The organism is Roseateles sp. PN1 (assembly GCF_038419725.1).
GTDB lineage: Bacteria > Pseudomonadota > Gammaproteobacteria > Burkholderiales > Burkholderiaceae_C > Paucibacter_A.
The window spans coordinates 114,535-226,266 of the sequence record NZ_JBCARA010000011.1; the positions used below are offsets into that span (position 1 = coordinate 114,535).

The following is a 111,732-nucleotide window of genomic DNA, read 5'->3' on the forward strand; positions in this document are numbered from 1 at the left end:
CGCCCGCCCAGTTGACCGTGGTGGAGCCGCCGACGCAGCGTCCTTGCAGGATCGGCATGGTCTGCTCGGTGTTCTTGCGGCCACCGGCTTCTTGGTAGAGCTGGCCATAGGCCTCGGCTTCGAGCTGGCGGAAGTCGCTGCTGGAGCGCAGCGGGCCTTCTTCCACGATGATGATCTTGAGGCCGGCCTTGGCTAATAGCTCGGCCGTGATGCCCGCACCCGCGCCACTGCCGACGATCAGCACATCGCAGTCCAGCTGTGCCGGTGGGGCGCGGAAGGCGCCGTCCAGCTCGGTGCCGAAGACCTTCCAGCCGCGTGCCAGACCCTCTTTGATGGGGTCGGCGATCTTGGGTTTATTGCTTTGTTCTTGGCTCATGCTCAGGCGAATTCTCGGGGTCCGGGGTAGCCCACTTGCGGCCAGTTGCTGGCGTCGCTGAAGAAGACCAGGCAGTTGAGGTCACGCAGGGCGTGATAGATCTGTTGGCGCACGTCGAGGCTGGATAGGCGCATGCCGTCCAACACTGCTTGCACCTCGGCCACCGAGGCCTCGGCCCAGTCGGTTTTCAGGCCCGTCAACGCCAGGCGGCCGGCGCTGCTGCTCAGCAGGCTCAGCACCTGACCCAGCTGTGCGCGAACCTCGGCCGGAAAGCCCGCGATATTGGCATCCACCTGGGCCAGCTGTTGATCAAGCCGGGCCTCGCGCTGCACTGCGTTCTCGGGCCACAGGCCGTCCAGCACGCTCAGGGCCACTTTGCGCATCAGGACGCGAGCGTCGGGGCTGAGTTTGCCGTCCACCAGGCCGGGGCGCAGCAGTGCCACACCGGTCCCTGCCAGGCCCAGCAGCACCGCGCTGCCCACGCCCAGCTGCAGCCAGCGTCGTCGATTCATCATGCTCAAGCGAGTCTCCATTTTTGTTTGATCCGAGGCTAACCGCTGCCTGCCCCGGTGCCAAGCGTGTTGGCCCTTGCCTAGAGTTTGCGGTCTATTTGCCGAATGGTCGCAAGGGTGACAGCGCAAGGGCGTGCGCGGGCCGCTGGCTTGGTGGATGATGGGCGAACTCTGCAGATTCCATTCGCTATGACCACCGCACTGCCCACCATCGCTTTCGACAATAGCTACGCGCGCGAGCTTGAAGGCCTGTATGCCCATGTGCAGGCCAGCCGGGTCCCGGCGCCGCGCCTGCTGCGTTTCAACCAGGCCTTGGCCACCGAGCTGGGCTTGGAGCTGGATGGGTTTGACCAAGCCACCTTGGCGGCGCTGTTCGCCGGCATGGAGGTACCGGTGGGCGCCACGCCGCTGGCGCAAGCCTATGCGGGCCACCAATTCGGCGGCTTCTCACCTCAGCTGGGCGATGGCCGTGCCTTGCTGCTGGGCGAGGTGATTGATGTGCAGGGCCGCCGGCGCGATATTGCTTTGAAGGGTTCGGGCCGCACGCCTTTCTCGCGCGGTGGCGACGGCAAGGCGGCCGTCGGGCCGGTGCTGCGCGAATACCTGGTGGGCGAGGCCATGCATGCGCTGGGCGTGCCCACCACCCGGGCGCTGGCGGCGGTGAGCACCGGCGAGCAGGTGCAGCGCGAAGGCCTGCTGCCCGGCGCGGTGCTGACCCGGGTGGCGGCCAGCCATGTGCGGGTGGGCACGTTTCAGTACTTCGCCGCGCACGGCGAGATCGACAAGCTGCGCCGCTTGGCTGACTATGTGATTGCGCGGCACGACCCCCAGCTGCTGGGCAGCGCCGAGCCCTATCTCGGCCTGCTGCAGGCGGTGGCCGAGCGCCAGGCGGCGTTGATTGCGCGCTGGATGCATCTGGGTTTCATCCATGGGGTGATGAATACCGACAATATGACCATCTCCGGCGAAACGATTGACTACGGCCCCTGCGCCTTCATGGAGGCCTATGACCCCGACGCGGTGTTTAGCTCAATCGACCGGCAGGGCCGCTACACCTACTCGAATCAACCGCAGATCGCGCGCTGGAATCTGGCCCGCCTGGCCGAGGCCTTGTTGCCGCTGATGGGTAGCGATGTGCAGCGCGCCATTGATCAGGCCATGGCGGTGCTGGACGACTTCCCGGCGCGGTACGAGGCGCACTGGCTGCAAGGCGCGCGCGCCAAGCTGGGCTTGTTGGAGGCCCAGGACGGTGATCTTGAATTGGCGCAGGACTGGTTGACTCTGCTGCACACCCAGGCGGTGGACTTCACCCTGGCCTGGCGACATCTGGCGGCAGTGGCCGATGGCGCAGAGTCACAGGGTCAGGTCTTGCCCCCGAGTGCCTTGCAGGCCATGTTTGTGGATGCGGCCGCATTGAATGCCTGGCTCGCTCGTTGGCAGGCGCGCTTGGCCAGCGAGGCTGCCCAGCCTCCGGCGCAGCGCGCTGCAGCCATGCGTGCCGTCAGCCCGCTCTATATTCCGCGCAATGCCTTGGTGGAGGACGCCTTGAGTGCCGCCAGCGATCATGGGGATCTGAAGCCCTTTGAGCAGCTCTTGGCGGTGCTGAGCCAGCCTTTCGTCGAGCGTCCCGGGCTGGACCGCTACGCCCAGCCCGCGCCTGCGGAGGTGACGGCGAACTACCGTACTTTCTGCGGCACCTGAGGACTCGATGAGCGCATGGCCGTGCGCTTGAACGGGGCCGAGCTTAGCGCCAGTGTTTAGTCGGCTTGGCCTTCCAACATGGCCTGCAGTTTCAGCACCGTGTGCCAGTTGCGTGAGGTGGCGGCCTCGCCGGTGGCGCGGGCAAAGGCCTTGGCCAGCTTGGAATCGATCACGCCGCTGGCGCAATGCAGATAAGCGGCCCGCTCACCCAGGGCAAAGGCCTCCTCGCCCCAGTCTTGCTGGCACAGGGCTTGGGCCTTGGCGTGGGTTTGTTCGGAGGCCAGAAAGGCCACCAGCAATTGGGACGGGTCGGCTTGCCGCTGCAGCAGACTGTTCTGCGCGATTACCTCGCGCAATTCGCTGGCGCTGACAACGATCACCGCAACTGAAAAGCCGCAGTGCTGTTCGATGGCAGCCGCAATCGCCGCCGCCGCGCCACTCAGTTGGCTTGGCGTGGCCTTGAACAGCGCGTTGCCGCTATTGAGCAAGGTGCGCACCTCGGTGAAGCCCAAGGTGTCGCTCAAGATCTCGCGCAAGTCCGCCATGGCGATGCGCTTGGCCTTGCCCACATTGATGCCGCGCAGCAGGGCCACGCAGGCGATGGCTTGGGTTTTACTCATGCCAGCTGCGGCCAGAAGTGAAGCCCCGCGCAGCGCGGCGGAGTGGGGTGGTGCCGGGCGTGCGCCGGGCTGCTGCAGGAGCCCGGCTGATCCATCAGTGACGGAAGTGGCGCACGCCGCTGAACACCATGGCGATGCCGCGCTCGTTGGCGGCGGCGATCACCTCGTCGTCGCGCATCGAGCCACCGGGCTGGATGACGCTGGTGGCGCCGGCATCAACGACCACATCCAGGCCGTCTCGGAAGGGGAAGAAGGCGTCGCTGGCGACGGCCGAGCCTTGCAGGGTCAGACCGGCGTTCTCGGCCTTGATCGAGGCGATGCGGGCCGAGTCAATGCGGCTCATTTGGCCAGCACCCACGCCCAGGGTCATGCCGCCGGCGCAGAAGACGATGGCATTGCTCTTCACGTACTGAGCGACGGTCCAGGCGAACAGCAGGTCTTGCAGCTCTTGTGCCGTGGGCTGCTTGGTGGTGACTACCTTCAGATCGCTGGCCTTGAGGAAATGGTTGTCCGCGGTTTGCAGCAGGATGCCGGAGCCAACGCGCTTGCTGTCGACGGCATTGCGGCCTTGGCTGAAGGGCGTGGCGCCACCTGCGGGCAAGGCGATTTCCAGCAGGCGCACATTCACCTTGGCGGCGAAGATGGCGCGCGCTTCATCGCTGAAGGCCGGAGCCATCAGCACTTCAACGAACTGCTTGGAGACATGCTGGGCAGCGGCTGCGTCCACCGGGCGGTTGAAGGCGATGATGCCGCCGAAGGCGCTGGTGGGGTCGGTCTTCAAGGCCTTGGCATAGGCTTCGGCCGGGTTGGCGCCGATCGCCACGCCGCAGGGGTTGGCGTGTTTGATGATGACGCAGGCGGGGGTGTCGAAGGCCTTGACGCATTCCCAGGCGGCGTCGGCATCAGCGATATTGTTATAGCTGAGCTCCTTGCCTTGCAGCTGCTTGGCGGTTACCAGCGAGCCGGGGGCGGGGAAGAGGTCGCGGTACAGGGCAGCGGTCTGGTGCGAGTTCTCGCCGTAGCGCAGGTCTTGCACCTTGACGAAGGTGGAGTTCATCTGGCCGGGGTATTCGGCCAGGCTGCCGTCGTCCTGGCGGGCGCTCAGGTAGTTGCTGATGGCTGCGTCATATTGGGCGATGCGGTTGAAGGCAGCCACGCTGGCGGCGAAGCGGGTCTTGTCGCTGGTCTTGCCGCTGGCCTTGAGTTCTTCCAGCACGCCGGCGTATTGGGATGCGTCGGTCAGCACCGTCACATCTTTCCAGTTCTTGGCTGCGCTACGCACCATGGCCGGGCCGCCGATGTCGATGTTCTCGATCGCGTCTTCCAGCGTGCAACCGGGCTTGGCCACGGTGGCTTCAAAGGGGTAGAGGTTGACGGCCAGGATGTCGATCATGGTGATGCCGTGCTGGGCAGCGGCGGCCATGTGCTCGGGGAAGTCGCGGCGTGCCAGCAGGCCACCGTGCACTTTGGGGTGCAGGGTCTTGACGCGGCCGTCCAGCATCTCGGGGAAGCCGGTGTGGTCAGCCACCTCGGTGACGGGCAGGCCAGCGTCGGCCAGCAGCTTGGCCGTGCCGCCGGTGGACAGCAGGCGCACGTTTAGGGCGTGCAGTTCCTTGGCGAATTCGAGGATGCCGGTCTTGTCGGACACGGAGATCAGAGCAGTGAGTTGAGACATGGCGTTACTTCTTGGCTAAGTTTGAATTCAAAAAATCGGGCCGGCAGGCTGGCTGGCAATCGGGCGGTCTTTGGTGGCCGCGCCCCTCAAGGGATCAGCTTGTGCTCGGTCAGCTTGCGCCGCAAGGTGTTGCGGTTGATGCCCAGCCATTCGGCCGCCTTGCTTTGGTTGCCGGCGGCGTGCTGCATCACCACTTCGAGCAGGGGCTTCTCCACCAGGTGGATCAGCATCTCGTGCATGGAATGGGGTTCTTCGCCTTCGAGGTCGCGGAAATAGACCTCCAGGTTTTCGCGCACGCAGGCATCGATGGGTTTCGGTGTCATGCCAGCGGCCTCAGTTCTTTTTGTTGGTTTGCATTCATAGTCATCGCATGTTCATCGTCTGCGTCCGAACCTGCCATTGTTGGCTCGCCTTGCGGCTTGGCAAGATAGGGCAAGCGCTCATAGTCCCCCGCCATGCGGGCGAACCATTGGCGCAGGGCGCTGATTTGCGCCTCGCAGCTTTCCAGCAGGTTCATCGCCTGGCGGAACTCTTCACCACCGGGCAAGTCACGCACCGCCCAGCCGATGTGCTTGCGCGCGGTGCGCATGCCGGTCAGGCTGCCGTAGAGCGTGTAGTGTTCTTGCAGGTGTTCCACCAGCCAGTCGCTGGCCTCCACCACGGTGGGGGCGGGCAGGGTCTGGCCGGTGCTTAGGTAATGGGCGATCTCGCGGAAGATCCAGGGCCGGCCTTGGGCGGCACGGCCAATCATGATGGCGTCTGCGCCGGTGTGGGCGAGCACTTCGCGGGCTTTCTCGGGCGAGTCGATATCGCCGTTGGCCACCACCGGAATCTGCAGCGCGGCCTTGACGGCGCGGATGGTGTCGTATTCGGCTTGGCCCTTGTAGCCCTGCTCGCGGGTGCGGCCGTGCACCGTGACCATGGCCACGCCGGCGGCTTGGGCGCCCAGGGCCAGTTTGACGGCGTTTTTTTCGCTCTCACACCAGCCGGTGCGCATCTTCAGGGTCACCGGCACGCCGTGCGGCGCTGCGGCCTCGACCACGGCGCTGACGATTTGCAAGGCTAGCGGTTCGTCTTGCATCAGCGCCGAGCCGGCCCATTTGCTGCACACCTTCTTGGCCGGGCAGCCCATATTGATGTCAATGATCTGCGCGCCGCGGGCGATGTTGTAGGCCGCGGCCTCGGCCATCATGGGCGCGTCGGTGCCGGCGATTTGCACCGCGATGGGGCCTTGCTCACCCTCATGATTGGCGCGGCGCGAGGTCTTCAGGCTGTTCCACAAGTCCTTGCGCGAGGTCACCATCTCGCTCACCGCATAGCCTGCCCCCATGCGGCGGCACAGCTGGCGAAACGGCCGGTCGGTGACGCCGGCCATGGGCGCCACGAACAAGGCGTTGGCAAGACGATGGGAGCCAAGCTGTGGGCCAGGCATTGGGGAAGACATGCGGGTGCGGACGGACGGAAGGTGGGGGCGGCAGTTCAGGCGCAGGGACGGCGCTGGCTGCACAAAAAAGAGGCAAGAGTATAAAGCCCTTCGCCCGTTCGGGCCCTGCCCATAATCCACGCCATGGAACAATTTCTGCAATCTGCCATTCACGGCCTGCTCGCGACCATGGCCTTGCCTCAGGTTGGGCTGGCGGCCGTCTTCATTGTGGCGCTGGTGTCGGCCACGCTCTTGCCGCTGGGCTCGGAGCCGGCGGTCTTCCTTTTGGTCAAGGCCGACCCGAGCATGTTTTGGCCCGCCGTGCTGGTGGCGACCGTGGGCAATAGCCTGGGCGGTGCCATCAGTTGGTGGATGGGCTACGCGGCCGAACAAGCTTATGAGCAAGCCAAGCGCGAGCGGCCGCCCAACCCGCGCGCCTTGCGCTGGCTGGAGCAGTTTGGTGCCAAGGCTTGCCTGCTCAGCTGGTTGCCGGTGGTGGGCGATCCGCTGTGCGCCGTGGCCGGTTGGTTGAAGCTGCCCTTCTGGCCTTGTGTGGCCTATATGGCCGTGGGCAAGCTGATGCGCTACGTCCTGATGACGGCGAGCTTGCTGTGGGTATTCCCCCCCTGATGGGGGTAAGCCGCGAACTTCCCTTCAGCGATCACAATGCGTGACCGCATTACAGATTTGAGCCAGCCCCCCATGACGACTACCCGCACCCCTGCCTACACTGAATTGCAACAACGCCAGCAGCGCTTGCATCATCTGACGCACCTGCAATCCATCGCCGAGTGGGATCAATCCGCCAATATGCCGGCCAAGGGCAGCGAGGCGCGATCCCTGGCTGTGGCCGAAATGGGCGGCTTGCTGCATCAGCTCAGCACCGAGCCGGTGCTCAAGACCTTGCTGGCCGACGCCGAACAAGAAGACCTGAGCAGCGACGAGCGCGCCAATCTGCGCGAGATCAAGCGCGCCTGGAGCGCCTCTAACGCCTTGCCGCAGCGCCTGGTGGAAGCCAAGTCGCTGGCCAGCTCGCGCTGCGAACATGCGTGGCGCAGCCAACGCCCGGCCAATGACTGGGCCGGCCATCTGCCCAATCTGCGTGAAGTGGTGGCCTTGGCGCGGGAGGAGGCGGTCTGCTTGTCGGAAGCCACCGGCCTGTCGCGTTACGACGCCTTGATGGATCTTTATGAGCCCGGCATGCGCAGTGCTGAGGTGGACCGCGTGTTTGGTGATCTGCGCAGCTGGCTGCCTGATTTGATCAAGACCGTGCAGGCCAAGCAGGCGCAGGAGACGGTGCTGGAACCCGTTGGCCCCTTCCCCAAAGCGGCCCAGCGCGCCCTGGGCCTGGACGCCATGCGCCTGATGGGCTTTGACTTCGACGCCGGTCGCTTGGATGAAAGCGCTCACCCGTTTTGCGGCGGTGTGCCGGAAGATGTGCGCATGACCACGCGCTACCGCGAGGACAGCTTCATCCCCAGCCTGATGGGCACCATCCACGAAACCGGCCATGGCCGCTACGAGCAAAACCGCCCGCGCGACTGGATCACCCAGCCCTTGTCACAAGCCCGCTCCATGGGTTTGCATGAAAGCCAGAGCCTGAGCTTTGAGATGCAGCTGGGTAGCCACCCGGCGTTCGCCAAGCTGCTGAGCCCGCTGGTCATCAAGCACCTGGGCGATCAGCCGGCTTTTGCGCCGCAAAACTTGAATCGCTTGCTGACCCGGGTGCACACCGGCCTGATTCGCGTCGATGCCGACGAGGTCACTTACCCGGCGCACGTCATCCTGCGTTACGAGATCGAGCGCGCGCTGATGGAAGGCGAGATCGAGTGCGAGGACATCCCGGCCCTGTGGGACGCCAAGATGATGGAGCTGCTGGGCCAGGACACACGCGGCAATTTCAAAGACGGCTGCATGCAAGACGTGCACTGGGGCAGCGGCTCCTTTGGCTACTTCCCTTGCTACACCTTGGGCGCCATGTATGCCGCGCAGTGGTTTGCCGCCATGCGCCGCGCCGCGCCGACGCTGGACGCGCAAATCGAAGCCGGGCAATTGCAGCCGGTGTTTGACTGGCTGCAAACCAATATCTGGAGCCAGGGCAGCCGTTGGGAAACGCCTGAGCTGGTGCGCCGCGCCAGCGGCGAGGCGCTCAACCCGGCGCACTTCAAGGCGCATTTGCAGGCCCGTTATCTGGCCTGAGGTTTGGGGGCTTTCCATGCACTGAGGCCCGCCACAAGGCGGGCCTCAGTGCTGTGATTCAGCGGCCCGCGAGCGCGGTCGGCTGAATCGGTCTAGATCGAAGGGCGCGGCTGCTCAGCGGCCACGCCCGCCTGATCAAGCTGCGGCGGCTTCGGTGCTGGCCGGGGCTGCAGCGACTGGGGCTGCCGCGACCTTCTTGGCAACGCGCTTGGCGGCCGGGGCCTTGGCTTCAACTGGCTTGGCTGCTGCGGCGGGCGCGGCTGCCTTTTTGGCGACGACCTTGGGGGCAGCTTTGGCGGCCGGCTTGGCGGCTGCCTTGACCGGTGCCTTCACAGCGGCCACTTTGGCGGGGGCCTTGGCAACCGGCTTGGCTGCTGGCTTGACGGCCTTGGGTGCAGCCACGGCGGTCTTCACGACCTTGGCGGCAGCTTTTGCGGCGGGCTTGACCACCTTGCTGGCCTTGTCGGCTTTGGCTGCGGGCTTGGCTTTGGCCTTGGCTTTCGGTGCCACGCCCAGGGCGTCGCTCAACTCATTGAGGCGCTCCACCAATTCATTCACTTCCTTGGCCGAGGGCACGCCCAGGCGCTTTAAGGCGCGAGCCACGCGCTCTTCGAAGATGGACTCCAGCTTGTCCCAATGCTGGCCAGCCTTGCTGCCCACATCGTCGGCCATGCCGGTCATCTTGCTGGCCATGGCGCCGATTTTTTCTTCGGCGGCGCTTTGGGTCTTCTTCTGCAAGTGGATGCCTTCTTTCACCAGGGCTTCAAACACCTTGCCGCCTTCGCCTTGCGCCTTGGAAAAGGCGCCCAGACCTGCTGCCCAGATTTGCTGGGCCGAGTCCTTGATGTGCTGGGCAAGTTGGCTGTCCAACAGTCCGGCCGGGATCGCGCCACCGAAGGTGCTGCTCGCGGCGGCGTTTTTCTTGGCTGCCATTTTCTGAAGCTTCTTGACCATGTTGTCAGTCCTTTGTGTTGACGAATTACTGGCGGGCCCTGGTAGGTACTCGCACATCCTCACTATAGGCCCGCATGCCTGCATTTAGCTGACGCAAGTCCTAGGCAGTGCCCTCTACCTACAGCCTGGTCGACCCCTGGGGAAAGCCTGCAGCTTGGGCGGCCTGCTGATGGTCAAGAATGCGGGTAAACCACATTCTTGACGGAGACACTGATGCAGTATTTCGTGACGGGAGCCACTGGCTTTATTGGCAAGCGGCTGGTGAAAAAACTGCTCGCGCGGCGCGGCAGCACGGTGCACTTTTTGCTGCGTGAAGAGAGCTGGGACAAGCTGCCCGACTTGCTGCAATTCTGGGGCGTTGCCAAGAACCGCGTGCAGCCGGTCAAGGGCGATTTGTGCGGCAAGAAGCTGGGGGTGTCTGCCGAGGACATCAAGCGCTTGAAGGGTCAGATCGACCATGTCTATCACCTCGCTGCGGTCTATGACCTGAAGGCGGACGAGGAGGCGCAGATGAGCGCCAATATCGATGGCACGCGCAGCATGGTGGAGTTCGCCCACGCCGTGGATGCCGGTCATGTGCACCATGTCTCCAGCATTGCCGCCGCCGGCCTTTACGAAGGCGTGTTCCGCGAGGATATGTTTGACGAGGCCGAAGGCCTGGATCATCCCTACTTCAAGTCCAAGCATGAGAGCGAAAAGATCGTTCGCAAGGAGTGCAAGCGCCCCTGGACGGTCTATCGGCCCGCCATGGTGGTGGGCGACTCCAAGACCGGCGAGATGGACAAGGTTGACGGCCCGTACTACTTCTTCAAGCTGATTCAGCGCCTGCGCCAGATCCTGCCGCCCTGGATGCCCTCGATTGGTTTGGAGGGCGGCCGCATCAATATCGTGCCAGTTGATTTCGTCGTTAGTGCGCTGGATCACATCAGTCACCAGCAGCGCAAGACGGGGGGCTGCTTCCATCTGGTTGACCCGATGGGCTATCGGGTCGGCGATGTGCTGGATATCTTCTCGCGCGCCGCCCATGCACCGAAGATGAATCTCTTCATCAATGCGGCGCTGCTGGGCTTTATTCCGAAGAGCGTGAAGAAGGGCTTGATGGCCCTGGCACCGGTGCGGCGCATCCGCAATGCGGTGATGAAGGATCTGGGTTTGCCGGATGATTTGTTCACCTTCATCAACTACCCGACCCGCTTTGACTGCCGCGAGACCGAGGCGGCACTCAAAGGTTCGGGCGTGGCCTGCCCGAATCTGCACGACTACGCCTGGCGCTTGTGGGATTACTGGGAGCGTCATCTGGACCCGGCCCTCTTCATCGATCGCAGCCTGCGCGGTACGGTGGCGGGCAAGGTGGTGCTGGTCACCGGGGGCTCCTCGGGCATTGGCCTGGCGGCGGCGATCAAGTTCGCCCAGGCCGGTGCCATCACCCTGATTTGCGCGCGTGATGAAGTCAAGCTGGCACAGGCCGTTCAGGAGATCCGCGCGGCCGCTGGCGCTGACGCACACATACACAGTTACTCCGCCGACATCTCTAACGAGCAAAGCTGCGCCGGCATGATGGCCTGGATTGCCGAGAACTTTGGCGGGGTGGACTTCCTCATCAACAACGCTGGCCGCTCGATCCGCCGTGCCATCGAGGGCAGCTACGACCGCTTCCATGACTATGAGCGCACCATGCAACTGAACTACTTCGGCTGCTTGCGCGTGACCATGGGCCTGCTGCCTGGCATGGTGGCCAAGAAGAAGGGCCATGTGGTCAATATCTCCAGCATCGGTGTGCTGACCAATGCGCCTCGCTTCTCGGCCTATGTGGCCAGCAAGGCGGCGCTGGACGCTTGGACGCGTTGCGCCTCGAGTGAATATGCCGACCTGGGCATCACCTTCACCACCATCAATATGCCCTTGGTGCGCACGCCCATGATTGCGCCGACCAAGATCTACAACAATGTGCCAACGCTGAGCCCCGAGGAGGCCGCCGATATGGTGGCAGATGCTTGCATCAGCAAGCCCGTGCGCATCGCCACCCGCTTAGGCATCACCGGCGAGTTGATGCATTCGCTCTTGCCGCGCGTCGCGCAAATCGTCATGAACACCAGCTTCCGCATGTTCCCGGACAGCGATGCCGCCAAGGGCGATGGTTCGGGCAAGAGCCTCAAGTCACAGCTCTCGCCCGAGGCGATTGCCTTGCAGCAGATGATGAAGGGGATTCATTTTTGAGCCTTCTAAGCCTTCTAAGCCTGCTGAGCGGCTGCTGCCGATTGAAGGCCCTGCAGCAGCGTCAGTCATTTAAGCAAAGGATCGCGCCGTGACGCCCAAAGAATTCACCAGCTTCGCGTCCTTCTACCCCTACTACCTGGGCGAGCACCAGAACAGCACCTGCCGGCGCCTGCATTTTGTGGGCAGTGCCGGCGTCTTGAGCTTGCTTTGTTTTGCCCTCATCACCGCGCAATGGCATTGGCTGTACGGCCTACCGCTGCTGGGCTATGGCTTTGCCTGGTTGGGGCATTTTGTGTTTGAGAAAAACAAGCCCGCCACCTTCCGCTACCCGCTGTACAGCTTGATGGGAGACTGGGTGATGTTCAAGGACATGCTCGTCGGCAAGGTCAAGTTTTAGTTCGCGCTTTAGCTCGCGTTGTAGGCAGGATGGCGCGGCCCTAGCAAGTAGGTGCCGTCACGCCATGCCTCATCTACCTGGGCGTGCCTGTCAAATAGCGGCTGCACCATTGCTCCTCGCATGGGATCCCATCCCGGTCGCCATCCACCTTTGCGCCAGGGCAGTTGGCTAGGAAATACTTGGCTTCCTCGCAGGACTTCATCTGCGAACAATACTGGCGACCGTCGCAGCTGAAGCTGGCGCTCATGGGGTTTACGGGGTTCGCAGCACTGGATGCGGAGCCCGTGGCTCTGGGGCGCTCTGCCGGCCCGGATGCTGCCGCAGCCTGGCGCTTCTTCTTTTCTGCAGCGTTGAGCTCCGCCAGCGTGGGGTCCTTGCGAGCCTGGTTGGATGGGCAAGGCCCTTGCTGGTAAGTCACCGCACCATCCGTCACGCACTTGTTCATCGGTGCGGACTGGGCCGCGACCGCAGTGAGCGCCAGTGCCGCAAGGGCGCTGAGCAATGTGGATCTGTTGAGCATGTCTTTCTGCCGTCCAAAAAAATGGCCCCGCAGGGCCATTGGTTTGCATTCTTGAATTGCTTGCGGCCGATCAGCTCTGCAAGCTCGCCACGCGGGCACGGCGTGGCCGACTGGGGAAGCTGTGGCGCAGGATGCGCCAGATCACCTGGCTGAACTGGCCCACCAGCGAGCCGGTGTTGTAGTGCACGCCGTAGCGGCGGCAGATGTCGCGCACCACTGGGGCCATTTCCACATAGCGGTTCGCCGGCACATCGGGGAAGAGGTGGTGTTCGATCTGGTGGCTCAGATTGCCCGACAAGGTGTTGAGCGCGAAGCCGCCGCTGATATTGCTGGAGCCGCGAATCTGGCGCCAGTACCAATGCGCCCGGGTTTCGTTCTTAAGCACGCTGCGGTGGAAGGTCTCCACCTCGGTGGTGAAGTGGCCGCAGAAGATGATGACGTAGGTCCAGACGCTGCGCATCACATTGGCCAGCACATTGCCGGTCAGCACGACCAGGAAGCCGGGGCCGGCCAGCGCCGGGAAGATCAAATAGTCTTTGATCAGCTGGCGCGAAATCTTGCGGCCGGCGATTTTCAATTCACCGCGTGCGGCCTTGCCATGCTTGCCGAAATAACCGCCCTTGGGCAGGTTTTGAATCGCCACGCCCCACTGGAAGAAGAGCGCAAACAGCACCGCGTAAATCGGCTGCAGCAGAGCGACCGGGGTCCACTTCTGCTCGGGGAACAAGCGCAGCACGCCGTAGCCAATGTCGTCGTCCAGGCCGTGGATATTGGTGTAGGTGTGGTGGCGGAAGTTGTGGGTCTTGCGCCAGTTTTCGCTGGTGCCGACGATGTCCCACTCGAAGGTCTTGCCCTGGAATTTGGGATCGCCCATCCAGTCGAACTGACCGTGAATGACGTTATGGCCGAGTTCCATATTGTCGAGAATCTTCGACAGCCCCAGGCTTAAAGCGCCCAGTGCCCAGAAGGCCCACATCCAGGGCGTGGGCAAGAAGGCGCCGATCATCAGCAGGGCGCGGCCGCTGAACTCGGTCCAGCGCACGGCACGGAAGATGTTGCGGATATAGCGGGCGTCGCGTGGGCCCAGGTCGGCCACGGTGCGGGCGCGCAGCGCCTCGATCTCGGCGCCGAACTTTTCCAACTCGTCGTTGGTCAGATTGCGGGTCAGGGATTTGCTCATGATTTACAGATCAAGACTGATGTCGGTACAGGCGCGGCTGACGCAGATGCGCAGCGCGGTATTGGGCTCGCTGCTGCGCTCGCCGGTGTTGAGGTCTTCGGCCAGGCCTTCGTGCATGGTGCAGACACAGCTGTGGCAAATGCCCATGCGGCAACCCGAGGTCGGGCGCAGGCCTTGCGCTTCCAGCGCGGGCAAGATGGCCTCGCCGGAGCCGATTTCCAGCGTGCGGCCGCTGCGGCGCAGCGCCACTTTGACGATGTGCTTGCTGTCCACATTCAGCGGCACGGCGGGTGAGAAGGCTTCGGCCTGGAAGCTTTGCACTTGCGCACCCAGCAACTCACGCGCGCTGGCGACAAAGCCGCCGGGGCCGCATGCCAGGGCTTGGGTCTGCGCCAATGTCTGGCCCAAGGCTTGGCTCAGGCCGGCGCTATTGATGCGCTCGCCGCCTTCTTGGGTGGCGACTAGCTGGAATTTGAAATTAGCAAAGCGCTCGGCCAAGGCCTGCAACTCGGGCACAAAGCAGGCTTGGGCGGTTGTGCGAACCCAGTAGATCAGCGTCACCGGCACGGGCATGCCTTGGGCGGCCAGGGCGCGGGTCAGGCTCATCAGCGGGGTAATGCCGCTGCCGGCTGCCAGCAGGACCAGCGCGCCCGGCAAGCTGGTGGGCAGCAGCATGCTGCCGTAAGCTGGGCCCAGGTCCAGCAGATCACCCACGCGGGTGTGCTGGCACAGCTGGGTGCTCACCACGCCGCCGTCGACTTGTTTGATGGTGATGGCGATGCGGCCATCGGCACGCGGCACATCACACAGGCTGTAGGAGCGGGTGACGCGGCGGCCATTGATTTCGACGCCGATATTCAGATGTTGGCCGGGCGCAAAACCCTGCCAGTGGCGGTTGGGCTGCAAGATTAGGGTGACGGCGCCTTCGGCGGCAACCGTGCGCTCGACCACGCGGCCCAGGGCACGCTCCCATGTCCAGCTGCGGTTGATCTTGCCGGCCCAGAAGTCAAACACGGCCGGGTCCACCAGCGGCGCAGCCCAGCGGCGCAAAAGCCCCGGGCGACGTGCGCGCTGACTGGGCAGGCCGGCCTGCTGCTGGGTTTTGCCTTGCGGCTGGGCAATCGATGCAACGGTCACGAAACTACTCCGTCTGGAAAAATCTGCTGAGCTGAACGCATTGTACGTTCATACATACATTTGTGTATACAGTCGTATATTAAATCAAAAATCGCTATGATGCGCAGTCTGCCGCACCTTCATGACCATGCTTCAAGCGTCCCTGCCAATTCCTGTTCTTGATTTGCCTGGCGCCACCGGCCCCGGCCGCAAGGCGCAGATTTCGCGTGATGACATCATTCAAGCCGCCCTCAAGCTGGTGGGGCCGCATCGCAGCGTTTCCTCCCTGAGCTTGCGCGAGGTGGCGCGTGAGGCCGGCATCGCCCCGAACAGTTTTTATCGCCAGTTCCGCGATATGGACGAGTTGGCCGTGGCCCTGATCAATTTGGCCGGCCAGTCGCTGCGGCAAATCATTGGTGAGGCGCGGCGGCGCTCGCACAACGGCTCCAGCGTGGTGCGCAGCGCCGTGCAGGCCTTTATGGATCAGCTGCGCTCGGACGACTTGCTGCTGCACATCTTGCTGCGCGAAGGCACGGTCGGTTCGGACGCCTTCAAGCGTGCGGTGGATCAGCAGCTGGACTTCTTCGAGGAAGAGTTGCGCCAGGACTTGATCCGCATTGCCGAGGCCCACGGCACCGGCTTGTTTGAGCCGGCGCTCACGGCCAAGGCCATCACTCGGCTGGTGTTCGCCATCGGCGCCACTGCGATGGACATGCCGCATGAAAAATTGCCCGAGTTGACCGAGCAATTGGTGGTGATGGTGCGCATGATCGTCACCGGCACCCAGACGCTGGCAATCTCAGGTTCGCCCGACCTGGCCTTGGACAGGGTCTAAGGCTCAGGCTCAGGTTAAGGCCCTTGCGCTGCGCTCGGCTCAGAAGCCTGCGGCCAGCGTCATGCGTGTGGCCACGCCGGCCAGCGCAATGCGGTGCAGCATCTCGCTGACCGTGGTGCAGCACTCGGGCAAGATGCTCACCTCATAGCCTTGCGCCTGCGGCGAGATGGCGGTGAAGACCACGCAGTTCTGCGTCATCATGCCGCAGACCAAGAGCTCCTTCACCCCTAGCGCCTGCAGCGTGGCCGCCAGCGTGGTTCCGACAAAGCTGTCGGCATGCTGTTTGATCACGATGGGTGCGTTCGGCGCGGCCGCCAGCAGGCGCGGATGCAGGGCCACGCCCTCGCTGTCGGCGTTGAAGAAGGGCGCGGGGCCTTTGCTGGCATCGGCAATGTGCTGAATCAAGATCACCGGCATTTCGCGGGCCTGGGCTTGCGCGATGGCGGCCTCGATCTTGACGAGCGTTGCTTCGCTATTCCAGAGCGGGAATTTGCCGCCGTCGAAATAGTCGTTTTGCACGTCGATCACCAGCAGGGCTTGTTCCTTAGGGTTCATGGGGCTTTGCTTTCCTTGGGTTGGGATGCCGCCATTGTTGGCCGCCGAGGCTGTTCCTGCGAGTGGCCCGAAAGCCATTCTTCGCTAAGATCGGGCCAATCTGTTTTTGGACTGGCCTATGCCTGCTGCTGCCAACACCGCCATCGCCCGCCACCGCATCGCGGTGCTGGCTTTTGATCGCATCAGCCCTTTTCATCTGGCTGTGCCCTGCGCGGTGTTTGGCCATGAGCAAGGGCCGGGGCCACATACAGCGGCCGAACCGCAGTTCGACTTGCGCGTTTGCGCCGCGGAGCCTGGCCTCTTGCGCACCACGGCCGGTTTTGCCGTGCAGCCGGCTTATGGCCTGGAGGCTTTGAAGACGGCCCAAACCGTCATCGTGCCCAGTTGGCGCGACCCGGCGGAAGCGGCGCCGCCGGCCTTGCTAAAGGCGCTGCGCGCGGCGCATCAGCGTGGCGCCCAGCTGGTGGGTTTGTGCCTAGGCGCTTATCTGCTGGCCCAGGCCGGCTTGCTGGATGGCCGGCGCGCCACCACGCACTGGGCTTATGCGCAGGATTTTGCTGAGCGTTTCCCTGCCATCCGGGTCGAGCCCGATGTGCTCTATATCGATGAGGGTGATGTGCTGAGCTCGGCCGGCACGGCCGCCGGCATCGATGCCTGCTTGCATCTGCTGCGCAGCCAATACGGCGTGGCGGCAGCTAACCGGGTGGCGCGCCGCCTGGTGGTGCCGCCGCAGCGCCAGGGCGGGCAGGCGCAGTACATCGAGCAGGCGGTGCCGGTGACAGCGCGGGATTCGGCCCTGGCCTTTGTGCTGGACGATTTGCGTGCCACGCTGAACCAGCCGCACAGCCTGGACAGCGTGGCCGCCCGGGCCTTGATGAGCCGGCGCAGCTTCAGCCGCCATTTTCGGCAGCTGACCGGCGGCACCCTGGGCGACTGGTTGCTGCGGGAACGGCTGGCGCTGGCGCAGCGGCTGCTGGAGCAGGAGGAGCCGCGCAGCATTGAGGAAGTGGCCGCGCTGGCGGGTTTTGGCTCGGCGGTGTCCTTGCGGCATCACTTCGGGCGGGCCTTTGGCCTGGCGCCAACGGCTTGGCGGCGTAGTTTCAGTGCGGGATGAACCGACCACCTATTCAGGGGGGATGCCCGAGGGGCGGTGCGCCGCGGTCGCAGAATAGCGCGGTCGTAATTTTGGGGGTGGCGATGTCTTGCAAGGCGATGGGCAGCCCATGGTTAGCACCGCTGCTGTGCGGCTTGACCGTGGCGGCAGCGCAGGCCAGCCCGGTTGGCCAGGACGCGCTGCCCGCGCATGCGGCCTCGGCGGCTAGCCCGATGTCTGCCGTGCTGGATGGGCCCGAGGGCAAGGCCTTGTCGGGCTTGATGCCCAACCCGGCAGCCACGCCAGCGCGCTCGGCCCGTGAGGCCCAAGCGGCGGCCGCGGCGCGCGCCGCCCTGGCCGCCTCGGCCGCGGCCGCCGCCTTGACCCCGGCGCAGGCCCAAATCGCGGGGATCAAGCCGCGGGCTGATCAGTCGTCGTCACGCGGCACGGCGGTGGCCGGCAACGCTGGCGACGCCACTGTGGGTGATGAGGTGCGTGCCGCCATCAAAGAAAATCTCGCCCCCGAGACGGTGTCGGCCTTGAAGGAATTACGCAGCGATCTGGGGCAAATCAAAAACAGCTTGGGGTTGGAGAAGCCCGATGCCGTCGCGCGCGAGCCCAAGCGCGTGGGCTACCAAGGGGAGAGGGCGCCCGGCCAGCCCGCCCAAGCTGAATTCGGGCTGCCTGAGGCGCCGCCCGCCGCCGGTTCACGCCTGACCAATGGCCAGGTGCTGGTGCTGGCTGAGCAGCTGTTTTACGAGTTGCTGCCCTGGGCCCTGGGCGCCATGGCCTTGTATGGCTCGGGCTCTCTGGTGGTTGCCGTGCTGCGCATGCAAGTGCGTAAGCGGCAGCAGCAGGCGCTGCGGCGTGCGCGCCGGTCCAGCGGCTCCAGCCGTTTCGGCGCTCAGGGGGATTCAAGCTTGCCCAGCGATCTGGAGCCCGCGTCAATTGCTGCCGCACCCGCCGCGGCCCCTGCGCGCGCCGCTGCGCTCGATGTGCCCATCATCCGGCCACAACATCGCCCGCATCACCACCATCATCATTCCTCCGGCGACAGCAGCCTGGGCGCTGAGAGCCGCTCCAGTGAGTCCAGCGGGCGCAAAGTCAGTTCCAGTCGCTCGGGCCGATCACGGCGCTCGGGCCCTTATCTCTGAGGCTTTGGCGCGTTGATGCTTTGACAAGCAAGCCCGGGCCTTCAGCGGAAGTCCCGGCTTTCCAAACCCAGCCGGCCCAGCCAGGGCGACAAGTCCTCGAAGCGCTGTGCCAGCAGATGGCGCACGCCGTTCTCGGCCTGCCATTTGCCATGTGCGGCCAGCAGGCGGGCGTTGCGCAGCAGGCTGCGGTTGGCCTCGTAAACATCGGGCCAGACGATCACCTGCACGCTGCCGGTTTCGTCTTCCATGCTGATGAAGAGCACGCCCTTGGCGGTTTGCGGGCGCTGGCGCACCGTCACCAAGCCGCAGGCATGGGCCGGCCTGCCGCTGCGCCAGTGCAGCAGTTGCGCGGCCGTCAGCAGGCCCAGCTTGGCCAGGCGCGGGCGCAAGAGCTTGAGCGGGTGGCTGCGCAGGGTCAGGCCCAGGGCGGCGTAGTCCCACAACACCTCTTCGCCTTCGGGGGCGTTGGGTAAGGCCAGTTCATCCTCCAGCGGCAAGGTGCCTTGCAAAAGCGGCGGCATGGCGCGCAGCGCGGTGGCCTGCCAGACCTGCTGGCGGCGCTGGCCGGCCAGCGACATCAGGGCGTCGGCGGCGGCCAGTTGCTGCAGATCTTGCTGATCGAGCCCGGCGCGCAGGGCCAGGTCTTGCGTGTCGCTGAAAAGGGCTTGGGCGCGGGCCACCTCGATGCGCCGCGCCGCCGCGCCAGCCAAGCCGCTGACCAGCTGCAGGCCTAAGCGCACGGCGGGCTGATGCTGGCCGGCTATCGGCTCCAGGCTGCTTTCCACGCCACTGCAATTGACATCCACCGCGCGCACCTCGATGTCGTGGCGGCGGGCGTCTTGCACCAGCTGGCTGGGCGAGTAAAAGCCCAGCGGTTGCGAATTCAGCAAGGCGCACAAAAACACCGCCGGCTCATGCTGTTTGACCCAGCAAGACACATAGGTCAGCAGCGCGAAACTGGCGGCATGCGACTCTGGAAAGCCGTAGGAGGCAAAGCCCTTGATCTGGCGGAAGATGGCTTCGGCAAAGTCGTCGGTATAGCCATTGGCGCGCATGCCGCTCAAGATCTTTTCGTGAAAGCGCTGCAGGTCACCCGGCCGTTTCCAGGCCGCCATGGCGCGACGCAGCTGGTCGGCCTCACCGGCCGAGAAGTCGGCCGCGATCATCGCCACCTGCATCACCTGCTCTTGAAAAATCGGGATGCCGCAGGTGCGCTCCAGCGCCACCTTGAGTGCTTCGCTGGGGTATTGAATGTCTTGCGGCCGCATGGCCCGGTTCTTCAAATAGGGGTGGACCATGCCGCCCTGAATCGGGCCGGGCCGCACGATGGCCACTTCCACCACCAGATCGTAAAAGCAGCGCGGTTGCAGGCGCGGCAGCATGGACATCTGGGCGCGCGATTCGATCTGGAACACGCCCACCGTGTCGGCCCGGCAGATCATGTCGTAGGTGGGGCGGTCGCCCTCGGGCACGTCCTTCATGCCAAAGGGCCGGCCACGTAACTGCTCAATCAGCTGGAAGCTGCGCCGCAGCGCGCTGAGCATGCCCAGCGCCAACACATCCACCTTCATCAGGCCGAGCGCGTCGATATCGTCCTTGTCCCACTGGATCACGGTGCGATCGACCATGCTGGCGTTCTCGATTGGCACCAAACGCGACAGCGGCCCCTGCGTCAGCACAAAGCCGCCGGGGTGCTGGCTGAGGTGGCGCGGCATGCCCATCAGCTGGCGCGTGAGCAGCAGCAGCTGGCGCAGTTGCAGGCTGCCGAAGTCCAGGCCCAGCTCGGCTTGCAGCTGCTGCAGGCGCTCCTCGGGCAGCACCTCTTCGGTCCAGCCGTGGTGATTCTTGGCCAGACGTTCCACCAGTTCAGGGTCCAGGCCCAGCGCCCGGCCCACATCGCGGATGGCGCTGCGCGGCCGGTAGCTGATCACCACCGCGGTCAGCGCGGCGCGCTCGCGGCCGTATTTGCTGTAGAGGTACTGAATCACCTCTTCGCGGCGATCGTGTTCGAAGTCCACGTCGATGTCGGGCGGCTCATTGCGCTCGCGGCTGATGAAGCGCTCGAACAGCATGCTGCTGCGCGCCGGGTCGACCTCGGTGATGTGCAGGCAGAAGCAGACGATGCTATTGGCCGCCGAGCCACGCCCCTGGCAGAGGATCTCTTGGCTGCGCGCAAAGCTCACCACATCGGCCACGGTGAGGAAGTAATGCTCATAGCCCATCTCGTGGATCAGTGCCAGCTCATGCTCCATCTGCGCGCGGTACGCAGGTGCCACGCCCTGCGGCCAACGAATGCGCGCACCGGCTTCGGTGAGGGCGCGCAAATGCTGGGCCGGGCTCAAGCCAGGCGGCACCACCTCGCTGGGGTATTGGTAGCGGATTTCGTCGAGCGAGAAGCTGCAGGCCGCCGCCACCACCAGGGTTTGCGCCAGCAGATCGGCCGGGTAGAGCTGCGCCAGGCGCAGGCGGCTGCGCAGATGCCGCTCGGCATTGGGCTGCAGCTCATAACCGCAGGCGCTGATGGGCCGGTTCAGCCGGGTGGCCGTCATCACGTCTTGCAGCGGCTTGCGGGAGCGCACATGCAGATGCACATCGCCCGCCGCCACCAGTGGCAGGGCCGTGGCCTGCGAGATCTGCCGCAGCCGGTGCAGCCAGAGCTCATCGCCCAACTCGCGCAGCAGGGCGACGCCAATCCAGGCCCGCCCGCGAAAGGCTTGCAACAGCCACTGCACCTGCGCCAGCAACTGCGCGTCGCTGCTGCTGCGCAGCGGCAGCAACAAGGCCAGGCAGCCACTACTCAGCTGCGCGGCATGCTGCTGCAGCAAGGCCCAGCTGAGCTGGTAGCTGCCCTTGGGCGCGCTGCGCCGCAAGTCGGTGATGAACTGGCACAGCTCGCCATAGCCTTGCAGATGGCGCGCCAGCAGCACGAGTTTGAAGCCGGGCCCCTCGGCTTCGCTGACCAGGAATTCGCTGCCAATCAGCAGCTTGAGCCCGCAGGCCTTGGCGGCGACATGGGCACGCACCACGCCGGCCAGCGAGCATTCATCGGTGATGGCCAGCGCCGCATAGCCCTGCGCATGGGCGCGCTCCACCAACTCCTGCGGGCTGGAGGCGCCGCGCAAAAAAGAGTAGTGGCTGAGGCAATGCAGCTCGGCGTAGGCGCTGATCATGCAAACAGCCCGTGCAAAAACCAGCCCTGCTCGTCGACCGACAGGCGCTGCTGAAAAATCCACAGCACGCCGGCGGTGGCACTCAGGGCCAGGAAGTAGTCGCGCTGCACATGCTGCGGAGGCCTTTTTTGCGGATCTTGCGGCGCTTGATGTTCCTGCCCGGGGTCGCCCGCGTGGCCGCCCCACCACCCGCCTTCGATGCGCTGCGGCCCGGCCAGCAGGCGCAGCGGGCCGAGGTAATGCGGCTGGTCTTGCCGCACTTCCAGTCGCAGCGGCTCGGGCAGCAGCCAGGTCGGTTGCGGGCTGCCGTTGGGGCGCAGGCCCGGCGCGGGTGCCGCGCTGCCTGGCCAGGGCTGCCAGCACTGCATCTGTTCCAGGCGATGGTCCTCTTGCAAATGGCCGCAGCGCACTTGGCGCTCGCCCAGGCGCAGGGCCATGCGCTCCAGCAGTTGCGTCAGGCTTTCCTGCCCGGCTGCGGGCTGGCCGGGGCCGGGCGGCAGCAGGGGCTGGCTGGCTTCGATCAGCGGCAAGACCGTGCCGGCGTGCAGGCTGATTTCACCCACCGGCGCGGGCAGGGCGACGCGTTGCAGATGCTCGCTCAGCAGGCGGGCGAGGTGGCGGTAGTCGCGCGTGACTTCGGCCGTGTGCACTTGCAGGCTGCCGTGGCTGGCGATCTCGCGGGCGCGCATCGCGTCATGCTCCCAGTGCAGGGTCAGGTCTTGCACACCGGCATGGCGGGCGGCCAGCCAGGCGCAGAGCTGGCGCAGCAGATGTTGGGCGTGATGCAGCAAGGCCATGGCGTTGTCGCTGCGCTGCGGCAACTCCAGGCGGGCGCTGAATTGTTCGGGGATGCTGATCCAGGCATGCGCCTCCTGCAACTGGCCATAGGCCTGATCCAGCGCCCGCAGCAGCTCGGCGCCGAAGCGCCGGCCCAGGGCGGCGCGCGGCAGGCGGCGCACATCACCCAGGCGCTTGCAGCCCAGCCTGGCCAGCATGGGGGCATGGGCTTGCGCGGCGCTTAGGGCGGGCAGGGGCAGGGCATCGAGCTGAGCGCTCAAGCTCAGGCTGCTGGGCCAGTCCAGGCTGGGCTGGCAGCGTGCCAAGGCCAAGGCGCCCAAGCTGCTGGGCGCCCAGGCGGCCGCCTGCAAATGCAAGCCGGCCTGCGGCGCGCTGGCCAAGAGGCGCTGATGCAAGGCCTGCGGGCCGCCGAACAGGCGCAGGCTGGCGGCCACTTCCAGCACCACCGCCTCTTCCAGCAAGGCCACGCGCGGCGTGAACTGCAACGCCCACCAGGCCAGGGCCTGTTGTTGCGATGCCGCCGTGCCGCCGCCGCCGCTGCCGTTGCCACCGGCCAGCGTTTCAGTGGGCGCTGGTGGCGGGCTGAGCAGGGCGAGCCAGTGCATGGCTGATGAGGGCGCTGACGGAGGTGATGGCGCTGCCGGCGCTGCTTGCGCTGCTTGCGATTTGCGGCGCCGCCGGCGTGTTGACCACAGGCGTGGTCGGCATGAGCGGAGCGATCGGCGCGACTGGTGTGCCCACACTCGGCCAGGGCTGGGCCAGCATGCGCGGGCTCAACACTTCTTGCAGCCCGGCGGGCAGGGCCGGCAGCAGCAAGGCTTGCTCATGCGTGGGCCCGCGGCGTTTGAGGATTTGCACTTGCAAACACCAATCGGCGCCCACGCTCAGGCTCACCCGCAAGGGCGCGGCCGAGGCTTGCGTGTGCGCGGCCAGCGGGCGCAGCAAAAACACCGGCGCGCTGCAGCTCTGGGCATGGCTTTGCAGGCGCCGGATTTGCTCGGGCCTGGCCTGCGGCAGCCAGGCCAGGATGGCGGCGGCGGCATTGGCCTTGATGGCTTGCTCGGTGGCCCAGAGCTGCTGCTGCGCCGTGCCCGCGGCAATCCACAGCAGCTGTTCGGCTGCCGCGCCGCAAGCGGCTTGCAGGCCCGGCAGGTGCGGGGTGTAGGGCGGGTTGATCAGCAGCACCATGGGCGCGCGGCCCGACAGCTGCGGCCGCTTGGCTTGGCCTTGGCCGGGTGCTGCCGTGTGGGGCGCCGATGGGGCCAACAGCGCCCGCAGGGCGGGGCCCAGCAGCCGCCACTCCAGCTGCGTGTGGGGCGGCTGCAGGATTTCGCTCAGGGCGTGGCTGGGCCAGCCGGCGCCGGGCAGCTGGGCGTCCAGCGCCGCAAAGCCGCTGCTGAGGCCGGGCTTGGGGCTGCTGCCTAGACTATTGGCACGCCAGACTTGGGCGTGCAGCAAGGCCTGGGCTGGCTCTGCCGGGCGGAGAGTTGCGGTGGAGAGCATGGCGGCTTGCTGCGAGCTGGGGGGAACTCATGATACAGAAAGACTGTGTTTTTATACAGTTCAATGAAGCCGAGCCGCTGCCACACCGATGCCGTTGCCCAGCCAACACGGCTGACTTTCCGTGAGAAAACCATAGTTAACCCTCTGCTTGAGGGGTTTTCGCGGCGGCCTGCTTCGGTTTAAGGTGGAAAATTAGGGTTTTCACCATATCGTCATTCCTCGGGATAAACAGTCATGGCCTTGCTTGAGCCCTTGTTGGCAACCTTGGACACCGCGCGTTTGACGCTGCGCGCGCCCGAGGCCAGCGATCTGGATGTCGTTTTTGAGGTGCATGCCGACCCCATCACCAACCGCTTCAACCCCGCCGGCGCACTCGTTTCGCGCGAGGCCGCGCAGGCCTTGCTGGACGGTTGGCAGGCGCACTGGCAGTCGCAAGGTTTTGGCTACTGGGCGATTGCCTTGCGCGAGCAGCCCGAGCAGCTGCTGGGCTTCGGCGGCATCATGGCCAAGCCCATCGAGGGGCATCAGGGGCGCTTGGATCTGAATCTGTACTTCCGCTTCCGGCCCCAGGCCTGGGGGCAGGGCTATGCCTCCGAGATGGCGATGACGGCCTTGGCGCTGGCCTTTGACCAACTGCGCGCGCCAGCCGTGCTGGCGGTGGTGCGGCCGAGCAATATGCCCTCACGCAAGACCCTGGAGCGCATCGGCATGCGGCTCAAGGGCGCGCTGGCCGATGTGCCGGGCCAGGCCCCCAGCCTGCTGTACGAGATGAGCGCCGAGCATTACGCCACCGTGCCCAAGCAGGTGCCGCCGCCCACGCCCTTTGGCGCCTGAGCCTGCGGCGGGCTGCCCCCGCCTGCTCCCCGCCCAGCCACAGTTCGCTGACTGGCGATTCACAGCTCATCCCCTAACTTCGAAGCGCTGTGTCATCACGGCCGCGGCGACCGGCGTGCAGAATGGAAGGCCTCTTATTGCCCGGCTATAACGCTTGGTATAGCGCTTGGTACAGCGCTCGGTACAGCGCGGTCAAGCGCCCGGCATCGGTCAGCACCACTTCTGAGATAGGGAAAGCAAATGCAAGCCACTGTTTTACGAACCGTCTTGCGCGGCCTGGCCTGTTTGGGCCTGGCTGCGGGTGGCGCCAGCGCCAGTTGGGCTCAGCAAGCTGCCGCGCCATCCGCCAAAGCGGGCATGCCGCAGCCAAGCGCGGTGCTGATCGAAAACGTGCGCATCTTCAACGGTGTGGCCGACAAGCTGTCCGCCCCCGCCAATGTGCTGGTGCAGGGCAATACCATCAAGACCATTTCCAGCGCACCCATCTCGGCCCCGGCCGACGCGGTGCTGACCCGCATCGACGGCAGCGGCCGCACCTTGATGCCGGGTTTGATCGATGCCCACACCCACATCATGTTTTCCACCCTGCCGCAGCTGGTGATCCTCACCAGCGATGTGGGTTTCATCAATGTGGCGGCAGTGAAGGCCGCGAACGACACCTTGATGCGCGGCTTCACCAGCATCCGCGATCTTGGCGGCCCGGTGTTTGGTTTGAAGCGCGGCATTGATGCGGGCTTGGTGGCCGGGCCGCGCATCTGGCCTTCCGGGGCCTTTCTCTCGCAGTCCGGCGGTCATGGTGACTTCCGCCTGCCTAACGAGTTACCCGTGCGCCCCGGGGAATTCACCTTCAGCGAACGCGCCGGTGCGGCCGTGATTGCTGACAACGCCGACACAGTGCGTCAGCGCAGCCGCGAGCTGCTGGCGCTGGGGGCCTCGCAGATCAAGCTGATGGCCGGTGGCGGTGTGTCCTCCAGCTTTGATCCGCTGGACGTGACCCAGTACACCGTGCCCGAGCTGCGCGCCGCCGTGGAAGCGGCCGAGAACTGGGGCACTTACGTCACCGTGCATGCCTACACGCCGCGTGCGGTGCGCCAGGCCATCGAGGCCGGTGTGCGCTGCATTGACCACGGCCAGTTGCTGGACGAGGCCACCGCCAAGCTGATGGCCGATAAAGGCGTGTGGTGGAGCTTGCAGCCTTTTGTGGAGGATCCCCATCATCCATCCGCCTTCCCGGAGGGCTCGCCCAACCGCCTCAAGCAGCTGGAAATGTTCGGCGGCACCGACGCGGCGTATGCGCTGGCCAAGAAGTACAAGATCAAAACTGCCTGGGGCACCGACACCTTGTTCGATGCCGCTGCGGCCGCCACCCAAGGCGCTCAATTGGCCAAGATGACGCGCTGGTACAGCCCGGTGGAAGTGCTGAAGATGGCCACCTCGGGCAATGCCGAACTGCTGGCCTTGTCGGGCCTGCGCAGCCCTTACCGCGGCCGCCTGGGCGTGGTTCAAGAAGGCGCGTTGGCTGACTTGCTGCTGGTGGACGGCAACCCGATCGAGAACATCGCCTTGATCGCCGAGCCGGCCAAGAACTTGCTGGTGATCATGAAAGACGGGCGGGTGGTCAAGAACATCACCCAGTAAATCAGAACCGGCACTGGCGCTGGGAAGCGCTTGGGGGCTTGATGGGCGGCAAAGCTTTTTTGCCGCTCACGCCCCCACCGGCAGCGCTGACACCGCCGGCATCACCTGCGGAAAGCAGCGCAAGCCTTGCAAATCCAGCACCCGCAGCCCGCCGTACTCGATGCTGATCAGGCCGCGCTCCGCCAGCTTGTTGAGGGCCTGGTTGACGCGCTGGCGTGACAGGCCGACCAGATAGCCCAGCTCTTGCTGGGTGATGCGCAAGAGGCTGCCCACGCCGGGGTAGAGCTGGGGGTGGAAGAGGGCGGCGAGGTTGCGGGCCACGCGCAGATCGGGGTCGCTGATGCGGTCGATCTCGCGGGCGGCGATGAACTGGCCCAGGCGTTCATTCAACTGGTTGAGCATGAAGCGGTTGAAGGCGATGCTGCCTTCCAGTAGCTCGTGGAACATCTCCAGCGGCAAGCCCGCCACGATGCTGGGGCGCAGCACTTGGATGTTGTAGCGGTAGCTCTCGCGTTTGAGCAAAGTGCCCTCGCCAAACCAGCCGCCGGGCGGCACGCCGGTGAAGGTGATGGCCTGGCCGGAGGAGTCGTCATTGCTCATCTTCAGCAAGCCGTCGATGACGCCGAACCAGTAATTGGCTTTTTTGCCAATCTTGCAAATGCGCTCGCCGACTTGCGCATCGGCCACTTCCAGCTGCGCCACCGCTTTGGCGCGCTGCTGCGGGTCCAGCAAGGCCAGCCAGGGAATGGCGGCCAACTCCTGGGCGGTGGCGGCGCGGGCGCGTTGGCGCAGGCTGGTTGCGGGGGATGCGGCGCCGGTCTCGGCCTGGCTTGAAGCATTTGCGAAGTTCATGGCTGAGTGTTGCCCAGCCTGGGTGACAGGAGGCTTACAGCGCGCTGCCAAGCGACCCCGGGAAAGCACGCCCCCGTACTGACCCTAGGAATGTCGTTGCAAAGACAGCCAAGCGTCAAAGTCGCCCCTAGGATGCCAACACAACAAAGTCCCGGCAGCGCCATTTCGCACCTGCCAGAGACTCAAGGAGACAAACCGGTGACTACTGCAGCCCCGAGTTCCACCTTTCCGCAGCTTTTGCTGGCGCATGCCGCGCAGCGTCCGCATGCCCCGGCCTTGCGCGAGAAGGAATATGGCATTTGGCAGACCCTGAGCTGGGCGAAGCTGGCCCAGTTGGTGCGCGAGCTGGCCCATGGCCTGGCCCAAGCCGGCCTGCGGCGCGGCGACCATTTGCTGGTGGTGGGCGAGAACCGGCCCCGCTTGTCGGCCGCCATGCTGGCCGCGCAGTCGCTGGGCGCCATTCCGGTGCCGCTGTATCAGGATGCGGTGGCCGCCGAATTTGTGTTTCCGGTCAATAACGCCGAGATCGCCTTCGCGGTGGTGGAAGACCAGGAGCAGGTCGACAAGATGCTGGAGCTGCGCGACCAAGAGCATTGCCCGCAGCTGCGCCGCATCTGGTTTGATGACCCGCGTGGCCTGCGCGCTTACGCCGAAGACGCCAGCTTGGCATCGCTGGACAGCCTGGCCGAGCAAGGCCGGGCGCACGCCGCGCTGCACCCGCATTTCTTCGACGAAGCCGTGGCCCAGGGCCAAGCCGGCGATGTGGCGGCGATGTTCTTCACCTCCGGCACCACCGGCAACCCCAAGGGCGTGGTGCACACCCACGCCAGCCTGATCGACCGCGCCCAGGCCGGCGCCCGCTTCGACAAGCTGACTTGCGATGAGGAAGTGCTGGCCTATCTGCCGCCGGCCTGGATTGGCCAGAACATCTTCAGCTACGCGCAGTGGCTGGTCTGCGGCTATGTGGTGAACTGCCCCGAGTCCAGCGCCACCGTCACCATCGACCTGAAGGAAATCGGCCCGACCTATTACTTCGCGCCGCCGCGGGTGTTCGAAGGCTTGCTGACCAGCGTGATGATCCGCATGGAAGACGCCTCCGCGCCCAAGCGCTGGCTCTTCAACAGCTGCATGGCGCTGGCCCGGCGCGTTGGGCCCGCCCTGATGGACGGTAAGCCGGTGGGGGCGCTGGACCGGCTGAAATACGCCCTGGGCAATCTGGCCATCTACGGCCCGCTGCGCAACACTTTGGGCCTGAGCCGGGTGCGGGTGGCTTACACCGCGGGCGAGGCCATCGGGCCGGACCTGTTCAGCTTCTACCGCAGCATCGGCATCAATCTCAAGCAGCTCTACGGCTCCACCGAAACCGCCGTGTTTGTGTGCCTGCAGCCCGACCATGAGGCACGCGCCGACACGGTGGGCGTGCCGATTGAAGGCGTGGAAATCAAGCTGAGTGAGAGCGGCGAGATCCTGGTCAAGTCGCCCGGCCTGCTCAAGGGCTATTACAAGAACGACGCCGCCACTGCCGAGGTGCTGACGCCCGAGGGCTGGTATCACACCGGCGACGCCGGCTTCATCGACAGCCACGGCCACCTCAAGATCATCGACCGCGCCAAAGACGTGGGCCGCCTGCGCGGTGGCGCTTTTGACGCCGCCATGTTCGCGCCCAAGTATGTGGAGAACAAGCTCAAGTTCTTCGCCCACATCAAGGAGGCAGTGGCCTTTGGCGATGGGCGCGAGAAGGTCTGCGCCTTCATCAATATCGACTTCGACGCCGTGGGCAACTGGGCCGAGCGCCGCAATCTGCCCTATGCCGGCTACACCGATTTGGCTCAGAAGCCCGAGGTCTACAACCTGATCCGCGATTGCGTGGAGCAGGTCAATGCCGACCTGGCCGAAGACGAGTTGCTGGCCGGTAGCCAGATCAGCCGCTTCCTGATCCTGCACAAAGAGCTCGACGCCGACGACGGCGAGCTGACCCGCACCCGCAAGGTCAGGCGCGGCGCCATCGCCGAAAAGTACGCGCTGCTGATCGCCGCGCTCTACGAAGGCAAGAGCTCTCAGTTCATTGAAACGGCGGTGCGCTTTGAGGATGGGCGCGCGGGCTCGGTGGCGGCGGATTTGAAGATTGCTGACGCCAAGACCTTCGCGCCTGCCAACACTGCCAAGAGGGCCGCCTGAAATGAGCAGCAAGAAAATCGGCGAGGTCATCCTCGACATCAAGAACATCAGCCTGGCCTTCGGCGGCGTGAAGGCGCTGACGGACATCTCCTTCGATGTGCGCGAGCATGAGGTGCGCGCCATCATCGGCCCCAACGGCGCGGGCAAAAGCTCGATGCTGAACTGCATCAACGGCGTCTACCAGCCGCAGCAGGGCTCCATCGCCTTCCGAGGCAAGACCTTCAAACACCTCAGCTCCCGCCAGGTGGCGGAGATGGGGGTGGCACGTACCTTCCAGAATCTGGCCTTGTTCAAAGGCATGAGCGTGCTGGACAACATCATGACCGGCCGCACCCTGCACATGAAGACCGGCCTCTTGCTGCAAGCGCTGCGCTGGGGCCCGGCCGAGCGCGAGGAAATGGCGCAGCGCGAGAAGGTCGAACGCATCATCGACTTCCTGGAAATCCAGCCCTATCGCAAGACCCCCGTGGGGCGCCTGCCCTATGGCTTGCAAAAGCGCGTGGACTTGGGCCGCGCTCTGGCCATGGAGCCGCAGGTCTTGCTGCTGGATGAGCCCATGGCCGGCATGAATGTGGAAGAGAAGCAGGACATGTGCCGCTTCATCCTCGACGTCAACCAAGAGTTCGGCACCACCATCGTGCTGATCGAGCATGACATGGGCGTGGTGATGGACATCTCGGACCGGGTGGTTGTGCTGGACTACGGCAAGAAGATCGGCGACGGCGCGCCCGATGAAGTGCGCGGTAACGAAGACGTCATCCGTGCCTATCTCGGCACCAGTCACTAAGGAATGTCGCCATGGGATTTGTGATTGAAACCATCTTCGGCGGCCTGATGACGGGTATGCTTTATTCGCTCATCGCGCTGGGCTTTGTGCTGATTTACAAGGCCAGCGGGGTGTTCAACTTTGCGCAGGGCGCGATGGTGCTGTTCGCTGCCCTGGCGATGGCGCGTTTCACCGAGTGGATTCCGCAGTGGACCGGCATCAGCCAGCCCATCCTCGTCAATGTGCTGGGCTTTGTGCTGGCCATGCTGGTGATGCTGGCGGTGGCCTGGGCGATTGAGCGCTGGGTTTTGGGCAAGCTGGTCAATCAAGAGGGCATCACGCTCTTGATGGCCACCATCGGCGTGACCTATCTGCTCGAAGGCATGGGCCAGACCCTGTTCGGCTCGGACATCTACAAGATCGATGTGGGCATGCCCAAGGACCCGATCTTTCTGTTCGAGAAAACCTTTGAGGGCGGCGTGCTGGTCAATAAAGAAGACCTGTATGCCGCGCTGATTGCCGCTGCCATGGTGATCTTGCTGGCGCTGTTTTTCCAGAAGACCTCGACCGGCCGCGCCCTGCGTGCGGTGGCCGATGACCATCAGGCCGCGCAGTCCATCGGCATTCCGCTCTCCCGCATCTGGGTCATCGTCTGGGCCGTGGCCGGTTTCGTGGCCCTGGTGGCGGGCGTGATCTGGGGCAGCAAGCTGGGCGTGCAGTTTTCGCTCTCGCTGGTGGCGCTGAAGGCCTTGCCGGTGGTGATTCTGGGCGGGCTGACCTCGGTACCTGGCGCCATCATCGGTGGCTTGGTGATCGGCGTGGGCGAGAAAGTCTCCGAGGTCTATCTGGGGCCGCTGATGGGCGGAGGCATCGAAATCTGGTTTGCCTATGTGCTGGCGCTGCTGTTTTTGCTCGTTAGGCCGCAGGGTCTTTTCGGCGAAAAAATCATTGACCGGGTTTGAGGGGACGACATGCTTTATCGTGAAAACGGTCAGTTCAAGACGAGCTATCGCGCCGACAGCCAGATCTTCACCATCCGGCAGGACAAGATCGCCATTGCCGGCTTGCTGCTGCTGGCCTTTGTGTTGACGCCCTGGCTGGCCAGCGACTATTTCTTCAGCGCCATCCTGATTCCTTTTCTGATCCTCTCGCTGGCGGCCCTGGGCCTGAATGTGCTGGTGGGTTATTGCGGGCAGATTTCGCTCGGCACCGGTGCCTTCATGGCAGTGGGCGCTTACGCGGCCTATAACTTTCAGGTGCGTGTTGAGCATATGCCGCTGATTGGCTCCATCTTGCTCGGTGGCCTGTGCGCCACCGCCGTGGGCGTGCTGTTCGGCATTCCCTCGCTGCGCATCAAGGGCTTGTATCTGGCGGTGGCGACGCTGGCGGCGCAGTTCTTTTGCGACTGGGCTTTTCTGCGCATCAAGTGGTTCACCAACAACTCGTCCTCGGGCAATGTCTCGGTGTCGGAGCTGAGCGTCTGGGGCCATGCCATCGACACGCCGGCGCAGAAGTATTTGTTCTGCCTGAGCTTTGTGGTCTTGTTCGCCTTGCTGACCAAGAACCTGGTGCGCGGCGCCATCGGCCGCGAGTGGATGGCCATGCGCGATATGGATGTGGCGGCGGCCGTTATTGGCATCCGCCCGGTCTACGCCAAGCTCACGGCTTTTGCGGTCAGCAGCTTCATCGTGGGCGTGGCCGGCGCGCTGTGGGGCTTTGTGCATCTGGGCAGCTGGGAGCCGGCGGCCTTCTCCATCGACCGCAGCTTTCAGCTCCTGTTCATGATCATCATCGGCGGCCTGGGCTCGGTGATGGGCAGCTTCTTTGGCGCCGCCTTCATCATCTTCTTGCCGATTGTGCTGAACCAATTGCCGGCCGCCATGGGCTTGCAGATCGGCACCGAAACGGCCTCGCACCTCGAGCTGATGGTGTTCGGCGCGCTGATCATCTTCTTCCTCATCAAAGAGCCGCACGGCCTGGCGCGGCTGTGGTCAACGGCCAAAGAGAAGTTGCGTCTCTGGCCTTTCCCTCACTGATTTGCTTGTTTGATTCGTTTGGATTGCCCCGCGTTTTTCCCATCCACAACAAAGCACCGCTGAGTGCCCATCACAGGAGACAAATCATCATGTCCACACTGAAGAGCTTTGCGATTGCGTCAAGCCTGGCGGCCCTGAGCCTTGCCGGGCTAGTGACTGAGGCCGTGGCCCAGGCCAAGGAACAATTCTTCCCCCTGCTGGTCTACCGCACCGGCCCTTATGCGCCCAATGGCACGCCCTGGGCCAATGGCAAGCAGGACTACATCAAGATGATCAATGCCCGCGATGGCGGCATCAACGGCGTCAAGGTCACTTTTGAAGAATGCGAAACCGGCTACGCCACCGACAAGGGCGTGGAATGCTATGAGCGCCTGAAGGGCAAGAACCCCTCGCTGTTCGACCCGCAAGCCACTGGCATCACCTTCGCGCTGACCGACAAGGTCATCAAGGACAAGATCCCGCTGGTCACCCTCGGCTACGGCCTGGCTGCCTCGCAAGACGGCAATGTCTTCAAGTGGAACTTCCCGCTGATGGGCAGCTACTGGACGGCGGCTGACATGCTGATCCAGCATCTGGCCAAGAAGGAGGGCGGCTTTGACAAGCTCAAGGGCAAGAAGATTGCCCTGGTCTATCACGACTCGCCCTTCGGCAAAGAGCCCATGCCCTTGCTGGACGAGCGCCAGAAGATGCACGGCTTTGAGCTGATCAAGATCCCGGTCACGGCGCCTGGCGTCGAGCAAAAGTCCGCCTGGTTGCAAGTGCGCCAGCAGCGCCCCGACTATGTGCTGCTGTGGGGCTGGGGCGTGATGAACTCCACCGCGCTGAAGGAAGCGCAAGCCACCGGCTACCCGCGCGAGAAGATGTACGGCGTTTGGTGGGCCGGCGCTGAGCCCGATGTCAAGGACGTGGGCGAGGGCGCCAAGGGCTATAACGCGCTGGCGCTGAACACCTCCGGCCAGAGTCCCAAAGTGATTCAAGACATCCTGAAGTATGTGCACGGCAAGGGTGAGGGCACCGGTCCCAAGGACGAAGTCGGCTCGGTGCTCTACACCCGCGGCCTGATCATCCAGATGCTGGGTGTGGAAGCGGTGCGCCGCGCGCAAGAGCGCTTCGGCAAGGGCAAGGTTATGAACGCCGAGCAAGTGCGCTGGGGCCTGGAGAACCTGGCGCTGGACCAAAAGCGCCTGGACGCGCTGGGCTTTGCCGGCGTGATGCGCCCCATCAGCACCTCATGCCAGGACCATATGGGCTCGAGCTGGGCGCGCGTGCACAGCTGGGACGGCGCCAAGTGGAATTTCTCGTCTGACTGGTACCAGGCCGACGAGCAAATCATCAAGCCCATGGTGAAGGCCGCGGCCGACAAGTACGCCACGGAGAAGAAGCTGGAACGCCGCGCGCCTGCGGACTGCCAGTCCTGATTCACCGCCAGTCGGCCCCGTCCTGCTGCAGGGCGGGTCTATGAGTAATCCCCAGCCTTGAACTCGATCTGGCGAGAGGCTGGGGGGCTTCTTTGAAGCCCTCATGCCAATGCCTGCACGGCATTGGCATGAGCCAACGAGGACCGCAATGAGTAACGTCAGTAGTGCCAGCAGCGCCAACAGCAGCAATAGCGCGGCCAACATTCTTCTCAACGTCAACGGCATCGAGGTCATCTACAACCATGTGATCCTGGTGCTCAAGGGCGTGTCCTTGCAGGTCAAGGAAGGCACCGTGGTGGCCTTGCTGGGTGGCAATGGCGCGGGAAAAACGACCACCTTGCGTGCCGTCAGCAATCTGCTGGAAGGCGAGCGCGGCGAGGTCACCAAGGGCAGCATCGAGCTGCGCGGCGAGCGCATCGAAAAGCTCGGCACCTCTGAGATGGTCAACCGCGGGGTGGTGCAAGTGATGGAGGGGCGGCATTGCTTTGCCCACCTCAGCATCGAAGAAAACCTGCTCACCGGCGCCTACACCCGCAAGGACGGCAAGGCGGCCGTGCAGCAGACGCTGGACAAGGTCTACAACTACTTCCCGCGCCTCAAGACCCGGCGTAGCAGCCAGGCCGCTTACACCTCGGGTGGCGAGCAGCAAATGTGCGCCATCGGCCGCGCCCTGATGGCCAATCCGCGCATGGTGCTGCTGGACGAGCCCTCGATGGGCCTGGCGCCGCAAATCGTTGAAGAGGTGTTTGAGATCGTTAAAGACCTCAACGTCAAGGAGGGCGTGACCTTCTTGCTGGCCGAGCAAAACACCAATATGGCGCTGCGTTATGCCGACTACGGCTACATCCTTGAAAGCGGCCGCGTCGTGATGGACGGCGAGGCCCATGCCTTGCGCGAGAACGAGGACGTCAAGGAGTTCTACCTCGGCACGGGTGGCGGCGACCGCAAGAGCTTCAAGGATGTGAAGAGCTACAAGCGCCGCAAGCGCTGGCTGGCTTGAGGCTGGGGCGTATGGCCATGAATGACGACTTCTTCGCGCCCCCCGCCTTCAAGGCCGAGGAGGCCTTGCTGACGCTCAAGCGCAATCTGCGTGATATGCGTTCGCTGCAGGCGCAGGGCGACAGCTTCAGCTTGCAGGGTCAGGTCTTGCTGATGCTGAGCCTCGGTGAGGGCGAGAGTGCAGGCCAGCTGCATGCCCGCCTGGCCAAGCGCCCGGCGCAGCGGCCGGAGTGGGATGTGCGGGTGTGCAAAAGCAGCGCCGATGTGCGCGCGCTGCTGGATGAAATCAAGCGCCGCCTGGCGCGCTGGACGGATGAGACACCATGAGCAGTAGCAGCAGTAGTCATAGCCATTTTTATGACGCGCAGGAAACCGTAGAAGCCAGTGCACGCGAGCAAGCCTTGCTGGCCGCCTTGCCGCGCCAGGTGGCGCATGCGCAGGCTCATACCGCTGCCTTCGCTGAGCTGTTCGCTGGCATCGATGCCGCCAGCGTCAGCAGCCGGGCGGCGCTGGCCAGCTTGCCGGTGACGCGCAAGAGCGAGCTGCTTGCGCGCCAGCAGGCCAAACGTCAGTCTGGTCATGGCGATCCCTTTGGCGGCTTCTCCGCCATCGGCTGGTCCGGACTGGGCGCCCAACAGGGCGTGCGGCGCGTGTTCCAGTCGCCCGGCACGATTTACGAGCCCGAAGGCATGGCGCCCGACTTCTGGCGCGTGGCGCGCGCGCTGTTCGCCGCCGGCATGCGCCCGGGCGATTTGCTGCACAACAGCTTCAGCTACCACCTCACGCCAGCGGGCGCCATGATGGAAGGTGGGGCCCATGCCCTGGGCTGCAGCGTGTTCCCGGGTGGTGTGGGCAATACCGAATTGCAGCTGCAGGCCATTGCCGAGCTGCGCCCGCAAGGCTATGTGGGCACGCCGAGTTTTTTGCGCATCTTGCTTGAGAAGGCGGAGCAGACCGGTGCTGATGTCTCCTCCATCACCAAGGCCTTGTTCAGTGGCGAGGCCTTCACGCCGGCGCTGCGCGACTGGTTTGCGGCGCGTGGGGTGACGGGCTATCAGTGCTATGCCACCGCCGACCTGGGGCTGATCGCCTACGAGACCTCGGCCCGCGAGGGCATGGTGCTGGCCGAAGGCGTGATCGTGGAAATCGTGCGCCCGGGCAGCGGCGAGCCCCTGCCCGAGGGCGAGGTGGGTGAGTTGGTGGTGACCACGCTGACGCCGGACTATCCGCTGATCCGCTTCGGCACGGGCGACCTCTCGGCCATCTTGCCGGGCCGCTGCCCGACCGGCCGCAGCAATGCCCGCATCAAGGGCTGGCTGGGCCGTGCTGACCAATCGGCCAAGGTGCGCGGCATGTTTGTCCATGCCTCGCAAGTGGCCGAGCTGATGCGGCGCTTCCCCGAGCTGCTGCGCGCCCGCCTGGTGGTGGAGGGCGAAATGGCGCAAGACCGCATGAGCTTGAAGGCCGAGGTGGCCCAAGCCGATGAAGGCTTGAGTGAGCGCCTGGCCCAGGCCTTGCGCGACATCACCAAGCTGCGCTGCGAGGTGGAGTTGCAGCCGCCCGGCAGCCTGCCCAATGACGGCTTGCTGGTGCAAGACGCGCGCAGCTTGGCCTGAGTTACCTGTCGCCCTTCACTCTGCGCTTACGTAGTTCCCGGTATGGGTGGGGCGGATTCCGCTCCTAGCATGCCAGGGCCTAGACCGTCTCAGCAAAGCAGGGAGTGATGACACAGAACAAGCAGTGCGCGCGGCGCGCAGGGTGGGTTGGCGCCATGCTCAGCATGGTGGCCATTGGCTTGGCGGCCGTTTCGCCCGCCCGCGCAGCCTATCCGGACCATGCGGTGACCTTGGTCGTGCCTTTTCCTGCCGGCGGCCCCAGCGATCAGTTGGCGCGCAGCCTGGCCGAAGCCTTGCGCAAGCCGCTGGGCGTGGCGGTGCAGATCGAACATATCGGCGGCGCCGGTGGCACGGTGGGTACCGCCAAGGTGGCGCGGGCCGTGCCCGATGGCTATACCTTGCTGCTGCATCACATCGGCATGGCCACGGCGCCGGCGCTCTACCCCAGCCTGGCCTACAACACCCTGGACGACTTTGAGTACCTGGGCCTGCTGCAAGAAGTGCCTATGGTGCTGGTGGGCCGGCCGGGCCTGCCGGCCAAGAGCTATGCGGAACTGAGCCAGTGGATGGTGGCCAACCGGGGCAAGGTCAATCTGGCCAATGCCGGCCAGGGTTCGGCCTCGCAGCTCTGCGGCTTGTTGTTCCGCAGCGTGACCCAGCTGGACCTGCGCAGCGTGCGTTACCGCGGCGCCTCACCGGCCATGGCTGATTTGCTGAGCGGACAGGTCGACCTGATGTGCAACCAGAGCACCGACACGGTGGCGCTGCTGTCCAAGAACAAGCTGCGGGCCTATGCCGTGACCAGTCCGCTGCGCCTGGATGTGCCCGGCCTGGCCGAGGTGCCGACCCTCAGCGAACTGGGCTTGAATGGCTTTTCCGTGACCGTCTGGCATGGCGTCTACGCCCCACATGGCACGCCCAAGCCGGTGTTGGCGGCCCTGGCCGCGGCCCTGCAACAAGCCCGGTCTGACCCGGTGTTTCAGGCCAATGCTGCGGCGGGCGGCGCCTCAGTGGTGCTGGACGCGCGCAGCCAGGGGCCGGAGCACAAGCGCTTCGTCAAATCTGAACTCAGCAAATGGAGCTCGGTGATTCGCGCCGCCGGCGAGTTCGCAAACTAACTGCAGAACCCCTCGGATCAACAAGCGCTAGTTGATCCGCAGCGGAATCGTCACCGGCCCATCGTTGATCAAGCTGACCTGCATATCGGCGCCAAACTCGCCGGCGGCGACCTTGTCACCCAGCTGGCTGCGCGCCAGGCTCAGGCAATGCTCGTAGAGCCGGCGGCCCTGCTCAGGCCCGGCGGCGCCGGTGAAGCTGGGTCGGTTGCCGCCGCTGCAGTCGGCGGCCAGGGTGAATTGCGAGACGATCAGCAGGCTGCCGCCGATGTCTTGCAGGCTCAGATTCATCTTGCCGGCGGCGTCGCTGAAGATGCGCAGCTTGAGCGTCTTGCTGATCAATTTCTCGGCTTGCGCCTCGCTGTCGCCGGGTTCGGCGCAGACCAGCATCAGCAAGCCTTGGGGAATGGCGCCCACCACACGGCCTTCGACCTCGACCTGGGCTTGGCGGACTCTTTGCAAAATGGCAATCACAGTGATCTCCTTCGGGCCGCATTGTCAGGGCCAACCCTACAATCAGCGCGCTTTCCTCTCATCGTCTTTTGCAGAGCCCGCCATGAAAATCGAGTCCGCCGCCCCCGCCATCAACACGGATGTGTCCCAGATCGCCCCGCGCGAGAAGGCCGAGATCCTTTCGCAAGCCTTGCCCTATATCCGCAAGTTCCACGGCAAGACCATCGTCATCAAGTACGGCGGCAATGCCATGACCGACCCGGCGCTGCAGCAAGACTTTGCCGAAGACGTGGTGCTGCTCAAGCTGGTCGGCCTGAACCCGGTGGTGGTGCATGGCGGTGGCCCGCAGATCGAAGGCGCGCTGAGCCGCCTGGGCAAGAAGGGCCACTTCATTCAAGGCATGCGTGTCACCGATGAAGAAACCATGGAAGTGGTGGAGTGGGTGCTGGCCGGCCAGGTGCAGCAAGACATCGTCGGCCTGATCAATGTGGCCGGCGGCAAGGCCGTTGGCCTGACGGGCCGTGACGGCGGCATGATCCGCGCCAAGAAGCTCAAGATGGTGGACAAGGACGACCCGGCCAAGGAACACGATATCGGCCAGGTTGGCGACATCGTCAGCATCGACCCCAGCGTGGTCAAGGCCTTGCAAGACGACCAGTTCATCCCCGTCATCAGCCCCATCGGCTTTGGCGAGCAAAACGAGAGCTACAACATCAACGCCGATGTGGTGGCCGGCAAGTTGGCCGAAGTGCTGAAGGCCGAGAAGCTGGTGCTGCTGACCAACACGCCCGGCGTGCTGGACAAGGCCGGTAACTTGCTGACCGACCTGAGCGCCCGCGAGATCGACGCCTTGTTCGCCGACGGCACACTCTCCGGCGGCATGCTGCCCAAGATCGCCTCGGCCCTGGACGCGGCACGCAGCGGCGTCAATGCGGTGCACATCATCGACGGCCGCGTGCCCCACGCCATGCTGCTGGAAATCCTCAGCGATCAGGCTTACGGAACGATGATCCGGTCTCACTGAGACCGGATCATCGTTCCGCGTCCGAACGCAGTGAGGACTTGCGATGATGTGGCCTTACTGAAACCGGATCATCTCTCTGTCTCCGAACGCAGTGAGGACTTGCGATGATTCGTTCCGACCAAGGGATCGGATCATCTCTCCGCGTTCGAGCGCATTCAGAGCCAGCCATGAATCCCATCCACCGAGGTCGCCCGTGAAGGCCAAAGCGGGCACGCCCGTCTGGCTCTTCGATCTCGACAACACCCTGCACAACGCCTCGGCGCGGGTGTTCGCCGAATTGAATGTGGCCATGACGGACTACATCGTCAGCCATGTGCAGGTCGAGCGGGCCGAAGCCAATCGCTTGCGCGCGCTCTACTGGCATCGCTACGGCGCCACCTTACTGGGCCTGGAGCGGCATCACGGCGTCAACGCCGGGCATTTCCTGCACCACACCCATGCCTTGCCGGGCCTGGAATCGCATGTGCACAGCCATGCACATGACTTGGCCGCGCTGCGGCGTCTGCCCGGCCGCAAATTCTTGCTGACCAATGCACCGCTGGCCTATGCCCAGCGGGTGCTGCGTGCGCTGAATTTGAGCCACTGCTTCGAGTGCGTGATCGCGATGGAGCAGATGCGCATGTTTGGCCAGTTACGTCCCAAACCCGATGCCCGCATGTTTCGCCATGTGCTGGCACGCCTGCATCTGCAAGCCGGCCAATGCGTGCTGGTGGAAGACACCTTGGTGCATCAGAAAACGGCGCAGCGTTTAGGCATGCAGACGGTGTGGATGCAGCGCTGGTTACATGAGGGCAAGTCCGGCGCGCCGGCTACAGCCAGCGCAGCGGCGCAACCACGGCTGCGGCGGCGGCCGGTGTATGTGGATCAGCGCGTCCATTCGCTGGCCGAGTTGCTGCGCTGATCGGGCGCCTTGTTTCTGGCTGAGCCTGGCCAATCCCGGCCCCGCTCCCTCGCCAAGACGGCGCATGAATCCCACGATCGTAGGGTGAGCGAATGTGCAGCGGCGCGTTATCGTGAGTCACCGACTCCGGCGACACGCTGCCCCACCTTTTCGCTCACCGCCATGCCCACTTTTTCCGTCTTGATTGTTGAAGACCAAGCGCGCTTTCGCGACGCCTTCACGCACGCGCTGGCTCAGGTCAAAGACATCCGCCTGCTGGGCATTGCCCCCGACCTGATCGAAGGCACCCGCATGTTCGACCAGCTCCGCCCGGACGTCTTGCTGGTGGACCTGGACCTGCCCGGCGGCAGCGGCATCGAGCTGATTCGCCATGCCGCCCAGGTCAAGCCCGACTGCGAGGTGATGGTGATCTCGGTCTTCGGGGACGAGCAGCATGTGCTGTCCAGCATCGAGGCTGGCGCCACCGGCTATTTGCTCAAAGACAGCCTGGCGCTGGACCTGCCCACCCAACTGCGCAGCCTGCATGCCGGTGGCAGCCCGATCAGCCCCGTCATCGCGCGCCGCCTGCTGATGCGCCTGGCCCCGGCCACAGCGGCCAGCCATGCGGTCGCGTTTGTCCAAGAGGGCGCCCACTCGCGCGGCTTGGTGGAGGAAGACGCGGTCGCCTTGTCCGAGCAGGAATCACGCGTGCTGCATCTGGCGGCCAAGGGCTTTACTTTCGATGAGATCGCGCAGTTCCTCAGCGTGTCCTCGCATACCGTCAGCACTTATGTGAAGCGGGTCTATCGCAAGCTGCATGTGCGCTCCAAGGTGGAGGCGATTTACGAAGCCCGCCGCCTGGGCTGGTTGCGCGACTGAGGACCAAGCACGTGCTGTGGTGGATTGGGGCGGGCCACTCGTAGACCCGCACAAGCGCCGTCATCTGGCTGTGCCAGAATCGCCGCAACCCACGCCAACCCATGACAAGCGACTACGCCGATGCCTGCCTCCCCGCCCGAACTGACCGCGCCCGAGTCCGCCGTGCTTGAGGACGAGGTCACTGGCTCGGTAGCCGCGGCGCCTGCTGCCGAAGCGCCCGCTGCCCGCAAACGCCCCAAGCCCGGCGAGCGCCGCGTGCAGATCCTGCAGACCCTGGCAAGCATGCTGGAAGCACCAGGTGCCGACCGCATCACTACCGCCGCACTGGCCGCCAAGCTGTCGGTCAGCGAGGCTGCGCTCTACCGCCATTTCGCCAGCAAGGCGCAGATGTTCGAGGGCTTGCTGGAGTTCATCGAGACCAGCATCTTCACCCTGGTGAATCAAATCATCGAGCGCGATGCTTCCGGCCAGCAGCAGGCGCAAAAAATTGTGGCCGTGCTCTTGCAGTTCGGCGAGCGCAATCCCGGCATGACCCGGGTGATGGTGGGCGACGCCCTGGTCTACGAGAACGAGCGCTTGGTGGCGCGCATGAATCAGTTTTTCGATCGCATCGAATCCAGCCTGCGCCAAGTCTTGCGCAGTGCTGCCGAGGCCCGCGGCTCGGCCACGCCCACGGTCGAGGCCAATGCCCATGCCTCCGTGCTGCTGAGCTTTGTTGTCGGCCGATTGCAGCGTTATGCCCGCTCAGGCTTCAAGCGCATGCCCACCGAGCAGCTGGAGTATTCGCTTAAGCTGCTGGTGGCCTGAACTCAAATTTCAACTGACCCCGCCGAAGGCCTGCACGCTCAGCGGCAGGCATTGTTCGTAAAGCCTATCGGCTGAGAGCGGCAGCGCTTGCGCCTGGACCGGCGGTGTGTCTAGCATGGGCGCCAAGGCAGCATTCAAGGCACTGAGCGGTAGCAGGCTTGCGGCCTGTTGTTGGATGCTCTGCCCGCCGCGCTGCGCAAAGCCGATCCAACGCCCGGCTTGATCAAACACCGGCCCGGCGCTGACTTGCGCGGGCAAGGCGATGTCCAGGCCCGGTTGGCCTGGCACAAGGCCCATACGCCCCACAAAGCCCAGCTGCATGGCCGGCCAAGCGGTGCCGGTACCCGAATCGGGCAAATAGATCAGCGCCGCAACCGGGCTGCCGGCAAAGGCATCGCGTGCGGCGCACCTTAGCGGCGGCTGGCCGGCAGGTGGCGTCAGCTGTGTGTCCAGGTTCAGCAGGCTCAAGCCAAGCGCGGCCAGGGCGCTCTCGGTTGACGTATTGCTAGCGCCGCGGCTCAGCTGAGCCATCTGCGTCTGGCCCAAGCCGTTACGCAGCCAGAGCGGGCGCCCGTTCGCCCAGGCTAGTCCGCCATCCGGCAAGGCCAGCAAGGCTTGCCGGCCTTCGTTCAAGAGCAGGCCGCTGCCCAGCGCCTGGGCTTGCTGGGGCAGCGCAGCGCCGAAAGCCGCTGGGCCCGGCCGGGGGGTGGCGGTATCGGTCCAGCTGCCGTCCAGCAGTTGCTGGATCAGCGGCTGCAGGGTGCGCAGATGGGCTTCTTGCGGCAGGCGCTGCAGGCCGGCGTCAATGATGCGAGCGGCATAGGCGGCCTGGCCGCTGAGCGCTTGCAGCCAGGCGTAAAGCGCCAGCGCTTCGGGCTCGTCCTTGTGAGCGCCGGCGGTGTGCGAGGCGAAGTTCAGCGCATTGCGGAATTCGCCAGCCTGCAGCATGGCCAGCACCATCAGCATCTCGGTGTCGGCGTCATGGCTCATCAGGGCCGCACGTTCGAGTAGCTGCAGGGCCGGCTGGGCTTGGCCCTGGCTCAGCGCCAGGCGGGCGGATTGCAACAAGGCCAGGCGTTCGACCTGCAGGCGCGCGCCTTGGCCATTGGCGCCATCACTATGGACATGCGCGGCCAGGCGTAGCGGCTGGGCCGCGCAGGACAAGGCCGCAGCCAGACGGAGGAGTCGGGCTGCGGCGCTGCGCCGGTTGAGGGTGACGGCTTTCACTTCAAGCTGAGGGTGCATGCCAGCCTGGCTCAGGGCAGCTGGCTGATGCGCGGCTTGCTGAAGACGGCGCTGCTGGGGTTGTAAGGCGCGGCGGGCGCTTTGTAGCCGGACAGGTAAGCCACCAGCGCGTCGATGTCTTGCGCGCCGCCCAGCACATTGGCACCGCCGATAAAGGTGGTGAAGCCGTCGCCGCCGGTGGCCATGAAGTTATTGACCGTGACGCGGTAGGTCTTGCTCGGGTTTTGCACCACGCCGTTGATGACCAGGTTGTCGGTTGGGCCGCTGACTTGCGGCGGATAGACGCTCACGTCGGTGGGCGTTAGCGCCACATTGACGATCTTGGCGCAGGCCGGGGCGCTGGCGCTCCAGGAATAGCGCAAGCCGTTGGAGACCTGCATGATGCGCTGCGTGCCCTGGCCCTTGCAGCCAACGAATTGCTGCTCCAGCACGTCCTTGATCTGCTGGGCCGTCAGCGTCATCGTCACCAGGCTGTTGCCAAAGGGCTGGGCCGTGAAGGCATCGGCATAGCTCAGGGCATAGGGGTAGCTGGCAGCGGCGGGCTTCACAAAGCCGGGGCTGCGCACGCCGCCCGCGTTCATGAAGGCGACGCTGGCGCCGCCCAGGGCGGCAGGTTGGGTGGCTTGCAGCTGGGCGTCGGCGATCAGGTCACCGGCCTCCATTTCGCCGGCCGCATTGGCTGCATTCGACATGCCGGCCGTGATGACCGCGATGACCTGGCTGGCCAGCGGCGAGGCTGCCGCTTTGTAGGCCGCCACCACCTCTTTCACCTCTGGCTGGGCGGCGATGGCGGCGGTGACGCTGGCGTTCGTGCGGTCCACCAAGCGGTTGATGGGGCTGACGTCGATCACATCGCGGCTGATCGGGTCGATCTGCAGGTCGATCTCGGTCAACACCCGGCCAAAGGCGCTGGCGCTGGTGACGGGCACCAGGCGGCCGGCCTTGTTGGGCAGGCCTGCGCTGCGGGCGGTGCTGCCGTTGTCCTTGCTGTTTTTGGAGCAGTTGTAGGCGGCGTGGGTGTGGGCGCTGATCACCAGGTCCACCGCCTTGTCTAGGCGGGACACGATCTTGCCGATCTCGCTATTGCTGCCGTCGCTATTGTTCAGATTGTTCAGGCAGCCATTGATATCGCTGTTGTTGAAGCCGCCGGCCACCGCGGCATTCTGGAAGCCGCCCTGGTGCACCAGCACCACGATGGCTTCTATCCCTTGGGCGCGCAGCTTGGGCACCAGCGCGTTGACCGTGTCGGCCTCGTCCAGAAATTTCAGGCCGGCCACGCCGGTGGGCGTGACGATGCCGGGTGTGCCCTTGAGCGTCATACCGATGAAAGCGATCTTGACGCCGTTGAAGCTCTTCACGCCATAGGCCGGCAGCAGCGTGCGGCCGGTGGCGGTTTCCATCACATTGGCCGACAGCCATTTGAATTTGGCGCCGTCGAAGGTGCCGGGGGCCGAGGAGCCAAAGCCCTTGCAGCTATTGGCATCAGGCACGCCACCCACCAGCTTGCAGCCGCCCATTTGCAGGCGGCGCAGCTCGTCCTTGCCCTTGTCGAATTCATGGTTGCCGACGGCGCTGAAATCCACACCGATCTTGTTGAGCGTTTCCACTGCCGGCTCGTCATAAAACAGGGCCGAGATCAGCGGCGAGGCGCCGATGAAGTCACCACCGCCCACCACCACCGTGTTGGGGTTGCTGGCCCGCATCTGCGCCACATAGGCCGCCAGATACTCGGCGCCGCCCACGGCCGGACGCGAGGCGCTGGGCACCGAGGTGTTGGCGCCGAAGGTGCCGGGGGACTCGAGTGTGCCGTGATAGTCGTTGAAGCCGACGATCTTGACCTTGATGGGCGCGATGGCTGCAGCGTGGCTGGTGCCGGCAGCGAAGACAGCCGACAAGGCTAGAGCGAGGGCGGGCAGCAGGGGGCGGAGGTGTGTTTGCATGATCGGTCGTGGGTTCGTTTGGCGATGGGCCGAGGCAGGTTCGGACGAAGCGAAGCGAGCTTTTAGCCGTGGCGTAAGCTGTTGCGGCGCAGAGCCCAGACCAACATGCCAAAGCCGGCCAGCAAGCTGGTGCTCTTGCTGGGCTCGGGCACGGGGGACAGCGTCAGGTTCAGGGCGCCGATGCTGGCGTCGGTCGTGAGGCTGTTGCCGCTGGCCGGGTCGATGAAGCTGGTGGACTTGATCATCAGCCCGCTGATGGTGTGGGTGCCCGCCGCCAGGGTGAAGACACCGCGGCTGAAGGCGCTGTCGGCCAGGGCTTGCTCGGGGTTGAACTGGAGGGCGCCGGCCACGTCGCCGTTGACTGCCGCGCCGGTGTCACCGAGCCAGGCGCCGCCATCCATGACGCGGAACTGGTCACCCGAGATACCGAGGTCCACCACCGTCAGGCGGCCCACAAAGCCGGTGGGCACGATGACGCTGAAACTCAGCGTGGCGGCCTCGTCGTCCACCCAGGCAAAGCTGTAGGGCGGCAGATTGGCGTCGACATTGAAGCCGGCCCAGCTGCCATCGCCGTTCAGCGCGGTGGCGGCGTGGGCGTTGGCGAACAGCAGGGCGGCAAAGGCGGCGCTGAGGGTGCGAAGGGCGTAGGTGCGAGCAGTGGTGGGGCGCATGGCGGGAACCTTTCGAGATGGGTTTCAGTTCGGCAGGATGGCCCGGGGCCGTGACCCGGTCATGACCCGGAAACCGCCGCCCTGAGCGGATCGGACCATGGCGCGGCGCTCACCTTGAGGGTCAAGCTCGGGGCCTGCGCACAGGCGGCCGCTACACTGCGGGCTGCCTTGTTTGGCGCCACCCCGAGGGTGTCGCTATTCGCTTTTTTGCCTCCTTGCCTGCCCACTGACCGACGCTGCCCATGGCCGATTCCTTGCAAAACTTCTTGTCCCGTGCCGAAGGCCTGTTGGCCCGCGTCGAGGCCTTGCTGCCGGGCGCGGTGGCGGCGCCCGATTGGTCGGCCTCGGTGGCTTTTCGCTACCGCCGCCGTGGCGGCGCGGCGGGCCGCTGTGTGCTGGAGCCGGTACGGCATGTGGCCGGCATTCGCTTGGCCGATCTGCGCGAAGTGGAGCCGCAAAAGCTGCGCCTCTTGCAAAACACCGAGCAATTCGTGGCCGGCCGCCCGGCCAATAATGTGCTGCTGACCGGTGCGCGCGGCACGGGCAAGAGCTCGCTGATCAAGGCGGTGTTGAATGAGTTTTCGGCGCGCGGCCTGCGCTTGATCGAAGTCGATAAAGCCGATTTGGTGGAATTGCCCGACCTGATCGAGCTGGTGGCCGAGCGGCCCGAGCGCTTTGTGATCTTTTGCGACGACCTCAGCTTTGACGAGGGTGAGCCGGGCTACAAGGCCTTGAAGTCCATCCTCGACGGTTCGGTGGCCGCCGCCACCGACAACTTGCTGATCTACGCCACCAGCAACCGCCGCCACCTCTTGCCCGAGCAGATGCGCGACAACCTGGGCTACAAGCACACCGAAGACGGCGAGGTGCATCCCGGCGAGGCGGTGGAGGAGAAGATTTCCCTGTCCGAGCGTTTCGGCCTGTGGCTGAGTTTTTACCCCTTCAGCCAGGGCGAATACCTGGCCATCACCGCGCAATGGCTGCGCAGCTTCGGCATGGATGAGGCGCTGATCAGCGCCGCCCGCCAGCCCGCCCTGGTGTGGGCGCTGGAGCGTGGCTCGCGCTCGGGCCGGGTGGCTTATCAATTTGCTCGCGACTTGGCCGGTCGAGGCGCGCTGGAGGCGCCGCCCATGCCTATCGCCGATGTGCGCCCACCGGAGGGCCTGGACCATGTCTGAGCGCCCGATTGTGGATGTCGCCGTGGGCGTGCTGGTGGAGCGCGACGCGCAGGGCCGGGAAGGGCGTTTTTTGCTCACCTCGCGCCCGCTCGGCAAGGTCTACGCCGGTTACTGGGAGTTCCCAGGCGGCAAGCTGGAAGCGGGTGAAACCGTGGCGCAAGCCCTGGCCCGCGAGTTGCACGAAGAGTTAGGCATCACGATTGGCTCGGCCCACCCATGGCAAGAGCTGGTGATGGACTACGAACATGCGCGGGTGCGCCTGCATTTCTGCAAGGTCTACGAGTGGACGGGCGAGTTCGAGATGCGCGAGCAGCAGGCCATGGCCTGGCAGACCCTGCCGGTGCAGGTGCAGCCGGTGCTGCCGGGCACCATCCCCGTGCTGGATTGGTTCGCCGCCGAGCGCGGCTTTTCGGGCGCCACTTACACTGTCGCGATGAATTGCCTGGATGAAGTCAAATGGGATGCCGACGGCCTGGTGCCGGTGATCGCGCAGGAGCAAAGCAGCGGCGATGTGCTGATGTTTGCCTGGATGAATCGCGAGGCCTTGCAACGCACCATCGAGCTCGGTGAGGCGGTGTATTGGAGCCGCTCGCGCCAGCGCTTGTGGCACAAGGGCGAGGAGTCGGGCCATGTGCAAAAAGTGCATGAGCTGCGCATGGATTGCGACAACGATGTGCTCTTGATGCGCATCACCCAGCAAGGCCATGAGCCCGGTGGACCTGGAATTGCCTGCCACACCGGCCGCCACAGCTGTTTTTATCAACGCCTCGACGCCGGCGCTTGGGTCGCCACCGAGCCGGTGCTCAAAGACCCAAAACAGATTTACAGCAAATGAGCGCAAGCCCTTTGAACAACGTCGATATCCTGGCCCGCGTGGCCGCCGTGATCGAGTCGCGCAAGCCCGCCAATGGCGGCGACCCGGCCACCAGTTATGTGGCCAAATTGTTCGACAAAGGCCTGGACGCGATCTTGAAAAAGGTCGGCGAAGAGGCATGTGAGACGGTGATGGCCGCCAAGGACGGCGAGCCAGCCAAGATCGTCTACGAGGTGGCCGACCTCTGGTTCCACTCCATGATCGCGCTGGCGCATTTCGGCCTCAAGCCCGAACAGGTGCTGGCCGAGTTGGCGCGGCGCGAGGGCTTGTCGGGCCTGCAGGAGTTTGCCGCGCGTAGCAAAACCGTGGAGGAAGAACCGAATGACTGAGCCAATTGCCGACACCGTGCTGCTGGACCCGCAGCGTGAGCAAAGCCTGCGCACAGCCGGCACGATCAGCTATTTGCTGCATGCGGTGGTGGCGGTGGGCGCGGTGATTCCTTCCTTTCAGCCCAGCGTTTTGCTGCTGGTGTTCGCGGTGATTCTGGACATGGTCAAGCGCGATGAGGCCGCCGGCAGCTGGCAGGCCTCGCACATTCGCTGGCGTTTGAGCAGCGTGATCTCGGCTGGTGTGATGTACTTGATCACCGTGCCGCTGTGGTTCTTGTTTGTGCTGCCGGGCTGGATTGCCTGGGGCCTGATTTCGCTCTGGTTCCTCTACCGCATCGTGGTGGGCTGGAGCGCCATGAATGCTGGCCGCGCCATTTCCTGAGTTCGAGGTTTTTTAGCATGTCCCACGATCCCAATTGCCTGTTCTGCAAAATCATTGCCGGGCAAATCCCCAGCCGGAAGGTTTATGAAGACAGCGAGTTGCTGGCCTTCCACGACATCCACCCCTGGGCCCCGGTGCATGTGCTCATCATCCCCAAGCTGCACATTGCCAGCATGGTTGAGTTGACCGACGAACATGCCGCCTTGCTGGGCAAGATGAGCGTGTTGGCGCCCAAGCTGATGCGCGAGCTGGGCGTGACTAACGGCTTTCGCACCGTGATCAATACGGGGCCAGACGGCGGGCAAGAGGTCTATCACCTGCATATGCATGTGATGGGTGGCCCGCGGCCCTGGCTCAAGGGCTGAGCGGCCCGGCCTTCGATAGGCTCAACAAGCTTTTGTGCTGAATTCAGCCCGGCGGCGCCGACAGCAAGATTGCCGTCACAGGCGCCAACTAGAATCAAGCAATCTTTCGTAGGAGAAAAAATCATGGGTTCATTCAGCATTTGGCACTGGCTCATCGTGCTGCTGATCGTTGTGCTGGTGTTTGGTACCAAGAAACTGAAGAACATGGGCAATGACCTGGGTTCGGCAGTCAAGGGTTTCAAGGACGGCATGAAGGATGGCAGCACCGACGCACCGGCCCAGCAAGTCACCGCCAGTCAAAAGGCCACCGACGCCAATACCGTCGACGTCGAAGCCAAGACCAAGTCTTGATGACGACTGGCCTGAGCGCTTGCCATGATTGACTTTGGCTTTGACAAGATTGCCCTGATCGGCGCCGTGGCGCTGATCGTGCTGGGCCCCGAGCGCCTGCCGCGCGTGGCCCGCACCGTGGGCCATTTGCTGGGCAAGGCGCAGCGCTATGTGTCGGAGGTCAAGGCCGAGGTGAATCGCTCGATGGAGCTGGAAGAGTTGCAGAAGATGAAGAAGGGCGTCGAAGAAGCCGCCCGCGACATCGGTGCCTCGGTCCAGCAGGAGGTCAACTCGGCCAGCCAAGTGTTTGAACAAACTTGGTCCGACGCCACCTCCGGCCTGGGCGACAGCAGCAGCTTTCATGCTTATGAAGGCGGCCCGCTGAGCCCGAGCTACAAGCACCCGAAAAAGAACTGGCGCGTGAAACGCGGCGCCACCCCGCAGTGGTACAAGCGGCAAGCCCAGGTGCGCACCCATGTGCAATCAGCGGCCGCCCGCGTGGCCCGGTTCCGTCCGGCCGGCCACCGTAGCATCAGCACGCACAACAGCCAGAATTTCTGACCAAGCCAGCCCATGAGTGATGCCCCCAAGCCCGAGGATGAACTCGCCGGCACCGAACAGCCTTTTGTCTCCCACCTGATCGAATTGCGCGACCGCCTGGTGCGCGCCACCATCGCCGTGGCGGTGGTATTCGGCATCTTGGCCTTCTACCCCGGCCCCGCTCAGTTGTACGACCTGATGGCAGCGCCCTTGGTGGCGCACCTGCCCAAGGGCTCGACCATGATCGCCACCAGCGTGATCTCGCCATTCATGGTGCCGCTCAAGATCACCTTGTTGGCGGCTTTCATGCTGGCGCTGCCGGTGGTGCTGTATCAAGTCTGGGCCTTTGTGGCGCCGGGTCTGTATTCGCATGAAAAGCGCCTGGTGATGCCGCTGGTGGTGTCCAGCACCTTGCTGTTCTTTGTCGGCGTGGCGTTTTGCTATTTCTTCGTGTTCGGCCAGGTGTTCAAGTTCATTCAGAGCTTCGCGCCCAAGAGCATCATTGCCGCACCTGATATCGAGGCTTACCTAAGCTTTGTGATGTCCATGTTCATTGCCTTCGGCGCCGCATTTGAGGTGCCGGTGGTGGTGGTGGTGGCGGCGCGCATGGGCCTGATCTCGGTGGCACAGTTGCGCGAATATCGCGGCTACTTCATCGTCGGCGCCTTTGTCATTGCGGCCATCATCACGCCGCCCGACGCCGTGTCCATGCTGGCGCTGGCTATCCCTATGTGCATCTTGTACGAGGTCGGCGTGATCGCCGCGTCCTACTTCATTCGCTTCTCCAAGGCGCCGGATGATGAAGAAACGCTGGCGGGCGAAGCGGCCAAGAAGTGAGCAGCAATTGAGCTGCGAATGAGCGCCGAACGGTTAGCGCGACAAGCGTGAATTGAAATGGAAAGGCCCGCCAAGTGCGGGCCTTTTTTATTGGCTCAAGGAGCCTAGCTTATTGCTTGGGCTTGGGTCGCTGGGCCACAGTCAATTCGATCGCCAATTCCTTCTCGCCCCGCAGCAAGGTGACGGTGGTGGCGGTTTTGGGCGGCACGGCCGAGACCGCCAGCAAGAGCTGCGCCGGCGTGTGGACCGCGGTGTTGCCGATCTGTGTGATCACATCGCCTGGCTTCACACCGGCTTTGGCGGCTGGTGCATTGGCCAGCACGCCGCTGATCAGCACGCCTTCTTTGACCGGCACTTTGAAGGCCTCGATGAACTCGGGCGTCAGCTCGCGGGTCTGCACGCCGATCCAGCCGCGTGCCACCTGGCCTTCGCGCATCAGGCTTTCCATCACTTGGGCGGCGGTGCTGATGGGGATGGCAAAGCCAATGCCCAGGCTGCCGCCGCTGCGCGAGTAGATGGCGGTGTTGATGCCCACCAGATTGCCGTCCACATCGACCAGGGCGCCACCCGAGTTACCGGGGTTGATGGCCGCGTCGGTTTGGATGAAGTTCTCAAAGGTGTTGATGCCCAGCTGATCGCGGCCCAGGGCGCTGACGATGCCGGAGGTGACGGTCTGTCCCACATTGAAGGGGTTGCCGATGGCCAACACCACATCGCCCACCTGCAGGGTTTCGGCATGCCCAAACTGAATCACCGGCAGGTGCTCCAACTCGATCTTGAGCACGGCGATATCCGTCTCGGGGTCGGTGCCCACCAGGGTGGCCTTGGCTTGGCGGCCGTCGGTCAGTAGCACTTCGATGTCGGAGGCGCCTTCCACCACATGGCTATTGGTCAGCAAATAGCCTTGCGCCGAGACGATCACGCCTGAGCCCAGGCCGGTCTGCGCTCGCTCGCCAGACGGATCCTTGCGCCCGCCCGGGCCGCGCTGGCCGAAGTGGAAGCGGTGCCAACGCTCATCCATTTCGGAGCCACGCGCCGGTGCCTTGCTGGCGACGATGCTGACCACCGTGGGCGCGGCTCGTTTGGCCGCTTGGCTGTAGCCGGAGCGTGAGGAACTGCTGGCCTCAGCCGGGCTGAGGGCCGCGCCGGCAGGTCCGCCAGATGCTGCGCCGCTGCCGCCCAGCACAATGGTGGGCGCAATTGCCCCCTGGCCTTTTTGCAGCCAGGCGGGTTTGAGCGTGCTCACAACGAACACAATGGCCAGCGCCACGGTCGTGACCTGAGCGAAAATCAACCACAGTCTGCGCACCCCTAATCCTTCCCCTATGACCCATCGAAACGATCTCGAACGCCATCTCGGCCAATTGCTGGACGTCGCTCGCTTCAAGGATTATGGGCCGAACGGTCTGCAGGTCGAGGGCCGCGAGCAGATTGGGACGCTGGTCTGTGGGGTCACGGCCAGCTTGGGCCTGATCGAGGCGGCCATTGCTGCCAAGGCCGATGCCATCCTTGTTCACCACGGCTTGTTCTGGCGCGGTCAAGACGGTCGCGTTACGGGTTGGATGAAGCAGCGCCTGGCGCGCTTGCTGGCCCATGACATCAATCTCTATGCCTACCACCTGCCCCTGGACGCGCATGCCGAGCTGGGCAATAACGCCCAACTTGGGCGGCTGTTGGGTTGGCAGGGTGAGAGCCGCTTTGGCGAGCAGGACTTGGGTTGGCTGGGTAGCTTGCCGCAGGCCTGCAGCCTGACCGAGCTGGCCGGGCACATTGGCAGCACACTGGGCCGCACACCGGTGCTGGCGCCGGGTGATGGGCGCGCGCTGCGCCGCGTGGCTTGGTGCACCGGCGGGGCGCAAGGCTATTTTGAGGCGGCCATTGCCGCCGGCGCGGATGTGTTCGTGACCGGCGAAATCTCCGAGCCGCAAGCCCATTACGCGGCCGAAACCGGCGTGGCTTTCATCGCGGCCGGCCATCACGCCACCGAGCGTTACGGTGTGCAAGCCGTGGCCCACCAGCTGGCGGCCGAGTTCGGCATCCGCCAACAATTCATCGACATCGCCAATCCAGCATGAGCCCACTCTTTTTGATCAGCCAGGGCGACCCCAGCGGCATCGGCCCCGAAATCATCGCCAAGACTTTTGCGGCCGGACTGGCGGCGGACTGCCTTGTGATGGGCGATGTGGCGGTGATGCGGCGCGCGCTGCGTCAATGCGGCCTGAGCCTGCCGGTGGTGCAAGTCAGCCGTGTCGGTGAGACTGTGCCGCCGAACTGTCTGCCGGTGTTCCAGGTGCCGGGTCTTGCCCCTGGTTTGGCCGACTTGGCACTTGGGCAGGTGGATGCCCGCGCCGGGGCGGCTGCGGCGGCCTGCATCACGGCGGCCGTGTCCAGCATTCAGGCGGGTGAGGCGGCGGGTCTGGTGACGGCACCCATCCACAAAGAGGCCTTGCACGCGGCCGGTGTGCCATTTCCCGGTCACACCGAGATGCTGCAGGCCTTGGCCGCGCAAGGTGGGGCAATGCCGCCGGTGCGCATGATGCTGGCCAATGAAGAACTGCGCACGGTGCTAGTCACCATTCATTGCTCGCTGCGCCGCGCCATCGAGCTGATCACGCAAGAGTCGGTGCTGCAAACCCTGCGCATCAGCCATCAGGCTTTGCAGCGCTTTGGCATCGCTAAGCCGCGTATCGCGGTGGCGGGTTTGAATCCGCATGCGGGGGAGGGCGGCTTGTTTGGCGATGAAGAGCAGTTGCACATCGCGCCCGCCATCCGCCAGGCGCAGGCCGAGGGCATAGGGGCCAGCGGCCCGTTCGCGCCCGACACGGTGTTCATGCGGGCGCGCCACACGGACGCGCATCCCGGTGAGTTTGATCTGGTGGTGGCGATGACCCATGACCACGGCCTGATCCCGGTGAAATACCTGGGGGTGGAGCAGGGCGTCAACGTCACGTTGGGCCTGCCCTTTGTGCGCACCAGCCCCGACCACGGCACGGCCTTTGATATCGCCGGTTCGGGTGTGGCCGACCCTGCCAGCCTGCAAGCGGCCATTCGCATGGCACGCCGCTTGGCGGTCAATTAAGCTTTGGCGCCGATTTCGGCCAGCTGCTTGCGGGTGCGTGCCATCGCGCGTTCCAGCAGATAGGCATTCTCAAAGGCGCGCAGGCGGCCGGACTCGCACAGGCGCTTGAGCATGCGAGCGGTCATGGTGACCGTCTGCTGATGCTTGGCGCCGTGGGTGAAGATGAAAAAGCTGCGCCCTGCGCTGACATGGGCCAGGCGCACTTTCTGCCAATGCCCTTCGCTGTGCATCTGGTACGAGAAGCCGACGTGCAGATGCTCCACCAGCAGCTCACCTTCGCTGGGCTCGGGCGCTTCCACGGCAGCGGGCAGGCCGTCGATGCTGATGTCCACGGCCAACAGGGCGGGCTCGGCGCTCAGGTCGATGTCAAGCTCGCCACTCCAGTCGAGATTCACTTCGGTCAGCAGGCCCATGCGCTTGGCTTCGTCCGCGCTGAGGCCTTGGGTCAGATCCAGGTCGGGCGGCAAGCTGCTGTCCAGCGCCTGGCCCAAGGTCTGCTCGTCCGGCAGGGGCGCGGTGAAGATATGGTCCAGCTGCTTGAGCAACAGATTGGCTTCGAGCGGGCTGGGCGCTTGGCCCTTCAATGATTCGGCATGGGCCGGCAAGAGCGCGCCGTAAAACTGCTTGCGGGTCGCTTCCGGGCAGGCGATCAGGTCCAGGCCTTCGCCCAGCGTCGCCATCAGGCCAGGCAACTGGCCCAGAAAGACTTGGCGCTGCTCGGTGCGGCCCTTGGGTTGGACGCTGACGACCAGGTCGCGCGCCAGCTTTTGAAAGCGTGACACGCGCTCGGGCGCGCCTTGCAAATCACGCGCCGCGCGGACGATGGCTTGGCTCCAGGTCTGGGCCAGGAAGTCGCGCAGAAACTCCGGCATCGTCACGGGCTGCAAGGCGTTGCCGAGCTGCTGGGCGTAACGCTGCTGCAGATGCAGGTCGACCTCGCGCCGTGCCAGCTGATCCGTCAGCTGGCCTTGCGATTGCAGGCCGGCGCTGATCTGCGCTTCGATGAAAGCTTCCAGCGTCGAGAGCTTGGCCTCGTAAACAGCCATGTGCTCGAAATCGCCGCTTACGAGCTCGTCCACCAGCTCCCGCACATGACCCAGAAAGGCCTTGCCTGGGTCGTCGCTGAAGTCATCAAAGGCGCAAGACAGCGAGGCCATGCGGTTGACGAAGAGGCGCACCGGGTGGCGGCGCTGCGAGAAGAAGCTGGGGTCGCCCAGCGCCGCGCGCAGCACCGGCAATTGCAGACGGGCAAGCAGCCGCGCCATTTGCGGCGGCACTTTGGGATCAGACAGCACCTGATCGAACAGGCTGCTGACCACATCGATGACCATGTGATCCAGTCGACCCGTGGCGGCCTGGCGCAGCTCTTCCCGGTGCTGCTGAATCAGGTTGGTCGGTAGGACGTTGGGCCGGGTGGTGGCCATGAAATCATCATGCCAGTCGGGGCTGGCAGCAGCTTGTGCCGAGCCGCCGGCTTCCCTCATGGGCATGCTGGCCGACCATTCCGCATGGCTGGAGTCCATCGGCGCAGGGCTGGCCATTTGGGCCAGGCGCCGCAGCAGATTCATCAGTTGCGGGTCCAGATTGCCCATCTGGCCGCCGGTCTGTCCACCGTAGCTACCGGAACCGCTCATGCCAGCGCCATACCCACTCGGGTAGCCGCCGGAGCTTGCGCCGGAACTTCCACCAATTTGGCCGCCAATCTGCCCGCCGAACTGGCTATTGAGGTGGCCTGCATGGGTAGACATGGCCTGGCCATGTTCCAGCGCGCCAGCATTCGACTGCAGGGTTTGGGCACGGCTAAAGCCGGTATTGCCGCCTCCTGGCGAATCCACGGAGCTGCGCACGCGCAGATCTTGCGGGCGAAGGCCACGGCTGCGGAACAGTTCGGCAATATCTGCGTAGCAAGCGCGCATCTCCAGCGCCAGTGCACGGGTCAATTCGTCGATCAGGATCTGGCGCGGCTCGGCCTCGTCGCTGAGTTGGTGCACCGCGCTCAGCAAGGCTTGGCCGATCGCCTCGGGGCGCAGCGGGTGGCGCTCGCCGAGCTGCATGCCGGCGACATAAGACTCCACCTCGCGCAACTCCCACTCACTCTGGTGGCCAATGGCCAGACCGACGCGGTCGCCTACCACCAAGGCGTCGACCTGGTCGTCGTCCATCAGGGATAGTTCGGTCCAGCCGCGTGGCGCCGTCTCGGCCGCGCGTTCGGTCTGGCTGCTGCGCATTTGCTCGCGCAGCTTTTGCGAAAAGATCTGCGCGAATTGCGCCTGTTGCTTGCGGAACAAGAGCTGGGCCGCGAGCAAAGCATCGCGGCGTTTGACCATGCCGGCCGACAAGGCCGACATGCCTAGCCCTTCCGCGCAACGTTCGGCCGCTTGTTCAACGGCCGTGCGCACCCGCTGGAGGGCGGTTTCCAGATGAGGGTTCAGGCGGGTGTCGGTGGAAATCATGGTTGCGGCATTGCGAAATGTAGTGGTAGCACTACAAACTTTGGACGCAAGTATCGCCGTGAATTCACCATGAATGACGCAAGCCGAGTCTTCGTGAGCGCCAGCCTTGCCAAAAGCTGCGCAACTTGCGCACTTGCTTGGGGCCGCCCGGCTGCAGGCCGGGCAGTTCAGTGCAGGATCAGCGCTTCAGTGAGTCACGAATCTCGCGCAGCAAGACCACCTCTTCCGGTGTGACGGGGGCTTCAGCGGGGGCAGCCGGCTCTTCGCGCTTGAGGCGGTTGATCTGCTTGATCATCAGGAAAATGATGAAGGCCAGGATCAAGAAGTTGAGCAAGATGGTCAGGAAACTGCCGTAAGCAAACAACGGTACGCCGGCCTTTGTGAGGGCTTCGTAGGTCATCGGGCCCTTGAAATCTGCGGGCGGGTTGGAGAGCATCACGAAGTAGTTGGTGAAATCCAGGCCGCCGACGACCTTGCCGACGACGGGCATGATCAGGTCTTTGACGATCGAATCGACGATCTTGCCGAAGGCGCCGCCGATGATCACGCCGACTGCCAAGTCAACCACATTGCCTTTGACGGCAAACTCTTTGAATTCCTTGAGAAAACTCATTCCTGAAGCTCCTTATTGATGGCATACCTGTGTTGGCTGTGAAATGTAAGGCAAGTGAGCGTGCCCTTCGCGCATCATCTGTCCCGTTTTGCTGTAAGTAGCAGGGGTAAAACGCCGATACTGTGGTGCGAATACCAGCCTGCGTGCGTTGCACCGGCTCGGTGCTCACGCAGTCCGTTAGAATCTCGGGTTGCCCCCGATCAGAAGTCTCGTTTGAGGATCCTCATGAGTGACCAGCAAGTGGACCACGGCAAGCGCACATGGCTCATCGCCACAAGTTGCGCCGGCGCCGTTGGCGGTGTAGCCACCGCCGTACCTTTCGTCAGCACCTTCGCGCCTTCCGAGCGTGCCAAGGCCGCCGGTGCGCCGGTGGAGGTGGACATCAGCGGCATCAAGCCGGGCGAAAAGCTAACCGTCGAATGGCGTGGCAAGCCGGTCTGGGTCGTGCGCCGCACGCCAGAGCAGCTGGCGGCACTGTCCAAATTCGACGGCGAACTGGCTGACCCGAATTCGGTCCGCACCGCTTACCCGACGCCGGACTACGCCAAGAACGCTGCGCGTTCGATCAAGCCCGAGTTCCTGGTCGTGGTGGGAATTTGCTCGCACCTGGGATGCTCGCCGAGCGATAAGTTCCAGGCCGGCCCGCAGCCCTCCTTGCCGGATGACTGGCATGGCGGCTTCCTCTGCCCTTGCCACGGCTCGACCTTTGACCTGGCCGGCCGCGTCTTCAAGAACAAGCCTGCCCCCGACAACCTCGAGGTGCCGCCGCATATGTATCTGTCCGACGCCAAGCTCTTGATTGGTGAAGACAAGACGGCTTGATGCCCAGCGGCCTTTTTAAAAATGGCTGAACCAAGGTTTTAGGACAGAGGTCAATATGGCTGAATTCAAAGTAGCTCCCGCCGGCGCAAGCAAGGGCGAGCAGTTCATGACATGGGTGGACAACCGCTTCCCGGCCACCCAGCTCTTCAAAGAGCATATGTCGGAGTACTACGCTCCGAAGAACTTCAACTGGTGGTACATCTTCGGCTCACTCGCCCTGCTGGTGCTGGTGATCCAGATCGTTACCGGTATTTTCCTGGTGATGCATTACAAGCCTGATGCGGCCCTGGCGTTCGCCTCGGTCGAGTACATCATGCGTGATGTGCCCTGGGGCTGGTTGATCCGCTATATGCACTCCACCGGCGCGTCTGCGTTCTTCGTGGTGGTGTATCTGCATATGTTCCGTGGCCTGCTGTACGGTTCTTACCGTAAGCCGCGCGAGTTGGTGTGGGTCTTCGGTTGCGGCATCTTCTTGTGCCTGATGGCCGAGGCTTTCATGGGCTATTTGCTGCCCTGGGGCCAGATGTCCTACTGGGGCGCACAGGTGATCGTGAATCTGTTTGCCGCTGTGCCTTTCGTCGGCCCGGACTTGGCGCTGCTGATCCGCGGTGACTTTGTGGTGGGTGATGCCACGCTGAACCGCTTCTTCAGCTTCCACGTCATTGCTGTGCCGCTGGTGCTGCTGGGCTTGGTGGTGGCGCACATCATTGCGCTGCACGAAGTGGGCTCCAACAACCCGGATGGCGTCGAGATCAAGGGCCCGAATGCGCCCAAGGATGCGAACGGTCACCCGCTGGATGGCGTGCCTTTCCACCCTTACTACTCGGTGCATGACATCTACGGCGTCTGCCTATTCCTGATGGTGTTCACGGGCATCATCTTCTTCGCGCCGGAGTTGGGTGGCTACTTCCTGGAATACAACAACTTCATCCCCGCTGACCCGCTGAAGACCCCGTTGCACATTGCGCCGGTTTGGTACTTCACGCCCTTCTATTCGATGCTGCGCGCCACCACCGACCCCATGGTCAATGTGCTGGCTGGCATCGTTGGCCTGAGCGCGGTTCTGGCAGTGTTGAAGGGCAGCTTCTCTGCCAAGGGTAAGCTGGCAACTTTGGTCGTGGCTGTGGTGGCCGTGGCCCTGCTGAAGACCTTCGACGCCAAGTTCTGGGGCGTGGTGGTGATGGGTGGCGCGGTTGTGATTCTGTTCTTCTTGCCTTGGTTGGATCACAGCCCGGTCAAGTCGATCCGCTATCGTCCGGGCTGGCATTCTTATGCCTACGCTGTCTTCGTGGTGTTCTTCCTGGTGCTGGGCTACTTGGGTATTCAGCCGCCCACCGACCTGGGCACGCTGGTGTCGCAGATTGGCACGGTGTTCTACTTTGGCTTCTTCCTGTTGATGCCTTGGTGGAGCAAGCTGGGTACCTTCAAGCAGGTGCCTGACCGTGTGACCTTCCACCCCCACTGATCAGACAAGCAACGGAGTCCAAAGAATGAAGAAACTCATCGCTACGCTGCTGACCTCGCTGCTGCTCAGCCTTGGCGTGCAAACCGGCGCCAATGCTGCTGCGGGTGGCATCGAGTGGGACAAGTTCCCCAAAGAGAAGATGCAGGACATGGCTGCCCTGCAGAATGGCGCCAAGTTGTTCGTCAACTACTGCCTGAACTGTCACTCGGCCGCCTACAACCGCTATAACCGCCTGCGTGACCTCGGCCTGACCGAAGCGCAGATCAAGGGTAATCTGATGTTCGCCGCCGATAAAGTGGGCGATCAGATGAAGATCTCGATGGATGCCAAGCAGGCCAAGGATTGGTTTGGTGCTACGCCGCCCGACCTGACCGTGATCGCGCGTTCGCGTGCTGATGGCGCCAAGGGCTCTGGTGCAGACTATCTCTACACCTATCTGCGCAGCTACTACCGCGACGACACCAAGGCCACCGGCTGGAACAATATGGCCTTCCCCAGCGTTGCCATGCCGCATGTATTGTGGGAGTTGCAAGGCCAGCGCGCCGCCAAGTTCGAAGAAGCTGCAGATCCCCATGACCCGGCCAAGAAGGTCCATGTCTTCAAGGGCTATGAGCAGTTGACGCCTGGCCAGCTGGATGCGCGTCAGTACGACAATGCGGTCGGCGACTTGGTGGCTTATCTGCAGTGGATGGGCGAGCCTGCTCAAGCCCAACGTTTCCAGCTGGGCGTGCTGGTGCTCTTGTTCCTGTCGGTGCTGACGCTGTTTGCATGGCGTCTGAATGCCTCGTACTGGAAAGATGTGAAGTAAGCCCGTAGCCTCGAGCTGGCATTTCATGCCGGTGACGGGCCACAAGGCGCAGTGGATCGCTCTTTTGAGCGCCCACTGCGTTTGCCATTTGTGCGGATCCATTGATCGGACCGCATGTTTTTTTGACCTGACCCTCGGGAGCCTGCCGCCATGATGGTGCTTTATTCTGGAACCACCTGCCCTTACTCGCATCGCTGCCGCTTCGTGCTGTTCGAAAAGGGGATGGACTTCGAAATCCGCGATGTCGACCTGTTCGCCAAGCCCGAAGACATCGCCTTGATGAACCCGTACAACGAAGTGCCCATCTTGGTGGAGCGCGACCTGATCTTGTATGAGTCGCACATCATCAATGAGTACATCGACGAGCGTTTTCCGCATCCCCAGTTGATGCCCGGCGACCCGGTCGCTCGCGCCCGCGTGCGCCTGTTCCTGCTCAATTTCGAGAAGGAGTTGTTCGCTCACGTGAACGTCCTCGAAGGCCGTAGCCAGACCGTCAAGGCTGCTGACAAGCAGCTGGAAAAGGCTCGCGCTCAGATCCGCGATCGCCTGACGCAACTCGCCCCCATCTTCTTGAAGAACAAGTACATGCTGGGTGACGACTTCTCGATGCTGGACGTGGCCATTGCGCCGCTGCTGTGGCGTCTGGATTACTACGGCATCGACATGTCCAAGAATGCCTTGCCGCTGCTGAAGTACGCTGAGCGCATCTTCTCGCGTCCGGCCTATATCGAGGCGCTGACGCCGTCCGAAAAGGTTATGCGCAAGTAACTCGACAGCGAGGGCCATTCATGGATCAAAGCAAGGGCAAGGGAAGCAATGTGGACGGCACGGCGGCAGCGCCCAGCACGTCCACGCGCCCCTATCTCATCCGCGCCTTGCACGATTGGTGCACCGACAACGGCTTCACGCCTTACATCGCAGTGCATGTCGATCGCTTTGTGCAGGTGCCGATGGAATACGTCAGCAACAACGAGATCGTGTTGAACGTCGGCTTCGAGGCGACAAGCAGTTTGGATTTGGGTAACGAGTTCATCCAGTTCAAAGCTCGCTTCGGCGGCTCGGCGCGCGAGATCATCGTGCCGGTCGATCATGTTGTGGCGATTTACGCGCGTGAAAACGGGCAGGGCATGGCCTTCCCACCGCCCGAAGTGGATGGCGCAGGGGCTGCGGCTCTGACGGCGGCGCCTGCCTCGGCAGCTGCTTCGCCCGCCTTGGATGCGTCGATTGCTGCGACTCCGGATGCGGCCGTTCCGGCGAAGCCGGTGCGTGGCTTGCGCCTGGCGCCTAATCCGGTTGCTACGGAAGTCGACGCTGAATCGACGGCTTCCGAGGCTTCATCATCGGGCTCGCCCGATGATGAGCCCGAGGGCCCAGGCCCAGGGGCCGGTCGACCAGCCCTGAAGCGCGTGAAATAGATTTAAATTGAAGTCAAAGCGCCAATATTGATTTAGGGCCAAATTTTTGCCCTATAATCATGGGCTTGTGCCGGCTTAGCTCAGTTGGTAGAGCAACCGCCTTGTAAGCGGTAGGTCGTCAGTTCGAATCCGACAGTCGGCACCACACGCACAACACAAGCTGCCCTCGGGCAACTTTAAAACCCGCCCTCCGCAAGGAGCGCGGGTTTTTTCATGGCCGCGCGCGGAAGCCTCAAGGGGTGCTGGTCTAACTCGGCGTGAGGCGGGCAACGCTCGCCAAACTCACCCGCCCTGACTTTGAACCTTGACTCGCACCTTGCTCGGCACCAGTCCGGCCTCCATCAGCATGTCTTCCAGCCGTGGCTGAAGATGCCGCAACTTGGCCGCGACAGCCGCATTTGCCGCCAGCAGGGTCCAGCCCTCTTCATCGACGGGGCCGGGCTTGACGAAGCGCACGAGCGCGCCGGGCAGTGCGGGCTCCACCACCGCCATGCGGCGGTTCGATGCTTGCAGCAGGGCGCCTAGCCGGGCCAGACCTTCGTGCTGGGCCAGAGCCTTGGCGATGGGCAGCGGATCGGGCACTTGGCCGCCTTGGGCTGACTGGCGAAAGTTTGGGCCTAGGTAGCGGGGGCGACTGGGCGGGAGCATGGGCTCAGTGTAGTCCTGCCCCGGGCTTGTACGGGCCCGCCTGCGCATTGGCCAAGCCTGCTGAGTGCGGATGCTAAACTGCCAAGGTTTTGCGCCAGGCCTATTTGGCGGGAGCTTTCGGCGTTGGGCTATTGCAGAGCGCGGGGAGTGACCCCATATGTGCCCGACGTCTGATTGCAAGAATATTCACTAGCCATTGCAGGTCTCGACCACGGCGACGCGTTCGCAGTGACGAGATCTTCATCGAGGGGCGTTGCCATACCCTTGGCATCTACCGTCACCCGAGTCATCGATACAACCATCACGCTGCATGTTGCCCAAGCTTCTCACCCAGATTTTCGGTAGCCGTAACGAGCGACTGCTAAAAGGCTATCGCCGCACCGTTGCGCAGATCAATGCGATGGAGCCTCAGTTCGAGCAGCTCGATGATGCTGCGCTGAAGGCCAAGACGGACGAGTTCAAGGCGCGCGTCGCCAAGGGCGAGTCGCTGGATGCTTTGCTGCCCGAGGCTTTTGCCGTCGTTCGCGAAGCCGGCAAGCGCGTCTTCAAGATGCGCCATTTCGACGTGCAGCTGATCGGCGGCATGGCCTTGCATGACGGCAAGATCCCTGAGATGGGTACAGGCGAGGGCAAGACCCTCACGGCAACTCTGCCGGTCTACCTGAATGCCTTGACGGGCAAGGGCGTGCATCTGGTGACGGTCAATGACTACTTGGTGCAGCGCGACGCCGAGTGGATGGCCAAGCTCTACAACTTCCTCGGCCTGACGGTGGGTGTGAACCTGCCGCAAATGCCGCGTGAGCAGAAGCAGGCGGCCTACGCCGCTGACGTGACCTACGGCACCAATAACGAATACGGCTTCGACTACCTGCGCGACAACATGGTCCACGAGGTGCGCGATCGCGTGCAGCGTCCGCTGGCCTATGCCATCGTCGACGAGGTGGACTCGATTCTGATTGACGAGGCGCGCACGCCGCTGATCATCTCCGGCCAGGCTGATGACCAGACCGATGTCTATCTCGCCATCAACCAGGTCGCGCCGAAGCTGAAGAAGCAGATTGGTGAGCTGGATATTCGCACCGGCGAAGGCGTGATCGAGCCCGGTGATTTCACCGTCGACGAGAAGTCGCACCAGATCTATCTGACCGAAGACGGTCATGACAATGCCGAGAAGTACCTTGCCGCAGCCGGCCTGTTGGCCGAAGGCGCCAGCCTTTACGACGCTGCGAACATCTCCCTGATGCACCATCTGTACGCCGCTCTGCGCGCGCACCATGTGTATCACCGTGATCAGCATTACGTAGTGCAAAACGGCGAAGTCACAATCGTTGATGAGTTCACCGGCCGCCTGATGACCGGCCGCCGCTGGAGCGATGGCCTGCACCAAGCCGTGGAAGCCAAGGAAGGCGTGCAGGTGCAAAGCGAGAACCAGACCCTGGCCTCGATCACCTTCCAGAACTATTTCCGCATGTACGGCAAGCTCGCCGGCATGACCGGCACGGCCGACACCGAAGCCTACGAGTTCCAGGAAATTTATGGCCTGGAAACCATCGTCATTCCGCCTAATCGCCAGCGCCAACGCAAGGACGAGCAGGACTTGGTCTACAAGACCAATAAGGAAAAGTTCGACGCCGTTACCGCCGACATCCGCAGCTGCCACGAGCGTGGCCAGCCGGTGCTGGTGGGTACGACCTCGATCGAGAACTCCGAGCTGATCTCGGCCATGCTCAATAAGGCCAAGTTGCCGCACGCTGTGCTCAACGCCAAGCAGCATGCCAAGGAAGCCGAGATCGTGGCCCAGGCCGGCCGCCCCGGCGTGATCACCATCGCCACTAATATGGCTGGCCGCGGCACCGACATCGTGCTGGGCGGCAATGTCGAGAACCAGATCAAGCTGCTGGAAGCTGACGCGTCGATTGGCGAGGCCGATCGCGCCGCGCGCATTCAAAAGCTGAAGGATGAGTGGCAAGGTCTGCACGAGGCCGTCAAGGCTGCCGGTGGCCTGCGCATCATCGCTACCGAGCGGCATGAAAGCCGCCGCATCGATAACCAGTTACGTGGCCGTGCCGGCCGTCAGGGTGATCCGGGCGCGTCGCGCTTCTATCTGTCCTTGGATGACCAGCTGATGCGCATCTTCGCGGGTGACCGTGTGCGCGCCATCATGGATCGCCTGAAGATGCCCGAGGGCGAGGCGATTGAAGCAGGCATCGTGACCCGCTCGATTGAAAGTGCCCAGCGCAAGGTCGAAGCCCGTAACTTCGATATCCGCAAGCAGTTGCTGGAGTACGACGACGTCTCCAATGACCAGCGCAAGGTCATTTACGAGCAGCGCAACGACATCCTCGAAGCTGAGAGCCTGAACGCTCAAATCAACAATCTGCGCGCCAGCACCATGAGCGATGTGGTGCGCACCTTTGTGCCGGTGGAAAGCGTTGAAGAGCAGTGGGACCTGACGGGCCTGGAGCGGGTGCTGCGTGATGAATGGCAGCTCGACGTGGCCTTGAAGGCCATGGTCGAGAAGAGCAACTCCATCACCGACGAAGAGTTGGTGGAGGAAGTGGTCAAGGCGGCGGATGCGGCCTTCGCGGAAAAGCTGGAGCGCGTTGGCGTCGAGCAGTTCACGCCCTTCATGCGCATGGTGCTGCTGCAAAGCATCGACCAACACTGGCGCGAGCACCTGGCCTCGCTGGACTACCTGCGCCAGGGCATCCATCTGCGCGGTTACGCGCAGAAGAATCCCAAGCAAGAGTACAAGCGCGAAGCCTTCGAGCTGTTCTCGCAGATGCTCGATGTGGTGAAGATGGAAGTCACTCGCACCTTGATGAATGTGCGCATCCAGTCGCAGGAAGAGGCGAGCCGTGCTGCCGAGGCCATTGAGCAACGCGCCGAAGCGGTCAGCAATGTGACCTACACCCATCCCAACGAGGATGGCTCGGTGTCACGAGAAGCCGCCCCGGATGTTGCCGCAACTCAGGCGCAGTATGGTCATGTCGGTCGCAACGATCCTTGCCCCTGCGGGAGTGGCAAGAAGTTCAAGGCTTGCCACGGCAAGCTGGCATGAGTTGATTGCCTTGGCGGGGCGGCGTTTTGTGCGCCCCCCAACAAAAGGCCGCCGGCGCGACGTTGGCGGCCTTTTGCATTTCAGCTCCCCCGCAAATAGAGGGTGGAACGCGCAGGAGCTGAAATCGTTGTGCGAATAGTCACGCTTTATGTGATCGCTCCCCCGGTACGCGGGGAGACGCTGTCCAGAGCTTCACCTAGCATGTGAAACATCAGGGAAGCGATAGCCATAGCCCTTTGCCTAGCCTTGCCAGGCGGCCCTGGCTTCGAAGAGGATTGATATGAAAAAAATGAAGTTGGTCTTGAGTTTCGGTTTGGGTCTGTTGATGCTGGCGCCTGTGGCGCAAGCGGGTCCGGTGACGCTGCAGGCGAGTGCGCCAACCACATTCGCCAAAGAACCGATCAAGGCGACCGCCCTGACGACAGACAGCTACACCTTCCATTTGGATGCCGGCGCGAAGGTATGGGGTGATTTGCAGACGTTGGCCGTCAAATCTGGACTGCCATCCATCAATATCTTCGATGCCTATCTGCAGAGCGCTGATGGCAGCCAAAGCTTTAAGTTCATCGAAACCATGGCTGGCGACTGGGATAACGGTCTCAACTGGCAAGAGCAGTGGCGTATGGCGCCCGCCGATTTGGGGGCAGGTGATTGGACGCTGACGGTGATTCAGAAGGGTTTCGGCAGCAAGCAGTACAGCTCATACCAGGCCAAGTTTGGCATCGTTCCAAATGCCAACAATGTGCCCGAGCCGCAACTCGCTTTGTTGAGCCTGACGGCGCTCGCTGCCATGGGCTTGGTGATGCGCAAGCGTCGTTCGATCTGACCGCCTCGATCTGCTCCGCGCAAAAAATCGCCGAAGGAAAAGTATGAAGATCTCTACCGCGTCACGCCTTGCTCTGCTGCTGCCTCTGCTGGCGTCGGCCTCGCTGGCCCAGGCTGCATCCACCCTGAACATCCAGTTCGTGGGCGAGGATCCGAATGCCCCCTTGCTCAGCACCAGCTTCAGTGACGACTACGCCACCGGCCGCCTGAGCTATGTGGACGCCGGTGGCCGTAGCTTCTACGCCTACTGCGTGGAATTGCAGCAAGACTTTGCACCCGCCGACCTCGGCATGAAGACCTACACAGTAGGCAGCTTCAGCGCGCCTCAGGCAGCCGCTCTTCAGGGCTTGTTCTCGACCAGCTACGCGGGCCTGAGCAGTGCTTACCAGCAGGCAGCCTTCCAGGTGGCGGTGTGGGAGATCACGCATGAAAATGAGAGTGCCACTTTCAGCGTATCTCCGAACAATGGCAGCTTCTTTTTCACTGGCCTGAGCAATATCGCCGCAACCGGCGCGGCTGATCTGAACGCCGATTTCACCAATCAGGTCAACGGCTACCTCAGCGCGGCGAACGCCTATACGGGCCCTGCACGCTATCAACTGACGCGCCTTGATCACAAGGGATTCCAGGACTTGGTGGTCGCTACGGCGGTGCCTGAGCCGAGTCGCTACGCGCTACTCCTGGCGGGCTTGTTTGGTATGGGCTTGATCGTGCGCCGTCGTTCGGTGCCCTGAATTGGTTTCCAAGGGCAGCCAGGCTGGCCAGTAAAAAGAGGACCTGTAGGTCCTCTTTTTTTTGCCTGTTCCATGGCGTGGTGCACCGTGCGCCTATTTGGTCAAGATCAACTTGCCGAGTGAAGTTAGGCGCAGGCGATAGAGGCTGCCGGCATGCTCGATTTCCAGTTCGCGCATATTGCCCATCAACTCGTTGCTGCTGATGCGCCGCGTAGGCGGGGGGGTGTGCGGTGCTAGCTGCGCGTGGGAGGGGAGGGGGGTGCTCGACGCGTTGGTCTGGCAGTTCGCGACTTGGGGTGGTGATGCTTGCATACCAGCATATTAAATGCGAATGATTGCTAATTGCATAACTCTGTGCAAATTTTTCCTCATTTGACTTGCCGAGCTTCGCCGAGCGCCCCGCATTCCCAACAGTTTTTTCTGGCATTGGCACACCAGCTTCAGTCCCTGCCAAGCACAATGGGTCTCTCCAATGTTGACCTCATAAGGAGCTGACGATGAAGGGTGACGCCAAGGTTCTTGAGTTTCTCAATGCTCAGTTGAAGAACGAGCTGACTGCCATCAACCAATATTTCCTGCACTGCCGCATGCTGAAGAACTGGGGCTACGAGCGCCTGGCCAAGCATGAGTATGAGGAGTCCATCGAAGAGATGAAGCACGCGGACAAGCTCATCGAGCGGATCCTGATGCTGGAGGGCCTGCCCAATTTGCAAGATCTGGGCAAGCTCTACATCGGTGAGTCAGCCGTCGAGGTACTGCACTGCGACCTGAAGATCGAAGTCGGCTCGCATCCCCTGCTCAAAGATGCCATCGCGCATTGCGAGAGCGTGCGTGACTATGTCTCGCGTGAAGTGCTGGAAGACATTCTGGCGGACACCGAAGAGCATATCGATCACCTGGAAACCCAGATCGAACTGGTGGCCCAGCTGGGTGAGCAGAATTGGTTGCAGTCTCAGCTAGGCAACTCAGGCTCCTGAGCTTGACCATCGCGAGCGCGTGGCCATAGATAAACATTATTGAGATGGATTCGCATTTGCGTTAAAGTTCGACTCGGGCCGCTTGGCTCCTTGTCCAACTTCCTCGCTCGGCGTTTCCATGATTGTTTGCCTGTGTCACCGCGTCTCTGATCGCGACATTCGCCGCGGTGTCGAGTCAGGCATCCAGAACTTCGACTTGCTGCAAGACGAAACCGGCGTGGCCTCGGCCTGCGGCTGTTGCCTGGACTGCGCGCGCGAGGTCTTTGATGAGGCTTTGGCCAAGGGTGTGTGCCCCGGCAAGCAGCCGGTCGAAGCCAGTCTGCTTGGCATTCGGATTTTGAGCGTCAGCTCAAATTGAGCCGCTCAGCGCGACTTCGCTGCTCAGCTAAGTCGCGTCTCGTTCGGTTGTTTCCTGCTGAGTGCGCCCGCTAGGCTAGGGACACGCCTTGGCCTAGCGCTAGAGTCAACTCAGGCGGCGAAGCGGCCGCGCAGGTAGGTGATGATCGCGCCAGATTCAGTCAGCCATTTCACCTGGCCGTTGGCCTCGGTGATCTTTAGGCACGGCACCTTGTGGCTGCCCGAGCCTTGCAGTAGCTCGCTGCGATTCGGTCCTTCATGCTGCGCATCGCGGCGCTCGATATTGAGTGACAGGCGGCGCATTTCCTGGCGAACCTTGATGCAAAAAGGGCAGGTCTTGAACTGATAGAGGGTCAGGTCTTGACACTGGCGATCAACGGCGGCTTGCTGCTCGTTGTTGCGTTGCAAACCTGCGGGTCGGGTCAGGCGCTCTTTCAGCAACAAGATGGGGCCGAGCACAAGACGCAGGGTGCGGAAAAAGAGTCGGATCAATGGCTTCATGTGCGCGTGCTGGTTGGTTTGCTTTTTGTGTGAATGCTGTGGAGCACCCAAGAAAAAAGCCCCGCAACGTTTGACGTTGCAGGGCTTCTTCGTTTGGCTCCTCGACCTGGGCTCGAACCAGGGACCTACGGATTAACAGTCCGGCGCTCTACCGACTGAGCTATCGAGGAATTGATCGGTACAAATTTTGTGATGCGGGCCGAACAAAAAATTGGGCCTTCATCTTCAGCTAAAAGCCGCTGAGACTTGCGCGTCAGCGGCTTTGCGCCTTAATTTTTTGGCTCCTCGACCTGGGCTCGAACCAGGGACCTACGGATTAACAGTCCGGCGCTCTACCAACTGAGCTATCGAGGAACTAAGCCTTGCATTATAGACCGGATTTTTAGAGCTTTACAAGCTCATTTCAAAACTTGTTCGCCAAGTGCGTGGAGCCAGTGGATACAGATAGACATGATCGAACTGGAAGGGTGACTCTTTCCACGCGCGCCGGTCGGCGAGATTGTCCACGCCCACGCGCCAGGTCAGCAGCGTTTTGCCCACCAGTTGTTCGTAACGCGCACCAGCGTCGAGGCGCGTCCAGCCTGGAATCGCGACGCTATTGTCCGGCAGCACGGCGCGCGGCCCTTCGTAGACCAAGCCCAGCTGCAATTGCATGCCAGGCAGGCCGACGAAGCTTTGGCGCGCTTGCAGACGCAGATTGTTCTCGGGCACGTTGGTGGGCTTGCGGCCATTGAGCGCGGCCTCGGCACTGCCTTCGCGCCGGGCCTTGAGCTTCATGGCGCTGGCCAGCAAGCCGCCGCCGCCCCATTTCAAATCGGCTTGGGCTTCGAGGCCCTGGTGATGGGCCGTGCCGTCGGCTTGGCGGCTCAGGCAGGCGTCGGCCTGGGCGCAGATGCTGACATCGCGCCAAGCCGGGCGCTGCACATCAAACCAGTTGACCGACCAGTCCACCGTATTGCTGCCGGACTTCAGGCCGACTTCCACTTGCTTGCTCTTGAGCGCAGGCAGTGCCTGACCTGGCGTGCTGTACTTCTTGCGATTGGGCGTCACTTCGCTCTCCACGCCTTCGCCCCAGCTGGCATAGGCGAGCAGTTGTGCATTGAGGTGGTAGCCCAGGCCCAACCAGGGCGTGGTGAAGGCTTGCGAGTAGCTGATGGCGCGTGAACCGTCGGTGCGCACGCTGTCGCGCTGCAGACGAGTGTGGCGCAGGCCGGCCCAGACTTGCCAGTCGGCGCCGATCTGCACGCTGTCACGCAGATAGAACTCGGTGTTGCGCTCGTCGCGGTTGGTGTTTTCGTCGGTCAAGCTCGGGTCGGCAGGCAATTGGGCGCTGCCTTGAATATTGCCCACGCCGACGAGGTTGTAGGCCTGGCGATCGAAGCGGCTGTTGAAGCGACTCGTGAGCAGGCCTGTGCTCACCGAATGGCGCAGACCGGCAGTTTCAAACTTGCCGTTCAGATTCAAATCTAGGGCGTCGCTGTCGCGGTGTTCGTTTTCGCTACGGAAGTCCCAGACCGAGAAAGTGCCTGCGGCGCTGTAGCGGTCACAGGGCGCGCATTCGTAGGTATTGGGGTCATATAAACCGTTGGCATAGGCCAGGCGATCATCCGTCTTCAAGCGCTGCAGGCCCAGATGGGCCTTGGCCGTCCAGTCCGCATTCAACTTTTGCGTCAGGCGCAACGAGGCGTGCTGATTGTTGAACACCACGGGCTGGCTCCAGCTCTGGTTGTTCAAATTGATGCGTGGGTCGATTTGCTCGGCATCGGGCAACTTGTCGCCCAACAGGCTGAAGCCCGGCAGGCTGGGCTGGCTTTGGCGATTCCACTCGACTTCGGCTTCCAGCAAGGTGCTGGGCGACACGCGCCAATCGCCGCCCAAGGCGAAGAGCTGGCGATTGCCTTCGGCGGCGTAGAACTGAGGCTTGAGCTGTGCGGCGCTAGCGTTGACGCGCAGGCCAAAAGCTCGGGCTTCACCGAAGCGGCGGCTCAGGTCGACCGAGGCTTCCGCCGTGCCACGCTCACTGACGCTCAAGCCGACGACCGTGAGGTCTTTGGCCGTAGGACGCTTGACCAGCAGATTCACCAGGCCGCCGGGCGAGCTGGTGCCGGCCTGGATGCCGCTGCTGCCCTTGAGCACTTCCAGGCTGCTCTTGTTGCCCAGGTTCAGCGCCGTCTCTGCATTGATGGGCAGGCCGTCGCGTCGGTAGTTGAAGCGGTTGTCCAGGTCATAGCCACGAATCTTCAGATAGGACACATAGCCGGTGGAGTTGTAGGCGTCGCTCAGCGAGGCGTCCAAGGCGGTGATGCCGGCCAGTGAGCTCAGCCCTGACTCCTGCAGACGTTCGGCGCTCAAGACATTGGCCTGCATGGGCAGCTTGGCGATGGGCGTCTCGCCAAAGCCGCCAACGCTGACGGGCGCATCGGCGCCGCGGCCCGTCACGGTGACGGCGGGCAGGGTGGATTGAGCCAGGCTCGCCGAGCAGGCGAGCAGGGCGGCAGTTGCGATCAAGGAATGGGAGATTTGTGGGTATGCCATCGGGACTTCAAGCGATGGCAGGGGGCAAGCGAGATGCTGAACGGCGCCCAAGGCTCGTGCTTGACGAGGCTTGGACGATGGCAGCATGCGAGCTGGCTTCCCTGCGCGAGGATTAACTCAATCAGGTTCAAAGGGTTTTATCTCAGCCGGCTCATCTGATGAGCCAGCACCCCTAGCGAAGTGCGCCGCCAGCTGTTTGCATGCATGCACAACTGGCGGCGACCGGGTGGATTCTAGCGGTAAGTGCCGACTGCTCGTTCATTGAGCAGGCTGTCAAACCTGCGATGGATAGGGGCTTGCGCGCGATGTCCCACCGGGCGTCCCCATAGTTGTCCACAGATTCTGTGGATGCTTGATGGCGGTTGGCCATAAAAAAAGCCCGCGGTGAGCGGGCTTCTTGCTGTGCAGCCGAGGCTGCGGAGTGATCAGCGCTGCCGCCGATCAATCTTTTACTCAATCAATTAATCAAACACTGGCGATTCCACGCCCAGCACCTTGTGCAGCTTGGGGCTGGTGGTGGTGTACTGCAGGTGGATGCGCTTTTCCGGGAAGATGTAGGGCGCGGCAGCAAAAGCGGCCAGGGCGCACTCGTGGAAGCCCGACAGAATCAGCTTCTTCTTGCCCGGATAGGTGTTCACATCGCCCACGGCGAAGATGCCGGGAACGCTCGTTTCGAACTTCTCGGTGTCGACAACGATTTGCTTGCGTTCCAGGGCCAGACCCCATTCGGCGATGGGGCCGAGCTTGGGCGACAGGCCGAAGAAGACCAGCAACTGATCGCAAGGCACCACGCGGGTGACGCCGTCGCCGCCGGTGACCTTGATGGCGTTCAGCGCGCCATCGGCCTCGACGATGTCGGTGACCTGGCCGACCACGAATTGCATCTCGTAGGCCTCGCACAGCTCGCGCATCTTGGCCACACTGGCCGGGGCCGCGCGGAAGCCATCGCGGCGGTGCAGCAAGATCACGCTTTCGGCCTTGTTGGCGCCGCCGTCTTCATTGCCGGCGCAGAAGTTCAGGGCCCAATCCAGAGCCGAGTCACCGCCGCCCACCACCACGAGGTTCTTGCCAGCGAACTGCTCGGGATTGCGCACGCGGTAGTGCAGCTGCGTGCCTTCGTACTTCTCAATGCCATCCACCTTCAGCGTGCGCGGCTGGAATGAGCCCACGCCGCCGGCGATGAAGATGGTCTTGGTCAGAAACTCCGTGCCCTTGGAGGTGGCGACGAAGAAGCGGCCATCGGCTTGCTTCAAGACAGTCGTCACTTCCTGACCCAGGTGGAAGGTCGCGCCAAAGGGCTCGATCTGCTTGAGCAGGTTGTCCGTCAGTTCCTTGCCGGTGCAGATGGGCACGGCCGGGATGTCGTAGATCGGCTTATCGGGATAGAGCTCGATGCACTGACCACCGGGGTAAGCCAGCGAGTCGATGATGTGCGCTTTGATCTCGAGCAGGCCGAGTTCAAACACCTGGAACAGGCCCACCGGGCCGGCGCCGACGATCACGGCATCGGTTTCAATCACATTGGGCCCGGGCTTGGGGAGCTCGGCGGCCGTCACGGCAGTCTCTGCGTTCAATTGAGTATCCATTTGGTTGGGCTCGGCGCTGTGGCACCGAGCGGCGTACGAACGAGCTGGTTCAGCGGATCAGCTCGGACAATTTGTCCGTGCGGTCTTTCCACGCGTCAGCGTCGGGCAGGGCGCCCTTACGCTTGGTGATGCTGGGCCACTTCTGGGCCAGTTCAGCGTTGAGCTTGATCATGTGCTGCATATTGCCGGGCACATCTTCCTCGGGAACGATGGCATTGACGGGGCATTCGGGGATGCAAACGGCGCAGTCGATGCACTCGTCCGGATCGATGGTGAGGAAGTTCTGGCCTTCGCGGAAGCAATCGACCGGGCAGACATCGACGCAGTCGGTGTACTTGCAGCGGATGCAGGATTCGAGGACGACGTGGGTCATAGATCAGCTCGTTTTGAATTGGTTCGGGGCGTTGCCGTGGTCAGCAACGTCAACCGGATATTTTAATCGGTCAGGCTCTTGTTCTTGGCTTGATGCCGCGCAAGTCCTGGGGTGATATGGGAATTTGAGGCCTTGGTGGCCTTCATGGCGTCGGATTTTGGCTGCACTGGGCGGGCGCCTGCACCCACGATGACCACGGTGGGCCGGCCTTTGTGCAGCAGCGAGGCCTCGGCCAGCTCGGCCACGCTGTGCTCGCTGGCCAGGGCGTCGACGCAGCCGGCGCGTGAGACCACGCTGACTGGCGTGTCCGCGTCCCAGCCCGCCGCCAGCAACTTGCGGCCCAGGGCGGGCAGTTGCCGGCCGGCCATGTAGAAGACCTCGGTGTCCGCGCAGGCCTGCCGGGCTTGCAACTCGGCGTCTTGCGTCATCGCGGTGCTGAGGCTGACGCTGCGGCCCACGCCGCGCCGAGTCAGCGGGCGTTGCGTGTGGGCGGCGGCGGCAATGGCCGCGGTCACACCGGGCACCACTTCGCAGGCGATGCCGGCTTCGCGCAGGGCCAGCAGCTCTTCCTCCAGCCGGCCGAAGATGCTGGCGTCGCCGCCCTTCAGGCGCACCACCAAGTCATGCGTTTGCGCCTGCTTCACCAGCGCGGCGTTGATGGCGCACTGCTTGGTGGAGTCGCAAAAGCCTCGCTTGCCCACATCGATCCAGACCGCATTCGGCGCCAGCTCGCGCAGGGCCGGGTCGGTGAGGGCGTCGAACAGCACCACCTCAGCGGCGGCCAAGGCCCGCGCGCCGCGCAGCGTGATGAGGTCGGCGGCCCCAGGGCCGGCACTGACGAAAATGACTTGTCCCATGACGATCAAGGCTCGCGTTAGCGCACCAGCAGGGCGCCGCTGGTGCGGTTGCTGGTCGGGTCGACCACGATCAGGCTGCCGCCTAGGCGGTTGGCGGTGTAGGGCTCCACCGGCAGGGGCGACTGCGTTTCGATGCGCACATGGCCGATCTCATTGACCTTGAGTTCCTGTGCGTCTTGCTCGGCCAAGCTGTGGATGTCCAGGCGGTGCTCAATCGCGCTGATGCGCGCTTGCACCCAGCGGTTGCCATGGCGCAGCCAGTATTTGCGGCCGGGCACGGCGGGTTCGGTGTCCAGCCAAGCCAGGGTGGCTTCGAAGGACTGGGTCGGGGTGGCCGAGCCGGGGGTGACGATCCAGTCGCCGCGCGAGACGTCGAGCTGGCGGTCCAGCACCACACCGGCCGATTCGCCGGCCACGCAATGCGCAACGGTCTCGCCGGCGTGGCGCACTTCCGCCACGATGGCGGTCTGGCCGCTGGGCAGAATCTGCACTTCGTCGCCGGCCTTCACCTGACCGTGGGCAATGCGGCCCCACAGGGCGCGTGGCTGGTAGCCCGTTCCGGCCATTCGGCCATCACCTTCGCCTTGTTCGCCTGAATCACGGGCCACGTATTGCACCGGAATCGAGAGTTGGCCTTCAACTTTTTCCTGCACGCCCGGCAGGCTTTCCAGCACCTGCAGCAGTGAAGGGCCCTGATACCAAGTCGCCCATTCGCCGTCCAGCGGCTGGGTGACGTTGTCACCGCGCAGCGCCGACACCGGCACGATGGCGGTCACCGCAATGCCGGCCTGTTCGGCAAAGGCGCGCAGCGCCTTGCTCACCGCGGCAAATGCCGGGCCGGGCTGGGCCAGCGCGTCCAGCTTGTTGACGGCAAAGACGATGCTGGGCACGCGCAGCAAGTGCGCCAACAAGCTGTGGCGGCGGGTCTGCGGCAGCAGCACCACTTCATCCACGGCAGTGTCCAGCTTGGTGATGTCCACCAGCACCACGGCAGCATCGCTGCCGGCGGCGGCGGTGACCATGTTCCGCGTGTACTGCTCATGGCCTGGCGCGTCGGCAATGATGAATTTGCGCGTCTTGGTGGCGAAGTAGCGGTAGGCCACATCGATGGTGATGCCTTGCTCGCGCTCGGCCTCCAGACCGTCGGTCAGCAGACTCAGGTCGATGGGCTGGCCGGCGGCACGCTTTTCCAAGGTGTCGAGCTGGTCGGCCAGGATGGCGCGGCTGTCGAACAGCAAGCGGCCGATCAGGGTGCTCTTGCCATCGTCCACGCTGCCGGCGGTCAAAAAGCGCAGGGCGCGGTGATGGGTGTCCACTTCAATGTCGTGGATCAGATGGGTGTCGGTCACGGCGTTCATCAGAAATACCCTTCCTTCTTGCGGCGCTCCATCGAGGCCTCTGAAGTTCTATCGTCCATGCGGGTGGCGCCACGTTCGCTCACGGTCACGGTCAGCGTCTCGGCCACGATGTCGGCGGCGTTGGCGGCCGTGCTTTCCACTGGGCAGGTGCAAGTCATATCGCCGACGGTGCGGAAGCGCACGGTGGCGGTTTCTACCGTCTCACCGGCCTCGGGTGGGGTCACCTCGGTCAGCGGCACCAGCAAGCCCTTGCGGCGAATCACCTGGCGCTCATGTTGGTAGTACAGGCTGGGCAGGGGGATGTTTTCGCGGGCGATGTAGAGCCAGACATCCAGCTCGGTCCAGTTGCTGATCGGGAAGGCGCGGAAATGCTCGCCCGGGCGGATGCGGGTGTTGAACAGATTCCACAGCTCGGGGCGCTGCTCTTTGGGCTGCCATTGGCCGAAGCTGTCGCGGTGGCTGAAGATGCGTTCCTTGGCGCGGGCCTTCTCTTCGTCGCGGCGGGCGCCGCCGATCAGCACGTCGAAGCGGTGCTCTTCAATCGCTTCCAGCAAGGTCACGGTCTGGTGGCCGTTGCGCGATTCCAGCGGGTGGGCCAGGCGCACGGTGCCTTTTTTGATCGACTCGTCCATGTGCGCGACGATCAGGCGCTCGCCCATCTCGGCCACGCGCTTTTCGCGGAATTCGATCACTTCGGGGAAGTTGTGGCCGGTGTCCACATGCACCAGCGGGAAGGGCAGCTTGCCCTTGAATTCGTTGCCAGCCACGCGTTGTTTGAAGGCCTTCTCGGCCAGGCGCAGCACCACGCAAGAGTCCTTGCCGCTGGAGAACAGCAGGCCCGGGCGCTCGAAGGCGGCGGCCACTTCGCGCAGGATGAAGATGGCCTCTTCTTCCAAATGGTCCAGATGGCGCTGGTCCACCGTGGCGGCCAGTGCTTGCAGATTGAGAGGGGCGTTCATGCAGCGGTTCCTGACTTCAGTTCTTCATTCGAATGGGCTTTGTGCAGGCCGCATTCCTTGGCGTTCTCGTCCTCCCACCACCAACGGCCGGCGCGGAAGTCCTCGCCCACGGCAATGGCGCGGGTGCACGGGGCGCAGCCAATGCTGGGCATGAACTGGTCATGCAAGGCGTTGAAAGGCACTTTGTAGCTGGCGATGTAATGCCACACATCGGCCCAGCTCCATTCGGCCAAGGCATTGAACTTGATGCGGCCGGCGCCATCGGGTTCGGCGAAGGGCACGTCGGCGCGGTTGCTGGACTGTTCGCGGCGCAGGCCGGTGATCCAGGCGGTGCGGCCGTCCAGCATGCGCTTCAAGGGCTCCAGCTTGCGCACCGCGCAGCATTCCTTGCGCAGGGCCAGGCTTTCGTACATGGCGTCGGCGCCGCGCGTGCGCACCAAGTTGATCACGGCGTCATGCACCGGGCTGAACACCAAGACCTTGAGGCCATAGGCTTGTTCGATCTGCGGCAGCAGGGCCAGGGTTTCGGCGTGCAGGCGGCCGGTGTCCAGGGTGGCGATGGCAATCGGCAGCTGGTGGCGGGCGATCAGGTCGGTGATGACCATGTCCTCGGCGCCCAGGCTGCTGGACTGGATCAGGCCCTGGCCATGCTCGGCCGCGGCTTGCTTGAGCAGCTCGACGCTGCGCGCCAGGCGCTCTTCGAAGCCGGCCGTGGCGCGGGCGTACAAGCCGATGGCCGAGGCGCTGGCAGGCGCCGTGTCCACGCCACCCAGTGATGAAACTTCCCCGCTCACGCCACCACCTTGCGGGCAAACACAGGCTGGGTCACGTCCACATCACCTTGGTAATGGGCCGGGAAGAAGGCCAGGGCGCGCTGCGCGGCTTCCACGCTTTCACCGGCACGCAATTGCACAGCCGTGAAGCCGGTGCGCGCCAACAGGGGCAGCATGTCCACCAGCACTTCACCGGCGGCGCGCAGTTCACCGGCAAAGCGGTAGCGGGCGCGCAGCAGATGGGCTTGGCTGTAGGCGCGGCCGTCCACCCACTTGGGGAAATTCAGCACGATCAGGCTCAGGCGCGGCAGGTCGACGGCCAAGGTTTCGACGTCAAAGTCATTGCTCAGCTCAATGCCGGTGGGCAGATCGGCGGGCCAGTGATCGCGCACCGCATGCCATTGCTCCAGTGTCAGCAGCAGTTTCGGCGCGGGATCGGGGTCGGGCTTGGGGCCGTCTTCGCCTACGACGCGGTGCCATTCGGGATGATGAGAGTCGATGAATTTCATGATGGTTTGGCGCGGGTTCACTGCGCTGCGCCGGTCAGCGTGCGCACGGCGTTAGCGGGGGCTTTGAAGGGTTCGAGGCCGATGCGGCGCACGGTGTCGATGAAGCGCTCGGCGGCGCTGCTGCGTTGGCTGCGGTAGGTTTGCACCACGGACTCGATCACGTCCGGCACTTCGTCGGCAGCAAAAGAGGGGCCGATGACGCGGCCGGCCACCGAGCCGCCCGACAGGGTCGAACCGTCCGAGCCGCCCAGCGAGATCTGGTACCACTCCTTGCCGTCCTTATCGACGCCGAGGATGCCGATATGGCCGCTGTGGTGGTGGCCGCAGGAGTTGATGCAGCCGCTGATGTGCAGGTCGATATCGCCGATGTCGTACTGCTCGTCCAGGTCTTCAAAGCGCTCGGTGATGGCCGCGGCCACCGGGATGGAGCGGGCATTGGCCAGGGCGCAGAAGTCGCCGCCGGGGCAAGCGATCATGTCGGTCAGCAGGCCGATATTGGGGGTGGCGAAACCGTTGCTGCGCGCAGCTTCGAAAAGCGCGGGCAGATCGCTCTCACGCACCCAGGGCAGCACCAGATTCTGGTCATGGCTGACGCGCACCTCGCCTTGGCTGAAGCGCTCGGACAGCTCGGCCGCACCTTCCATCTGCGCATCGGTGGCGTCGCCGGGGGCGATGCCGCTGCGCTTGAGCGACAGGGTGACGCAGCGGTAGCCGCTCAGGCGGTGGCCGTGCACATTGCGCTCCAGCCAGCGTTTGTAGGCGATGTCTTGCACGCCGGCGAAGATGTCAACGCCGGGCAGGGCCTGCACACCAGCGGGGACGACAAAGCTGGCCGCCACGCGGTCGAGTTCGGCTTGCGGAATCAGGTGTTCGCGGCCGCCTTCGTCGAGCGCAAGAATCTGCTCGAATTCCTTGTTCACATCGTCAAAAAAGGCCTGACCCTCGGCTTTGACCAAGATCTTGATGCGCGCCTTGTAGAGGTTGTCGCGGCGGCCGTAGCGGTTGTAGACCCGCACGATGGCTTCGATGTAGACAAGGATCTGCTGCCAGGGCAGGAACTCGGTGATCACCTGGCCGATGATGGGCGTGCGGCCCATGCCGCCGCCGACCAGCACCTGGAAGCCGATGTCACCGGCGGCGTTTTTCTTCAGCTGCAGGCCGATGTCATGCCAAGCGATGGCCGCGCGGTCTTCGGTGGCGCCCGAGATGGCGATCTTGAACTTGCGCGGCAGGAAGGCGAATTCCGGGTGCAAGGTGCTCCACTGGCGCAGCACTTCGGCGTAGGGGCGGGGGTCGACGATTTCGTCCGGGGCCACGCCGGCAAACGCGCAGCTGGTGATGTTGCGGATGCAGTTGCCGCTGGTCTGGATGCCGTGCATGTCCACATCGGCCAGGCGGTCCATCACATCGGCCGACTTGTCCAGCGGGATCCAGTTGTATTGCAGGTTCTGGCGGGTGGTGAAGTGGCCGTAGCCGCGGTCGAATTCACGTGCGATGCCCGCGAGCTGGCGCAGCTGCTTGGCGGACAGCACGCCGTAAGGCACGGCCACGCGCAGCATGGGTGCATGGCGCTGCACATACCAGCCGTTTTGCAGGCGCAGCGGGCGAAATTCGTCGTCGCTCAGCGTGCCGGCGATATTGCGCTCCAGCTGGTCGCGGAACTGCGCGGCGCGGGCGCGGACGAATTGGCGGTCGAAGTCGGTATAGGCGTACATAAACTTTTCGTCAGTAAATCAGTGAATGACTTTCCAGCCAGCCATCAAAAGGGAAGCGCAAAGCAAGCCGCGCACTACGCGCTCCGGCAGGCGCCGGGTCAGCTGCGCACCCAGCCAGATGCCGGGGATAGAGCCGATCAACAGCGGCAGCAGCAAGCCCCAGTTGACATGGCCCAGCGTGGCGTGACCGATGCCGGCCACCAGGGTCAGAGGCACGGCGTGGGCGATGTCGCTGCCCACGATGTAGCGGGTTTCCAGGCGCGGGTAAATCAACAGAATCAAGGTGGCGCCGATCGCGCCGGCGCCGATGGAAGACAGCGACACCAACACGCCCAGGATCACGCCCGAGGCAATCGTCAGCGCCGGCTTGCGCGAGGCCGGGATGACGCGCTCCAGCCGCAAGCCCACGGCCTGCCAACTCTTTTTGAATGCGACGACGAGCGCCGTCAGCAGCAGGGCAATGCCCAGCGAGAAGGTCAGGGTGCTGGCCCAGCCCTTGGTGATGCCGGTGAAGTGCATCAGCGCCACGGTGGCGATGGATGCCGGGATGCTGCCGGCCAGCAGCAAGCCGGTGATGCCCCACTTCACATGACCATGGCGCGCATGAGCGGCCGAGCCTGAGAGCTTGGTGATGGCGGCAAACCACAGGTCGGTGCCGATGGCCACCGCCGGGTTGAGCTTGAAGACCGACAGCAGCAGCGGCGTCATCAGCGAGCCGCCGCCCACGCCGGTTACCCCGACGATGGCGCCGACACCGAAGCCGCTTGCGATTGCTATCCAGTCCATCCAGATTCCTTGTGTGAGCCCCATGCAGGGCTGAACGAGTTTCGGACTGTAGGGATGGGCTCTATATAAGCAAACTACTTGTTTGTAAATTGCTTATCTTCTTTTACGTATATAGGGCGACCGATTGAGGGCAGGTGGCCTCTGTTCAATTACGCCAAGCCGGCCACCGTCATCCCAGCATGGCGATTGGGCGCGTCAGCTGGGATTTGTGCAAGCGGCGCGCCGGAATCTCGTTAAGCTCGGAGCCCCGCTTCCCCCTTGAGCGTTTCTTGAGCGTTTGTTCAACACCAGTTCCCATGCACCCACACAGCCCACAACGATTCGAGCCCACCAAGGTGGCGATTTACTGGGATTTCGAAAATCTGCACGCCGTGCTGGCCAATAACGCCCACGGCGACGGCGCCTACAGCGAGAACCGCTTCAAGCCGCAGCCGGTGTTTGTGGACCTCAAGCCGATTCTGGAATACGCGGCTTCGCTGGGCGACATCATCATCAACCGGGCCTATGGCAACTGGCAGTTCTTCGCCAACTATCGCCATGCCCTGAACGAGGCCGGGGTGGATTTGATCCAGATGTTCCCGCGCGGCTCGAATATGAAGAACAGCGCCGACATCCGCATGGCGCTGGACGCGCTCAGCGATGTCCACAACCACCCGCACCTGACCCATGTGGTCGTGATCTCCAGCGACAGCGACTTCATCAGCCTGGCGCAAAAGGTCAAGCAGGCCGGCCGCTTCATCGCCGGGGTGGGCGTGGCCGGCTATAGCAACCGCTTCTGGAGTGCGAGTTGCAATGAGTTCAAGTTCTACCAAAACCTGCTGGCCGCCTCGGCCGAGCCCGGTGTGGCCCTAGATGCCGCGCCGCTGGTCCCGGCACCCATGGCCACTGCGGACGCAGATGTTGAAGAAGCGGTGGGTTCGCCCTCGCTGGACGATGCCAAGCAGGCCCTGCAGCGCGCGCTCAAGCAGTTGGTGGACCGCAATGGCGAGAACTATGTGTCCCGCAGCGCGCTCAAGGTCTTCATCAAGCGCTTGCTGCCTTCTTTCGACGAGCAGGCCCTGGGCTGCAGCAACTTCTCGGAGTTTTTGCACCGCTTTCCCGAGCTGGTGATCGAGGTGGATGCGATCAGCGGGGGGCATGTGGCCTTGGTGGGTCAAGCGATTGGCCTATCCAACTCAGACACCGACGCGCCCGAGCCGGATTGATCCTCAGCGCTGTCGCCGCGAGCCTGGCCGACCCTCAGTCGCGGGCCAGCCGCACCAGCACTTGCACCTGTTCTTGAATGCGCGGCGGGATCGTCTCTTCGCCCGCTAGCATGGCTTGAATCAAACGCGCGTTCGCAGCCGCGTCGTGGGCATCGGAAAGCGGCCAGTCCAGGTCCTGGCTGTCGGCGCCATGCAAATCATGCCGCTCGCCGTTGATGAAGCCATAGAACTGCGCCTTGCGCCGCAGATGGGCATAGGCTTCACCTTCGCTGGCTTTCATCAGCAGGGCGCGGCCCCCGGGGGTGGTGGACGCTTGCAGCGCTTCGCCCATGCTGATCAGGTATTCGGGGTGCGTGACGGCCACCACCCGCACACTCCGGCCCGGCGCGGCATCCAAGAGCTTGGCCACGCTGTGGCCGCTATTGCGCACGCCCAGCCGAGGGCGCAGCGCCATCAGTGCATCAAGCCCAGGGTTCAAGCACGCCAGCGGCAGGCAGGCGAGTCGCTTGACGGCCAATTGCTGCGAAGCCTCCGGTACCGAGTCGGCCAGGGGCAGGCCCAGCGCCGCCAGCAGCGCAAAAGGGCTTTCCCGGCTGTCGAAATCATGGCGGCCGTGAATCAGCACAGGCACCTCTTCACGGGCCAGGAGCAGGGCCACCAGCGGCAGCAGATTGGCTTGTTTGCGGGCCCCGTTGAAGGTCGGCAGCAGCACACAGCGTGGGCCAGGGGGGACGTCGAGACGGGCCGTTCGGGCCTGCATGGCACGCTCAAAACCGGCCAGCTCGGCCTCACTTTCCCCCTTGATGCGCAGCGCCAGCAGGATGGCGCCCAACTCCATATCGGGCACCTCACGGTCCAGGATGGCGCCAAACAGGGCTTCGGCCGTGGCCGAGTCCAAAGCGCGCGCACCCTTGATGCCGCGGCCGACGTCTTTGATCAAAGAGGAAAATTGCATCGGCCGCAGTTTAGATCTCCCGGCGCCTGGGGCTTTCTACCGGGCAGCCGGCAGATCTGGGTTTCGCCAGCGAGAATGGCGGCCACTCAGTTAATTGGAAAACTCATCATGAGCCAAGTCATGTACCAAGCGTCGGTGCCGGTGTTCACGCAAATGTTGGGCGGCTTGGCCGATGTGCTCGCCAAGGCTGAGGCCCACGCCACTGCCCGCAATATCGAGGCCGCAGCCTTGCTGCAAGCCCGCTTGTTCCCCGATATGTTCCCCCTGCTGCGCCAGGTGCAAGTGGCCTGCGATTTCGCCAAGAGCGTGAGCGCCCGCTTGGCCGACGTTGATGTGCCCGCCTTCGATGATGCCGAGCAAAGCTTTGCCGATCTGCAGACCCGCGTCGCCAAAACCTTGGCCTTCGTTCAGGGCCTGACCGAGGCCCAATTCGCGGGTGCTGCCGAGCGCGTCATCGTGCTGCGCCCCGGCACGCCCAAAGAGCGCAGCATGAACGGCCAGCACTATCTGCTGCATTACGGCTTGCCGCAGTTCTTCTTCCACGTCACCACCGCCTACGCCATCTTGCGCCACCAGGGTGTGGAGCTGGGCAAGAAGGACTACATGGGCGCTTACTGATCTGCAGCTTGCCTGAGCCGTGGCACACTGCGGGCGGGATTGCCATCATCCCGGCACATTCGGTGCGACTGATGCAACAGGCATAGCAAGCAATTTGTGAGGAGAAGCCCATGGCCAAAGGACAGCAAAAAACGAATAAGGAAGCGAAGAAGCCCAAAAAGGACACTTCGCCTCCGAAGCCGATTTCAAGCGGCGCCGTGATGCCCACCATCACCACTGTGGTTCCCGATCGCAGCAAGAAGACCAAGTAAGCCGCTCGCTGATCGGCTGTGTAAGTCAAGAGCCAAAGCCTCCGCCATGCGGGGACTTTGGCTTTTTGCATTGGGGCCTTGACCTTTTGGGTTCGGGCAGCGGGCCGTGAAAGACTAAACTGCGGGGCTCACGCGAGCGCACACACACATCATGGCCGGTCTTAACTCTTCTACCCCCACCCCTACCGAAATCACCGTCCACCAGCAGTCTCGCTTGTTGGAAGTGGCTTTCAGCGACGGCGCCCGCTTTCAAATTCCTTTTGAGCTGATGCGGGTCTACAGCCCCTCGGCCGAGGTGAAGGGCCACGGCCCGGGCCAGGAAACGCTGCAGACCGGCAAGCGCGATGTCAACATCACCGCGCTGGCGCCCGTGGGCCATTACGCCGTGCAGCCGCAGTTCTCTGACGGCCACGAGAGCGGCCTCTACTCCTGGGAATACCTGTACGAGTTGGGCGCGCAGCAGGAACAGCTGTGGCGCGACTACGAGGCCCGCCTGCAAGCGGCTGGCGTGGACCGCGATGCGCCCATGGCCGTCAAATCCGCCGGCGCCTGCAGCAGCCACTGAAGCATCAACCAAGAAGAATTCATCCTATGAGCAGCACCCATTTCGGCTACCAGACCGTTGACGAGCGTGAAAAGGCCAGCCGCGTGCGCGGCGTGTTCGACTCCGTGGCCTCGCGCTACGACGTCATGAACGACCTCATGTCCATGGGCATGCACCGCGCCTGGAAGGCGTACACGGTGGCGGTGGCTAATTTGAAGGCGGGTGACCGCGTGCTGGACATTGCCGGCGGCACGGGCGATTTGTCCCGCGCATTCGCCCGCAAGGTGGGCGACACCGGCATGGTGGTGCACACCGACATTAACGAGGCCATGCTGCGCCAAGGCCGCAACCGCTTGCTGGACGAAGGTTTGATTCTGCCCACCGGCCTGTGCGATGCCGAGAAGCTGCCCTTCAAGAGTGCGAGCTTCGACCTCGTCAGCGTGGCCTTTGGCCTGCGTAATATGACCCACAAAGACCAGGCGCTGGCCGAGATGTGCCGGGTGCTCAAGCCCGGTGGCCGCTTGCTGGTGCTGGAGTTTTCCAAAGTGGCGGAGCCGCTGCAAAAGCCTTACGACTGGTATTCCTTCAAGATCTTGCCCCGCCTGGGTCAAATGATCGCGGGTGACGCGGAGAGCTACCGCTACCTGGCCGAGTCCATCCGCATGCACCCCGGCCAGCAAGAACTCAAGGCCATGATGAAGACCGCCGGCTTCGGCCATGTGGATGTGCACAACCTGAGCGCGGGCGTTGTTGCCCTGCATGCCGGCATCAAGTGCTGAGCCGGCTCTGAGTCAGGCTGAGCCGCAACTGAGTCACAGAGGCGGCACCTGGCGGGGCTTATCCCGGTAATTCTTTATGCCCGCCTCTGCGGTGGGATCTCAAGACCGAGCGCCTGCCCCGCGCTTGTGGGCATTCCGGACGCGGGAGCGTTCGGGTGCCAATTGGTCTTTTTGCCCAACTGGGCTTGTGGCTTGTTAGTGACCCGCCATCGGCGTGGGCAAAGCCCCGACGAATCACCTCAAAAAGTCCCGCGTGCTGGCGCTGTTTGGCGCCGCGCGGAAAGCCGCCTTGGCAAAGCCTCCGCCATGGGCTTGCGGCAGGCTGCAGTTGTCACAAATTCAGGCAGCTTTCTGTCATGAATTTGACTTACTTGCCAATCTCGTCAATGTCATCGCATTGCGGCTTTTGCCGGCATGTTTGGCTGCATTTGGCTCTTCGGGTTCGCCCCCTGTTCGAAGGCCCGGCGGCGGGGCGAATTGTCACTTTCCAAAGCTACACTCATTCGTCCTGATATCACCGGGCCGCATGCTGCAGGGCAGCATCGGTTGTCGCGCCCAAAGGGCGCATCGCGGAGAAAAGAGAAAGTTGCCATGTATCTGATGAACGACGACAAAAAGAATTCCTTGGTTCAACGTGCTTTTACTAACCACCTTCGCGTCGCGGCCGTAGCTGCAGCTGTGGTAGCACTGACCCTCACCGGCTGTGGCGACAGCAAAAAGGGCGAGAAAGCCTCGCAGACCGCCGCCAAGGTGAACAAGGAAGAGATCACCGTTCATCAAATCAACTTCGTGCTGCAACGCCAACAAGGCCTCAAGCCCGAGCAGGCCGAAGCCGCCAGCAAGCAAGTGCTGGAGCGTTTGATCGACCAAGAGCTCGCCGTCCAGAAGGCGCAAGAGCTGAAGCTCGACCGCGACCCGCGCGTGGTGCAGCAGATTGAAGCCGCCAAGCGCGAAATCATCTCGCGCGCCTATGTGGAGCGCATCGGCGAGTCCATCTCCAAACCCACCAGCGAAGAGGTTGCTAAGTACTACAACGAGAAGCCCGCCCTGTTCAAGGAGCGCCGCATCTACAGCCTGCAGGAAGTGGCCATCGAAGCCAAGCCCGAGCAGTTCGCGCAGATCCGCGACAAGCTGCAGGCCGCCAAGAACATGAACGAGTTCGCCGAGTTCCTGAAGGCCAATGACTTCCGCTTCACCGGCAACCAAGCCGTGCGCGCCGCCGAGCAACTGCCCCTGGCCGGCCTGGACGCCATTGCCCGCATGAAGGATGGCGACTCTGCCATCAGCCAAACGCCCACCGGCCTGACCGTGCTCTTCCTGGTCGGTTCGCGCCCACAAGCGGTCAGCGAAGAGCAAGCCCGCCCCGCCATCGAAGCCTTCCTGAGCAATCAGCGCAAGGGTGAAGTGGTGCAGAAGGACATCAAGGCCCTGCGCGACGCCGCCAAGGTCGAATACGTGGGCAAGTTCGCTGAGAAGGCGCCTGAAGCCGCCGGTGCCGCCTCGGCCGCCGCTGTGGCCGCGCCAGCACCCGCTCCAGTGTCTGCCGCAACGCCTGCCTCTGGCGGCCTGAACGCGGCCGACATCTCCAAGGGCATGGGCCTGAAGTAATCATGAGGATGAACAGACCGATGAAGACGCGCAGCATGCAAGCCAAATTCAACAAACTCGGCCTGGGCCTCAGCCTGGCATTGGGCCTGTTCTCTCTGACCGGTGTGGGCAACCTCGCCGCCGCACAGAGCGCAGCCCCGGCTGCCGCCAGCGCCGAGTACCGCCTCGGCTCCGGCGACGTGATGCGCATTTCGGTCTATCAGAACCCCGATCTGACCCTGGAAACCCGGGTGTCGGAAAACGGTCTGGTCTCCTACCCCCTGCTGGGCAATATCAAGCTGGGTGGCCTGAGCGTCACGCAGGCGGAGAACCTCATCTCCGCCGGCCTGAAGAACGGCAACTTCGTCAAGAACCCGCAAACCACCATCGTCGTGCTGCAGGTCAAGGGCAACCAGGCCAGCGTGCTGGGCCAGGTCAATCGCCCGGGCCGCTATCCGATTGAAACGGCCGATATGCGCCTGACCGATCTGATCGCCAACGCCGGCGGCGTGGCGCCCACCGGCGCTGAAGTTGTGGTGCTGACCGGCAAGCGCAATGGCCAAGACTATCGGGTCGAAGTCGATCTGCCGTCCATCTTCGCCCGTGGTGGTTCCGCGCAAGACATCTTCATCCTCAACGGCGACGCCGTCTGGGTTGACCGCGCCCCCATGGTCTACATCTACGGCGAAGTGCAGCGCCCCGGCCCCATGCGCCTGGAGCGCGGCATGACCGTGATGCAAACCCTGGCCACCGGCGGCGGCATCACCCAACGCGGCACCGAAAAAGGCATCCGCATCAACCGCAAGAGCGCTGACGGCTCCGTCGAAAGCCTGCAGTTGCCGATGGACGCGTTGCTGAAGGATGGCGATGTGGTTTATGTCAAAGAGAGTTTGTTCTAAGGGTACGGTATGACATTCGGACATTTCTTCGCCATTCTTCGTGCCCGCCTTTGGCTTGTGCTTGCTATTTTGGTGAGTACGGTCGTGCTGACCGTGGTCATCAGCTTGTTGCTGCCAAAGCAATATGCGGCCACTGCCTCCGTGGTGGCTGATTCCAAGCCTGATCCGCTGGCCGCAATGATCTACGGCGGCATGGCTTCGCCCACATTCATGGCCACGCAAGTCGACGTGATTCAAAGTGATCGCGTGGCGCAACGCGTGGTGCGCAACCTCAAGCTGGCGGAAAGCCCTGAGGTCCGTGCGCAATGGTTGGCCGCAACCAAAGGCGTCGGCAGCATCGAGGTGTGGCTGGCCGAAGTGTTCCAGAAGAGCATGGAAGTGAAGCCTTCCCGCGATTCCAACGTCATCTCTGTCACTTACAAAGCACCTGATCCGCGCTTTGCCGCAGGCTTGGCCAATGCCTTTGTGCAGGCTTATATCGAGACTTCGTTGGAGCTGCGTGTCGGCCCGGCCAAGCAGTATTCGAGCTTCTTCGATACACGCGCCAAAGAAGCGCGTGAAGCGGTTGAAGCGGCGCAAGCTAAGGTCTCTGAATACCAGAAGAACAACGGCATCATCGCCACCGACGAGCGCCTTGACGTTGAGAACGCCCGCCTGAACGAGTTGTCCTCGCAACTGGTGAGCCTGCAGGCCTTGTCTTCCGAGTCCAGCAGCCGTCAGAACCAGGCCTCCGGTGGTTCCGCCGACAAGTTGCAAGAAGTTCTGAACAACGGCGTGATCGGTTCCATCAAAGCGGATATGAGCCGCGCCGAAGCGCGCTTGCAAGAACTCAGTGCCCGCCTGGGTGACAACCACCCCCAGGTGATTGAGGCCAAAGCCAGCATTAACGAAATGCGCGCCCGCATTGATGCTGAGACCAAAAAGATCAGCGGTGGCGTGGGCGTGACCAACTCCATCAACCGCCAGCGCGAAGCTGAAGTCAAGGCCTCGCTGGAGGCTCAGCGTGCGCAAATCATGCGCATGAAGGCCGTGCGTGACGAAGGCATGGTGCTGGTGCGTGATGTCGAAAACGCACAGCGCGCCTATGACGCCTTGCTGGCTCGCCTGAACCAGTCCACCCTGGAAAGCCAAACCACGCAGAGCAATATCTCGGTGCTGACCGAAGCCATCGCCCCGGTCGAGCCTTCTTCGCCACGCGTGGTCTTGAATACCTTGATCTCCATCTTCATGGGTGTCTTGCTGGCAGTTGGTGCCGCCTTGGCCTTGGAGTTGCGTGACCGCCGCGTGCGCGATATCGAAGACATCGCTGAAACCCTGGGCCTGCCTGTGCTGGGTGTTGTGCCCAAGCCCACGGCCAAGAGCTTGTTGGGCAAGACCAAGTTGACCTCTATGCAGCAGCGCTTGTTGACTGCGAACAATTCATCCAGCTCCGCGTCTTGATGCGAGTGCATTGCTTTAGGCAAATACGCAAATGAATATGGCCAATACAACTTTGGATCAAAGCCCGGTGATCGAGCAGGAACCCGTGGACGCTAAGTCAGGCAATGTGCTCGACCGTTCCATCGGCGACATCATCAAAGACACGCGCAATCTGTCCGCTGAGCAAGTTCAAAAAATCCTCGCCTACCAGCGTGAGAAGCAAGTTCGCTTTGGCGAGGCTGCGGTGGCGTTGGGCTTTGTCAGCGCAGACGATGTGCTGTTCGCGCTGGCTCAGCAGTTTCACTACCCGTATGCGGCCGAAGAGCGGCGTGCAGCCAGCCCCGAACTGGTGACGCTGAACAAGCCCTTCTCGGTTCAGGCCGAGGCTTTCCGTGCCATCCGTAGCCAAGTCATGATGCGCGTGTTCGGTGAAACCGACGAGCGCCGCGATGCCCTGGCCATCATCAGCCCCGAGCAAGGCGACGGTAAAACCTTCTTCGCCGCCAACTTGGCTGTTGCGCTGGCCCAGTTGGGCGGGCGCACGCTGCTGGTGGATGCAGACATGCGCAGCCCGCGCCAGCACGAAGTGTTCAACCTGACGGCCAATGCCGGCTTGTCGAGCATCTTGTCCGGCCGCTCCGAAGCACAAGTGATTCAGCAAGTGGTGGGCGTGCCCAGCTTGTTCGTCTTGCCGGTGGGCGTGGTGCCACCGAACCCCTCCGAGTTGATCGAGCGGCCCGCATTTGGGCTGCTGATGCGTGAGCTGGCCACCAAGTTTGACCATGTCGTGGTTGACACCCCGGCAGCAGTGCACGGCTCTGATGCCTCGGTCATCGCATCGCGCTGCGGTGCGGCGCTGATTCTGGCCCGCAACAACTCTTCGCGCGTGCAGCTGCTGCAAGGTCTGGTGACATCGCTGACGGGTAGCCCCGCAAAGTTGGCGGGTGTGATCATCAACGAGTACTGATGCCATGGCTGATCTGCCCCGCGCCGCTCAATCAAGCGGCGCCTTGAACCCTGCGCAATCCGGCTGGTTGCCACCAGGTGTCGATATGCCCGTGATGGCCATGCTGTTGCTTGGCTATCTGGCCCTGTACCTGCCGTGCTTCTACGACCTCTCCCGCACGATCTGGGCGACGGATGAGCAGGGCCATGGCCCCATCATTCTGGGCGTCACGGTGTGGCTGGTTTGGCGCCGGCGCTTCGAGTTTGCTGCGCTTGAGGCTAAGCCACAGGCAGGCTGGGGCTTTGCGGTCTTGCTGATTGGCTTGTTGATCTACGCCTTCGGCCGCTCGCAGAACATCATCATGTTCCAGACCGGTTCGCAGATCTTGGTTTTGCTCGCCTTGATTTTGATGTTCAAAGGCTGGCCAGGCGCCAAGCTGATGTGGTTCCCGCTGTTCTTCTTGCTCTTCATGGTGCCCCTGCCTGGTGCTTTGGTTTCCGCCTTGACCGCGCCCTTGAAAACCGCCGTGTCCGCCGTGGCCAGCGGGATTCTCTATCACGCAGGCTACCCCGTCGGGCGCTCTGGCGTGATGTTGACGGTGGGGCAGTACCAGTTGCTGGTGGCTGACGCTTGTGCCGGCCTCAACTCCATGTTCACGCTTGAAGCATTGGGCATGCTCTACATGAACTTGATGAACTACAAATCGGCGGCTCGCAACATCACCCTGGCCGTGCTGCTGATCCCGATCTCGTTCTGCGCCAACATCATCCGCGTGATGATCCTGGTGCTGGTGACTTACTACTTTGGTGACGAGGCCGGCCAAGGCTTCATTCACGGCTTCGCCGGCATGGTGCTGTTCATGGCGGGTCTGGCCATGATGCTGCTGGTGGACAAGCCCCTGGGCTGGTTGCTTGAGCGCAAAGGAGCCCAGGCATGAAGCCCTTGCTGAAAGCCAGCATTGCCCTGGCCTTGATGCTGTCGGCCGTTGGCGCAGCCTACGTCGCCACCCCGCGCATTCACATGGCGGATCAGGGTCCCAAGATTGACCTTGAAAGCATGTTCCCGCGCGAATTTGCCGGCTGGCGGATTGACGAAAACATGCCTGTCGTCGTCCCCGCGCCCGACGTGCAGGCCTTGCTCAATCGCATCTACAACTCCACCCTGGCGCGCACATACGTGAACGCCGCGGGTGAGCGGGTGATGTTGTCGGTGGCTTACGGTGGCGATCAATCCGACGGCAATGAGGCCCATCGCCCGGAGGTCTGCTATCCGGCCCAAGGCTTCCAGCTAACGAGCAACACTTACGGCTATCTGGCCCTGGGTAATGGCGGCAAGCTGCCGGTGCATAGGCTGGAAACGCAGCTGACCGGGCGCTATGAGCCCGTGACCTACTGGATTGTGGTGGGTGACGAGATTGCGCTCACCGGCACCCAGCAGCGCCTGGCGCAGCTCAAGTACGGTGTTCGCGGTTTGATCCCTGACGGCATGCTCGTGCGTGTTTCGTCGATCAATCGCGATACCAAGCAAGCCTTTGAACTGCAGAACCGCTTTGTGAATGAGTTGCTGGCTTCCGCAAATCCTAGCGCGCGCGCACGTATCGCCGGTGCCGTCGGCGCCAAAGCGGCGGGTACCTGAGAGTCCCGCTCATGTTGCGCCGGCACATAGCGCGGAGGCTGCATCGTCATTCGCTAGAGCGTTTGGCTGAGTTGGGCCGGGCATGCTGAAAAGCATTGGCTGGATGTCACTTTCCACCGTGTTGCGGATGGGGAGTGGCTTTGTCCTATTTGTCATCGTTGCTCGCCAACTCGGCGTCGAGAGCTTCGGTACTCTGTCCTACTGGATGGCTGTAGCTGGCTTGGCGACCTTGCCTGTCAATTACGGGTTTGGCCTCTACGCATTGCGTGAGATAGGCCGAAATCCCGCCATTTCCTCTGCCCTGATTGCTGACACCTTAGTCGCCAAATTGGCGCTGGCTGCGTTGATGGCCATGGTGTTTGCGCTCAGCTTGCCTTGGTTAGCTGAACGTCAAACCATCGTCGCTTGGGCTTTGCTGGCGATGTTCTTTCTGGAGTCATTCGCTGAGCACTTCAATGCTGGTCTGCGTGCCAGCGGCGCATTCCATGTCGAGGCGAAACTGGCGGTGTTGATTTCCTTTGGCCAGCTTGGCTTGGTCAGTGGCGTTGCGCTGATCGCACCACAGTTGGAATCAGTTGCCCTGGCTTTTTTTGCTTCGCGCTTTTTCGCCTTGCTTTTGACCTGTCTGGTCTACCGGCGCGGCAAGCGACTTGCCCAAGCGGATTGGCGCGGTGCATGCCACCGTATCGCTCAGACCTTGCGGGCAGGCCTGCCCTATGCTGCGGACACGGTGGTCAGCACGATCAACAGCACGGTTGACGTATTGATCCTGCAGCACTTCGCTGGCGCAAGAGCAGTCGGGCAGTACCAGGCCGGCATGCGCCTGATGCAGGGTGCAAACGCGGTCGCGCCCATTCTGGGAAACGTCTACATCCCGCGCATTTCGAATGAATACCGGGCTGGCAACGAGCTGGACACTGTGTTGTCAAACTTGATGTTCAAGCTACTGATCAGTGCAGGTTTGATCGGTGCTGGCTTTGCATGGTTGGGCGAGCCCTTGATCCACCTGCTTTTTGGGTCCAGCTATTCCGAGGTCGGACATTTGATGCCCTGGTTTGGCCTCTTGTTGTTGATCCGTCATTTGGCCACTTCTTTCGGTGTCAATCTCACCGCAGCTGGGCTGCAGAAGTCGCGTGTTTTTATCAATGTATGTTCATTGCTGGGCCTGTGTTTGACTGCCTTTGCTTTGACGCCTAAGTTGGGCGCGCAGGGCTTGGTGCTGGCACTCAATTTCGCCGCGTTGATCGTGGCTGGCGCCTACGCAAGCATTGTGCTCAAGCGAGGTTTGCCCACGGGCTTCAATCGCACCAATGGCGCCATATTTGTGTTCTCGCTGGCCTTGATAGCGCCGCGGTGCTTGGCAACTTATCAATCTTGACCGAAGTAATTCAACGCTCCTCCATGAAAGTCAATATCGGTCTTCTCTGGCACTCGCTCAGCTCCGACAACCTCGGTGTCGGCGCACTGACGGAATCCCAAATTGCCATCGTGCTTGCAGCTTGCAAGCGGGCTGGCGTCACGCAGCCTAGCTTCACTGTGTTCGGCACATCAGGCACTCGCGCCATTGCGCCCGTCAGCGTGCCGGTGGAGAAGGGCGACCGCCTTTCATGGAAGCGCTTGGCCGTGGGCCAGACCCGCTACTGGGCCCAGTTGCGCGCCTGCGATCTGGTGCTGGACATTGGTGAGGGCGATAGCTTCACCGACATCTACGGTCTGGAGCGTTTCTGGTTGCAGGCTGGCACCAAGGCCATGGCTCTGATCTCGGGCAAGACTCTGGTGCTGAGCCCGCAGACCATCGGCCCCTTCGAGCGCAGCTGGACGCGCGCCATCGCACGTGGCCTGATGCGCCGTGCCAAGCGTGTTTACGCTCGCGATCAACTCTCCACCGCCTTCCTGGCCGATATGCAGGTCAGCGGCAATACCGCTGAAGCCATTGACGTGGCCTTCCGCCTGCCATTCACCCGCCATGACTTTGGCGCCTCGACCAAGCAGCGGGTGGGCATCAATGTGTCGGGCTTGCTCTACAACGGCGGCTACTCGCGTGACAACCAGTTCGGGCTCACCGTCGACTACCGTCGCTTGACGGAAGAACTTGTAGCGCATTTTGTGCAGCGCGGCGGCGGCCAGGAGTGCGAGGTGCACTTGGTGGGCCATGTGCTCTCCGACGTCATCGGTGTGGAAGACGATCACGCCGCCAGCCTGGCGCTGGCTGAGATGTTCCCCGGCGTAGTGGTTGCGCCCAAGTTCGCTACGCCCAGCGAAGCCAAGAGCTATATCGCCGGGCTTGACTACTTCACCGGCGCCCGCATGCACGCTTGCATTGCCGCCTTCTCCAGCGGCGTGCCGGTCACGCCCCTGGGCTATAGCCGCAAGTTCACCGGCCTGTTCAACACGCTGGGTTATCAGCAGGTGGCCGATTGCAAGAAGCTCAGCACCGAGGCCGTGCGCGATCTGGTCATTCAGGGTTATGAGCAACGCGAGGTGTTGCGGCCCCAGGTGCAGCGCGGCTGCGAAGCGGCGTCCGTGCGCTTGCAGGCTTATGAAGACTTTTTGGTCGATTGCCTGCAACAGCAGCAGAAGCAAAAGAAGCAGCAGGTGGGTCACCAATGAGCGATTGCGTCACCCAGGTCGTTGAGGCGGGGCTGTGCACCGGTTGCGGCCTGTGCGAGAACCTGTTCGGCGCTGGCCAAGTGCAAATGCAAATGGCGGCCAGCGGCTATCTGCGCCCGGTGGTGTTGGTGCCTCTGAGCAAGAGCCCCCAGGCCGCCAGCCAGCAGGCTGAATTCGAACGCACCTGCCCGGGACGTGGCTTGCGCCTGGAGCCTGAGCAAGACGTGCCCGTGCATGAGGCCTGGGGCCCGCTCAAAAGCGTGAGCACCGGCTGGGCCACCGATCCGGCCACGCGTTACCAGGGGTCTTCCGGCGGCGTTTTGTCTGCTTTGTTGGCTGATTTATTGGAGAGCGGGCAAGCCGATTTCGTCGCCCATATCGAGGCCGACGCCCAGCACCCCTTGCGCAATCAGCTGCGCCTGAGCCGCAACCGGGCCGAGGTCTTGCAAGGCGCGGGTTCGCGCTATGGGCCATCAGCACCGCTCAAGCAGCTGGATGCTTTGTTTGCCACTGGCCAGCGCTTTGCCTTTGTGGGCAAGCCCTGCGATGCCGCTGCTTTGCGCGCCCACTTGCGGGAGCACCCGCAGCGCGCGGCGCAGGTGGTTGGCATCTTCGCCTTCATGTGCGCGGGCGTGCCCAGCGAGCATGGTTCGGTGGCGCTGCTGCAGCGCCTGGGCACCCAACTGGATCAAGTTGCGCGCTTCAGCTATCGGGGCAATGGCTGGCCAGGCATGGCCACCGCCACCGGTTTTGACGGCGCCAAGCACGAGATGGACTACTCCTCCTCCTGGGGCCAGGTCTTGAACCGCCACTTGCAATTCCGCTGCAAGGTCTGCCCCGACGGCACGGGCGAGTTCGCGGATGTGGTCTGCGCTGACGCTTGGTATGGCGCCGATGGCTATCCTGAATTTGCCGAGCGCGATGGCCGCAGCTTGATCCTTGCCCGCACCGCGCGCGGCCAAGAATTACTTCAGTCCGCCTTGACTCGTGGCGGCATTGAGTCGGCCCCTTGCGATGCTGCTGAAATTGCCAAAATGCAGCCCTACCAGTTGGCCCGCAAGCGCCTGTTGGCCGGGCGCTTGCTGGCCCTGGCCTTGGCAGGGCGGCAGCGCCCGCGCTATCAAGGCCTGCGTTTGTGGGCCAATGCCAAGCGGCTTGGCTTGGTGGAACATCTGCGCAATATCAAGGGCACGCTGGCGCGCCTGCCTGGCTCCGGAGGTATCTGATGTACAGCCCAAGAATTGCAATGCCTCGGCCCCTGGTTGCTGCGCGCGAGCAAAGCGACCGCAGCTGGCTGTTCCTGCTGGTGCTGGCCCTGCTGTTTTTCTACCCGGTGTGGCCCGTGTTCATCGAGAAGAAGTTCGGCCCCTTGCCCGCGCTGACGCCGCAGAAGGTGCTGAACTATTTGCTGATCGGCATGGTGCTGCTGCAGGCCGCGTTTGACCGCAATTTCACCAAGCGCTTCTTTTTGCGGCTGGATGCAGCCCGCGGCCTCGTGGGCTGCCTCGTGGCCTATTTCGCTTGGCGCTTGCTGGCCGTGGCCTTTTCGATCCAGCCCTTCTACGCCTTCAAGTTCTTTCAGTACGACTTGCTGACCACTGCGCTGCTGTTCGTCGCCGTGGTGGCCGCACTGCCTGAGCGCATCAACCTGAAGTGGGTGTATCGGGCCATGTTCGCGGCGGTGGCGGTGGTGACTGCACTGGCCATTGCCGAAGGCATTGTTGGTAAGAATCTGCTCGAGCGTTTTCAGGACGCTCAGAAACTCACCCTGGCCTTGATCGACAAGATTCGTGAGGGTGAGCGCCGCGCGCAAAGCGTGTTTGCCAGCCCCTTGATGCTGGCGCAGTTCTGTTCGGTCTTGCTGCCCTTTTTGTGGGTCGCCTTCCGTCGCCCCTCCAGCAAGCTGGCGGCCACGCTGATCGCTTTGCTGATGGCCGGTTGCCTAGCCGGCATCTACCTCAGCCGCACCCGCTCGGCCTTGGTTGTCGTGCTGCTGGCGGGCGGTTTGGCCTTGTTCTTTGCATGGCGCCGCTTCATGAGCGACCGCCGCCGCAACGGGGTACTGCGCCTGGCCATGGGTTTTTATGGCGGCCTTTGCATCCTGCTGGCCGGTGTGCTGGTGGTGTGGGCCTTGCTGGGCATGGCACGCGGTTTGTCCATCAAGCAAGTGTTGGGCTTTGGGGACCGTAGCGTCACCCTGTATCAAGGCGGCAGCGATGCCCGTGTGACGCAGTTGAAGATGGCCTGGCCCAAGATTGTTGAGAGCCCGCTGGTGGGCTATGGCGACAACATCGGCGGCTTTAAGGTTGGCTTTGTGGGCAGTGACGGCATGTTGACCCTGGACAGTTATTTGCTGCGCCAAACCGTTGACTCCGGCGTGCCCTCGCTTTTGTTCTTGCTGGGCGCGGTGACCTTGGCGGTTCGCTTGGCGCTGCAGGTGGCGCGCCAGGCCAAGCTTGCCGGCCAGTTTGAAGTGCAAGACTTTGCCCAAGCCAGCGCCGCTTTCTTCCTGGGTTGCCTGATCTTCTTGATCTCGTCGCCACTGACCGAGATGGTGCCTTACTTCTTCATGGTGATGGGCGTGGTGCTGTGTCTGCGCGCGCGGCAAGTGGCTGAGGCAAAGGCCTTGGCCGGCCAGCCATGGGCAAAAGCAGGAGCAACTACGGCAGGCATTGGATTAACGAAGCCGCAGGTGAGCCAGGCATGACGGCAGAGCAAAGTCAGGCGCCACGCGTCTACATCGTTCTGGTCAATTGGAAGGGCGCGGCCGACACGCTGGAGTGTTTGGAAACCGTCTTTCGGCTAGACCATCCCAATTTCGAGGTGGTGGTCTGCGACAACGACTCTGGTGACGGCTCGGTGGAGCGCATCATGGCTTGGGCGGCGGGCGAGGGCCCTGCAGTCAGCGCCCAAAACCCGGCCTTGGCCCACCTGCTCACGCCCAATATTCCGAAGCCCGTGCCGGCGCAAATGCTCAGCCGCGAGCAGGCCGAAGCCGCGCCTCCAGCAGCCCCGTCAGACCCCCAAGCGGCGCGGCTCACCGTGATTCGCACCGGTGGCAATCTGGGCTTTGCCGGGGGCAACAATATTGGCATCCGCTACGCCCAGCAACGTGGCGATATGGCTTATGTCTGGCTGCTCAATAACGACACGGTGGTGGAGCCTGCGGCTTTGTCAGCGATGGTGGAAAGAGCAGTTGAAGCCGACGATATGGGGATCGTTGGGTCGACGTTGATTTTCTACCATCAACCTGATGCGATGCAGGCAATGGGGGGTGCTAGCTTCAATCCAAGCAGAGCGTTGTCCATCCCCGTCGGTTGCTTTGAGCGACCCGAAATTGCCAGCCAATCAAATAGAGACGAAATCGAACGTCAGTTGTCGTATGTGGTCGGGGCATCCATGCTTGTCCCGAGAAAGTTCTTTAATACGGTCGGCTTGATGAACGAGGACTTCTTCTTGTATTTCGAAGAACTGGATTGGGCTGTGCGAGGTGGTCGAAGTGGCTTTGATTGCTTGTATTCCCCTCGCAGCATTGTTTTTCATAAGGTCGGAGCTAGCACCGATAGGAAGAAGCACGGCAGGCTAACTGCAACTGTTAAGTTTGCATATCTGAATCGGCTGAAATTCACGATGATGAATTTTGAAGGCCAAATGAAAAGAGTTCGGTTGAGAATCTTTCTTGAAGGCGGGCGTGAGTTGCTAATGGGGAACCATGAAGAGGGTATGTATGCAATTCGACTTGCGACTGCATCCCGATATGAACTGATGTCGATGAACTTGCGTTCCTAAACGATATGCCACTATTTATTTATAGACTTGCAAACTGGCTGCATAGAAGTCGGATTCCATTCCTCCCGTGGGTCTTGTATGTTGTCAATAGACTGGTTTTTTCGACCGTGTTGCCTCCGTCTGCCACGATAGGAAAAGGTGTTCTCCTTGGTTATCAAGGTTTGTGCATAGTGATCCATCGTCGGGCGATCATCGGTGATGATGTTGTTGTTGGTGCCGGAGTGACCATTGGTGGAAGGTCTGAGCATTTTGAGGTGCCTGTAATTGGCAATAACGTGGTGATTGGCAATGGGGCGAAGATACTTGGACCCGTCAAAATTGGCCATCATGCTCAGATTGGTGCTAATGCAGTCGTACTTAAAGATGTGCCCGCCTATGGCATTGCTGTGGGTGTGCCTGCCCGCATAATTTCAGGGAAAAGGCTAGACCTCGCGGGCAAACAAGACGACGCGACGTGATCGTATAAGTATGAAGAACATTTTCCGAGTTGCACTTGTTGCTCTTCATTTTTCTGAGTATTCACTGAATTTGGCTTTGGCTTTGGCGCGCAACAATAAAGTGTTGCTGGTTTTGTCTGAAGAGAATGCGCGAGCTGAAATTGCCGCCGAAAGATTGGTTGATTCTCCGAATCTTCAGATCGCGTTGGTGGAGACGGCCCGATCATTTTCTGGTGTTTTTTCTTGTGCCAAGGAAATTTCCAGTATCGTGCGTCAGTTCAAACCAAATATTTTGCATTGCCAAGAGGCAATTCAAATCGGTTTGCTGTTGGCCATGTTTCGACTTAGAGGGTATCCGTTGGCGGTTACCTCGCATGACCCGACACCGCATAGCGGGGATGAAGTTTGGTCGCTGTCGACATTTCGTCGGCTGGCGGCCCTGCGGTTTTGGCGTAGTCAAGCAGATGTGCTCTTGACCCATGGAGAGGTCTTGGCTGCACAACTCTTGACGGCCTATCCGAAATCAGCTGGCCGGATATTCTCAGTGCCTCATGGCCCACTTGGCGGGCTTCGCTCGACGGATCAGAGTGTTTCCGGAAATTTTCTTTTCTTTGGCAGAGTTCAGAAATACAAAGGCTTAGTCTTCTTTATGGAAGCAATTGAGCGTCTTCACGCTGAGGGTTTGGAGGTGAAGGGCGTAATTGCTGGACGTGGCCCTGATTTGGAGCCCTATCGGTCGAGAGTTTCTGCTCACCCGGCATTTGAACTGAATGAGCGATTCATCCGCGAGGAGGAGCTTCCTGGTTTCTTTGGGCGGGCGCAAGCCGTGGTCCTTCCCTATACGGATGGCACTCAAAGCGGCGTGGCCGCAATGGCTTTGGGATATGGCCGCGCGGTGGTGTCTACCCGTGTTGGTTCTGTTCAAGAGATGGTTCGGGATGGTGACAACGGCATCTTGGTGCCGCCCTGTGATGTGAATGCCTTGACTAATGCATTGCGGCGCATCATCAAAGAGCCCGCCACGGCGTATGCCATGGGCGAGCGGAGTTATGCCTTGGGGCAAGGGGAGTTGTCTTGGGCGCGAAACGCTGAGATCAGCGGGCAGGCCTACGCAAAGGCGCTTTCCCTGCGAGCGCGCTGATGGCTTTGCTTTACGCAGGGATGTGCGCCATTTCTGATGGCCTAGCTCACATCAGTTCAAAGCTAGTTTGCTCTTGTCTCTCGCCTGAGTTGATTTCACAAGATTGAAGGAAAGCACCCGTCATGTACACGTCGGCTCCCTACTTAAACAGCCCAATTTGGATGCAAGAGCTGATGCTCAGCGTGCGCGGCTGGGCTCGCAGCAGCTTGCGCGAGGGCGCAGCCTTTAAGCGTGAATTGGCCGAAGTGCAGTCGACACAATTTTTGGAGCGTGAGGCTCTGCAGGCTTTGCAATTGGCTCGGGTCAAGCGTACTTTGGTCCACGCGGCCGCCAACGTGCCCTTTTACCAGCAGCGCTTCAAGAGCATCGGCTTCGACCCGCGAGGCATGAGCAGCCTAGATGAGATCAAGCAAATCCCGGAGTTGAGCAAGCGGGATGTTTTTGATGCTGGCAACGCCATGCTATCTCGTAGCCACAGGGGTATGCGTGTTCGCGCAACGACAAGTGGAACTACCGGCCAAGCCATGTTGGTAATGCGCGATCTGCATTCGATCAACCGTGAAAACGCATTTGGTTGGCGGCAAATGCAATGGGCTGGTATGAAGGTGGGTGACAGGCGCGCATGGATTCGCGGTGACAAAGTTGTACCGGCGGCGCAGCGGGTGGCCCCGTTTTGGCGGCATAACCGTGGCGAAAACTTGTTGATGATGTCCTCGTATCACTTGTCCGAGGCAACTGCTGATGCGTATTTGGCTGAGTTGGAGGCGTTTGATCCCGTTGTTTTTGTTGCCTACCCGTCTGCTGTTCTGTTGCTGGCTCGCCATCTGATTGCCAGTGGACGTAAGTACCGTGGGCGCAGTTTGACTGGCATGGTGACGTCCTCTGAAACCATCACAGATGAGCAGCGGCGCTTGGTAAAAGAGGCGTTTGGTGTGTTGATGTTCGACTGGTATGGCTGTTGCGAGCGGATGGTTGCCATAGGTACTTGCGAACAGGGTCGTTATCACCTTTTGTCCGACTACAGCTATACCGAGCTGATGCCACGCGGGGACGGCTCATCTGAGGTTGTAGGTACGTCTTTCGACAATATGCTGATGCCTTGGGTTCGCTACAGACTGGGCGATGAGATCGTTCCGGCAGCACCGGAGTTTCGTTGCGAGTGCGGGCGAAGTTTCCCAGTGATTTCTCATTTGGTTGGCCGAATTGACGACTATGTGCTCGCTCCCGACGGGCGCCAAGTCAACATGATGTCGAATGTGTTGGATAACATCCCTCATCTGCTGGAAGGCCAAGTGAGACAGGACAAGCCTGGTGAGTTGAGGCTGGTTTTGGCGATGGCCGACGGTGCGCCACTAGATGAGGCTGACGTCGTTCGCACGGTCCATGCCTATATCGGGAGTGAAATGGCGGTCCGGATTGAGCGGGTAGCAAGCGTGCCGCGGACCGGTAATGGCAAGCTGCGCGTTGTGGTTCGCACGATCTAATGCGTTGCTGTGATCTGACATATGTGCAGGCATGCACCGGCTTTCGACCTTCTATGAAGAGCTCCGGGCATGAGTAATCGACCTCGCGTTGTGATGATCGGGCCGCCAATAGACGGGCGCGGTGGTATGTCCTCTGTCAGTTTGGCTTATCGTGATGGGGGCTTGTTCGCGCGCTGTGACATGAGCTATTTGGTTAGCGTGACAGCTAAGCCTGGCTTGATTGCCAAGCTGGCGGTGGCCATCAACGCTTGGTTTAGCCTCCTTCGTGTAATCGTCTATGGGCGTCCTTCCATTGCCCATATCCATGTCGCTTCGGGTGTTAGTTTTTGGCGCAAGGCGATCTATCTGTGGACGCTTCGAGCGGCGGGCATACCGGTCATCTTGCATTTGCATGGCGGCAATTTTGTGGAGTTCTACCGCCGCAGCAGCGGGTTAGCGCGACGTTTCATTCGGGCCAGCTTCGGTCAAGCGGTGCGGGTGATGGTGTTGTCGCAGACCTGGGTGGGCCGCATGGCGCCTATCGTTGATCGCAATGCCTGTGTGGCCATCGGCAATCCGGTGGTGACATGGCCGACCAAGCGGAGGCAACGCCCGGTTCGGCGTTTCTTGTTCCTGGGCCGCTTCGAGCGTGACAAAGGACTGGCTGAATTGTTGGCTGCGTTCAGCGAGGTGTTCCGCCTACACCCCGATGTGGAGTTGCTACTGGGAGGCGAGGGGGATGTTGCCTCCATCGAGCAGGCGGCGGCCAAGCTGCCGGGTCTGCGGGCGGCCATCAAGCTCTTGGGCTGGGTGAGCGGGGATGCCAAGCGGCAGGCGTTTGATGCAGCCGATGTCTTCGTGCTGCCGTCCTACATCGAGGGCCTGCCGGTTGCAATGCTGGAGGCCATGAGTTGCGGCATGCCGGTGGTGGTGACGCCGGTGGGTTCGATCCCGGAAGTTGTGACTGACCGAATCAGCGGCCTGCTGGTGCCACCGCAAGACGTCAATGCCTTGACGGCGGTCATGCTGAGCTTGGTTCAAGAGCCCGGCTTGGCGGAACGCCTCGGGCAAGAAGGCAAGGCCGTGTTCGACCGTAGCTTTGACGCCAAAGTGGTGTGCAGCCAGGTGGCGGACTTGTATGTTGAACTGCTGCAAGGCAGGCACACCATTTAACTGTGGGACTAGTGTTTCCGCTTTGCTATAGATAGTGTCGGTATCCGACAACTTGCGCCGCGCGTGATGGCGTGAGAAACCGGTCCAGCATGTCTAGGCTGTAGGGCGATAGCGCCTTTGGGTGGCCGATGACGCAGAACTCACTTGCTTCGGCCTTGCTGTACTGCTTGTAGGCTCGCTCTAGCAAGCTGCTTTTATATCCGTCCATCGACACCACCGTGCTGGTTCGGGTCAGTAGCTTCTTGAATGTGTCTGCTCGACCCGGCCCGATGGCGCGTCCATCACCAAAGGGTTTTTGAGATGCGCTCCCGAATTTTTTGTGTAGCGCAAAGCGCCAGTAGAAGCTGGGCGGAACAGTGATGCTCGCGATTGGCACCTCCAGAAATGAGCCAGCTTCATCAGGGCGGCAGGGATCCGTATCAAAGCGCCAATTGCCAAAACGAGGCGCGGCTCGAAAGTCAAAGTAGTGTGCGGCATCCTCCGCCGTACCACCAGGGAACACCGTGCTGTCAACTCGCACGTTGGCGGCCAGCAAGGCGCTTCTGATTTTTTCAAATGGCTGAATAACCCAACCGCCAGCGCGATAGGCAAATCCATGCTCGTCCCCAGCTAACTCCTTAAGCAAGCGAACATAGCCGAGTACGAGTTGCTCAATGGTTTGGGTGTCGAAGTCGTGCAGTTTGTAGCGTTTGGTGTTCATTACCCAGCCGCCATGCTCCCAATGGCAATCCTCCCAGTGGGAGTGAATATGTAGCTGAATTTCATGCCCTTGCAAGGCTAAGGTCTCAATGTGCCTGCAAATTAAATCATGATCGGCACGAAGGCTCGCATCCTTATGCATTTCACGGCGCAGTGCGGCAATGTATGCGATATCAACAAAAAAAACCAAAGGTAGCCGTTTCTTTTGGGCTATCTTCAGGATCGCATTGGTGGGCTCAATGATTGATGCATTCAAGCTGCCAGTTCGGCTGCCGAAGAATAATTCATAGTCAAGGGTTAGTAGGATATTCATGCGTTTTGGGAGAGTCGATTCAGTGCGGCTTGAATAGCTTCCCGGTGTTTATTGTTAATCTGAATCTTGCCGTAAATGGATTGGCCGAGCATCAAACGCTCGAGCAGTGTCTTGGTAAACAGGTGAGCGTCAATGACCGACAACTCCGACTCTCCCAGTTGAACCGTCTTAATCGCGCCGGACTCGATTAACCAAGGGCGAGCGCGTTCGCAGTCTCTGATTACAGATTGTCTGGGGTCGTGGCAGCTTGTTGTGACCTTGACTTCCATTCCATCGGAATTGATGCAATCGACCTCAAACTTCTCTTTCAAGTAGACGTTGAATGGCAAAGACGAACCGAGCATGTCTTCGTAAACGTGAAAGCATGTAACGGAATTGAGGCCAACACCAATCATCAGAACTTTCCCGTGTTTTTTTGTAATTCGCCAATAGGGACTATGGGTCCCGAAAGGTGTGTCGTCGAGTTGATGGGCGCAGGTGTAAGCGGCTGCGTCGGCACCTATTGCGACAACCGAATGAGTCGGATGCACGCTTCTCAGCGAGTTGGGCTTTTCCATCACGATTTTTGAAATTGCACCCATCGCGTTGCGTGCGGTGCGAACGTCGAAACCAGTGCAGTCTGCTAAGTACTCCCGCATCGTCGTGTTGTACGGTAGCGCTGGCACCAGCACGGTTTGGGTTTCTAAATCCAGACTGTTCAGCCACTCGTTGACCAGCGTTGGAACGGGTTTGTCCAGTTTCCCGATATTGGAAACTGAGCCGTGAACAATTAGATCGCCAGTTAGCGACATTTGCGCAAGCTGATCTAAAACGCTGGTAACGGAAACCTGTGTGCGCGCTTTGCGTGCCACATGCTCGGCAATTCGTTGGGTTTCGAGCCTTTGTCTTAGTGCTCGTTGCAGCCAGGTCGGTAGGTATGGGAGGGCACGTTTGGCTAGTAGCTTTAACTTGGCTTTCAACATCTGGCGTCACATTCTTGGGTGGCAACTTAACCGCCCAGTCAGAGGCGGCGCTTTTCAGGCGGCACTTTGTGGAGCATAGATGATTGTTGATGTCACTTTTACGGTGCTCATTGCAAGACTGGTGTATGCGTCAAGAAAGCAATTTCATAGCCGCCGTAGGTCAAGCGAGGCTGCTCTTGCAGAGGCAATTCGCGCATCAGCTCGGAAAGGCAAGCCGGGTCGGTGTAGATGACCCAGAGCTTGCGCGGGTGTTGTCGCAGCGAGCGGGCGAGTTGCTGGGCGAACTCGCGCATGACATCGCCGCCAAAGGGGTTGTAGAGGAAAAAGACGCAGTCTTCGGGGCCGTAGTCGTAGGCGGTGGCGTCGGCGCAAACCACGTTCAACTCGGTGCCGGGCGGGAGCAGGCGTCGGGCTTTGTCGAGGTTTTGTTTAGCAACGCTGACCAGTTCTGGCGCGAACTCAATGCCACGTACGCGTTTGAAGCCGAATAGGGCTGCTGTGATGATGGCTTTGCCTTTGCCGCAGCCGATGTCCAGAAAGCCGCGATCCAAGGGCGCCCCACTCTGTGCGAAGGCGCGCCGCAGTGCGCGGGCGCGGGTCAAGAAGTAGGGTTTGGCTTGGGCCTGGTGCTCGGGGTTGATGACGGTCAGCTCGGCTTGCAGGACGCGGCCGGTCATGTCGGTGCCCAGGCGCAGGTCGAAGACGGCGTCTTCAATCATGCTGAGCAGGGTTTCCATGCTGCGCTTTGGGCCCAGTCGGGTCAGGCTGTTGAAGGTGCGTTGCAGCAGTTGGGGCATGAGGGGCCTCGTTGGCGTTGGGGTGATTTGGCTGGGGCGTGCTGTGCGTGTATCCAGGCCTCTGGGCGCGATCACTGGCCAAGGTGAGGCCATGCGCTATGCGGGCATTTGCTCGCTGATTCGCCTCCTTCTCGGGCGTGCCTGACGCACATCCTGCGTGGAAACACCGGGTGGCTCAAGCACTTAGCTGCTGCGGTCTGGCGAGTGTCCGCCTTCGCTGACCGGCTGTGCGCCTGATTGGCATGGGTTCTAGGGGGGGCAAGGTCCTTATGGCTGGCAGCGCCTTGACCGGCGGATGCCCTCATGCGACAACAAGCGCTGTGGTTTTGAATGCTGCGAAGCAGGAACGACAGGGCGCACATGCCGCTGGTTCAGACGGGGCGACGACTTGTTTGCCCTGTGCTCGATGAAGCTTGAACCACTTGGCCATTGAACGATTCAGCTAAGGCTTGGCAATGCTGGTTTCGGCGGGCGGGCTGGGTGCGGCGAGTCCACGCGAAAGCAAAGGGGCAAACATGCTTGGTAACTTCAGTAACCAGACAGCCAGCTCGTGGATGCAACTGCGCCGCATAAGCCCGGCGCTTGTGTTGGGGCTGCTGCTGGCCGTCGCCCAGCCCGGCTCCTCAGCGACACGCCAGGCCAGCGCCGGGCCTGCGTCTGGCCTCGACACCCGGCCTGACAACACAACATGCATTGCCCCGCAACGGCCGCCGCAAACCTCGGCCGTGGTGCTGCAGTCCACCATCAGAACTAGTTTTGAGCCGCCTGCGGTGGTGCCGGCGGTCAATGACCTGAGTGTTTGGTACATGGTGGACAGGGCGGGTGCTGTCAATCGCTACCGCCGCAGCGGCAAGTCCTTCAGCTTCCTGAACAAATTTGCGGATACCAAGGATCGCTCGCTCAACGCTTTCCAAGGCGTGCCTTACGGAGAAATGGGTTTGTTGGGCATGGCCATGCACCCCAAGTTCTCCAGCAACGGCTTTGTCTTTTTGTACTACAGCGCGGCGGGCACGCAAGGCACCGCGGTGGAGGCGCGCTTGTCACGTTTCATCAGCCGCGATGGTGGGGTGAACCTGGACATGAGCTCCGAAGAGGTGCTGCTGCGTGTGCCGCGGATCTCGCAATACCACTGGGGCGGCACCCTGAACTTTGGCCCGGACGGCCTGTTGTACGTGGCTTTCGGCGAAGGTGGGCAGCCCAGCAAGTCACAAGCGCTGGACAGCTATCTGGGCAAGATGATTCGCATCAATGTGGATGCCGCGCCGGGCTACAAGGTGCCGGTAGACAACCCGTTTGTGGGCAAGGCTGGCGCCTTGCCTGAGATTTACGCCTATGGCTTTCGCAACCCCTGGAAATGGTCCTTCGACCGTTTGACCGGCGCGATCTGGCTAGGCGATGTGGGCAGCAGCACCTGGGAGGAAGTGAATCAGGTGGTCAAGGGGGGCAACTATGGCTGGCCGCTGCGGGAGGGCGCGCATTGCAGCCCTTCAACGCCCGCTTGTTCGCCGGCGGGCCTGATTGACCCGGTGGTGGAATACGCGCGCTCGCCAGGTGCACCCGGTGCTGCGGTGATTGGAGGCTTTGTCTACACGGGAACGGCCATGCCGGGCTTGGTGGGTGTTTATGTGTATGCGGACGCCTATGGCAAGGTCTGGGCCCTGCGCTATGACAAGCAGGGGCGGCCGGCGCCGGAGTTGCTGGTGGAAACCATCCCGATTGTTGGCACCTTTGCGCAGGACGAGGTGGGCGAGCTATATCTGGCAACGGCGGGGTATTTGTACTTGCTGGCGCCAGCGGGGACTGCCGAGGCCTCGAACTTCCCGCAAAAGCTGTCGCAGACCGGTTGCATGAGTGCCGCCAATCCGGCGCTGCCAGGGCCGGCCATGATTCCCTATGACGTCAATGCGCCCTTGTGGTCGGACGGGGCGGCCAAAGAGCGCTGGTTTGCCATTCCCAATGGCAGCACCATTCGCCGCCTGGATGATGGGGACTGGGACTTGCCGATTGGCGCGGTCACGGTGAAGGCCTTTCGCCTCAACGGCCGCTTGGTTGAAACCCGCTTGATGGTGCGCCATGACGATGGTGAGTGGGCCGGCTACACCTATGAGTGGAACGATGCGCAGACCGACGCGCTGCTTCTGCCCGCCGGGAAGACCAAGACGGTGGAAGGCCAGCAGTGGACTTATCCGAATCGCAACCAGTGCTTGGGTTGCCATACCTCAGTCGCAGGGCGCACGCTGGGCTTGGAGACCGCGCAGCTCAATCGGAGCAAGCTGTATCCAACAACCAATCGCATGGCCAATCAGTTGGCCACCTTGGATGGCATTGGCATGTTCAGCGCCCCATTGAATGCCAGCCCAGATGATCTGGCGAAGTTGGCGGAACCGTTTGCCAACACGTCGCCGCTGGATGTGCGGGTGCGCTCTTATTTGCATGGCAATTGCTCGATGTGCCATCGCCCCAACGGGCCTGGCCAAGGGCCGGAGGACTTCCGCTTTTCAACCCCAGGTGTGAGCATGGGGGCAGTGAATGTGCTGCCGACGCAGTCCTCCTTCGGTATTCCCGATGCCCGGCTGCTGTCTCCGGGGCATCCAGAAAAGTCCATCATCAGCTATCGACTGCAAACCTTGGCCTTGGGGCGCATGCCGCCGCTGGGCAGCGCGATGGTGGATACGGCTGGCGTGGCGTTGGTGAACCAGTGGATTCGTTCGGGCCTGGGTATGGGTGTGGGCGACCGCGATGGCGACGGGTTTGCTGACAACGTGGACAACTGCAAGAACACCGCCAATGCCAGTCAGCTCGATTCGGATGGCGATGGCATCGGCAATCAGTGCGACGCCGACTTCAATAACGATGGCCGGGTGAATAGTTTGGACTTGGCCGTGATTCAGCAGGCATTTGGCGCCAAGCAGGGTGATGCCAAGTTCAATGCGAATGCCGACATGAATGGGGATGGCCGCATCAATGCCATTGATTTGGGCTTGTTCCAGGCTCGGTTCGGCAAACCGGTGGGGGATCAGTAGCTGAGTCCGTAGGTCAACGTAGTGCAACAGGAGTAGTCAAGTGAAACACATCAAATTGGCAGGTTTGGCGCCGACTTTGGCCGCGGCTGCGGCGCTGGTTTTGGCAATGAGTTCGGCGCAAGCCGCCACACTCAAACTCAGCGGCCCGGTTGTGGCGGTGGCGCCGGGTGATACCTTCAACGTCATGATGTCCGGCACGGACTTTTCGACGGCGATTGTGGGCGGCGGGGCGAACCTGTCATTTGCTGCCGCTGCGCTGGAACTGGTGTCGGTCAGCTTTGACCCGAGCTGGAACTTCTATGTTTCAGCGGGCACGTTGGACAGTGCTGCGGGGACGGTGACCGATATGTCCTTCAACATCTTTGGCGCCAAGTCCGGCAGTTTTGAGGTCGCGACGCTGGTGTTTAAGGCCTTGCAGCCGGGCAATACCCAGATTGACCTGTTCGGCAGTGATGCTTTCCCGTTTGGCAGCATCGATGGTGAGGCTTTGGCGGTGACTTATGCGGGCACGCAGGTGCAGATCAACAGCCCGGTGCCGGAGCCAGCTTCTTGGCTCTTGCTGGCCGGCGGGCTGGGCTTGTTGGGCTGGAGGCGGCAGGCTCGCCTAGATCGCTGAAGGACGCGTAGCGCAGTGGACGGCCCTGATGCTTGAGCTAGAGGGCCGCCGCTGGCTTTAACTTGTCATTGCGGCAGAGTGATCTGCCGCTGATTGAAGCCTATCGTTTTGCCGAGCAATTTGACCGTTGCGCTGGTGCCCGCGAAGCTCACTGCCACTGGGGTCACTTTGCAGTCCTCACGAATTACCGTGACCAAGACGGCCTCCTTGCTGGCAGCAGTGACAGTGAAACGGCCGTGAAACTGCGCCGGCAAGCTATTGCCCGGCGGCACATCCCAGGCGCTGGTTTGCGAGAAGCTGCCGCTCGGGCCATAGTGATTAATGCAGGCACTGGCACCCTTGTTGTTGGCGACGATGGCGTCACTGAATAGCGTGAAGGCGGCCGGCGCGTGGTAGTTCAACTCCCAACGCCTAGCGGTGTCGCTGGTGAGCCAGTCGTAGATCACGATTACGCCATCGTCCTTGAAGTAGCCGAAGGAGCGCACTGCGTTGCTCAGCAAGGGCTTCCATTGCCCATTGCTGGGATTCACCGACCGGTAGGCCAGGGTGGCGTCGCCGGTGGCGGCAGCCAAGCCCTTGATGTCGACTTGGTTCAGGATTTTTGCGTTGGGCATCATGCTCGACGCGGGCTTTGTTGGCCCACTGATGCGGGAATCGCTACCGCCCTGGCCGATGCCACCGTCAAAGCTCACCGCGTTCTTGTAGCGCGTTGCGCGCGTCACGGTGCTGTGGTGGGGTGACTGGTAGTAGTCGTAATAGCCGCTGCTGATCAGCAGGTCTTTGCCTTTGGAAACAAAGACAAAGCTGTTCTGGTCGGCATGTGAATGGTGGTAGCTTCCTTCATCGCTGGCTCTGAAGAAGAAGCTGCTGCGCAGTGAGTCGGCGGGTTTGTTGTGAATGGCCAAGAGGCCGCTGTCCACGAACATCCAGCTTTGCTTGCTCGGAGGGACTGGCGTTACCTTGGGCAAAGACAGGCCGGTCCACATGAAGTTCTGTGGCGCGATATAGGTGTTGACTGTGGCGTTGGCGGGGTTGACGCGCCAATACCATTCATGCTCGGGCTTGCGGCTGACGGAGGCATAGAGCCGGAAGGCGTCATAGGCATAGACTCGGTACATCCAGTTGGTTTCTGTGCCGTCGCCAAAAGCGTTCATTTGGTCGACATTGGGCGCGGTGAAGGCGATGAAAAAGTCGCCGAAATTGCGCACCAGAGCGCGCTTGGTCATGTCGACGTTGGCGATCAACCGGATATTGGCCACGGTGCGTGCGAAGTCACCGATGCCCCACCAGGCGTAGGCAATGCTGGCAGCGCTGCTGCCATCGTCGCCGCTGTGCGGGTCGATGATGCTTAGGTAGGCCTCCCACACCTGTTCCAGCCACTGCTTGCTCTCGGGAAAGCCGGGGGTGCCCGCGATCAGCAGCAAGGACTCCAAGGCATACCCTACGGCGGTGTTCTCAAATGCGGCGTAGGGCGTGTCGTCCAGCTTCTTGATGGAGGCCAGAACATCGGCAAGCCGCGCCCTGACTGCCGAAGCGATCTGCTGGCGCTGGCTGGCAGTCAGATAGGCCCACATCGAATCGGCCCCGATGGACAAGGCCAAATGAATGCTGCGGTTGGCTTGAGGTTGACTGGCCTCACCCGTGACTCCGGTGGGCGCCCAATTGGATAAGTTGACGATGCGGGCGACTGCCGCATCGCGGTACTTCTTCTCAGTGGTCAGATTGGCGGCGTAGCAAAGTGCTTCGATGAAGCGCAACTCTGAGTCGCCCGCGGCCCGCAGCGAGGTGAGGTAGGTGTTTGTTTCGGCCACGCTGGCGTTGGCGGACTTGGCTCTGACGTCGGGCACTGCGGGGATGGGGGCCGCAAGTGCACGATCGGCTTCACGCAGCAGGCCCGCGTATGCCCCCTTCAATTCACCCGAACGGATCGAGCTAGACAAGGCGGCGAAGTTGGCGCCAGCCGGTAGGACACGCGGGTGGGCTTTGTTCAGCACGCGCTGTGAAAATTCGGCGCCTAGCGGCAGCACACCAGCGAGCGGTGATGCTTGTATCGAGAACCGCCGGTCCATTGAAGTGACGGTGGCGCCGTTGCTGCTCAGGTAGCTGACGTTCCACTGATACAGCCCGTCGGGCAGCGCTTGAGCCAGCACGGTTCGAGGTACATCCGTCGTCTTGCGCAGCAATTCCTTGCCACTGCTGTCTTTGAGGACGAAGGTCCAGGGCGCGACCTTGTTGCGATCGGCAGGCTGCGGCCAAGAAAAGGCCGGGGCATTGTCGACCAGCATGCGGCAGTCGCTAGGCCACAGGCGCTTGGCTTCTGGCTTAGCGGTCTCGATGAAGTCCGAGGCGGGTGTTGCAACGCAAGCGCTGGCCTGTGCAGGCAGTACGCCGCTTCCCTTCAAGAGGCCAGGCGTCGCTGTCGCACCCGCTTGGGTCGTCGCCTGTGCTGACGGTGAGACCAACTCAGTGGCGGCCGCATCGGTGATGGCTTGGCTGATGGGCTGCCCGCCAATGCTTGTTGGTAGCGAGCCCGGTGTAGCAGTGCCAGCGGTGGCAGTGGTGGCAGATGTTGCGTTGTTCGTTGTCGCGCCCTTGGCGGCCGTGGCGACAGCGGGTGTGGTGGATGGCAGCGGCTTTGCCGCCAGTGGCTGCGCAGTTGCAGCGCTGGCAGCATCTGATTGGGCCGAAGCGGCAAGTTCCGGGGCCGATGCCATCAAATCCGGACTGCTGGCGGCCGGCGCATTCGCGGCCCCAGGGTCTGACGGCGCCATGGCGGCTGTCGATTGCTCCGGTCCTCCGCCTCCGCCCCCTCCGCATCCAAGCAATAGGACACTACTCGCGATCAAGCTCAGCATAGGGGCCTTAGGAAAATGGGGGGGACGCTTGTTCATGGTGCCGGGGTACTCGCTGCCTACTGCCGTGGATGCAACTCAAGCTCCTGGCGCGCTGCGAGGCGCAGGCGCGACCACAGGGTCTTGAGGACTGCTGTCGCCTGGACTTCGGCCGATCATGTTGATGCTTGAGCGCAAACACGGCGATATCGGCGGCACTTCACGCAGCTTTACTTTCTGGCGGCTCCGGCCTGCGTGTCGGGACGTTGACGCCATTCTTTGACCAACAAGCCAAAGAAGGCCATGTCTTCAATGAAGTAGCGCCGGAACATGCGTCGCGGCTCTTGCAAGAAGCGGTAGAACCACTCCAGCCCGGTTTTTTGCATCCAGACCGGCGCGCGTTTGACCTTGCCGGCGGCGACGTCGAAGGTGCCACCCACGCCCATGGCGAAGGGGATCTTCATGGTGGCCTGGTAGGCGCCCAGGAATTGTTCTTTCTTGGGCGAGCTGATGGCGACGAAGAGCAGGTCGGCGCGGGCGTCGGCGATCTGCTGCACGATGGCGCCTTCTTCTTCGGGCTTCCAGTAGCCATTGCGGTAGCCGGCAAACACCAGATTCGGGTACTTATGGGCGTAGATGTCGCGCACCTTGGAGACGATTTCTTCCTTGGCGCCCAGCAGATAGACGCGCCAGCCTTTTTCGGCCGAGCGCTTCATCAGGGACTCAAACAGGTCCACGCCGGCCACCCGTTCCTTGAGTGGCTTGCCCAGCAGGCGCGAGGCCCAGACGACGGGCATGCCGTCAGCATTGATCAGGGCGCAGTCATTGATGATCTGGCGCAGTTCGGGGTCTTTTTGTGCTTTGACCAGCTTGTCAACGTTAACCACCACATGCTGGTGCGGTTTGCCGCTGGCGATGAAGCCCTCGATGGTCTGAAGCGTTTCTTCCATCGACAGGTTGTCGACGGTGCAGCCCATCATTTGAATGCGAGGGCGCTGGGCGATGATGCTCGCGCCGCTCATGCCAGCTTCTCCGCCAGGATGGCGACGATACGATCGGCCGACTTGCCGTCCCACAGCGCCGGGCGCCGGCCGCGCTTACCGCCGTTGCGGAGGGCTTCAAGCGCCAAGGGGATGATGACGGCGGGGTCGGTGCCGGCCAGCACATTGCTGCCTTCGTCGACGGTGATGGGGCGTTCGGTGTTCTCACGCATGGTGATGCAGGGCACGCCCAGGGCGGTGCTTTCTTCCTGCAGGCCACCGCTGTCGGTGAGGATGAGCACGGCGTCTTTCCACAGGTGCAGGAAGGACATATAGGCCTGCGGGCCCATCAACTCGACATTGCTGCCCAGATTGATGCCGAACTTTTCGATATTGGCGCGGGTGCGCGGGTGCACCGGGAAGACCAGCGGCAGCTCGGCCGAAACGGTGCGCAGCACGGTCGCGATGCGCTCCAGCGCCTCGGCGCTGTCCACATTGCTGGGGCGGTGCAGGGTGACTACGCCGTAGCGGGCACGGCGGCGCTTGTATGCATCGCTTTCCAGGCCAGTGGTGTCGGCGGTGGCCTTGAGCTTGTCGGCTTGGAACAGCACGTTGTCGGCCATCACATGGCCCACGTCCCAGACCACGGCGGGGTCTTTGCCTTCGC

At 62.6% G+C, this 111,732-nt stretch carries 107 protein-coding genes, 3 tRNA genes, 1 pseudogene and 1 riboswitch (2 of these 112 cut by a window edge); of the genes and pseudogenes, 67 read left to right on the forward strand and 44 right to left on the reverse strand.

The window, feature by feature from the left end; all coding sequences use genetic code 11:
* Both AABB87_RS17095 and AABB87_RS17100 read right to left on the reverse strand, forming a co-directional pair.
* A protein-coding gene (locus AABB87_RS17095; RefSeq protein WP_341972480.1) for a GMC family oxidoreductase crosses the window boundary here: on the reverse strand, positions 1–376 show its start. The gene continues 1,268 nt to the left of window position 1, outside the view; 376 of the gene's 1,644 nt are visible here — the first part of the coding sequence; its start codon is at positions 374–376; the stop codon falls past the left edge of the window.
* A 2-nt stretch (positions 377–378) separates the two neighbouring features.
* Positions 379–891, reverse strand: a complete 513-nt coding sequence (locus AABB87_RS17100) for a hypothetical protein (protein WP_058720632.1) — start codon at positions 889–891, stop codon at positions 379–381.
* A gap of 186 nt (positions 892–1,077) precedes the next feature.
* Here AABB87_RS17100 and AABB87_RS17105 point away from each other — a divergent pair, with 186 nt between their 5' ends.
* The gene (locus AABB87_RS17105; RefSeq protein ID WP_341972481.1) at positions 1,078–2,589 is read left to right on the forward strand and encodes a protein adenylyltransferase SelO; all 1,512 of its coding nucleotides are present in this window, start codon (positions 1,078–1,080) and stop codon (positions 2,587–2,589) included.
* Between the two features lie 56 nt (positions 2,590–2,645).
* Here the strand turns inward: AABB87_RS17105 and AABB87_RS17110 are convergent, their stop codons facing one another.
* The 4 genes from AABB87_RS17110 to dusB form a co-directional block, all read right to left on the reverse strand.
* Complete coding sequence (locus AABB87_RS17110) at positions 2,646–3,209, reverse strand: DUF1697 domain-containing protein (protein ID WP_341972482.1); 564 nt, start codon at positions 3,207–3,209, stop codon at positions 2,646–2,648.
* A gap of 94 nt (positions 3,210–3,303) precedes the next feature.
* Positions 3,304–4,884: a bifunctional phosphoribosylaminoimidazolecarboxamide formyltransferase/IMP cyclohydrolase gene (purH, locus tag AABB87_RS17115; RefSeq protein WP_058720629.1), complete on the reverse strand. Its 1,581-nt coding sequence runs from the start codon at positions 4,882–4,884 to the stop codon at positions 3,304–3,306.
* 86 nt (positions 4,885–4,970) lie between these two features.
* Entirely contained in the window at positions 4,971–5,207 is a 237-nt protein-coding gene (locus AABB87_RS17120; RefSeq protein WP_058720628.1) for a helix-turn-helix domain-containing protein, read from the reverse strand.
* Positions 5,204–6,316 (reverse strand): tRNA dihydrouridine synthase DusB, encoded by a 1,113-nt coding sequence (gene dusB, locus AABB87_RS17125; protein ID WP_341972483.1) that lies wholly within the window; start codon positions 6,314–6,316, stop codon positions 5,204–5,206. The genes AABB87_RS17120 and dusB overlap by 4 nt, the downstream gene beginning before the upstream one ends.
* Positions 6,317–6,451: 135 nt before the next feature.
* Between dusB and AABB87_RS17130 the strand changes: the two genes are divergently transcribed.
* The gene (locus tag AABB87_RS17130; RefSeq protein ID WP_341972484.1) at positions 6,452–6,937 is read left to right on the forward strand and encodes a YqaA family protein; all 486 of its coding nucleotides are present in this window, start codon (positions 6,452–6,454) and stop codon (positions 6,935–6,937) included.
* A gap of 72 nt (positions 6,938–7,009) precedes the next feature.
* On the forward strand, positions 7,010–8,506 hold the full coding sequence (locus AABB87_RS17135) for a carboxypeptidase M32 (RefSeq protein ID WP_341972485.1): 1,497 nt from the start codon (positions 7,010–7,012) through the stop codon (positions 8,504–8,506).
* A 135-nt stretch (positions 8,507–8,641) separates the two neighbouring features.
* Here the strand turns inward: AABB87_RS17135 and AABB87_RS17140 are convergent, their stop codons facing one another.
* A complete protein-coding gene (locus tag AABB87_RS17140) occupies positions 8,642–9,439 on the reverse strand; it encodes a phasin family protein (RefSeq protein ID WP_341972486.1) in 798 nt (265 codons plus the stop codon).
* Positions 9,440–9,673: 234 nt separating this feature from the next.
* On the opposite strand from AABB87_RS17140, the gene AABB87_RS17145 reads away from it, so the two are divergent.
* Entirely contained in the window at positions 9,674–11,677 is a 2,004-nt protein-coding gene (locus tag AABB87_RS17145; RefSeq protein ID WP_341972488.1) for an SDR family oxidoreductase, read from the forward strand.
* An 88-nt stretch (positions 11,678–11,765) separates the two neighbouring features.
* Positions 11,766–12,074 carry an Mpo1-like protein gene (locus tag AABB87_RS17150; protein WP_341972489.1) on the forward strand — a complete coding sequence of 103 codons (309 nt, stop codon included), beginning with the start codon at positions 11,766–11,768 and terminating at the stop codon, positions 12,072–12,074.
* Positions 12,075–12,147: 73 nt separating this feature from the next.
* Here the strand turns inward: AABB87_RS17150 and AABB87_RS17155 are convergent, their stop codons facing one another.
* From AABB87_RS17155 to AABB87_RS17165, 3 genes are read right to left on the reverse strand one after another with little or no spacing between them, the layout of a single operon-like run.
* Entirely contained in the window at positions 12,148–12,633 is a 486-nt protein-coding gene (locus AABB87_RS17155) for an excalibur calcium-binding domain-containing protein (RefSeq protein ID WP_341972490.1), read from the reverse strand.
* Between the two features lie 31 nt (positions 12,634–12,664).
* A complete protein-coding gene (locus AABB87_RS17160) occupies positions 12,665–13,774 on the reverse strand; it encodes a fatty acid desaturase family protein (RefSeq protein ID WP_341972491.1) in 1,110 nt (369 codons plus the stop codon).
* Between the two features lie 3 nt (positions 13,775–13,777).
* Positions 13,778–14,911 (reverse strand): ferredoxin reductase, encoded by a 1,134-nt coding sequence (locus tag AABB87_RS17165; protein ID WP_341972493.1) that lies wholly within the window; start codon positions 14,909–14,911, stop codon positions 13,778–13,780.
* Positions 14,912–15,038: 127 nt separating this feature from the next.
* Between AABB87_RS17165 and fabR the strand changes: the two genes are divergently transcribed.
* Positions 15,039–15,725, forward strand: coding sequence for an HTH-type transcriptional repressor FabR (fabR, locus tag AABB87_RS17170; RefSeq protein WP_341972494.1), 687 nt, complete (start codon positions 15,039–15,041; stop codon positions 15,723–15,725).
* Between the two features lie 39 nt (positions 15,726–15,764).
* Here fabR and AABB87_RS17175 read toward each other — a convergent pair whose 3' ends face one another.
* Positions 15,765–16,280 carry an isochorismatase family protein gene (locus AABB87_RS17175; RefSeq protein WP_341972495.1) on the reverse strand — a complete coding sequence of 172 codons (516 nt, stop codon included), beginning with the start codon at positions 16,278–16,280 and terminating at the stop codon, positions 15,765–15,767.
* Between the two features lie 118 nt (positions 16,281–16,398).
* Here AABB87_RS17175 and AABB87_RS17180 point away from each other — a divergent pair, with 118 nt between their 5' ends.
* Positions 16,399–17,394, forward strand: a complete 996-nt coding sequence (locus AABB87_RS17180; RefSeq protein WP_341972496.1) for a helix-turn-helix domain-containing protein — start codon at positions 16,399–16,401, stop codon at positions 17,392–17,394.
* 83 nt (positions 17,395–17,477) lie between these two features.
* Positions 17,478–18,527, forward strand: a complete 1,050-nt coding sequence (locus AABB87_RS17185; protein WP_341972497.1) for a hypothetical protein — start codon at positions 17,478–17,480, stop codon at positions 18,525–18,527.
* Between the two features lie 41 nt (positions 18,528–18,568).
* Here the strand turns inward: AABB87_RS17185 and AABB87_RS17190 are convergent, their stop codons facing one another.
* The 3 genes from AABB87_RS17190 to AABB87_RS17200 are packed head-to-tail and all read right to left on the reverse strand — an operon-like array spanning position 18,569 to position 23,998.
* On the reverse strand, positions 18,569–21,697 hold the full coding sequence (locus AABB87_RS17190; RefSeq protein WP_341972498.1) for an error-prone DNA polymerase: 3,129 nt from the start codon (positions 21,695–21,697) through the stop codon (positions 18,569–18,571).
* Positions 21,694–23,100 (reverse strand): Y-family DNA polymerase, encoded by a 1,407-nt coding sequence (locus AABB87_RS17195; protein WP_341972499.1) that lies wholly within the window; start codon positions 23,098–23,100, stop codon positions 21,694–21,696. The genes AABB87_RS17190 and AABB87_RS17195 overlap by 4 nt, the downstream gene beginning before the upstream one ends.
* On the reverse strand, positions 23,057–23,998 hold the full coding sequence (locus AABB87_RS17200; RefSeq protein WP_341972500.1) for a recombinase RecA: 942 nt from the start codon (positions 23,996–23,998) through the stop codon (positions 23,057–23,059). The genes AABB87_RS17195 and AABB87_RS17200 overlap by 44 nt, the downstream gene beginning before the upstream one ends.
* Positions 23,999–24,232: 234 nt before the next feature.
* Here AABB87_RS17200 and AABB87_RS17205 point away from each other — a divergent pair, with 234 nt between their 5' ends.
* Entirely contained in the window at positions 24,233–24,832 is a 600-nt protein-coding gene (locus AABB87_RS17205; protein WP_341972501.1) for a GNAT family N-acetyltransferase, read from the forward strand.
* A 240-nt stretch (positions 24,833–25,072) separates the two neighbouring features.
* Positions 25,073–26,470 carry a metal-dependent hydrolase family protein gene (locus AABB87_RS17210; RefSeq protein ID WP_341972502.1) on the forward strand — a complete coding sequence of 466 codons (1,398 nt, stop codon included), beginning with the start codon at positions 25,073–25,075 and terminating at the stop codon, positions 26,468–26,470.
* Positions 26,471–26,536: 66 nt separating this feature from the next.
* Here the strand turns inward: AABB87_RS17210 and AABB87_RS17215 are convergent, their stop codons facing one another.
* A complete protein-coding gene (locus AABB87_RS17215) occupies positions 26,537–27,322 on the reverse strand; it encodes a Crp/Fnr family transcriptional regulator (RefSeq protein ID WP_341972503.1) in 786 nt (261 codons plus the stop codon).
* A 90-nt stretch (positions 27,323–27,412) separates the two neighbouring features.
* Between AABB87_RS17215 and AABB87_RS17220 the strand changes: the two genes are divergently transcribed.
* The 9 genes from AABB87_RS17220 (at position 27,413) to AABB87_RS17260 (ending at position 37,453) form a co-directional block, all read left to right on the forward strand.
* The gene (locus AABB87_RS17220; RefSeq protein WP_341972504.1) at positions 27,413–29,500 is read left to right on the forward strand and encodes an AMP-dependent synthetase/ligase; all 2,088 of its coding nucleotides are present in this window, start codon (positions 27,413–27,415) and stop codon (positions 29,498–29,500) included.
* 1 nt (position 29,501) lies between these two features.
* Positions 29,502–30,287: an ABC transporter ATP-binding protein gene (locus AABB87_RS17225; protein ID WP_058720612.1), complete on the forward strand. Its 786-nt coding sequence runs from the start codon at positions 29,502–29,504 to the stop codon at positions 30,285–30,287.
* An 11-nt stretch (positions 30,288–30,298) separates the two neighbouring features.
* On the forward strand, positions 30,299–31,228 hold the full coding sequence (locus AABB87_RS17230; RefSeq protein WP_058720611.1) for a branched-chain amino acid ABC transporter permease: 930 nt from the start codon (positions 30,299–30,301) through the stop codon (positions 31,226–31,228).
* Positions 31,229–31,237: 9 nt separating this feature from the next.
* Positions 31,238–32,302: a branched-chain amino acid ABC transporter permease gene (locus AABB87_RS17235; protein WP_058720610.1), complete on the forward strand. Its 1,065-nt coding sequence runs from the start codon at positions 31,238–31,240 to the stop codon at positions 32,300–32,302.
* Positions 32,303–32,391: 89 nt separating this feature from the next.
* A complete protein-coding gene (locus AABB87_RS17240; RefSeq protein ID WP_341972505.1) occupies positions 32,392–33,720 on the forward strand; it encodes an ABC transporter substrate-binding protein in 1,329 nt (442 codons plus the stop codon).
* 148 nt (positions 33,721–33,868) lie between these two features.
* Positions 33,869–34,720 (forward strand): ABC transporter ATP-binding protein, encoded by an 852-nt coding sequence (locus AABB87_RS17245; RefSeq protein ID WP_341972506.1) that lies wholly within the window; start codon positions 33,869–33,871, stop codon positions 34,718–34,720.
* A gap of 11 nt (positions 34,721–34,731) precedes the next feature.
* On the forward strand, positions 34,732–35,046 hold the full coding sequence (locus AABB87_RS17250; protein ID WP_341972507.1) for a hypothetical protein: 315 nt from the start codon (positions 34,732–34,734) through the stop codon (positions 35,044–35,046).
* Entirely contained in the window at positions 35,043–36,335 is a 1,293-nt protein-coding gene (locus tag AABB87_RS17255; RefSeq protein WP_341972508.1) for a phenylacetate--CoA ligase family protein, read from the forward strand. Before AABB87_RS17250 ends, AABB87_RS17255 begins: the two co-directional genes overlap by 4 nt.
* A gap of 107 nt (positions 36,336–36,442) precedes the next feature.
* Complete coding sequence (locus tag AABB87_RS17260; RefSeq protein WP_341972509.1) at positions 36,443–37,453, forward strand: tripartite tricarboxylate transporter substrate-binding protein; 1,011 nt, start codon at positions 36,443–36,445, stop codon at positions 37,451–37,453.
* Between the two features lie 27 nt (positions 37,454–37,480).
* Here the strand turns inward: AABB87_RS17260 and dtd are convergent, their stop codons facing one another.
* The gene (dtd, locus tag AABB87_RS17265) at positions 37,481–37,924 is read right to left on the reverse strand and encodes a D-aminoacyl-tRNA deacylase (protein ID WP_341972510.1); all 444 of its coding nucleotides are present in this window, start codon (positions 37,922–37,924) and stop codon (positions 37,481–37,483) included.
* Positions 37,925–38,006: 82 nt separating this feature from the next.
* On the opposite strand from dtd, the gene argB reads away from it, so the two are divergent.
* The 4 genes from argB (at position 38,007) to slmA (ending at position 41,493) form a co-directional block, all read left to right on the forward strand.
* Complete coding sequence (gene argB / locus AABB87_RS17270) at positions 38,007–38,927, forward strand: acetylglutamate kinase (protein ID WP_058720604.1); 921 nt, start codon at positions 38,007–38,009, stop codon at positions 38,925–38,927.
* A gap of 193 nt (positions 38,928–39,120) precedes the next feature.
* Complete coding sequence (locus AABB87_RS17275; RefSeq protein WP_341972511.1) at positions 39,121–39,828, forward strand: pyrimidine 5'-nucleotidase; 708 nt, start codon at positions 39,121–39,123, stop codon at positions 39,826–39,828.
* A gap of 162 nt (positions 39,829–39,990) precedes the next feature.
* Entirely contained in the window at positions 39,991–40,686 is a 696-nt protein-coding gene (locus AABB87_RS17280; protein ID WP_341972512.1) for a response regulator transcription factor, read from the forward strand.
* 120 nt (positions 40,687–40,806) lie between these two features.
* Positions 40,807–41,493, forward strand: a complete 687-nt coding sequence (slmA, locus tag AABB87_RS17285) for a nucleoid occlusion factor SlmA (RefSeq protein WP_082680028.1) — start codon at positions 40,807–40,809, stop codon at positions 41,491–41,493.
* Between the two features lie 9 nt (positions 41,494–41,502).
* On the opposite strand, the gene AABB87_RS17290 is transcribed toward slmA, so the two are convergent.
* From AABB87_RS17290 to AABB87_RS17300, 3 genes are all read right to left on the reverse strand, one after another.
* Positions 41,503–42,738 carry a hypothetical protein gene (locus AABB87_RS17290; protein ID WP_341972514.1) on the reverse strand — a complete coding sequence of 412 codons (1,236 nt, stop codon included), beginning with the start codon at positions 42,736–42,738 and terminating at the stop codon, positions 41,503–41,505.
* An 11-nt stretch (positions 42,739–42,749) separates the two neighbouring features.
* The gene (locus AABB87_RS17295; RefSeq protein WP_341972515.1) at positions 42,750–44,678 is read right to left on the reverse strand and encodes a bifunctional metallophosphatase/5'-nucleotidase; all 1,929 of its coding nucleotides are present in this window, start codon (positions 44,676–44,678) and stop codon (positions 42,750–42,752) included.
* A gap of 62 nt (positions 44,679–44,740) precedes the next feature.
* Entirely contained in the window at positions 44,741–45,349 is a 609-nt protein-coding gene (locus AABB87_RS17300) for a hypothetical protein (protein ID WP_341972516.1), read from the reverse strand.
* Positions 45,350–45,591: 242 nt separating this feature from the next.
* On the opposite strand from AABB87_RS17300, the gene AABB87_RS17305 reads away from it, so the two are divergent.
* The 9 genes and pseudogenes from AABB87_RS17305 to tatC all read left to right on the forward strand — a co-directional run bounded on the left by AABB87_RS17305 (position 45,592) and on the right by tatC (position 50,184).
* Entirely contained in the window at positions 45,592–46,527 is a 936-nt protein-coding gene (locus AABB87_RS17305; RefSeq protein WP_341972517.1) for an ATP-binding protein, read from the forward strand.
* Positions 46,493–46,954: pseudogene (locus AABB87_RS17310) on the forward strand (NUDIX domain-containing protein); the annotation flags it as partial. The gene AABB87_RS17305 and the pseudogene AABB87_RS17310, both read left to right, overlap by 35 nt.
* Before the next feature lie 6 nt (positions 46,955–46,960).
* Complete coding sequence (gene hisI / locus AABB87_RS17315) at positions 46,961–47,362, forward strand: phosphoribosyl-AMP cyclohydrolase (protein ID WP_058722328.1); 402 nt, start codon at positions 46,961–46,963, stop codon at positions 47,360–47,362.
* A complete protein-coding gene (locus AABB87_RS17320) occupies positions 47,359–47,730 on the forward strand; it encodes a phosphoribosyl-ATP diphosphatase (protein ID WP_341972519.1) in 372 nt (123 codons plus the stop codon). Before hisI ends, AABB87_RS17320 begins: the two co-directional genes overlap by 4 nt.
* Positions 47,723–48,112 (forward strand): DUF4870 family protein, encoded by a 390-nt coding sequence (locus AABB87_RS17325; protein WP_341972520.1) that lies wholly within the window; start codon positions 47,723–47,725, stop codon positions 48,110–48,112. Before AABB87_RS17320 ends, AABB87_RS17325 begins: the two co-directional genes overlap by 8 nt.
* A gap of 17 nt (positions 48,113–48,129) precedes the next feature.
* On the forward strand, positions 48,130–48,477 hold the full coding sequence (locus AABB87_RS17330; RefSeq protein ID WP_341972521.1) for a histidine triad nucleotide-binding protein: 348 nt from the start codon (positions 48,130–48,132) through the stop codon (positions 48,475–48,477).
* A 123-nt stretch (positions 48,478–48,600) separates the two neighbouring features.
* Positions 48,601–48,828: a Sec-independent protein translocase subunit TatA gene (gene tatA / locus AABB87_RS17335; RefSeq protein WP_341972522.1), complete on the forward strand. Its 228-nt coding sequence runs from the start codon at positions 48,601–48,603 to the stop codon at positions 48,826–48,828.
* A gap of 24 nt (positions 48,829–48,852) precedes the next feature.
* Complete coding sequence (tatB, locus tag AABB87_RS17340; protein ID WP_058720593.1) at positions 48,853–49,368, forward strand: Sec-independent protein translocase protein TatB; 516 nt, start codon at positions 48,853–48,855, stop codon at positions 49,366–49,368.
* 12 nt (positions 49,369–49,380) lie between these two features.
* Positions 49,381–50,184: a twin-arginine translocase subunit TatC gene (gene tatC, locus AABB87_RS17345; RefSeq protein WP_341972523.1), complete on the forward strand. Its 804-nt coding sequence runs from the start codon at positions 49,381–49,383 to the stop codon at positions 50,182–50,184.
* A gap of 109 nt (positions 50,185–50,293) precedes the next feature.
* Here tatC and AABB87_RS17350 read toward each other — a convergent pair whose 3' ends face one another.
* Positions 50,294–51,493, reverse strand: a complete 1,200-nt coding sequence (locus AABB87_RS17350; protein WP_341972524.1) for a S1C family serine protease — start codon at positions 51,491–51,493, stop codon at positions 50,294–50,296.
* 16 nt (positions 51,494–51,509) lie between these two features.
* Here AABB87_RS17350 and AABB87_RS17355 point away from each other — a divergent pair, with 16 nt between their 5' ends.
* Complete coding sequence (locus AABB87_RS17355) at positions 51,510–52,259, forward strand: Nif3-like dinuclear metal center hexameric protein (protein ID WP_341972525.1); 750 nt, start codon at positions 51,510–51,512, stop codon at positions 52,257–52,259.
* Positions 52,256–53,263, forward strand: a complete 1,008-nt coding sequence (gene pdxA / locus AABB87_RS17360) for a 4-hydroxythreonine-4-phosphate dehydrogenase PdxA (protein WP_341972526.1) — start codon at positions 52,256–52,258, stop codon at positions 53,261–53,263. Before AABB87_RS17355 ends, pdxA begins: the two co-directional genes overlap by 4 nt.
* Here pdxA and AABB87_RS17365 read toward each other — a convergent pair.
* Positions 53,260–55,716, reverse strand: a complete 2,457-nt coding sequence (locus AABB87_RS17365) for a DUF1631 family protein (protein ID WP_341972527.1) — start codon at positions 55,714–55,716, stop codon at positions 53,260–53,262. The genes pdxA and AABB87_RS17365 overlap by 4 nt on opposite strands.
* Positions 55,717–55,894: 178 nt before the next feature.
* Positions 55,895–56,329: a large conductance mechanosensitive channel protein MscL gene (gene mscL / locus AABB87_RS17370; RefSeq protein ID WP_341972528.1), complete on the reverse strand. Its 435-nt coding sequence runs from the start codon at positions 56,327–56,329 to the stop codon at positions 55,895–55,897.
* A 225-nt stretch (positions 56,330–56,554) separates the two neighbouring features.
* Here mscL and petA point away from each other — a divergent pair, with 225 nt between their 5' ends.
* The 6 genes from petA to AABB87_RS17400 all read left to right on the forward strand — a co-directional run bounded on the left by petA (position 56,555) and on the right by AABB87_RS17400 (position 60,984).
* Positions 56,555–57,151, forward strand: a complete 597-nt coding sequence (petA, locus tag AABB87_RS17375; RefSeq protein WP_341972529.1) for a ubiquinol-cytochrome c reductase iron-sulfur subunit — start codon at positions 56,555–56,557, stop codon at positions 57,149–57,151.
* Positions 57,152–57,206: 55 nt separating this feature from the next.
* On the forward strand, positions 57,207–58,616 hold the full coding sequence (locus AABB87_RS17380) for a cytochrome b (RefSeq protein WP_341972530.1): 1,410 nt from the start codon (positions 57,207–57,209) through the stop codon (positions 58,614–58,616).
* A gap of 25 nt (positions 58,617–58,641) precedes the next feature.
* Entirely contained in the window at positions 58,642–59,424 is a 783-nt protein-coding gene (locus AABB87_RS17385; RefSeq protein WP_058720584.1) for a cytochrome c1, read from the forward strand.
* 150 nt (positions 59,425–59,574) lie between these two features.
* On the forward strand, positions 59,575–60,192 hold the full coding sequence (locus AABB87_RS17390) for a glutathione S-transferase N-terminal domain-containing protein (RefSeq protein WP_058720583.1): 618 nt from the start codon (positions 59,575–59,577) through the stop codon (positions 60,190–60,192).
* Between the two features lie 20 nt (positions 60,193–60,212).
* Positions 60,213–60,839, forward strand: coding sequence for a ClpXP protease specificity-enhancing factor (locus AABB87_RS17395; RefSeq protein ID WP_341972532.1), 627 nt, complete (start codon positions 60,213–60,215; stop codon positions 60,837–60,839).
* Positions 60,840–60,908: 69 nt separating this feature from the next.
* Positions 60,909–60,984 (forward strand) — tRNA-Thr (locus tag AABB87_RS17400).
* Between the two features lie 137 nt (positions 60,985–61,121).
* Here AABB87_RS17400 and AABB87_RS17405 read toward each other — a convergent pair.
* Positions 61,122–61,487, reverse strand: a complete 366-nt coding sequence (locus AABB87_RS17405) for a hypothetical protein (RefSeq protein ID WP_341972533.1) — start codon at positions 61,485–61,487, stop codon at positions 61,122–61,124.
* 310 nt (positions 61,488–61,797) lie between these two features.
* On the opposite strand from AABB87_RS17405, the gene secA reads away from it, so the two are divergent.
* The 3 genes from secA to AABB87_RS17420 all read left to right on the forward strand — a co-directional run bounded on the left by secA (position 61,798) and on the right by AABB87_RS17420 (position 66,107).
* Complete coding sequence (gene secA, locus AABB87_RS17410) at positions 61,798–64,548, forward strand: preprotein translocase subunit SecA (protein ID WP_341972534.1); 2,751 nt, start codon at positions 61,798–61,800, stop codon at positions 64,546–64,548.
* A 325-nt stretch (positions 64,549–64,873) separates the two neighbouring features.
* Positions 64,874–65,374: a hypothetical protein gene (locus tag AABB87_RS17415; protein ID WP_341972535.1), complete on the forward strand. Its 501-nt coding sequence runs from the start codon at positions 64,874–64,876 to the stop codon at positions 65,372–65,374.
* 43 nt (positions 65,375–65,417) lie between these two features.
* Complete coding sequence (locus AABB87_RS17420; RefSeq protein ID WP_341972536.1) at positions 65,418–66,107, forward strand: PEP-CTERM sorting domain-containing protein; 690 nt, start codon at positions 65,418–65,420, stop codon at positions 66,105–66,107.
* Between the two features lie 93 nt (positions 66,108–66,200).
* On the opposite strand, the gene hemP is transcribed toward AABB87_RS17420, so the two are convergent.
* Positions 66,201–66,419: a hemin uptake protein HemP gene (hemP, locus tag AABB87_RS23125; RefSeq protein ID WP_445944883.1), complete on the reverse strand. Its 219-nt coding sequence runs from the start codon at positions 66,417–66,419 to the stop codon at positions 66,201–66,203.
* Positions 66,420–66,604: 185 nt separating this feature from the next.
* Here hemP and bfr point away from each other — a divergent pair, with 185 nt between their 5' ends.
* Complete coding sequence (bfr, locus tag AABB87_RS17430; protein ID WP_341972537.1) at positions 66,605–67,084, forward strand: bacterioferritin; 480 nt, start codon at positions 66,605–66,607, stop codon at positions 67,082–67,084.
* A 118-nt stretch (positions 67,085–67,202) separates the two neighbouring features.
* Positions 67,203–67,442 (forward strand): (2Fe-2S)-binding protein, encoded by a 240-nt coding sequence (locus tag AABB87_RS17435; RefSeq protein WP_341972538.1) that lies wholly within the window; start codon positions 67,203–67,205, stop codon positions 67,440–67,442.
* Positions 67,443–67,552: 110 nt separating this feature from the next.
* Here AABB87_RS17435 and AABB87_RS17440 read toward each other — a convergent pair whose 3' ends face one another.
* The 13 genes from AABB87_RS17440 to AABB87_RS17500 form a co-directional block, all read right to left on the reverse strand.
* Positions 67,553–67,942 carry a glutathione S-transferase N-terminal domain-containing protein gene (locus tag AABB87_RS17440; protein ID WP_341972539.1) on the reverse strand — a complete coding sequence of 130 codons (390 nt, stop codon included), beginning with the start codon at positions 67,940–67,942 and terminating at the stop codon, positions 67,553–67,555.
* A gap of 94 nt (positions 67,943–68,036) precedes the next feature.
* Positions 68,037–68,112 (reverse strand) — tRNA-Asn (locus AABB87_RS17445).
* A 108-nt stretch (positions 68,113–68,220) separates the two neighbouring features.
* Positions 68,221–68,296: transfer RNA gene (locus tag AABB87_RS17450), tRNA-Asn, on the reverse strand.
* Positions 68,297–68,332: 36 nt separating this feature from the next.
* Positions 68,333–70,477: a TonB-dependent siderophore receptor gene (locus AABB87_RS17455; protein ID WP_341972540.1), complete on the reverse strand. Its 2,145-nt coding sequence runs from the start codon at positions 70,475–70,477 to the stop codon at positions 68,333–68,335.
* An 81-nt stretch (positions 70,478–70,558) separates the two neighbouring features.
* Positions 70,559–70,661, reverse strand: a riboswitch (TPP riboswitch).
* Positions 70,662–70,938: 277 nt separating this feature from the next.
* Complete coding sequence (locus tag AABB87_RS17460; protein WP_341972541.1) at positions 70,939–72,063, reverse strand: NAD(P)/FAD-dependent oxidoreductase; 1,125 nt, start codon at positions 72,061–72,063, stop codon at positions 70,939–70,941.
* Between the two features lie 49 nt (positions 72,064–72,112).
* Positions 72,113–72,436, reverse strand: coding sequence for a ferredoxin FdxA (gene fdxA, locus AABB87_RS17465; RefSeq protein ID WP_341972542.1), 324 nt, complete (start codon positions 72,434–72,436; stop codon positions 72,113–72,115).
* Between the two features lie 62 nt (positions 72,437–72,498).
* Positions 72,499–73,293 carry a uroporphyrinogen-III C-methyltransferase gene (gene cobA, locus AABB87_RS17470; RefSeq protein WP_341972543.1) on the reverse strand — a complete coding sequence of 265 codons (795 nt, stop codon included), beginning with the start codon at positions 73,291–73,293 and terminating at the stop codon, positions 72,499–72,501.
* A 17-nt stretch (positions 73,294–73,310) separates the two neighbouring features.
* A complete protein-coding gene (locus AABB87_RS17475; protein WP_341972544.1) occupies positions 73,311–74,651 on the reverse strand; it encodes a sulfate adenylyltransferase subunit 1 in 1,341 nt (446 codons plus the stop codon).
* Entirely contained in the window at positions 74,651–75,610 is a 960-nt protein-coding gene (cysD, locus tag AABB87_RS17480; protein WP_341972545.1) for a sulfate adenylyltransferase subunit CysD, read from the reverse strand. Before cysD ends, AABB87_RS17475 begins: the two co-directional genes overlap by 1 nt.
* Positions 75,607–76,404, reverse strand: a complete 798-nt coding sequence (locus AABB87_RS17485) for a phosphoadenylyl-sulfate reductase (protein WP_341972546.1) — start codon at positions 76,402–76,404, stop codon at positions 75,607–75,609. Before AABB87_RS17485 ends, cysD begins: the two co-directional genes overlap by 4 nt.
* Positions 76,401–76,892: a DUF934 domain-containing protein gene (locus AABB87_RS17490; protein ID WP_341972547.1), complete on the reverse strand. Its 492-nt coding sequence runs from the start codon at positions 76,890–76,892 to the stop codon at positions 76,401–76,403. The genes AABB87_RS17485 and AABB87_RS17490 overlap by 4 nt, the downstream gene beginning before the upstream one ends.
* A gap of 17 nt (positions 76,893–76,909) precedes the next feature.
* Entirely contained in the window at positions 76,910–78,607 is a 1,698-nt protein-coding gene (locus AABB87_RS17495; RefSeq protein WP_341972548.1) for a nitrite/sulfite reductase, read from the reverse strand.
* 18 nt (positions 78,608–78,625) lie between these two features.
* A complete protein-coding gene (locus tag AABB87_RS17500) occupies positions 78,626–79,393 on the reverse strand; it encodes a sulfite exporter TauE/SafE family protein (RefSeq protein WP_341972549.1) in 768 nt (255 codons plus the stop codon).
* A 296-nt stretch (positions 79,394–79,689) separates the two neighbouring features.
* Here AABB87_RS17500 and AABB87_RS17505 point away from each other — a divergent pair, with 296 nt between their 5' ends.
* Positions 79,690–80,598, forward strand: a complete 909-nt coding sequence (locus AABB87_RS17505; RefSeq protein ID WP_341972550.1) for an NYN domain-containing protein — start codon at positions 79,690–79,692, stop codon at positions 80,596–80,598.
* Between the two features lie 34 nt (positions 80,599–80,632).
* On the opposite strand, the gene ybiB is transcribed toward AABB87_RS17505, so the two are convergent.
* Entirely contained in the window at positions 80,633–81,553 is a 921-nt protein-coding gene (gene ybiB / locus AABB87_RS17510) for a DNA-binding protein YbiB (RefSeq protein WP_341972551.1), read from the reverse strand.
* 108 nt (positions 81,554–81,661) lie between these two features.
* Here ybiB and AABB87_RS17515 point away from each other — a divergent pair, with 108 nt between their 5' ends.
* From AABB87_RS17515 to AABB87_RS17605, 19 genes are all read left to right on the forward strand, one after another.
* A complete protein-coding gene (locus AABB87_RS17515) occupies positions 81,662–82,171 on the forward strand; it encodes a DUF1993 domain-containing protein (RefSeq protein WP_341972552.1) in 510 nt (169 codons plus the stop codon).
* Between the two features lie 110 nt (positions 82,172–82,281).
* Positions 82,282–82,422: a hypothetical protein gene (locus tag AABB87_RS17520; protein ID WP_197418099.1), complete on the forward strand. Its 141-nt coding sequence runs from the start codon at positions 82,282–82,284 to the stop codon at positions 82,420–82,422.
* Positions 82,423–82,573: 151 nt separating this feature from the next.
* Positions 82,574–82,987, forward strand: a complete 414-nt coding sequence (locus AABB87_RS17525; protein WP_341972553.1) for a DUF971 domain-containing protein — start codon at positions 82,574–82,576, stop codon at positions 82,985–82,987.
* A 26-nt stretch (positions 82,988–83,013) separates the two neighbouring features.
* Complete coding sequence (ubiE, locus tag AABB87_RS17530) at positions 83,014–83,745, forward strand: bifunctional demethylmenaquinone methyltransferase/2-methoxy-6-polyprenyl-1,4-benzoquinol methylase UbiE (protein ID WP_341972554.1); 732 nt, start codon at positions 83,014–83,016, stop codon at positions 83,743–83,745.
* A gap of 591 nt (positions 83,746–84,336) precedes the next feature.
* Positions 84,337–85,353, forward strand: a complete 1,017-nt coding sequence (locus tag AABB87_RS17535; protein ID WP_341972555.1) for an EpsD family peptidyl-prolyl cis-trans isomerase — start codon at positions 84,337–84,339, stop codon at positions 85,351–85,353.
* 8 nt (positions 85,354–85,361) lie between these two features.
* Positions 85,362–86,231 carry a polysaccharide export protein EpsE gene (epsE, locus tag AABB87_RS17540; protein ID WP_341972556.1) on the forward strand — a complete coding sequence of 290 codons (870 nt, stop codon included), beginning with the start codon at positions 85,362–85,364 and terminating at the stop codon, positions 86,229–86,231.
* A 9-nt stretch (positions 86,232–86,240) separates the two neighbouring features.
* A complete protein-coding gene (gene epsF, locus AABB87_RS17545; RefSeq protein WP_341972557.1) occupies positions 86,241–87,671 on the forward strand; it encodes a chain length determinant protein EpsF in 1,431 nt (476 codons plus the stop codon).
* A 37-nt stretch (positions 87,672–87,708) separates the two neighbouring features.
* Entirely contained in the window at positions 87,709–88,617 is a 909-nt protein-coding gene (locus AABB87_RS17550) for a polysaccharide biosynthesis tyrosine autokinase (RefSeq protein WP_341972558.1), read from the forward strand.
* A 4-nt stretch (positions 88,618–88,621) separates the two neighbouring features.
* Positions 88,622–89,533, forward strand: a complete 912-nt coding sequence (xrtB, locus tag AABB87_RS17555; protein WP_341972559.1) for an exosortase B — start codon at positions 88,622–88,624, stop codon at positions 89,531–89,533.
* Positions 89,530–90,231, forward strand: a complete 702-nt coding sequence (epsI, locus tag AABB87_RS17560) for an exosortase-associated protein EpsI, B-type (RefSeq protein WP_341972560.1) — start codon at positions 89,530–89,532, stop codon at positions 90,229–90,231. The genes xrtB and epsI overlap by 4 nt, the downstream gene beginning before the upstream one ends.
* Positions 90,232–90,313: 82 nt before the next feature.
* Positions 90,314–91,609, forward strand: a complete 1,296-nt coding sequence (locus AABB87_RS17565) for an oligosaccharide flippase family protein (RefSeq protein ID WP_341972561.1) — start codon at positions 90,314–90,316, stop codon at positions 91,607–91,609.
* 23 nt (positions 91,610–91,632) lie between these two features.
* On the forward strand, positions 91,633–92,841 hold the full coding sequence (locus AABB87_RS17570) for a polysaccharide pyruvyl transferase family protein (RefSeq protein ID WP_341972562.1): 1,209 nt from the start codon (positions 91,633–91,635) through the stop codon (positions 92,839–92,841).
* Positions 92,838–94,067: a Coenzyme F420 hydrogenase/dehydrogenase, beta subunit C-terminal domain gene (locus tag AABB87_RS17575; RefSeq protein ID WP_341972563.1), complete on the forward strand. Its 1,230-nt coding sequence runs from the start codon at positions 92,838–92,840 to the stop codon at positions 94,065–94,067. The genes AABB87_RS17570 and AABB87_RS17575 overlap by 4 nt, the downstream gene beginning before the upstream one ends.
* A gap of 20 nt (positions 94,068–94,087) precedes the next feature.
* The gene (locus AABB87_RS17580; RefSeq protein WP_341972564.1) at positions 94,088–95,548 is read left to right on the forward strand and encodes an O-antigen ligase family protein; all 1,461 of its coding nucleotides are present in this window, start codon (positions 94,088–94,090) and stop codon (positions 95,546–95,548) included.
* Positions 95,545–96,630 (forward strand): glycosyltransferase family 2 protein, encoded by a 1,086-nt coding sequence (locus AABB87_RS17585; protein ID WP_341972565.1) that lies wholly within the window; start codon positions 95,545–95,547, stop codon positions 96,628–96,630. The genes AABB87_RS17580 and AABB87_RS17585 overlap by 4 nt, the downstream gene beginning before the upstream one ends.
* A 5-nt stretch (positions 96,631–96,635) precedes the next feature.
* Positions 96,636–97,088: a serine O-acetyltransferase gene (locus AABB87_RS17590; RefSeq protein WP_341972566.1), complete on the forward strand. Its 453-nt coding sequence runs from the start codon at positions 96,636–96,638 to the stop codon at positions 97,086–97,088.
* A gap of 10 nt (positions 97,089–97,098) precedes the next feature.
* The gene (locus tag AABB87_RS17595) at positions 97,099–98,208 is read left to right on the forward strand and encodes a glycosyltransferase family 4 protein (protein ID WP_341972568.1); all 1,110 of its coding nucleotides are present in this window, start codon (positions 97,099–97,101) and stop codon (positions 98,206–98,208) included.
* A 122-nt stretch (positions 98,209–98,330) separates the two neighbouring features.
* Positions 98,331–99,692 (forward strand): phenylacetate--CoA ligase family protein, encoded by a 1,362-nt coding sequence (locus AABB87_RS17600; protein WP_341972569.1) that lies wholly within the window; start codon positions 98,331–98,333, stop codon positions 99,690–99,692.
* A 69-nt stretch (positions 99,693–99,761) separates the two neighbouring features.
* The gene (locus AABB87_RS17605; RefSeq protein WP_341972570.1) at positions 99,762–100,844 is read left to right on the forward strand and encodes a glycosyltransferase family 4 protein; all 1,083 of its coding nucleotides are present in this window, start codon (positions 99,762–99,764) and stop codon (positions 100,842–100,844) included.
* A 25-nt stretch (positions 100,845–100,869) separates the two neighbouring features.
* Here AABB87_RS17605 and AABB87_RS17610 read toward each other — a convergent pair whose 3' ends face one another.
* From AABB87_RS17610 to AABB87_RS17620, 3 genes are all read right to left on the reverse strand, one after another.
* On the reverse strand, positions 100,870–101,856 hold the full coding sequence (locus AABB87_RS17610; protein ID WP_341972571.1) for a hypothetical protein: 987 nt from the start codon (positions 101,854–101,856) through the stop codon (positions 100,870–100,872).
* On the reverse strand, positions 101,853–102,818 hold the full coding sequence (locus tag AABB87_RS17615; RefSeq protein WP_341972572.1) for an AAC(3) family N-acetyltransferase: 966 nt from the start codon (positions 102,816–102,818) through the stop codon (positions 101,853–101,855). Before AABB87_RS17615 ends, AABB87_RS17610 begins: the two co-directional genes overlap by 4 nt.
* A gap of 107 nt (positions 102,819–102,925) precedes the next feature.
* Positions 102,926–103,615 carry a class I SAM-dependent methyltransferase gene (locus tag AABB87_RS17620; protein ID WP_341972573.1) on the reverse strand — a complete coding sequence of 230 codons (690 nt, stop codon included), beginning with the start codon at positions 103,613–103,615 and terminating at the stop codon, positions 102,926–102,928.
* Between the two features lie 515 nt (positions 103,616–104,130).
* Between AABB87_RS17620 and AABB87_RS17625 the strand changes: the two genes are divergently transcribed.
* Complete coding sequence (locus AABB87_RS17625) at positions 104,131–106,638, forward strand: PQQ-dependent sugar dehydrogenase (RefSeq protein ID WP_341972574.1); 2,508 nt, start codon at positions 104,131–104,133, stop codon at positions 106,636–106,638.
* A gap of 40 nt (positions 106,639–106,678) precedes the next feature.
* Positions 106,679–107,254, forward strand: a complete 576-nt coding sequence (locus AABB87_RS17630) for a cohesin domain-containing protein (protein ID WP_341972575.1) — start codon at positions 106,679–106,681, stop codon at positions 107,252–107,254.
* Between the two features lie 65 nt (positions 107,255–107,319).
* Here AABB87_RS17630 and AABB87_RS17635 read toward each other — a convergent pair whose 3' ends face one another.
* From AABB87_RS17635 to wecB, 3 genes are all read right to left on the reverse strand, one after another.
* Positions 107,320–109,968, reverse strand: coding sequence for a heparinase II/III domain-containing protein (locus AABB87_RS17635; RefSeq protein ID WP_341972576.1), 2,649 nt, complete (start codon positions 109,966–109,968; stop codon positions 107,320–107,322).
* Between the two features lie 347 nt (positions 109,969–110,315).
* The gene (locus tag AABB87_RS17640) at positions 110,316–111,107 is read right to left on the reverse strand and encodes a WecB/TagA/CpsF family glycosyltransferase (protein WP_341972577.1); all 792 of its coding nucleotides are present in this window, start codon (positions 111,105–111,107) and stop codon (positions 110,316–110,318) included.
* Positions 111,104–111,732 carry the 3' portion of a non-hydrolyzing UDP-N-acetylglucosamine 2-epimerase gene (wecB, locus tag AABB87_RS17645; protein ID WP_341972578.1) on the reverse strand. 478 nt of this gene lie beyond the right edge of the window, so only the last 629 of its 1,107 coding nucleotides appear in the window; its start codon lies beyond the right edge, outside the window; it ends in the stop codon at positions 111,104–111,106. The genes AABB87_RS17640 and wecB overlap by 4 nt, the downstream gene beginning before the upstream one ends.

Coding starts and splice junctions, on each gene's coding strand:
- AABB87_RS17620 (WP_341972573.1), bottom strand. CDS start 103,615: ATGCCCCAACTGCTGCAACGCACCTTCAACAGCCTGACCCGACTGGGC.
- AABB87_RS17420 (WP_341972536.1), top strand. CDS start 65,418: ATGAAGATCTCTACCGCGTCACGCCTTGCTCTGCTGCTGCCTCTGCTG.
- AABB87_RS17105 (WP_341972481.1), top strand. CDS start 1,078: ATGACCACCGCACTGCCCACCATCGCTTTCGACAATAGCTACGCGCGC.
- AABB87_RS17120 (WP_058720628.1), bottom strand. CDS start 5,207: ATGACACCGAAACCCATCGATGCCTGCGTGCGCGAAAACCTGGAGGTC.
- AABB87_RS17260 (WP_341972509.1), top strand. CDS start 36,443: ATGACACAGAACAAGCAGTGCGCGCGGCGCGCAGGGTGGGTTGGCGCC.
- AABB87_RS17525 (WP_341972553.1), top strand. CDS start 82,574: ATGGCCGGTCTTAACTCTTCTACCCCCACCCCTACCGAAATCACCGTC.
- AABB87_RS17390 (WP_058720583.1), top strand. CDS start 59,575: ATGATGGTGCTTTATTCTGGAACCACCTGCCCTTACTCGCATCGCTGC.
- AABB87_RS17325 (WP_341972520.1), top strand. CDS start 47,723: ATGACTGAGCCAATTGCCGACACCGTGCTGCTGGACCCGCAGCGTGAG.
- ubiE (WP_341972554.1), top strand. CDS start 83,014: ATGAGCAGCACCCATTTCGGCTACCAGACCGTTGACGAGCGTGAAAAG.
- cysD (WP_341972545.1), bottom strand. CDS start 75,610: ATGAACGCCCCTCTCAATCTGCAAGCACTGGCCGCCACGGTGGACCAG.
- AABB87_RS17435 (WP_341972538.1), top strand. CDS start 67,203: ATGATTGTTTGCCTGTGTCACCGCGTCTCTGATCGCGACATTCGCCGC.
- AABB87_RS17185 (WP_341972497.1), top strand. CDS start 17,478: ATGTCTTGCAAGGCGATGGGCAGCCCATGGTTAGCACCGCTGCTGTGC.
- AABB87_RS17295 (WP_341972515.1), bottom strand. CDS start 44,678: ATGCAAACACACCTCCGCCCCCTGCTGCCCGCCCTCGCTCTAGCCTTG.
- AABB87_RS17280 (WP_341972512.1), top strand. CDS start 39,991: ATGCCCACTTTTTCCGTCTTGATTGTTGAAGACCAAGCGCGCTTTCGC.
- AABB87_RS17415 (WP_341972535.1), top strand. CDS start 64,874: ATGCTGGCGCCTGTGGCGCAAGCGGGTCCGGTGACGCTGCAGGCGAGT.
- cobA (WP_341972543.1), bottom strand. CDS start 73,293: ATGGGACAAGTCATTTTCGTCAGTGCCGGCCCTGGGGCCGCCGACCTC.
- xrtB (WP_341972559.1), top strand. CDS start 88,622: ATGGCTGATCTGCCCCGCGCCGCTCAATCAAGCGGCGCCTTGAACCCT.
- AABB87_RS17130 (WP_341972484.1), top strand. CDS start 6,452: ATGGAACAATTTCTGCAATCTGCCATTCACGGCCTGCTCGCGACCATG.
- AABB87_RS17640 (WP_341972577.1), bottom strand. CDS start 111,107: ATGAGCGGCGCGAGCATCATCGCCCAGCGCCCTCGCATTCAAATGATG.
- bfr (WP_341972537.1), top strand. CDS start 66,605: ATGAAGGGTGACGCCAAGGTTCTTGAGTTTCTCAATGCTCAGTTGAAG.
- AABB87_RS17205 (WP_341972501.1), top strand. CDS start 24,233: ATGGCCTTGCTTGAGCCCTTGTTGGCAACCTTGGACACCGCGCGTTTG.
- AABB87_RS17230 (WP_058720611.1), top strand. CDS start 30,299: ATGGGATTTGTGATTGAAACCATCTTCGGCGGCCTGATGACGGGTATG.
- AABB87_RS17290 (WP_341972514.1), bottom strand. CDS start 42,738: ATGCACCCTCAGCTTGAAGTGAAAGCCGTCACCCTCAACCGGCGCAGC.
- AABB87_RS17110 (WP_341972482.1), bottom strand. CDS start 3,209: ATGAGTAAAACCCAAGCCATCGCCTGCGTGGCCCTGCTGCGCGGCATC.
- AABB87_RS17155 (WP_341972490.1), bottom strand. CDS start 12,633: ATGGCCCTGCGGGGCCATTTTTTTGGACGGCAGAAAGACATGCTCAAC.
- AABB87_RS17500 (WP_341972549.1), bottom strand. CDS start 79,393: ATGGACTGGATAGCAATCGCAAGCGGCTTCGGTGTCGGCGCCATCGTC.
- AABB87_RS17440 (WP_341972539.1), bottom strand. CDS start 67,942: ATGAAGCCATTGATCCGACTCTTTTTCCGCACCCTGCGTCTTGTGCTC.
- AABB87_RS17515 (WP_341972552.1), top strand. CDS start 81,662: ATGAGCCAAGTCATGTACCAAGCGTCGGTGCCGGTGTTCACGCAAATG.
- AABB87_RS17615 (WP_341972572.1), bottom strand. CDS start 102,818: ATGTTGAAAGCCAAGTTAAAGCTACTAGCCAAACGTGCCCTCCCATAC.
- tatC (WP_341972523.1), top strand. CDS start 49,381: ATGAGTGATGCCCCCAAGCCCGAGGATGAACTCGCCGGCACCGAACAG.
- AABB87_RS17520 (WP_197418099.1), top strand. CDS start 82,282: ATGGCCAAAGGACAGCAAAAAACGAATAAGGAAGCGAAGAAGCCCAAA.
- purH (WP_058720629.1), bottom strand. CDS start 4,884: ATGTCTCAACTCACTGCTCTGATCTCCGTGTCCGACAAGACCGGCATC.
- AABB87_RS17140 (WP_341972486.1), bottom strand. CDS start 9,439: ATGGCAGCCAAGAAAAACGCCGCCGCGAGCAGCACCTTCGGTGGCGCG.
- pdxA (WP_341972526.1), top strand. CDS start 52,256: ATGAGCCCACTCTTTTTGATCAGCCAGGGCGACCCCAGCGGCATCGGC.
- fabR (WP_341972494.1), top strand. CDS start 15,039: ATGCTTCAAGCGTCCCTGCCAATTCCTGTTCTTGATTTGCCTGGCGCC.
- tatA (WP_341972522.1), top strand. CDS start 48,601: ATGGGTTCATTCAGCATTTGGCACTGGCTCATCGTGCTGCTGATCGTT.
- AABB87_RS17225 (WP_058720612.1), top strand. CDS start 29,502: ATGAGCAGCAAGAAAATCGGCGAGGTCATCCTCGACATCAAGAACATC.
- AABB87_RS17490 (WP_341972547.1), bottom strand. CDS start 76,892: ATGAAATTCATCGACTCTCATCATCCCGAATGGCACCGCGTCGTAGGC.
- tatB (WP_058720593.1), top strand. CDS start 48,853: ATGATTGACTTTGGCTTTGACAAGATTGCCCTGATCGGCGCCGTGGCG.
- AABB87_RS17505 (WP_341972550.1), top strand. CDS start 79,690: ATGCACCCACACAGCCCACAACGATTCGAGCCCACCAAGGTGGCGATT.
- hisI (WP_058722328.1), top strand. CDS start 46,961: ATGAATTGCCTGGATGAAGTCAAATGGGATGCCGACGGCCTGGTGCCG.
- AABB87_RS17535 (WP_341972555.1), top strand. CDS start 84,337: ATGTATCTGATGAACGACGACAAAAAGAATTCCTTGGTTCAACGTGCT.
- AABB87_RS17590 (WP_341972566.1), top strand. CDS start 96,636: ATGCCACTATTTATTTATAGACTTGCAAACTGGCTGCATAGAAGTCGG.
- AABB87_RS17405 (WP_341972533.1), bottom strand. CDS start 61,487: ATGCTCCCGCCCAGTCGCCCCCGCTACCTAGGCCCAAACTTTCGCCAG.
- AABB87_RS17200 (WP_341972500.1), bottom strand. CDS start 23,998: ATGCTCTCCACCGCAACTCTCCGCCCGGCAGAGCCAGCCCAGGCCTTG.
- AABB87_RS17455 (WP_341972540.1), bottom strand. CDS start 70,477: ATGGCATACCCACAAATCTCCCATTCCTTGATCGCAACTGCCGCCCTG.
- AABB87_RS17180 (WP_341972496.1), top strand. CDS start 16,399: ATGCCTGCTGCTGCCAACACCGCCATCGCCCGCCACCGCATCGCGGTG.
- AABB87_RS17625 (WP_341972574.1), top strand. CDS start 104,131: ATGCTTGGTAACTTCAGTAACCAGACAGCCAGCTCGTGGATGCAACTG.
- AABB87_RS17210 (WP_341972502.1), top strand. CDS start 25,073: ATGCAAGCCACTGTTTTACGAACCGTCTTGCGCGGCCTGGCCTGTTTG.
- slmA (WP_082680028.1), top strand. CDS start 40,807: ATGCCTGCCTCCCCGCCCGAACTGACCGCGCCCGAGTCCGCCGTGCTT.
- fdxA (WP_341972542.1), bottom strand. CDS start 72,436: ATGACCCACGTCGTCCTCGAATCCTGCATCCGCTGCAAGTACACCGAC.
- AABB87_RS17235 (WP_058720610.1), top strand. CDS start 31,238: ATGCTTTATCGTGAAAACGGTCAGTTCAAGACGAGCTATCGCGCCGAC.
- dusB (WP_341972483.1), bottom strand. CDS start 6,316: ATGCCTGGCCCACAGCTTGGCTCCCATCGTCTTGCCAACGCCTTGTTC.
- epsF (WP_341972557.1), top strand. CDS start 86,241: ATGACATTCGGACATTTCTTCGCCATTCTTCGTGCCCGCCTTTGGCTT.
- AABB87_RS17605 (WP_341972570.1), top strand. CDS start 99,762: ATGAGTAATCGACCTCGCGTTGTGATGATCGGGCCGCCAATAGACGGG.
- epsI (WP_341972560.1), top strand. CDS start 89,530: ATGAAGCCCTTGCTGAAAGCCAGCATTGCCCTGGCCTTGATGCTGTCG.
- AABB87_RS17395 (WP_341972532.1), top strand. CDS start 60,213: ATGGATCAAAGCAAGGGCAAGGGAAGCAATGTGGACGGCACGGCGGCA.
- AABB87_RS17255 (WP_341972508.1), top strand. CDS start 35,043: ATGAGCAGTAGCAGCAGTAGTCATAGCCATTTTTATGACGCGCAGGAA.
- AABB87_RS17355 (WP_341972525.1), top strand. CDS start 51,510: ATGACCCATCGAAACGATCTCGAACGCCATCTCGGCCAATTGCTGGAC.
- AABB87_RS17190 (WP_341972498.1), bottom strand. CDS start 21,697: ATGATCAGCGCCTACGCCGAGCTGCATTGCCTCAGCCACTACTCTTTT.
- petA (WP_341972529.1), top strand. CDS start 56,555: ATGAGTGACCAGCAAGTGGACCACGGCAAGCGCACATGGCTCATCGCC.
- AABB87_RS17215 (WP_341972503.1), bottom strand. CDS start 27,322: ATGAACTTCGCAAATGCTTCAAGCCAGGCCGAGACCGGCGCCGCATCC.
- AABB87_RS17600 (WP_341972569.1), top strand. CDS start 98,331: ATGTACACGTCGGCTCCCTACTTAAACAGCCCAATTTGGATGCAAGAG.
- AABB87_RS17145 (WP_341972488.1), top strand. CDS start 9,674: ATGCAGTATTTCGTGACGGGAGCCACTGGCTTTATTGGCAAGCGGCTG.
- mscL (WP_341972528.1), bottom strand. CDS start 56,329: ATGAGTTTTCTCAAGGAATTCAAAGAGTTTGCCGTCAAAGGCAATGTG.
- AABB87_RS17610 (WP_341972571.1), bottom strand. CDS start 101,856: ATGAATATCCTACTAACCCTTGACTATGAATTATTCTTCGGCAGCCGA.
- secA (WP_341972534.1), top strand. CDS start 61,798: ATGTTGCCCAAGCTTCTCACCCAGATTTTCGGTAGCCGTAACGAGCGA.
- AABB87_RS17160 (WP_341972491.1), bottom strand. CDS start 13,774: ATGAGCAAATCCCTGACCCGCAATCTGACCAACGACGAGTTGGAAAAG.
- AABB87_RS17240 (WP_341972505.1), top strand. CDS start 32,392: ATGTCCACACTGAAGAGCTTTGCGATTGCGTCAAGCCTGGCGGCCCTG.
- AABB87_RS17250 (WP_341972507.1), top strand. CDS start 34,732: ATGGCCATGAATGACGACTTCTTCGCGCCCCCCGCCTTCAAGGCCGAG.
- AABB87_RS17475 (WP_341972544.1), bottom strand. CDS start 74,651: ATGAACGCCGTGACCGACACCCATCTGATCCACGACATTGAAGTGGAC.
- AABB87_RS17380 (WP_341972530.1), top strand. CDS start 57,207: ATGGCTGAATTCAAAGTAGCTCCCGCCGGCGCAAGCAAGGGCGAGCAG.
- AABB87_RS17100 (WP_058720632.1), bottom strand. CDS start 891: ATGATGAATCGACGACGCTGGCTGCAGCTGGGCGTGGGCAGCGCGGTG.
- argB (WP_058720604.1), top strand. CDS start 38,007: ATGAAAATCGAGTCCGCCGCCCCCGCCATCAACACGGATGTGTCCCAG.
- AABB87_RS17495 (WP_341972548.1), bottom strand. CDS start 78,607: ATGTACGCCTATACCGACTTCGACCGCCAATTCGTCCGCGCCCGCGCC.
- AABB87_RS17565 (WP_341972561.1), top strand. CDS start 90,314: ATGCTGAAAAGCATTGGCTGGATGTCACTTTCCACCGTGTTGCGGATG.
- AABB87_RS17580 (WP_341972564.1), top strand. CDS start 94,088: ATGCCTCGGCCCCTGGTTGCTGCGCGCGAGCAAAGCGACCGCAGCTGG.
- AABB87_RS17635 (WP_341972576.1), bottom strand. CDS start 109,968: ATGGCATCGGCCCCGGAACTTGCCGCTTCGGCCCAATCAGATGCTGCC.
- AABB87_RS17550 (WP_341972558.1), top strand. CDS start 87,709: ATGGCCAATACAACTTTGGATCAAAGCCCGGTGATCGAGCAGGAACCC.
- AABB87_RS17300 (WP_341972516.1), bottom strand. CDS start 45,349: ATGCGCCCCACCACTGCTCGCACCTACGCCCTTCGCACCCTCAGCGCC.
- AABB87_RS17595 (WP_341972568.1), top strand. CDS start 97,099: ATGAAGAACATTTTCCGAGTTGCACTTGTTGCTCTTCATTTTTCTGAG.
- AABB87_RS17220 (WP_341972504.1), top strand. CDS start 27,413: ATGTCGTTGCAAAGACAGCCAAGCGTCAAAGTCGCCCCTAGGATGCCA.
- ybiB (WP_341972551.1), bottom strand. CDS start 81,553: ATGCAATTTTCCTCTTTGATCAAAGACGTCGGCCGCGGCATCAAGGGT.
- AABB87_RS17195 (WP_341972499.1), bottom strand. CDS start 23,100: ATGCACTGGCTCGCCCTGCTCAGCCCGCCACCAGCGCCCACTGAAACG.
- AABB87_RS17570 (WP_341972562.1), top strand. CDS start 91,633: ATGAAAGTCAATATCGGTCTTCTCTGGCACTCGCTCAGCTCCGACAAC.
- AABB87_RS17330 (WP_341972521.1), top strand. CDS start 48,130: ATGTCCCACGATCCCAATTGCCTGTTCTGCAAAATCATTGCCGGGCAA.
- AABB87_RS17245 (WP_341972506.1), top strand. CDS start 33,869: ATGAGTAACGTCAGTAGTGCCAGCAGCGCCAACAGCAGCAATAGCGCG.
- AABB87_RS17320 (WP_341972519.1), top strand. CDS start 47,359: ATGAGCGCAAGCCCTTTGAACAACGTCGATATCCTGGCCCGCGTGGCC.
- hemP (WP_445944883.1), bottom strand. CDS start 66,419: ATGCAAGCATCACCACCCCAAGTCGCGAACTGCCAGACCAACGCGTCG.
- AABB87_RS17585 (WP_341972565.1), top strand. CDS start 95,545: ATGACGGCAGAGCAAAGTCAGGCGCCACGCGTCTACATCGTTCTGGTC.
- AABB87_RS17135 (WP_341972485.1), top strand. CDS start 7,010: ATGACGACTACCCGCACCCCTGCCTACACTGAATTGCAACAACGCCAG.
- AABB87_RS17575 (WP_341972563.1), top strand. CDS start 92,838: ATGAGCGATTGCGTCACCCAGGTCGTTGAGGCGGGGCTGTGCACCGGT.
- AABB87_RS17175 (WP_341972495.1), bottom strand. CDS start 16,280: ATGAACCCTAAGGAACAAGCCCTGCTGGTGATCGACGTGCAAAACGAC.
- AABB87_RS17365 (WP_341972527.1), bottom strand. CDS start 55,716: ATGATTTCCACCGACACCCGCCTGAACCCTCATCTGGAAACCGCCCTC.
- AABB87_RS17305 (WP_341972517.1), top strand. CDS start 45,592: ATGGCCGATTCCTTGCAAAACTTCTTGTCCCGTGCCGAAGGCCTGTTG.
- AABB87_RS17460 (WP_341972541.1), bottom strand. CDS start 72,063: ATGGATACTCAATTGAACGCAGAGACTGCCGTGACGGCCGCCGAGCTC.
- AABB87_RS17385 (WP_058720584.1), top strand. CDS start 58,642: ATGAAGAAACTCATCGCTACGCTGCTGACCTCGCTGCTGCTCAGCCTT.
- epsE (WP_341972556.1), top strand. CDS start 85,362: ATGAACAGACCGATGAAGACGCGCAGCATGCAAGCCAAATTCAACAAA.